The 112,764-nt window shown below is 70.6% G+C and carries 117 protein-coding genes, 3 tRNA genes and 2 pseudogenes (1 of these 122 only partly in view); 45 read left to right on the top strand and 77 right to left on the bottom strand.

Features of this window, described 5'->3' with window-relative positions; translation table 11 throughout:
- The 5 genes from hadA to QYS60_RS14445 all read right to left on the bottom strand — a co-directional run.
- Positions 1-199, bottom strand: partial view of a (3R)-hydroxyacyl-ACP dehydratase subunit HadA gene (gene hadA, locus QYS60_RS14465; protein WP_003937614.1) — the start only. It extends 377 nt beyond the left edge of the window; 199 of the gene's 576 nt are visible here — the first part of the coding sequence; the start codon lies at positions 197-199; the stop codon falls past the left edge of the window.
- Positions 200-286: 87 nt separating this feature from the next.
- Entirely contained in the window at positions 287-454 is a 168-nt protein-coding gene (gene rpmG, locus QYS60_RS14460) for a 50S ribosomal protein L33 (RefSeq protein WP_003937613.1), read from the bottom strand.
- Between the two features lie 58 nt (positions 455-512).
- Positions 513-588: transfer RNA gene (locus QYS60_RS14455), tRNA-Met, on the bottom strand.
- Between the two features lie 43 nt (positions 589-631).
- Positions 632-704: transfer RNA gene (locus QYS60_RS14450), tRNA-Thr, on the bottom strand.
- A 234-nt stretch (positions 705-938) separates the two neighbouring features.
- Positions 939-1,021, bottom strand: a tRNA-Tyr gene (locus tag QYS60_RS14445).
- Positions 1,022-1,168: 147 nt separating this feature from the next.
- On the opposite strand from QYS60_RS14445, the gene QYS60_RS14440 reads away from it, so the two are divergent.
- Entirely contained in the window at positions 1,169-1,660 is a 492-nt protein-coding gene (locus QYS60_RS14440; RefSeq protein WP_003937612.1) for a YajQ family cyclic di-GMP-binding protein, read from the top strand.
- A 29-nt stretch (positions 1,661-1,689) separates the two neighbouring features.
- Here the strand turns inward: QYS60_RS14440 and htpX are convergent, their stop codons facing one another.
- Positions 1,690-2,550 carry a zinc metalloprotease HtpX gene (gene htpX / locus QYS60_RS14435; protein WP_003937611.1) on the bottom strand — a complete coding sequence of 287 codons (861 nt, stop codon included), beginning with the start codon at positions 2,548-2,550 and terminating at the stop codon, positions 1,690-1,692.
- Between the two features lie 104 nt (positions 2,551-2,654).
- On the bottom strand, positions 2,655-3,701 hold the full coding sequence (locus QYS60_RS14430; RefSeq protein ID WP_003937610.1) for a polyprenyl synthetase family protein: 1,047 nt from the start codon (positions 3,699-3,701) through the stop codon (positions 2,655-2,657).
- Between the two features lie 137 nt (positions 3,702-3,838).
- Here QYS60_RS14430 and QYS60_RS14425 point away from each other — a divergent pair, with 137 nt between their 5' ends.
- Complete coding sequence (locus tag QYS60_RS14425; protein ID WP_371383486.1) at positions 3,839-5,110, top strand: geranylgeranyl reductase family protein; 1,272 nt, start codon at positions 3,839-3,841, stop codon at positions 5,108-5,110.
- Positions 5,111-5,120: 10 nt separating this feature from the next.
- Here QYS60_RS14425 and QYS60_RS14420 read toward each other — a convergent pair whose 3' ends face one another.
- From QYS60_RS14420 to menD, 4 genes are all read right to left on the bottom strand, one after another.
- Positions 5,121-5,819 carry a demethylmenaquinone methyltransferase gene (locus QYS60_RS14420; RefSeq protein ID WP_081005223.1) on the bottom strand — a complete coding sequence of 233 codons (699 nt, stop codon included), beginning with the start codon at positions 5,817-5,819 and terminating at the stop codon, positions 5,121-5,123.
- Between the two features lie 43 nt (positions 5,820-5,862).
- Positions 5,863-7,005: a glycosyltransferase family 1 protein gene (locus tag QYS60_RS14415; RefSeq protein WP_054373184.1), complete on the bottom strand. Its 1,143-nt coding sequence runs from the start codon at positions 7,003-7,005 to the stop codon at positions 5,863-5,865.
- A gap of 87 nt (positions 7,006-7,092) precedes the next feature.
- Positions 7,093-7,506: a DUF3592 domain-containing protein gene (locus QYS60_RS14410; protein ID WP_289379478.1), complete on the bottom strand. Its 414-nt coding sequence runs from the start codon at positions 7,504-7,506 to the stop codon at positions 7,093-7,095.
- A gap of 7 nt (positions 7,507-7,513) precedes the next feature.
- The gene (gene menD / locus QYS60_RS14405) at positions 7,514-9,133 is read right to left on the bottom strand and encodes a 2-succinyl-5-enolpyruvyl-6-hydroxy-3-cyclohexene-1-carboxylic-acid synthase (RefSeq protein WP_289379477.1); all 1,620 of its coding nucleotides are present in this window, start codon (positions 9,131-9,133) and stop codon (positions 7,514-7,516) included.
- Between the two features lie 82 nt (positions 9,134-9,215).
- On the opposite strand from menD, the gene QYS60_RS14400 reads away from it, so the two are divergent.
- Positions 9,216-9,803, top strand: a complete 588-nt coding sequence (locus QYS60_RS14400) for a flavin reductase family protein (protein ID WP_289379476.1) — start codon at positions 9,216-9,218, stop codon at positions 9,801-9,803.
- A gap of 76 nt (positions 9,804-9,879) precedes the next feature.
- Positions 9,880-10,719: a siderophore-interacting protein gene (locus QYS60_RS14395; RefSeq protein ID WP_289379475.1), complete on the top strand. Its 840-nt coding sequence runs from the start codon at positions 9,880-9,882 to the stop codon at positions 10,717-10,719.
- Between the two features lie 45 nt (positions 10,720-10,764).
- Here QYS60_RS14395 and QYS60_RS14390 read toward each other — a convergent pair whose 3' ends face one another.
- From QYS60_RS14390 to QYS60_RS14380, 3 genes are all read right to left on the bottom strand, one after another.
- Positions 10,765-11,205 carry a hypothetical protein gene (locus QYS60_RS14390; RefSeq protein WP_040783088.1) on the bottom strand — a complete coding sequence of 147 codons (441 nt, stop codon included), beginning with the start codon at positions 11,203-11,205 and terminating at the stop codon, positions 10,765-10,767.
- Between the two features lie 70 nt (positions 11,206-11,275).
- A complete protein-coding gene (locus QYS60_RS14385; protein WP_289379474.1) occupies positions 11,276-12,259 on the bottom strand; it encodes an o-succinylbenzoate synthase in 984 nt (327 codons plus the stop codon).
- Positions 12,256-12,894 carry a PaaI family thioesterase gene (locus QYS60_RS14380; protein ID WP_289379473.1) on the bottom strand — a complete coding sequence of 213 codons (639 nt, stop codon included), beginning with the start codon at positions 12,892-12,894 and terminating at the stop codon, positions 12,256-12,258. Before QYS60_RS14380 ends, QYS60_RS14385 begins: the two co-directional genes overlap by 4 nt.
- Positions 12,895-13,043: 149 nt before the next feature.
- Here QYS60_RS14380 and QYS60_RS14375 point away from each other — a divergent pair, with 149 nt between their 5' ends.
- From QYS60_RS14375 to QYS60_RS14365, 3 genes are all read left to right on the top strand, one after another.
- Entirely contained in the window at positions 13,044-13,937 is an 894-nt protein-coding gene (locus tag QYS60_RS14375; RefSeq protein WP_003937599.1) for a 1,4-dihydroxy-2-naphthoyl-CoA synthase, read from the top strand.
- Positions 13,938-14,061: 124 nt separating this feature from the next.
- A complete protein-coding gene (locus tag QYS60_RS14370; protein ID WP_289379472.1) occupies positions 14,062-14,508 on the top strand; it encodes a hypothetical protein in 447 nt (148 codons plus the stop codon).
- A gap of 1 nt (position 14,509) precedes the next feature.
- Positions 14,510-14,890, top strand: a complete 381-nt coding sequence (locus tag QYS60_RS14365) for a VOC family protein (protein WP_003937597.1) — start codon at positions 14,510-14,512, stop codon at positions 14,888-14,890.
- 51 nt (positions 14,891-14,941) lie between these two features.
- Here the strand turns inward: QYS60_RS14365 and QYS60_RS14360 are convergent, their stop codons facing one another.
- The 5 genes from QYS60_RS14360 to QYS60_RS14340 all read right to left on the bottom strand — a co-directional run bounded on the left by QYS60_RS14360 (position 14,942) and on the right by QYS60_RS14340 (position 20,563).
- The gene (locus QYS60_RS14360; protein ID WP_003937596.1) at positions 14,942-15,301 is read right to left on the bottom strand and encodes a hypothetical protein; all 360 of its coding nucleotides are present in this window, start codon (positions 15,299-15,301) and stop codon (positions 14,942-14,944) included.
- A 2-nt stretch (positions 15,302-15,303) separates the two neighbouring features.
- Positions 15,304-16,047, bottom strand: a complete 744-nt coding sequence (locus QYS60_RS14355) for an ABC transporter ATP-binding protein (protein WP_119699925.1) — start codon at positions 16,045-16,047, stop codon at positions 15,304-15,306.
- Entirely contained in the window at positions 16,044-16,781 is a 738-nt protein-coding gene (locus tag QYS60_RS14350; protein ID WP_371383485.1) for an ABC transporter ATP-binding protein, read from the bottom strand. Before QYS60_RS14350 ends, QYS60_RS14355 begins: the two co-directional genes overlap by 4 nt.
- Complete coding sequence (locus tag QYS60_RS14345; RefSeq protein WP_371383484.1) at positions 16,774-19,059, bottom strand: ABC transporter permease; 2,286 nt, start codon at positions 19,057-19,059, stop codon at positions 16,774-16,776. Before QYS60_RS14345 ends, QYS60_RS14350 begins: the two co-directional genes overlap by 8 nt.
- Positions 19,060-19,144: 85 nt before the next feature.
- Entirely contained in the window at positions 19,145-20,563 is a 1,419-nt protein-coding gene (locus QYS60_RS14340) for an ABC transporter substrate-binding protein (protein ID WP_371383483.1), read from the bottom strand.
- A gap of 275 nt (positions 20,564-20,838) precedes the next feature.
- Between QYS60_RS14340 and QYS60_RS14335 the strand changes: the two genes are divergently transcribed.
- The 6 genes from QYS60_RS14335 (at position 20,839) to QYS60_RS14310 (ending at position 25,092) form a co-directional block, all read left to right on the top strand.
- A complete protein-coding gene (locus tag QYS60_RS14335; RefSeq protein WP_003937591.1) occupies positions 20,839-22,047 on the top strand; it encodes an inorganic phosphate transporter in 1,209 nt (402 codons plus the stop codon).
- Positions 22,044-22,307 (top strand): hypothetical protein, encoded by a 264-nt coding sequence (locus QYS60_RS14330; RefSeq protein WP_003937590.1) that lies wholly within the window; start codon positions 22,044-22,046, stop codon positions 22,305-22,307. Before QYS60_RS14335 ends, QYS60_RS14330 begins: the two co-directional genes overlap by 4 nt.
- A 40-nt stretch (positions 22,308-22,347) precedes the next feature.
- Complete coding sequence (locus QYS60_RS14325) at positions 22,348-22,686, top strand: DUF3349 domain-containing protein (RefSeq protein ID WP_289379468.1); 339 nt, start codon at positions 22,348-22,350, stop codon at positions 22,684-22,686.
- A gap of 12 nt (positions 22,687-22,698) precedes the next feature.
- Positions 22,699-22,998, top strand: a complete 300-nt coding sequence (locus QYS60_RS14320) for a DUF3349 domain-containing protein (protein ID WP_003937588.1) — start codon at positions 22,699-22,701, stop codon at positions 22,996-22,998.
- Positions 22,971-24,137, top strand: a complete 1,167-nt coding sequence (gene menE, locus QYS60_RS14315; protein ID WP_371383482.1) for an o-succinylbenzoate--CoA ligase — start codon at positions 22,971-22,973, stop codon at positions 24,135-24,137. The genes QYS60_RS14320 and menE overlap by 28 nt, the downstream gene beginning before the upstream one ends.
- A gap of 85 nt (positions 24,138-24,222) precedes the next feature.
- Entirely contained in the window at positions 24,223-25,092 is an 870-nt protein-coding gene (locus QYS60_RS14310; protein WP_371383481.1) for a 1,4-dihydroxy-2-naphthoate polyprenyltransferase, read from the top strand.
- A gap of 19 nt (positions 25,093-25,111) precedes the next feature.
- Here the strand turns inward: QYS60_RS14310 and QYS60_RS14305 are convergent, their stop codons facing one another.
- The 6 genes from QYS60_RS14305 to QYS60_RS14280 form a co-directional block, all read right to left on the bottom strand.
- Entirely contained in the window at positions 25,112-25,495 is a 384-nt protein-coding gene (locus tag QYS60_RS14305; RefSeq protein WP_371383480.1) for a phage holin family protein, read from the bottom strand.
- Between the two features lie 51 nt (positions 25,496-25,546).
- A complete protein-coding gene (locus QYS60_RS14300; RefSeq protein ID WP_371383479.1) occupies positions 25,547-26,101 on the bottom strand; it encodes a Clp protease N-terminal domain-containing protein in 555 nt (184 codons plus the stop codon).
- 6 nt (positions 26,102-26,107) lie between these two features.
- On the bottom strand, positions 26,108-26,323 hold the full coding sequence (locus QYS60_RS14295; protein ID WP_003937583.1) for a hypothetical protein: 216 nt from the start codon (positions 26,321-26,323) through the stop codon (positions 26,108-26,110).
- A gap of 68 nt (positions 26,324-26,391) precedes the next feature.
- Positions 26,392-27,129 (bottom strand): lysophospholipid acyltransferase family protein, encoded by a 738-nt coding sequence (locus QYS60_RS14290; RefSeq protein WP_371383478.1) that lies wholly within the window; start codon positions 27,127-27,129, stop codon positions 26,392-26,394.
- Between the two features lie 64 nt (positions 27,130-27,193).
- Positions 27,194-28,285, bottom strand: coding sequence for a PLP-dependent cysteine synthase family protein (locus tag QYS60_RS14285; RefSeq protein WP_371383477.1), 1,092 nt, complete (start codon positions 28,283-28,285; stop codon positions 27,194-27,196).
- Positions 28,282-28,635, bottom strand: coding sequence for a DUF4229 domain-containing protein (locus QYS60_RS14280; RefSeq protein ID WP_003937580.1), 354 nt, complete (start codon positions 28,633-28,635; stop codon positions 28,282-28,284). Before QYS60_RS14280 ends, QYS60_RS14285 begins: the two co-directional genes overlap by 4 nt.
- Positions 28,636-28,797: 162 nt before the next feature.
- On the opposite strand from QYS60_RS14280, the gene QYS60_RS14275 reads away from it, so the two are divergent.
- Complete coding sequence (locus QYS60_RS14275) at positions 28,798-29,010, top strand: BldC family transcriptional regulator (protein WP_289379462.1); 213 nt, start codon at positions 28,798-28,800, stop codon at positions 29,008-29,010.
- A 123-nt stretch (positions 29,011-29,133) separates the two neighbouring features.
- Positions 29,134-29,337, top strand: coding sequence for a hypothetical protein (locus tag QYS60_RS14270; protein WP_003937578.1), 204 nt, complete (start codon positions 29,134-29,136; stop codon positions 29,335-29,337).
- Between the two features lie 334 nt (positions 29,338-29,671).
- On the opposite strand, the gene QYS60_RS14265 is transcribed toward QYS60_RS14270, so the two are convergent.
- Genes QYS60_RS14265 through hemL form a run of 7 tightly spaced genes read right to left on the bottom strand, consistent with a single transcriptional unit; the run spans position 29,672 to position 36,870 of the window.
- Positions 29,672-30,721, bottom strand: coding sequence for a MinD/ParA family protein (locus QYS60_RS14265; protein ID WP_371383509.1), 1,050 nt, complete (start codon positions 30,719-30,721; stop codon positions 29,672-29,674).
- Positions 30,718-31,698, bottom strand: coding sequence for a c-type cytochrome biogenesis protein CcsB (gene ccsB, locus QYS60_RS14260; protein WP_003937576.1), 981 nt, complete (start codon positions 31,696-31,698; stop codon positions 30,718-30,720). The genes QYS60_RS14265 and ccsB overlap by 4 nt, the downstream gene beginning before the upstream one ends.
- Positions 31,695-33,374, bottom strand: coding sequence for a cytochrome c biogenesis protein ResB (locus tag QYS60_RS14255; RefSeq protein WP_371383476.1), 1,680 nt, complete (start codon positions 33,372-33,374; stop codon positions 31,695-31,697). The genes ccsB and QYS60_RS14255 overlap by 4 nt, the downstream gene beginning before the upstream one ends.
- A complete protein-coding gene (locus tag QYS60_RS14250) occupies positions 33,371-34,231 on the bottom strand; it encodes a cytochrome c biogenesis CcdA family protein (protein WP_289377867.1) in 861 nt (286 codons plus the stop codon). The genes QYS60_RS14255 and QYS60_RS14250 overlap by 4 nt, the downstream gene beginning before the upstream one ends.
- A gap of 1 nt (position 34,232) precedes the next feature.
- The gene (locus QYS60_RS14245) at positions 34,233-34,850 is read right to left on the bottom strand and encodes a TlpA disulfide reductase family protein (protein ID WP_003937573.1); all 618 of its coding nucleotides are present in this window, start codon (positions 34,848-34,850) and stop codon (positions 34,233-34,235) included.
- On the bottom strand, positions 34,847-35,497 hold the full coding sequence (locus tag QYS60_RS14240; RefSeq protein ID WP_003937572.1) for a histidine phosphatase family protein: 651 nt from the start codon (positions 35,495-35,497) through the stop codon (positions 34,847-34,849). The genes QYS60_RS14245 and QYS60_RS14240 overlap by 4 nt, the downstream gene beginning before the upstream one ends.
- A gap of 50 nt (positions 35,498-35,547) precedes the next feature.
- Positions 35,548-36,870, bottom strand: coding sequence for a glutamate-1-semialdehyde 2,1-aminomutase (gene hemL / locus QYS60_RS14235; protein WP_371383475.1), 1,323 nt, complete (start codon positions 36,868-36,870; stop codon positions 35,548-35,550).
- An 81-nt stretch (positions 36,871-36,951) separates the two neighbouring features.
- Here hemL and QYS60_RS14230 point away from each other — a divergent pair, with 81 nt between their 5' ends.
- Together QYS60_RS14230 and QYS60_RS14225 are read left to right on the top strand one after the other, a co-directional pair.
- Complete coding sequence (locus QYS60_RS14230) at positions 36,952-38,520, top strand: ATP-binding protein (RefSeq protein ID WP_371383474.1); 1,569 nt, start codon at positions 36,952-36,954, stop codon at positions 38,518-38,520.
- Positions 38,521-38,529: 9 nt separating this feature from the next.
- Entirely contained in the window at positions 38,530-40,461 is a 1,932-nt protein-coding gene (locus QYS60_RS14225) for an acyl-CoA dehydrogenase (protein ID WP_371383473.1), read from the top strand.
- A 23-nt stretch (positions 40,462-40,484) separates the two neighbouring features.
- Here QYS60_RS14225 and QYS60_RS14220 read toward each other — a convergent pair whose 3' ends face one another.
- From QYS60_RS14220 to QYS60_RS14210, 3 genes are all read right to left on the bottom strand, one after another.
- Positions 40,485-41,336, bottom strand: coding sequence for a cyclase family protein (locus tag QYS60_RS14220; RefSeq protein WP_371383472.1), 852 nt, complete (start codon positions 41,334-41,336; stop codon positions 40,485-40,487).
- A 13-nt stretch (positions 41,337-41,349) separates the two neighbouring features.
- Positions 41,350-42,495, bottom strand: a complete 1,146-nt coding sequence (locus QYS60_RS14215) for a sorbosone dehydrogenase family protein (RefSeq protein ID WP_371383508.1) — start codon at positions 42,493-42,495, stop codon at positions 41,350-41,352.
- A gap of 72 nt (positions 42,496-42,567) precedes the next feature.
- Positions 42,568-44,010: an MFS transporter gene (locus tag QYS60_RS14210; protein ID WP_371383507.1), complete on the bottom strand. Its 1,443-nt coding sequence runs from the start codon at positions 44,008-44,010 to the stop codon at positions 42,568-42,570.
- A 58-nt stretch (positions 44,011-44,068) separates the two neighbouring features.
- Here QYS60_RS14210 and soxR point away from each other — a divergent pair, with 58 nt between their 5' ends.
- Entirely contained in the window at positions 44,069-44,524 is a 456-nt protein-coding gene (gene soxR / locus QYS60_RS14205; RefSeq protein ID WP_003937565.1) for a redox-sensitive transcriptional activator SoxR, read from the top strand.
- Here the strand turns inward: soxR and QYS60_RS14200 are convergent.
- The 10 genes from QYS60_RS14200 to QYS60_RS14155 all read right to left on the bottom strand — a co-directional run bounded on the left by QYS60_RS14200 (position 44,521) and on the right by QYS60_RS14155 (position 53,747).
- On the bottom strand, positions 44,521-45,675 hold the full coding sequence (locus tag QYS60_RS14200) for a sorbosone dehydrogenase family protein (RefSeq protein WP_371383471.1): 1,155 nt from the start codon (positions 45,673-45,675) through the stop codon (positions 44,521-44,523). The two genes, soxR and QYS60_RS14200, sit on opposite strands and share 4 nt — an antisense overlap.
- 21 nt (positions 45,676-45,696) lie before the next feature.
- Positions 45,697-45,981, bottom strand: a complete 285-nt coding sequence (locus tag QYS60_RS14195) for a metal-sensitive transcriptional regulator (protein ID WP_003937563.1) — start codon at positions 45,979-45,981, stop codon at positions 45,697-45,699.
- A gap of 15 nt (positions 45,982-45,996) precedes the next feature.
- Positions 45,997-46,491: a hypothetical protein gene (locus tag QYS60_RS14190; RefSeq protein WP_371383470.1), complete on the bottom strand. Its 495-nt coding sequence runs from the start codon at positions 46,489-46,491 to the stop codon at positions 45,997-45,999.
- 204 nt (positions 46,492-46,695) lie between these two features.
- Positions 46,696-47,259 carry a hypothetical protein gene (locus QYS60_RS14185; protein ID WP_081005231.1) on the bottom strand — a complete coding sequence of 188 codons (564 nt, stop codon included), beginning with the start codon at positions 47,257-47,259 and terminating at the stop codon, positions 46,696-46,698.
- Positions 47,256-48,233, bottom strand: coding sequence for a porphobilinogen synthase (gene hemB / locus QYS60_RS14180; protein WP_371383469.1), 978 nt, complete (start codon positions 48,231-48,233; stop codon positions 47,256-47,258). The genes QYS60_RS14185 and hemB overlap by 4 nt, the downstream gene beginning before the upstream one ends.
- A 76-nt stretch (positions 48,234-48,309) precedes the next feature.
- Complete coding sequence (locus QYS60_RS14175; RefSeq protein WP_003937559.1) at positions 48,310-49,875, bottom strand: bifunctional uroporphyrinogen-III C-methyltransferase/uroporphyrinogen-III synthase; 1,566 nt, start codon at positions 49,873-49,875, stop codon at positions 48,310-48,312.
- Between the two features lie 63 nt (positions 49,876-49,938).
- A complete protein-coding gene (gene hemC, locus QYS60_RS14170; protein WP_371383468.1) occupies positions 49,939-50,952 on the bottom strand; it encodes a hydroxymethylbilane synthase in 1,014 nt (337 codons plus the stop codon).
- Entirely contained in the window at positions 50,949-52,403 is a 1,455-nt protein-coding gene (locus tag QYS60_RS14165) for a glutamyl-tRNA reductase (RefSeq protein WP_371383467.1), read from the bottom strand. Before QYS60_RS14165 ends, hemC begins: the two co-directional genes overlap by 4 nt.
- Positions 52,400-53,296, bottom strand: coding sequence for a redox-sensing transcriptional repressor Rex (locus QYS60_RS14160; protein ID WP_193788768.1), 897 nt, complete (start codon positions 53,294-53,296; stop codon positions 52,400-52,402). Before QYS60_RS14160 ends, QYS60_RS14165 begins: the two co-directional genes overlap by 4 nt.
- 160 nt (positions 53,297-53,456) lie before the next feature.
- Positions 53,457-53,747, bottom strand: coding sequence for a glutaredoxin family protein (locus QYS60_RS14155; RefSeq protein ID WP_371383466.1), 291 nt, complete (start codon positions 53,745-53,747; stop codon positions 53,457-53,459).
- Between the two features lie 184 nt (positions 53,748-53,931).
- Here QYS60_RS14155 and QYS60_RS14150 point away from each other — a divergent pair, with 184 nt between their 5' ends.
- A complete protein-coding gene (locus tag QYS60_RS14150; RefSeq protein WP_040783074.1) occupies positions 53,932-54,948 on the top strand; it encodes an HAD family phosphatase in 1,017 nt (338 codons plus the stop codon).
- A 9-nt stretch (positions 54,949-54,957) separates the two neighbouring features.
- Here the strand turns inward: QYS60_RS14150 and QYS60_RS14145 are convergent, their stop codons facing one another.
- The 7 genes from QYS60_RS14145 to QYS60_RS14115 form a co-directional block, all read right to left on the bottom strand.
- Positions 54,958-55,974: a lysophospholipid acyltransferase family protein gene (locus QYS60_RS14145; RefSeq protein WP_040782987.1), complete on the bottom strand. Its 1,017-nt coding sequence runs from the start codon at positions 55,972-55,974 to the stop codon at positions 54,958-54,960.
- Positions 55,971-57,041 (bottom strand): NAD-dependent epimerase/dehydratase family protein, encoded by a 1,071-nt coding sequence (locus tag QYS60_RS14140; protein WP_054373339.1) that lies wholly within the window; start codon positions 57,039-57,041, stop codon positions 55,971-55,973. Before QYS60_RS14140 ends, QYS60_RS14145 begins: the two co-directional genes overlap by 4 nt.
- Before the next feature lie 233 nt (positions 57,042-57,274).
- Complete coding sequence (locus tag QYS60_RS14135; RefSeq protein ID WP_003402602.1) at positions 57,275-57,376, bottom strand: 30S ribosomal protein bS22; 102 nt, start codon at positions 57,374-57,376, stop codon at positions 57,275-57,277.
- Positions 57,377-57,578: 202 nt separating this feature from the next.
- Entirely contained in the window at positions 57,579-57,815 is a 237-nt protein-coding gene (locus QYS60_RS14130) for a helix-turn-helix domain-containing protein (RefSeq protein ID WP_003937551.1), read from the bottom strand.
- A 121-nt stretch (positions 57,816-57,936) separates the two neighbouring features.
- Positions 57,937-58,755 carry a pyrroline-5-carboxylate reductase gene (gene proC, locus QYS60_RS14125; protein ID WP_289377850.1) on the bottom strand — a complete coding sequence of 273 codons (819 nt, stop codon included), beginning with the start codon at positions 58,753-58,755 and terminating at the stop codon, positions 57,937-57,939.
- Positions 58,756-58,804: 49 nt separating this feature from the next.
- A complete protein-coding gene (locus tag QYS60_RS14120) occupies positions 58,805-59,659 on the bottom strand; it encodes a thioesterase family protein (RefSeq protein WP_289377849.1) in 855 nt (284 codons plus the stop codon).
- Positions 59,656-60,408 (bottom strand): MerR family transcriptional regulator, encoded by a 753-nt coding sequence (locus QYS60_RS14115; RefSeq protein ID WP_289377848.1) that lies wholly within the window; start codon positions 60,406-60,408, stop codon positions 59,656-59,658. The genes QYS60_RS14120 and QYS60_RS14115 overlap by 4 nt, the downstream gene beginning before the upstream one ends.
- 82 nt (positions 60,409-60,490) lie before the next feature.
- On the opposite strand from QYS60_RS14115, the gene QYS60_RS14110 reads away from it, so the two are divergent.
- The gene (locus QYS60_RS14110) at positions 60,491-60,910 is read left to right on the top strand and encodes a hypothetical protein (RefSeq protein ID WP_371383465.1); all 420 of its coding nucleotides are present in this window, start codon (positions 60,491-60,493) and stop codon (positions 60,908-60,910) included.
- Here the strand turns inward: QYS60_RS14110 and QYS60_RS14105 are convergent.
- Genes QYS60_RS14105 through QYS60_RS14095 form a run of 3 tightly spaced genes read right to left on the bottom strand, consistent with a single transcriptional unit; the run spans position 60,866 to position 63,908 of the window.
- Entirely contained in the window at positions 60,866-61,828 is a 963-nt protein-coding gene (locus QYS60_RS14105) for a sugar phosphate isomerase/epimerase (protein WP_003937546.1), read from the bottom strand. The genes QYS60_RS14110 and QYS60_RS14105 overlap by 45 nt on opposite strands.
- Before the next feature lie 14 nt (positions 61,829-61,842).
- Positions 61,843-62,958, bottom strand: coding sequence for a hypothetical protein (locus QYS60_RS14100; protein WP_371383464.1), 1,116 nt, complete (start codon positions 62,956-62,958; stop codon positions 61,843-61,845).
- Positions 62,955-63,908, bottom strand: a complete 954-nt coding sequence (locus QYS60_RS14095; RefSeq protein ID WP_081608759.1) for a Ppx/GppA phosphatase family protein — start codon at positions 63,906-63,908, stop codon at positions 62,955-62,957. Before QYS60_RS14095 ends, QYS60_RS14100 begins: the two co-directional genes overlap by 4 nt.
- Positions 63,909-63,953: 45 nt before the next feature.
- On the opposite strand from QYS60_RS14095, the gene QYS60_RS14090 reads away from it, so the two are divergent.
- Positions 63,954-64,757 carry a hypothetical protein gene (locus QYS60_RS14090; protein WP_003937543.1) on the top strand — a complete coding sequence of 268 codons (804 nt, stop codon included), beginning with the start codon at positions 63,954-63,956 and terminating at the stop codon, positions 64,755-64,757.
- Positions 64,758-64,765: 8 nt separating this feature from the next.
- On the opposite strand, the gene QYS60_RS14085 is transcribed toward QYS60_RS14090, so the two are convergent.
- From QYS60_RS14085 to QYS60_RS14075, 3 genes are all read right to left on the bottom strand, one after another.
- Positions 64,766-65,455, bottom strand: a complete 690-nt coding sequence (locus QYS60_RS14085; RefSeq protein ID WP_054373335.1) for a response regulator transcription factor — start codon at positions 65,453-65,455, stop codon at positions 64,766-64,768.
- 91 nt (positions 65,456-65,546) lie between these two features.
- Positions 65,547-66,734 carry a cell wall metabolism sensor histidine kinase WalK gene (locus tag QYS60_RS14080; RefSeq protein ID WP_003937541.1) on the bottom strand — a complete coding sequence of 396 codons (1,188 nt, stop codon included), beginning with the start codon at positions 66,732-66,734 and terminating at the stop codon, positions 65,547-65,549.
- 146 nt (positions 66,735-66,880) lie between these two features.
- Positions 66,881-67,627, bottom strand: a complete 747-nt coding sequence (locus QYS60_RS14075) for a phosphoglyceromutase (RefSeq protein ID WP_371383463.1) — start codon at positions 67,625-67,627, stop codon at positions 66,881-66,883.
- Positions 67,628-67,735: 108 nt separating this feature from the next.
- Here QYS60_RS14075 and QYS60_RS14070 point away from each other — a divergent pair, with 108 nt between their 5' ends.
- Both QYS60_RS14070 and QYS60_RS14065 read left to right on the top strand, forming a co-directional pair.
- Complete coding sequence (locus QYS60_RS14070) at positions 67,736-69,526, top strand: FAD-dependent oxidoreductase (protein ID WP_371383462.1); 1,791 nt, start codon at positions 67,736-67,738, stop codon at positions 69,524-69,526.
- A 118-nt stretch (positions 69,527-69,644) separates the two neighbouring features.
- Positions 69,645-71,261, top strand: a complete 1,617-nt coding sequence (locus QYS60_RS14065) for an FAD-dependent oxidoreductase (RefSeq protein WP_371383461.1) — start codon at positions 69,645-69,647, stop codon at positions 71,259-71,261.
- A 4-nt stretch (positions 71,262-71,265) separates the two neighbouring features.
- On the opposite strand, the gene QYS60_RS14060 is transcribed toward QYS60_RS14065, so the two are convergent.
- A complete protein-coding gene (locus tag QYS60_RS14060; RefSeq protein ID WP_371383460.1) occupies positions 71,266-72,852 on the bottom strand; it encodes an AMP-binding protein in 1,587 nt (528 codons plus the stop codon).
- Positions 72,853-73,049: 197 nt separating this feature from the next.
- Between QYS60_RS14060 and QYS60_RS14055 the strand changes: the two genes are divergently transcribed.
- Together QYS60_RS14055 and QYS60_RS14050 are read left to right on the top strand one after the other, a co-directional pair.
- Positions 73,050-74,117: an AraC family transcriptional regulator gene (locus QYS60_RS14055; protein ID WP_371383459.1), complete on the top strand. Its 1,068-nt coding sequence runs from the start codon at positions 73,050-73,052 to the stop codon at positions 74,115-74,117.
- Between the two features lie 72 nt (positions 74,118-74,189).
- On the top strand, positions 74,190-75,356 hold the full coding sequence (locus QYS60_RS14050; RefSeq protein WP_289377871.1) for a serine hydrolase: 1,167 nt from the start codon (positions 74,190-74,192) through the stop codon (positions 75,354-75,356).
- Positions 75,357-75,428: 72 nt separating this feature from the next.
- Here the strand turns inward: QYS60_RS14050 and QYS60_RS14045 are convergent, their stop codons facing one another.
- The 4 genes from QYS60_RS14045 to QYS60_RS14030 all read right to left on the bottom strand — a co-directional run bounded on the left by QYS60_RS14045 (position 75,429) and on the right by QYS60_RS14030 (position 78,772).
- The gene (locus QYS60_RS14045; protein WP_371383458.1) at positions 75,429-75,767 is read right to left on the bottom strand and encodes a transglycosylase family protein; all 339 of its coding nucleotides are present in this window, start codon (positions 75,765-75,767) and stop codon (positions 75,429-75,431) included.
- A 379-nt stretch (positions 75,768-76,146) separates the two neighbouring features.
- Positions 76,147-76,665 (bottom strand): YbjN domain-containing protein, encoded by a 519-nt coding sequence (locus QYS60_RS14040; RefSeq protein ID WP_026138013.1) that lies wholly within the window; start codon positions 76,663-76,665, stop codon positions 76,147-76,149.
- Positions 76,662-77,999, bottom strand: coding sequence for a D-inositol-3-phosphate glycosyltransferase (gene mshA / locus QYS60_RS14035; RefSeq protein WP_371383457.1), 1,338 nt, complete (start codon positions 77,997-77,999; stop codon positions 76,662-76,664). The genes QYS60_RS14040 and mshA overlap by 4 nt, the downstream gene beginning before the upstream one ends.
- An 80-nt stretch (positions 78,000-78,079) precedes the next feature.
- A complete protein-coding gene (locus QYS60_RS14030; RefSeq protein ID WP_371383456.1) occupies positions 78,080-78,772 on the bottom strand; it encodes a winged helix-turn-helix transcriptional regulator in 693 nt (230 codons plus the stop codon).
- Positions 78,773-78,835: 63 nt separating this feature from the next.
- On the opposite strand from QYS60_RS14030, the gene QYS60_RS14025 reads away from it, so the two are divergent.
- On the top strand, positions 78,836-80,014 hold the full coding sequence (locus tag QYS60_RS14025; RefSeq protein WP_371383455.1) for an acyl-CoA dehydrogenase family protein: 1,179 nt from the start codon (positions 78,836-78,838) through the stop codon (positions 80,012-80,014).
- Here QYS60_RS14025 and QYS60_RS14020 read toward each other — a convergent pair.
- Both QYS60_RS14020 and QYS60_RS14015 read right to left on the bottom strand, forming a co-directional pair.
- On the bottom strand, positions 79,989-80,810 hold the full coding sequence (locus tag QYS60_RS14020; protein ID WP_371383454.1) for an alpha/beta fold hydrolase: 822 nt from the start codon (positions 80,808-80,810) through the stop codon (positions 79,989-79,991). The genes QYS60_RS14025 and QYS60_RS14020 overlap by 26 nt on opposite strands.
- Positions 80,811-80,815: 5 nt before the next feature.
- Positions 80,816-82,006: an MFS transporter gene (locus QYS60_RS14015; protein ID WP_371383453.1), complete on the bottom strand. Its 1,191-nt coding sequence runs from the start codon at positions 82,004-82,006 to the stop codon at positions 80,816-80,818.
- Between QYS60_RS14015 and QYS60_RS14010 the strand changes: the two genes are divergently transcribed.
- The 3 genes and pseudogenes from QYS60_RS14010 to QYS60_RS14000 all read left to right on the top strand — a co-directional run bounded on the left by QYS60_RS14010 (position 82,005) and on the right by QYS60_RS14000 (position 84,331).
- On the top strand, positions 82,005-82,787 hold the full coding sequence (locus tag QYS60_RS14010; RefSeq protein WP_371383452.1) for a PIG-L family deacetylase: 783 nt from the start codon (positions 82,005-82,007) through the stop codon (positions 82,785-82,787). The genes QYS60_RS14015 and QYS60_RS14010 overlap by 2 nt on opposite strands.
- 23 nt (positions 82,788-82,810) lie before the next feature.
- Positions 82,811-83,272, top strand: coding sequence for an SRPBCC family protein (locus QYS60_RS14005; RefSeq protein ID WP_371383451.1), 462 nt, complete (start codon positions 82,811-82,813; stop codon positions 83,270-83,272).
- 5 nt (positions 83,273-83,277) lie between these two features.
- A pseudogene (locus QYS60_RS14000) lies at positions 83,278-84,331 on the top strand (tocopherol cyclase family protein).
- A gap of 78 nt (positions 84,332-84,409) precedes the next feature.
- Here the strand turns inward: QYS60_RS14000 and QYS60_RS13995 are convergent.
- Positions 84,410-85,606, bottom strand: a complete 1,197-nt coding sequence (locus QYS60_RS13995) for an ROK family protein (protein WP_371383450.1) — start codon at positions 85,604-85,606, stop codon at positions 84,410-84,412.
- A gap of 462 nt (positions 85,607-86,068) precedes the next feature.
- Here QYS60_RS13995 and QYS60_RS13990 point away from each other — a divergent pair, with 462 nt between their 5' ends.
- The 3 genes from QYS60_RS13990 to QYS60_RS13980 all read left to right on the top strand — a co-directional run bounded on the left by QYS60_RS13990 (position 86,069) and on the right by QYS60_RS13980 (position 88,894).
- A complete protein-coding gene (locus QYS60_RS13990; protein ID WP_371383449.1) occupies positions 86,069-87,025 on the top strand; it encodes a TauD/TfdA dioxygenase family protein in 957 nt (318 codons plus the stop codon).
- Positions 87,026-87,086: 61 nt separating this feature from the next.
- Positions 87,087-87,836, top strand: a complete 750-nt coding sequence (locus QYS60_RS13985; RefSeq protein WP_003937523.1) for an SDR family NAD(P)-dependent oxidoreductase — start codon at positions 87,087-87,089, stop codon at positions 87,834-87,836.
- A 5-nt stretch (positions 87,837-87,841) separates the two neighbouring features.
- Entirely contained in the window at positions 87,842-88,894 is a 1,053-nt protein-coding gene (locus tag QYS60_RS13980; protein WP_371383448.1) for a DUF2804 domain-containing protein, read from the top strand.
- A 10-nt stretch (positions 88,895-88,904) separates the two neighbouring features.
- Here QYS60_RS13980 and QYS60_RS13975 read toward each other — a convergent pair whose 3' ends face one another.
- Both QYS60_RS13975 and QYS60_RS13970 read right to left on the bottom strand, forming a co-directional pair.
- Positions 88,905-90,086 carry an Ig-like domain-containing protein gene (locus QYS60_RS13975; protein ID WP_371383447.1) on the bottom strand — a complete coding sequence of 394 codons (1,182 nt, stop codon included), beginning with the start codon at positions 90,084-90,086 and terminating at the stop codon, positions 88,905-88,907.
- A 100-nt stretch (positions 90,087-90,186) separates the two neighbouring features.
- On the bottom strand, positions 90,187-91,233 hold the full coding sequence (locus QYS60_RS13970) for a UDP-N-acetylmuramate dehydrogenase (RefSeq protein ID WP_371383506.1): 1,047 nt from the start codon (positions 91,231-91,233) through the stop codon (positions 90,187-90,189).
- Positions 91,234-91,304: 71 nt separating this feature from the next.
- Between QYS60_RS13970 and QYS60_RS13965 the strand changes: the two genes are divergently transcribed.
- The 3 genes from QYS60_RS13965 (at position 91,305) to QYS60_RS13955 (ending at position 93,325) form a co-directional block, all read left to right on the top strand.
- Entirely contained in the window at positions 91,305-91,808 is a 504-nt protein-coding gene (locus tag QYS60_RS13965; RefSeq protein WP_371383446.1) for a DUF2505 domain-containing protein, read from the top strand.
- A gap of 169 nt (positions 91,809-91,977) precedes the next feature.
- The gene (locus QYS60_RS13960) at positions 91,978-92,484 is read left to right on the top strand and encodes a DUF2505 domain-containing protein (protein WP_003937518.1); all 507 of its coding nucleotides are present in this window, start codon (positions 91,978-91,980) and stop codon (positions 92,482-92,484) included.
- A gap of 7 nt (positions 92,485-92,491) precedes the next feature.
- A complete protein-coding gene (locus tag QYS60_RS13955) occupies positions 92,492-93,325 on the top strand; it encodes a class I SAM-dependent methyltransferase (protein ID WP_371383445.1) in 834 nt (277 codons plus the stop codon).
- Here the strand turns inward: QYS60_RS13955 and QYS60_RS13950 are convergent.
- The gene (locus QYS60_RS13950) at positions 93,271-93,888 is read right to left on the bottom strand and encodes a hypothetical protein (protein WP_054374879.1); all 618 of its coding nucleotides are present in this window, start codon (positions 93,886-93,888) and stop codon (positions 93,271-93,273) included. The two genes, QYS60_RS13955 and QYS60_RS13950, sit on opposite strands and share 55 nt — an antisense overlap.
- Before the next feature lie 103 nt (positions 93,889-93,991).
- On the opposite strand from QYS60_RS13950, the gene QYS60_RS13945 reads away from it, so the two are divergent.
- Entirely contained in the window at positions 93,992-94,729 is a 738-nt protein-coding gene (locus tag QYS60_RS13945; protein WP_371383444.1) for a DUF2993 domain-containing protein, read from the top strand.
- Positions 94,730-94,742: 13 nt separating this feature from the next.
- Here QYS60_RS13945 and deoC read toward each other — a convergent pair whose 3' ends face one another.
- On the bottom strand, positions 94,743-95,408 hold the full coding sequence (gene deoC, locus QYS60_RS13940; RefSeq protein WP_003937514.1) for a deoxyribose-phosphate aldolase: 666 nt from the start codon (positions 95,406-95,408) through the stop codon (positions 94,743-94,745).
- Positions 95,409-95,472: 64 nt separating this feature from the next.
- Here deoC and QYS60_RS13935 point away from each other — a divergent pair, with 64 nt between their 5' ends.
- Positions 95,473-95,997, top strand: a complete 525-nt coding sequence (locus QYS60_RS13935; RefSeq protein WP_371383443.1) for a GNAT family N-acetyltransferase — start codon at positions 95,473-95,475, stop codon at positions 95,995-95,997.
- A 72-nt stretch (positions 95,998-96,069) separates the two neighbouring features.
- On the opposite strand, the gene QYS60_RS13930 is transcribed toward QYS60_RS13935, so the two are convergent.
- Positions 96,070-99,489 (bottom strand): serine/threonine-protein kinase, encoded by a 3,420-nt coding sequence (locus QYS60_RS13930; protein WP_289377818.1) that lies wholly within the window; start codon positions 99,487-99,489, stop codon positions 96,070-96,072.
- Positions 99,490-100,169: 680 nt separating this feature from the next.
- Here QYS60_RS13930 and QYS60_RS13925 point away from each other — a divergent pair.
- Positions 100,170-100,976, top strand: coding sequence for an IclR family transcriptional regulator (locus QYS60_RS13925; RefSeq protein ID WP_371383442.1), 807 nt, complete (start codon positions 100,170-100,172; stop codon positions 100,974-100,976).
- A 3-nt stretch (positions 100,977-100,979) separates the two neighbouring features.
- Here the strand turns inward: QYS60_RS13925 and QYS60_RS13920 are convergent, their stop codons facing one another.
- Entirely contained in the window at positions 100,980-101,774 is a 795-nt protein-coding gene (locus QYS60_RS13920) for an IclR family transcriptional regulator (protein ID WP_371383441.1), read from the bottom strand.
- A gap of 103 nt (positions 101,775-101,877) precedes the next feature.
- On the opposite strand from QYS60_RS13920, the gene QYS60_RS13915 reads away from it, so the two are divergent.
- From QYS60_RS13915 to QYS60_RS13895, 5 genes are all read left to right on the top strand, one after another.
- Positions 101,878-102,675 (top strand): 2-keto-4-pentenoate hydratase, encoded by a 798-nt coding sequence (locus QYS60_RS13915; RefSeq protein WP_289377816.1) that lies wholly within the window; start codon positions 101,878-101,880, stop codon positions 102,673-102,675.
- Entirely contained in the window at positions 102,672-103,478 is an 807-nt protein-coding gene (locus QYS60_RS13910; RefSeq protein WP_371383440.1) for a 2-keto-4-pentenoate hydratase, read from the top strand. Before QYS60_RS13915 ends, QYS60_RS13910 begins: the two co-directional genes overlap by 4 nt.
- Before the next feature lie 4 nt (positions 103,479-103,482).
- Positions 103,483-103,680, top strand: a complete 198-nt coding sequence (locus QYS60_RS13905) for a tautomerase family protein (protein WP_289377813.1) — start codon at positions 103,483-103,485, stop codon at positions 103,678-103,680.
- A 129-nt stretch (positions 103,681-103,809) separates the two neighbouring features.
- Complete coding sequence (locus QYS60_RS13900) at positions 103,810-105,072, top strand: acyl-CoA dehydrogenase family protein (protein ID WP_289377812.1); 1,263 nt, start codon at positions 103,810-103,812, stop codon at positions 105,070-105,072.
- Positions 105,073-105,253: 181 nt separating this feature from the next.
- The gene (locus tag QYS60_RS13895; protein ID WP_328517601.1) at positions 105,254-106,246 is read left to right on the top strand and encodes an AraC family transcriptional regulator; all 993 of its coding nucleotides are present in this window, start codon (positions 105,254-105,256) and stop codon (positions 106,244-106,246) included.
- A gap of 54 nt (positions 106,247-106,300) precedes the next feature.
- On the opposite strand, the gene QYS60_RS13890 is transcribed toward QYS60_RS13895, so the two are convergent.
- The 5 genes from QYS60_RS13890 to QYS60_RS13870 form a co-directional block, all read right to left on the bottom strand.
- Positions 106,301-107,467 (bottom strand): NAD(P)/FAD-dependent oxidoreductase, encoded by a 1,167-nt coding sequence (locus tag QYS60_RS13890; RefSeq protein WP_289377811.1) that lies wholly within the window; start codon positions 107,465-107,467, stop codon positions 106,301-106,303.
- Positions 107,468-107,470: 3 nt separating this feature from the next.
- Positions 107,471-107,665, bottom strand: coding sequence for a ferredoxin (locus tag QYS60_RS13885; RefSeq protein WP_289377810.1), 195 nt, complete (start codon positions 107,663-107,665; stop codon positions 107,471-107,473).
- 50 nt (positions 107,666-107,715) lie between these two features.
- Positions 107,716-108,933: a cytochrome P450 gene (locus tag QYS60_RS13880; protein WP_289377809.1), complete on the bottom strand. Its 1,218-nt coding sequence runs from the start codon at positions 108,931-108,933 to the stop codon at positions 107,716-107,718.
- Between the two features lie 42 nt (positions 108,934-108,975).
- Positions 108,976-109,794 (bottom strand): alpha/beta hydrolase, encoded by an 819-nt coding sequence (locus QYS60_RS13875; RefSeq protein ID WP_289377808.1) that lies wholly within the window; start codon positions 109,792-109,794, stop codon positions 108,976-108,978.
- Positions 109,795-110,138: 344 nt separating this feature from the next.
- Entirely contained in the window at positions 110,139-111,224 is a 1,086-nt protein-coding gene (locus tag QYS60_RS13870) for a VOC family protein (RefSeq protein WP_289377806.1), read from the bottom strand.
- A gap of 485 nt (positions 111,225-111,709) precedes the next feature.
- Between QYS60_RS13870 and QYS60_RS13865 the strand changes: the two genes are divergently transcribed.
- Positions 111,710-112,588 (top strand): acetaldehyde dehydrogenase (acetylating), encoded by an 879-nt coding sequence (locus tag QYS60_RS13865; RefSeq protein WP_289377805.1) that lies wholly within the window; start codon positions 111,710-111,712, stop codon positions 112,586-112,588.
- A pseudogene (locus tag QYS60_RS13860) lies at positions 112,585-112,764 on the top strand (4-hydroxy-2-oxovalerate aldolase); the annotation flags it as partial. The gene QYS60_RS13865 and the pseudogene QYS60_RS13860, both read left to right, overlap by 4 nt.

Here is a 112,764-nt window from a genome sequence, read left to right as displayed (position 1 = left end):
CCTCGTCGTGATGCGCCGGATTGTTGTCCAGCACGGCGCGCGCGTACTCGCGGACCTTCTCCCGCCCGACCTCGTAGAAGTCCTCGACGCGATAGTGGTGACCGACCATCGAGGCCGCATGTGCCGCTACATCGAACTGGATCCCGGCCTGTTCGGTGCCGTCCACGACCGATTCTTCACTCACGAATGTGCCCGTCATACGCAGAACTCCCGCAACTTCGCCCGGACGCCGGCCGGCGTGGGCGATTGTGCGGGGAGCTCACGCGTCGACGTCGACCCTGTACGACTACTTCGACTCGCGGTGTGCGCGATGAGTGCCGCAGTTGGGGCAGAACTTCTTCAGCTCCAACCGATCGGGGTCGTTACGACGGTTCTTCTTCGTGATGTAGTTGCGGTGCTTGCACACCTCGCAGGCCAGGGTGATCTTCGGCCGAACGTCGGTGGAGGAGGCCACGGGATGCCTTCTTTCGCGTCAATCTGATCAACGACGATCAGGGTGGTTCATTCAACTGTGGTAGCGGTGACCGGACTTGAACCGGCGACGCAACGATTATGAGTCGTTTGCTCTACCAACTGAGCTACACCGCCTCGGTGTCGAGTGTCGCGAACAACGGCGGCACACAATCCAGCGAGCCCCCTGACGGAATCGAACCGTCGACCTTTTCCTTACCATGGAAACGCTCTGCCGACTGAGCTAAGGGGGCGCGACCACCGTGAGCATCTCTGCTCGCTGCGGCCTCCAAAAGATTACACACACTCCTCTGCAGGAACAAAATCGGCAGTTCAGGGGCTGTAAATCGACTTTTTCACCCCTCGGCCGAGCGTCCGGAGGCGCTCTCGGGCGTGCGCCGGCCGCACACCGGGACCCAGCGACGTCGGCACCGGAACGACCGCGAACGCAGAACGGCCCCGATCCGTTCGGATCGGGGCCGTTCCGGTGGCAGGTGTAGGATTCGAACCTACGTAGGCGTAAGCCGACGGATTTACAGTCCGCTCCCATTGGCCGCTCGGGCAACCTGCCGGGCGCGATCGGGACCGTGTCCCTGGCGCGTTTGAAACAATACAACGCACACCCCCCTGTAGTGCAAACCGGGTGGACAGCGGCACCGCGCCACCCGATAGCGTCGGGGCGGCAACCCGTACAGAACCGATCCGAAGTGGAGTGCACGTGGCTGATTCGTCGTTCGATGTGGTGAGCAAGGTCGACCGCCAGGAGGTGGACAACGCGCTGAACCAGGCCGCCAAGGAGCTCGGCACCCGTTTCGACTTCCGCAACACCGGGGCGGGCATCGAGTGGAGCGGCGAGGAGTCCATCACCCTGACCGCCGACACGGAGGAACGCGTCAACGCCGCCCTCGAGGTGTTCAAGGAGAAGCTGATCCGGCGCAATCTCTCCCTGAAGTCCTTCGACGCCGGCGAGCCCACCCAGTCCGGCAAGGTCTACAAGATCAGCGGGTCCCTGGTGCAGGGCATCAGCACCGAGAACGCCAAGAAGATCTCCAAGCTGATCCGGGACGAGGGACCCAAGGGCGTCAAGGCGCAGATCCAGGGCGAGGAGCTGCGCGTGACCAGCAAGAAGCGCGACGACCTGCAGGCCGTGATCGCACTGCTCAAGAATGCCGACCTCGACATTGCGCTGCAGTTCGTCAACTACCGGTAGGCAGTGACTACCGGTTGGCACGGCGGGCGTCAGCCCCCGCGGGCCATGCGCTCGAGCCGGTCGATGCGCTCCGCCATGGGCGGGTGGGTCGAGAACAATCGGCTCATCCGCTCCCCCGGACGGAACGGGTTCGCGATCATCATGTGCGACTGCGCGGCGATCCGGGGTTCGGGCGGCAGCGGCGCCGCCCGGGTGCCCTGCTCGAGTTTGCGCAGCGCCGAGGCCAGCGCCAGCGGATCGCCGGTGAGTTCGGCGCCGGACTGATCCGCCTGGTACTCGCGGGAACGCGACACCGCGAGCCGGACGACGGTCGCCGCGATCGGCCCGAGCAGCGACACCAGCAACAGGGCCAGCGGATTGGTGCCCTGGTCGCGGTTGCCGAACATGTTCGCGAAGAATGCGAGATTCGCCAGCCCCGAGATCACCGCCGCCATCGCGCCGGCCACCGACGAGATCAGGATGTCCCGGTTGTAGACATGCGACAGTTCGTGTCCGAGCACCGCGCGCAGCTCGCGCTCGTTCAGGATCTGCAGGATCCCGGACGTGCAGCACACCGCCGCGTGGCGGGGATTGCGGCCGGTCGCGAACGCGTTGGGTGCGCTGGTCGGGCTGATGTACAGCCGGGGCATCGGCTGATGCGCCGTGGTCGCCAGCTCGCGCACGATCCGGTAGATCACCGGTGCCTGCACCTCGGTGATCGGCTGGGCGTGCATGGCCCGCAACGCCAGTTTGTCGCTGTTGAAGTAGGCGTAGGCGTTCATCCCGACGGCCAGGACGATCGACCCGATCAGGATCGTCGGGTTCCGGAACAGGGCGCCGATGAACACGATGAGGGCGGACATCCCGATGAGGAGCCCTGCCGTCTTCAGCCGGTTCGCATTCCCGTGCACGTCACGCCTCTTCCCGTCGATCTGGCCCGAGCGTTCAACGAAGCGGGGTGGGGCGCGGGTTCCCCGCCGTCACCGGCCGAAACGGCGTCCCGACGTGCGGGCCCCTACCCCACGCGCGCGATCGTGTAGTCGACGAGCCGGCGCAGGGCCTCGTTCGCCGGACCCTGCGGCAGCGACGCCAGCTCCGCGCGGGCCTTGTCCGCGTACTCGCCCAGCGTCCGCTTCGCCGCAGCCATTCCCGGCGACCGCGCCAGCAGCTCCAGCGCCTCGGTGACGGCGGCTTCGTCCTCGACCGGTCCGGCGAGCAGTTCGCGCAGCCGATCGGCCTCGGGCCCCGTCTCACGGAAGGCGTACAGCACCGGCAGGGTGTGGACACCCTCGCGCAGGTCCGTTCCCGGCGTCTTGCCGGACTCCGTCGACGCCGACGAGATGTCGATGATGTCGTCGGCGATCTGGAATGCGGTACCGACGGCGTCGCCGAGCCGTTCCAGATGCGCGATCTGGTCCTGGTCGGCGCCCGAGAACGTCCCGCCGAAGCGTCCGCTCGTCGCGATCAGCGAGCCGGTCTTCTCCCACACGACCTTCAGGTAGTGCTCGACCGGGTCCCGATCCTTCCCGCTGCCGATGGTCTCGCGCATCTGCCCGGTCACGAGTTCGGCGAACGTCTCGGCGATGGTCCGTACCGCAGCGGGACCGAGCGTCGACACCAGCCGCGACGCGTGCGCGAACAGGAAGTCCCCGGCGAGGATGGCGACGCTGTTGCTCCACCGCGCGTTCGCGCTGGGTGCGCCCCGGCGCATGGTGGCCTCGTCCATCACGTCGTCGTGGTACAGCGTGGCCAGGTGCACGAGTTCGACCGCGGTCGCCGCCGTCACCACCGCCGGATCGTTCGGCTTCGGGCCGAGCTGGGCGGTGAGGAGGGTGAACAGCGGACGGAACCGCTTGCCGCCGGCCTTGGCGAGATGCAGTGCGACCTCGGTCAGGAAGTCCTCGCCGTCGGACAGCTCCGAGATCAGCACTTCCTCGACCCGGGCGAGACCGTCCCGGACGGCGCCCGCCAGGACCGGATCGCCGAGGTCCACCCCGGCCACCACCGTGTCCGACGTCGCGCCGGACGGACCGGCGGACTGCGCCGCCCCTTCAGTGCTCACGATGAGGTACCCATCCTGTTCTGTCGACCCGGCTACCGCTGTCCGCTGTCGAATCGGCTCCACGGTAGTGAACCTAGCCGCTCCGCCGGCCGGCTACCTCCCCGAGGCACCGAAGCCGTACCTGGAAGGATGGAGCCGTGGTGGCAGAACACGCTGGGTCCGAACCGCGGCCCGACCTTCCGGATCTCCCCGACCGTACCGACGTGCTCGTCGTCGGCGCAGGTCCTGCCGGGTCGGCCGCCGCCGCCTGGGCGGGCCGCGACGGACGCGACGTGCTGCTCGTCGACGCCGCGACCTTCCCGCGGGACAAGACGTGCGGCGACGGCCTGACCCCGCGGGCGGTAGCCGAGCTCGACCGCCTCGGCCTCGGCGACTGGGTGCGCATGCGCACCGTCAACCGGGGCCTGCGGCTGGAAGGCTTCGGTCGCAGCCTCGAGCTTCCGTGGCCGTCGGGTTCCTTCCCGGCGCAGGGCAGCGCCGTGCCGCGCACCGAGCTCGACGACCGGATCCGCCGCGTCGCCGTCGAGTCGGGTGCCGCAGCGGCCGAGGGAACCAAAGCCGTCGCCGTCGAGCGCGAAGGGGCGCGGGTGACCGCGGTGACCTTCGCGACCGCGCGGGGGCCGCGCACCGTCGGATGCGAACGGCTCGTCGTGGCGGACGGGGTCCGTTCTCCGCTGGGCAAGCTGCTCGGCCGGCAGTGGCACCGCGACACCGCGTACGGGGTCGCGGCCCGCGCCTACGCCACCTCCCCCCGCAGCGACGACCCGTGGATCACGTCGCACCTCGAGCTGCGCGACGACGCCGGCACGCTGCACCCCGGCTACGGCTGGGTGTTCCCCCTCGGCACCGGGGAGGTCAACATCGGCGTGGGCACGCTCGCCACCTCCAGGCGGCCGGCCGCCGGGTCGCTGCGCCCGCTGATCGAGCTGTATGCGTCGCGACGGCGCGGGGAGTGGGGACTCGGCGAGACCACCCGGGTGGCGTCGGCGCTGCTGCCGATGGGCGGTGCCGTGTCCGGTGTGGCGGGCCCGAACTGGGCCCTGATCGGCGACGCCGCGGCGTGTGTGAATCCGCTCAACGGCGAGGGCATCGACTACGGCCTCGAGGGCGGGCGGCTCCTCGCCGGCGTCCTGGGGGCGGACGACCTCACGCAGCTGTGGCCGGCCCTGCTGCGCGAACGCTACGGCCGGGCGTTCTCCGCGGCCCGGCGGCTTGCCGGGCTGCTGACGTTGCCGAGGTTCCTGCCGGCCACCGGACCCGTGGGGATGAGTTCGACGTCGCTGATGACGGTGGCCGTCCGCGTCATGGGCAACCTCGTCACCGAGCGCGACGAGGATGTCGTCGCACGGGCGTGGCGGGCCGGGGGCGGCGCGTCGCTGCGCTGGGACCGCCGACCGCTCTTCGCCTGACCGCGTCCGGTCAGCGCACCGCCCGGTGCAGGGCCACGATCCCGCCGGTGAGGTTGCGCCACTGCACCGACCGCCAGCCGGCGGCCCGGATCCGCTCGGCGAGTTCGGGCTGTGTGGGCCACGCCCGGATCGACTCGGCGAGATAGACGTACGCGTCGGGGTTGCTGCTGACGGTCCGTGCGACCCGCGGCAGCGCCCGCATCAGGTATTCGAGGTAGAGCACGCGCAGCGGGGCCGACACGGGTGTGGCGAACTCGCACACCACGAGGCGGCCTCCGGGCTTGGTCACCCGCGCGATCTCGCGGAGCCCGGCTTCGAAGTCGGAGACGTTGCGCAGCCCGAAGGAGATGGTGGCGGCGTCGAAGACCGCGTCGGCGAAGGGCAGGCGCATCGCGTCGCCCGCGACCATCGGCACCTGCCGGAACGCGCCGGCCTGCAGCATTCCCGTGGAGAAGTCGGTGGCCACCACCCACGCGCCGGACCGGCCGAGCTCCACCGTCGACACCCCGGTGCCGGCGGCGAGATCGAGGACGCGCTCCCCCGGCCGCAGGTCCAGGGCCGCTCGGGTGGCTCGTCGCCAACTGCGGTCCTGCCCGAAGGAGAGCACGGTGTTGGTGATGTCGTATCGCTGGGCGACGTCGTCGAACATCGACGCGACCTCGCGCGGATCCTTCGCGAGCGAGGCCCGCGATCCGTGAGTAGTTGCCACGGTCGAAACGTTACCGCTACGCGCCGCGCCGCAGCGTGCCCGGCTACGCGCTGCGCCGCAGCGTGCCCGGCCGGACCGAGCAGACCTGCTCGTAGTGCCCGAGCAGTTCGTGGCACACCGCGGGCCAGGTGCGGCCGAGAACGCTGCGCCGCGCGGCCGCGCCGAACCGGGCGCGGAGCACCGGGTCGGCGAGGGCGCCCACCGCACCCGGCAGCAGTTCGGTGAAGCCGTCGACCGGCAGCCGGTAGCCGTTGCGGCAGTGGGCGACGAGATCGCGCGGGCCGCCCGCGTCGGGCGCGATCACGGGCACGCCGCTGGCGAGCGCCTCCTGCACGGCCTGGCAGAACGTCTCGTGCTCCCCCGGGTGGACGAACACGTCGAGGCTCGCGTAGGCGTCGGCCAGTGCGTCACCGCCGAGGTGGCCGGTGAACACCGCCCCGGGCAGGGCCGTTTCGAGCCGGGCGCGTTCGGGACCGTCCCCGACGACGACGAGCCGGTAGCGGGGGTCGGCCGACAGGACTGCGAGACGTTCGACGTGCTTCTCCGGGGCGAGCCGGCCCACGAAACCGACCACGAGCCGGCCGTCGGACGACCAGGCTCGGCGCAGCGCCTCGTTACGCCGGGCCGGGGTGAAGCGTGCGGTGTCGACGCCCCGCGCCCAGCGGTGCACCCGGGGGATGCCGTGTGCGGCGAGGTCGGCGGCGGCCGCCGTCGACGGTGCGAGCGTGCGGTCGCAGGCCCGGTGGATCCGGCGCGTCCACTGCCAGGCGGCACGGGCCGCGAGGCCGAGCCCGTAGCTGGACGCGAATCCGGCGACGTCGGTCTGGTAGACCGCGACGGTGGGCAGGTCGAGTCTGCGGGCCGCGCCGAGGCCGCCGGCACCGAGCAGGAACGGCGACGCCAGGTGCACGACATCGGGCGCGAACCCACGCAGGATGCCGGTGAGCGCGGGCTGTGGCAGCCCCACGGGCAGGGAGCTGACCTTCGGCACGTGCACCGCCGGCACCCGGTGCACCGGGATGCCGTCGTGATGGGCGGGGGCCGGCGGCAGGCCGGCGACGGTGTCGGGAGCGACGACCAGGGCCTCGTGGCCGTGGCGGTCGAGGTGCTCGAGCACGCGCAACACCGAATTGGTGACGCCGTTGACGTTCGGGAGGAAGGATTCCGCGACGATGGCTACTCGCACCGGCCCAGCATCGCGGTGGCGGCAGTCCGGGCGGGGTGGTCGAGGTGTCCGCCCGGCGAAGTTCCGGCGAATCCTCCGGCGGCACCGCTACGCGCGCGCCTCGCTGCGCCGCCGGAGGTACGCGAGCACAGGTGCCGCGACCAGCCAGGTCACCACGATCAACGAGGCGGCGGGCACGAGAGCGACCCGGACGTCGCGGCCGGTGACCCGCACCAGGTCGGGGTCGCTGCGGGCGTATTCGACGGCGATCCGCTGCCCCGCCGTGAGTCCCGTCGGATACAGCACACCGAGCTCGGGATTGTGGGTGACGCCGTCGGGGGTGACGAAGCTGATCGCCGAGCGCAGCGACCCGGCGGAAAGCACCTCTGCGGTGGCAGTGCCCATGTCGGAGGCGATCAGATGGTCGTTGCGCCACGCCGCGAGGACCAGGATCACGGCGAGCACCGAGATGCCGATCGCGACGCCGAGCACCGCCCGGCGTGCCCTGTCGATTCCGCTCATGCGTCCGTCACAGCTGGGCGCGCACGGCCGCGTGCAGTTCCCGCAGGCCGGAGCGGTCGGTGATCACCTCGAGCACCCGGATACCGCCGGGGGGCTCGGTCCGGTCGGCCAGCGTGGCGGTCAGTGCGGGAAGGTCCACCCGCTCGTGTGGTACCCGGTACGCGGCACACAGCGCGGCGAGGTCCATGCCGTGCGGGGTGCCGAACACCCGCTCGAAGACGCCGGCGTACTGCGGGTCGCCCTGCTCGAGCAGCTCGAAGATGCCACCGCCGTCGTCGTTGGCGACGACGACGGTCAGGTTCTGCGGTCGCGGTTCGGCGGTGCCGATCAGCAGCCCCGAGGCGTCGTGCAGGAACGTCAGGTCGCCCATCAGAGCGACGGTGCGGCCCTGGGGGTAGGCCAGGGCGGCGCCGACGGCGGTCGAGACGGTGCCGTCGATACCCGCGACACCCCGGTTGGAGAGCACTCGCACTCCGTCGCGCGGGTAGCTCACCAGCGCCGCGTCGCGCACCGGGTTGGAGGCCCCGAGCAGCAGCTGGTCCCCTTCTCGCAGCGCATCGGTGACCGTCGCCGCGACGTGCAAGCCGGTCGGCTTCGGATGGGCGTCGAGCTGAGCGCGCACCGCCTTGTCGGTGTGGGCGGACAGGTTCCGGCAGCGTTCCAGCCAGGCCGGATCGGGCCGGCCGGTGACGACGGCGCGAGTGCCGGTGGCGAGAACGTTGCCGGACACGTCGGGCCAGCGGGGTCCGGTGGTGAGGGCGTAGACCGCCACCGAGGGATCGGCGAGCAGCTTGGAGACCGGCCGGTGCAGAGTCGGCCTGCCGGTGATGATCGCCTGCCGCGGTTTCAGATGCGGCAGCGCCATCGGATGCAGCGGGACACCGTGGAGCGGCGCGGTGGGTTCGGCGACGGTCGGCAGGGCCGACAGTTCGGGCCGGTAGGCGGAGCCGTGCCCGGAGATCACCACGGTGTCGGCGGTGATGTCGAGGTCCATCGGCACGTCGAGGGTGGCGTGCACGGTGGTGGTCCAGGCGCTGCCGTCGGCGCGGCCCTCGGGCACCGGGCCCTGGGGATGCACGTCCGGAACGAGTGGCTCGCGCAGAGGGATGTCGAAGTGGACGGGACCGGCGTTGCCGGAGCGGGTGCCGCGGGCGGCGGCGAGGACGCGGCTGACCGCGGAACGCCACTGGCTGTTCTGCTCGATCCCTTCCGCCAGGCCGAGGCTGATGGTGGCGCGGACCTGGGTGCCGAACATGCCGAGCTGTTCGACGGTCTGGTTGGCGCCGGTGCCGAGCAGCTCGTAGGGCCGGTTGGCGCTGAGCACCACGAGCGGCACCCGGGCGTAGTTGGCTTCGAGCACGGCCGGCGCGAGGTTGGCGACGGCGGTGCCGGAGGTCATCACGACGGGCACCGGACGGCCGGAGGCAACGGACAGGCCGATCGCGAGGAATCCGGCGGTGCGCTCGTCGATGCGCATGTGCAGCCGCAACCGGCCCGCGTTGTCGGCGGCCTGCAGCGCGAAGGCGAGCGGTGCGTTGCGGGAGCCGGGGCACAGCACGACGTCGCGGACGCCCCCTCGGGCGAGTTCGTCGACGACGGCGGTGGCCTGGGCGGTGGACGGGTTCACGGAACCCAGAGTAGTGCGGGACAAACGACGCACCCCGGTCCCCTGGGCGGCACGGGACGGGGGTCACAGTGACAATGGATCGATGCGCACCGTCTTCGATCCCAGCGAGCTGGGCACCGGCCGCTTCTACCGACTGATGACCGCCGCGATCGTGCCGCGGCCGATCGCGTGGGTGTCGACGGTGTCCGCAGACGGTGTGCCCAACGTCGCGCCGTACAGCTTCTTCACCGTCGCCGCCGTGAACCCGCCGGTGGTGCAGTTCACCTCGGTGGGACGCAAGGACAGCGTCCGCAACATCGAGGAGACCGGCGAGTTCGTGATCAACGTCGCGACCGTGCCGCTGATGGAACGGGTCAACGCGACGTCGGCGGGGTTCGCCCCCGACGTGGACGAGTTCGCGACCGTGGGCCTGCGGCCCGAGCGCAGCGAGCGGGTGCATCCACCCCGAGTGGCGGAGTCGCCGGCCGCGATCGAGTGCACGCTGCACCGGGTGATCGAGGTCGGGGACTGCTTCGTGGTGATGGGCGACGTGGTGGCCGTGTCGGTCCGGGCCGACGTGCTGGCCGAGGACGGGTTGCCCGACTTTGCGGCGCTGGCACCGGCGAGCCGCCTGGGGCGGAACGAGTGGGGTCTGACGCCGCAGGTGCGCCACCTCGATCGACCCGAATGATAGGTTAGCCTCCGCTGATTTGATCGTCGATCGAGTTTCGCCGACGACCCCCGGCGTCTCGGGACGGAGGTTCTGTATGGCTGCGCGCACCACGACCCGGACGCCTCCCGCCACCCGCGAGATCGTCACCGCCCACGTCCTTGCGACCGAACCACTCGGTGCGAGCTTCGTGCGCGTGACCCTCGGCGGCGACGGACTCGCCCGGTTCGCGCCGATGGGGTTCGACCAGTGGTTCCGGATGTTCCTGCCCGGTCCCGGCCGGCACGAGCCGACCCTGCCGGCAGCCGCCGACCACAGCTGGTGGCCGCAGATGCAGGCGATGCCGGAACAGGTGCGTCCGATCCTGCGCAACTACACGGTGCGCGATTATCGGGCGGCAGGCTGCGGCCGCTACGGGTCCGGAGCGGAACTCGTCGTGGACGTCGCGACCCACGGCGACACCGGGCCGGCGTCGGCGTGGGCGCGGAAAGCGGAACCGGGCGCGGCGCTCGCGCTGCTCGACGAGGGCATCATGTTCCACCGCCCGGCCGGGGCGGCCTGGCAGATCGTCGTGGGCGACGAGAGTGCGCTGCCGGCGATCGCCGGCATCCTCATGTCGTCGGCGGAGCGGAACGACGCGACGGTCACGGAGGTGTTCGTCGAGGTTTCCCAGCTCGAGGACGTCGTGGCGCAGAACCTGGTACCGGGACCGCGGACCCGCGTGCACCCGGTGATCCGGACGGATGTGCGGCCCGGAGCACAGGTGCTCGACGCGGTGCGCGCCGCGGAGCTGCCGGACGGGCCGGGCTACGGATTCGTCGTGGGAGAGTCCGGGTTGGTGACGACGATGCGCCGTCACCTCGTGCGGGAGCGGGGCCTGGAGAAGTCGGCCGTGACGTTCAGCGGCTACTGGAAGTACGGGGCCGCCGCGTACTGAGATGGTGCCCTTCCGGTCCAGGACCGGAAGGGCACCACGGCCGTCTCAGCCGGCGTGCTTCTGCACCAGCGCGCCCACGCGGGGCAGGGCCTCGACGACGTGCTTCTGCGCCGACGGACGCAGCTTGTCGTAGACCTTCTTGATCGCCGTGCGCGACGAGGCCGCGATGCGCGCGTCCGTCACACCGAGCAGCGCGTCCGCGACCGTCTCGCTGCGGGCGGTGAGGTAGTCGGCGAAGTCACCGTTGCCGGCGTAGTCCTGCCAGAACGGCTGGATCTTGGCGACGAACTCCGGCAGCAGACCCTCGACGGCGCTGGGCACGATCGACGGGCCGAGCTTCGTCACTGCCGCATAGCCGGCCTTGAGCGCGAGACCCGACGCACCCTTCTTGTCCGCCACCTCGGCGTCGATCAGCGCCTCGACGTCGGCGACGACCGCCGGGACCTTGTCGGCGCCGAGCAGGGCATCATCCAGAGCTGCAACCACTTCCACTGCCTCCGTAATGTGACTCGTGAGTACGAACGCCCGGAACGATATACGACGACCCGAGCCGCACCTAGTCGAGCGCGGCGCGGCAGCGCCGCACCCGGTCGAACCACCAGCGCGCCCGTTCGGGGTCGGCTCGCACGGTGCCGAGGAGCGCCGGATCCGGCGTCACCTGCTCCACCGGGAGCTCCCCGTCGGCCATCGTCCGTGGCGCTGCCACATCGGCGGTGAAGAACCCACCCGTGCCCAGCCCGCACGCGTAGGGCAGCGCGGGCAGCGCGGCCGCGGCGGCCAGTCCGGCCCCCATGCCGACGGCCGAATCGAGTGCGCTCGACACCACCACCGGCACGCCGTGCCCGGCCAGCTCGTCGGCCAGCGTCAGCAGCCGTCGCATCCCACCGAGCGGGGCCACCTTGACCACTGCCACGTCGGCGCCGCCGGCCCGGACCACCTTCAGGGGGTCTTCGGCGCGCCGGATGCTCTCGTCCGCCGCGATCGGCACGTCGGGCATGCGGCGACGCACCTCGACCAGTTCGGGAACGCTCGCGCAGGGTTGCTCGGCGTACTCGAGCGGGCCGTCGGCGACGAGTTCCCCGAGCGCCACGACGGCCTCGTCGACGCTCCACCCGCCGTTCGCGTCGATGCGGACGTTGGGCACCAGCTCGCGCACGGCCCGGACCCGTGCGACGTCCTGGGCCAGGTCCTGTCCGCGCTCGGCGACCTTGACCTTCGCGGTGCGGGCTCCGGGGAACCGGGCCAGGATCTGCGGCACGTCGCCGGGGCCGACGGCCGGGACGGTCGCGTTGACGGGCACGGTGTCCCTGCGCGGAGCCGGAGGCCCGAGCCACGCGGATTCGAGGGCCGAACGCAGCCAGTGGGCCGCCTCCTCGTCGGCGTACTCGGGGAACGGCCCGAATTCTCCCCACCCGGCGGGACCCCGCACGAGCACGAGCTCCCGTGCGGTGATGCCGCGGAACCGCACCCGCATGGGCAGCGACACCACGACGGCGGCGTCGAGGATCTCGTCGAGGGGCGGCAGGTCCGCAGCGGTCACGGCTGGCCGGGCCGCAACTGGACCATCAGGGCCTCGCAGTCGGCGAGCAGCGTGCCGTCGAGGTCGCGCAGCTCGGCCGAACAGAACAACTTGCGCCCGTCGACCCGGTCGACCCGGCCCTCGACGACGAGTTCGGTCTCGAGCGGAGTGATCTTGCGGTAGTTCACGTGCAGGTAGGCGGTGCGGGCGATGGGATGACCGGCCGCGTGGACGACCATTCCGAACAGGTCGTCGAACAGCAGGGGAAGGGTTCCGCCGTGCGCCGCGCTGTTGCCGCCGCGGTGATAGATCCGGAACGTGCCCCGCGAGCGAACCGACTCGGCATCGAACTTCTCGAGCATCCACGGCAGCATCAGCAGGCTGCCGCGGCCGGGCAGGTCGACGTTGAAGCCGGCCGGAGACCGGCCTTCGGGCACGACGTGCGGCTCGAGCAGGTCCCCCAGCGCCTCGGCCTGCTCGATGGCGCGGTCGACGACGTCGTCGGGGATGTGGGTGGAGACAGCGAGATCCTGCAGTCGCCGCAGGGCCTCGACGAAGCGGCCGAAGTTCGGTCCCGCCTTCACGGGCGTGTACACCGGGAACCCGCCGTGGTGTTCGTACTCGGCGTCCACCGTGCTGTCCGTCTGCTCGCTCATCCCTGCACGGTAACGCGTTCCAGCACGACCGGCTCCCGGCAGGACCGGGTTCCGGCAGGACCGTGGCCAGCAGGACCGTGGCCCAGCAGGACCGTGGCCCAGCAGGGCGTGGGTGCCGGGACGGCGCGTCGGAGATCTATGGTCGACGGGTGACTTTCCATTCCGAGCTGTGGCGGCCCGTACCCGGGTTCGAGAACCTCACCGACATCACCTACCACCGGCACGTCACGCAGGGCACCGTCCGCGTCGCGTTCGACCGGCCGGAGGTGCGCAACGCGTTTCGTCCGCACACCGTCGACGAGTTGTACCGGGCGCTGGACCACGCCCGCATGACGTCCGACGTCGGCGCGGTGCTCCTGACCGGCAACGGGCCCAGCCCGAAGGACGGCGGCTGGGCCTTCTGCTCCGGCGGCGACCAGCGGATCCGTGGGCGCAGCGGCTACCAGTACGCGAACGGCGAAACCGCCGACACCGTGGACCGGGCCCGGGCGGGCCGGCTGCACATCCTCGAGGTGCAGCGGCTGATCCGGTTCATGCCGAAGGTCGTGATCGCTCTCGTCAACGGCTGGGCCGCCGGCGGTGGGCACAGTCTGCACGTCACGTGCGACCTGACCCTCGCGTCCCGGGAACACGCCCGGTTCAAGCAGACCGACGCCGACGTGGGCAGCTTCGACGGCGGCTACGGCAGCGCGTACCTCGCGAAGATGGTGGGGCAGAAGTTCGCCCGCGAGATCTTCTTCCTCGGTGAGACCTACACCGCGGAGGAGATGCACCACATGGGTGCGGTCAACCGCGTCGTCGACCACGCCGAGCTCGAGAACGTCGCGCTCGAATGGGCCGCGAAGATCAACGGCAAATCCCCGCAGGCCCAGCGCATGCTCAAGTACGCGTTCAACCTGCAGGACGACGGGCTCGTCGGCCAGCAGCTGTTCGCGGGCGAGGCCACACGGCTGGCGTACATGACCGACGAGGCGGTCGAGGGTCGCGATGCGTTCCTGCAGAAGCGCGAACCGGACTGGTCGCCCTACCCCTGGCACTACTGAGCGGGAGTTGCCGGTGCCGAGCGGGAGGTTGTCGCCTCGTCGTTCGAGTGCGGTGCGCGACAACGTCCCGCTCGTCGCGAGAACGTCCCGATTGAAACGGCCCGAATCGGGCACACTCCTGACCATGACGGATCGCGAGCAACCACTCCCCGACCACATCCGGCCCGACGGCGTCTCCGACGAGACGGTCGAGGCCGCCGGCAAACTCTCCGAAGCGCTCGAGACAGTCGAGCAGGCCCGCGGCAACCTGTACGCCTTCCATCAGCTGATGGGCCGGGCCGACCTGCTGCTCGGCGACGCCGTCGACAAGCTCGCCGAAGCGGGTCACCACGAACTCGCGGACCGGGTCCGGACGGAGATGGTGGGACGCAACGTCCTCGAGGGACGGTGGACCTTCCAGATCGTGGAGGACTTCGACGACGGCTACTGGACGGAGTTCCGTGAGCTCGACCGGCAGGTGCGCGACGAGCTGGTCCGCGGCCGCCGGCATCTGTTCGAGGCGGAGATGAAGGAGGACCGCCGCACCCACGGGCGACGCGGGCACGAGGCCCGACCGGCCGAGGACGGTTGAGATGGAGATTCTCGCCGGCCGGACGATCCTGCGGCCGTCCGACTACGACGTCGCCCTGGAGTTCTACGGCGACGTCCTGGGCCTGGCGATCTATCGCGAATATCCCGGCGGGACGGTGTTCTTCGCCGGTCAGTCGCTCATCGAGGTGGCCGCGCACGGCGGCAGCGCCCGGCCTCAGCACTTCGAGGGCGCACTGTGGCTGCAGGTGCGCGACGTCTACAACGCGGAGGCCGAGTTGGTGACGAAGGGCGTCCCCATCGTCCGGGGGGCCCGGCAGGAGCCGTGGGGTCTGCACGAGCTGTGGATCGCGGATCCGGACGGCATCCCGATCGTGCTCGTGCAGATCCCCGCCGATCACCCCCTGCGCCGCGACACCCGCTGAGCGGTGTGTCCTTCGGGCTGCCCGGGCAGTACGAAGGACACACCGGCCGCGTCAGCGGCGGGTTTGGAGGGCAGCCGCGATCTGCTCGGTGTGGGCCTGCGACTCGTAGAGCTGACGCAGCAGCCACAGCCTCAGCACGCGGGCGATCGCGCCGGCGACGTACAGCGCGGCGCCGAGGATCGCGACGATCAGCAGCGCCGTGGCGAGGATCTGGTACGACGCGATGTTGCGCAGGTCCGCCTGGGTGAGCGAGGCGAAGTAGACGACGAACGCCGCGACGGCACCGCCGATCATCAGCACGAGGCCGCCGATTCGTGCGGGGCCGTCCCCCTTCGCGGATCCGGTGTCGAGCTTCAGCTCCGCCGCGTCCTGCCGGAACTTGGCGCGCCGCTCCTCGGTGAGTGCGGTCATGGTCATCCTCCTAGATAACTGGTCGAAAGTTCGTTCTCGATGTCGGCCGGATCCCCGATCCGCACGACGCGGCCCTGCAGCATCAGTGCGGCCGACGTCGCGATGGGCAGCACCGCCCGCGCGAACTGCTCGGCGACGAGGATCGACAACCCGTCCTCGACTAGCCGGCCGACGATGTCGTACATCTCGGTGACGATCCGCGGGGCGAGCCCCATGGACAGTTCGTCGAGCAGCAGCACGGTGGGAGCGGTGCCCAGGGCGCGCGACAGGGCGAGCATCTGCTGCTCGCCGCCCGACATCGAACCCGCGAGCTGGCCGCGCCGCTTCCCGAGGATCGGGAAGCGCTCGTAGGCGACGGTCTCGAGGTCCTCGAGCGACACGCCGGTGCCGGTGGCGACCCACAGGTTCTCCCGGACGGTGAGGTTGGGGAAGATCCCCCGCCCCTCCGGGATGGTGCAGACGCCGAGCCGGGCGAGCGCGGCGGCGTCGACACCGTTGACGACGCGACCGGCGACGCGCAGTTCGCCGTGCTCGACGGGCAGGACGCCCGAGCACACCCGAAGCGTCGTGGTCTTGCCGCCGCCGTTCGGCCCGAGCAGGGCGACCACCGAGCCCGGCTGCAGCGTGAGGTTCACCCCGTGCAGCACTTCGATGGGTCCGTAGCCGGCCCGCACGTCGACCAGCTCGAGCAACGGGGTCGGTTCGTCGCCGGAGATGTCGGCGAGATCGGTGACGGGGGCGTTCATGCCACCTCCTCGGTTCCGATGTATGCGGCGATCACCGCGGGGTCGTTGCGGATCTGCTCCGGGCTGCCCGAGGCGATGAGGGCGCCGTAGTCGAGGACGTGGATGCGCGAGCACACCCGCATCACGAGCGGCAGGTCGTGCTCGACCAGGCAGATCCCGAGGCCGTCGTCGGCGAGCCGGCACAGCAGGTCCGCGAAGTCGTCCGTCTCCTGCTCCGTCTGCCCGGATGCCGGTTCGTCGAGCAGCAGCACGCGCGGCCGGGTCATCAGCGCCCGTGCGACCTCGACGACGCGGGCGCGGCCGGTGGGAATGTCGGAGACGTCCATGTCCGCGACGTCGGTGAGTCCGGTCAGTTCGAGCAGCCGGTCGGTCTCGGCGTCGATGTCGTGGCGGGCACGGGTCGCGGTGCGGTGCATGTCGCCGGCGACCCGCAGGTTGTCGCGCACCGACAGCGACAGGAACAGCTCGAGCCGCTGGAAGGTGCGGGCCAGTCCGCGCCGGGCGCGCTTGTAGGGCGCGGCGCGGGTGAGGTCGACGCCGTCGAGCAGCACCTGCCCGGCGGTCGGCTTCTGCAGTCCGGTAACGGTGTTGAACAGGGTGGTCTTGCCGGCGCCGTTGGGGCCGATCAGCCCCGTCACGGTGCCCGCGGCGACGGATATGCTCACGTCGTCGACGGCGGTGTGCCCGCCGAACCGGACCGTGATGCCCCGGGTCTCGAGCAGGGTGTCAGACATGCGCGCTCAGCTCCTTCGCGACGCTCGCGGACGGTTCGGGCGCCGCCGGGGTGGGCCGCGCCGCGGGCAGGCCCAGTTCCCGGTCCAGCCGGTAGCGCCCCTCGGCGGTGTACGGCTCGTCGAGACCGACTAGTTCGGGCGGGGTGGTGCGGCGCCGTTCCACTTCGTCGGCTCCGAGTACCGCACCGGGCATGAGCCACTCGCCGACGACCGGCAGCAGGAACACGATCGTGATGATCAGGGCCGCGAACCACCAGTTGCCCAGGACGCCCGTCAGGGCCAGGACGTAGAGCAGCGCGATCACGGCGCCGCCGCCGTAGAGCACCGGCCGGGCGGAGAGCAGACGGCGGTAACCCTCGACCATCTGGTGCACACTGCCGGACGGGTTGTGACCCACCCCGATGCCGATCAGCGCGGGGCTGACGGCGGCGATGTTGCCGAGCAGCAGGTACAGGCCCTCGAGTTCGGGCTGCGTCTTGGCGAGGTTGTTGAACGAGACCATGATGACCGCGAAGCCCACGCCGGCCATGACACCGCCGAACAGCGCGCCGCTGACGTATCCGATGCCCGCGACGACCGTGAGCATGAGCAGGGTCAGGCTCACGATGATGTTGAAGTTCTCGCCCGCGACGGCGCCGGTGGCGCTCGACATCAGCACACCGCCGAGCCCGGCGATGGCGGCCGAGAGCATGAACACGCTCAGCTTGAGGGTGATCAGGTTCTGCCCGAGCATGGCCGAGGCGGCGGGACTGTCCTTCATCGCCGCCAGGCGACGACCGTAGCCCCTGTTGCGCAGTGCGACGACACCGACACCGAGCAGCGCGAACAACACCGTCGCCGTCATGAGGAACGTCGTCTCGTCCTGCAGGTCGAGCGGGCCGATCCGCAGCGGCGGGATCACCAGCGAACCACCCGAGAAGATCGAGAACTTCACGCCGAACAGTTCGTGCTCGGTGGTGTCACGCAGCACCATGTTGGAGACGAAGACGCCGAACGCCATGGTGGCGAGCGCGAGGTAGAGACCACGCAGGCGTAGCGCCGGGAGGGCGACGAGCCCGCCGACGAGCGCGGTGACGGCCACGGCGAGCAGCACACCCCACACGGTCAACCTCTGGTCGAGGCCGGTGCCGGTGATCCCGAAGTGGAACACGACGATCGTGGCGATCGCCCCGAACGACAGCGGGGCGAGATTCATCTCCCCCGCGTACCCGGTGAGCAGGGTCAGCGACAGCGCGACGATCGCGAAGGTCATGCCGAGGGTGAAGGTGGTGATCGCGGATTCCACCATGAGCAGCCGGATGAGGTAGACGATCGCGACCAGCGCGACCGCCCACACCACGGCCTTGCGCACGCTCGGCACGTGGTAGCGCTCGCGGGTGCGCATCGCTGCGCCGCGCAGCCGGTCCTGGGGCAGCACGATCAGCACCACGAACAGCGCCACCATGGGCAGCGAGACCCGCAGGTTCGACGTCCACGCCCACGAGGAGGGCGCGTAACCGATCAGGTAGGCGCCGGCGAGGCCCAGGACGAGGGCGCCGACGAAGGTGCGCGGGATGGAGCTGAGCCGACCGAACATGGCGGCCGCGAATGCGTCGATGACGAGCAGGGTGAGCATGTTCGCCTCGAGGCTGCCGCCGCTGATCGGGGTGATCAGCACGCCGGCGAGGACGGCGAGGGTGGAGCCGAGCGCCCACGAGAACGCGGCGATCCGCTCGGGGTTGTGCCCGTTGAGCCGCAGCAGGTCGGGATCGTCGACGACGCCGCGCATCGTGGCGCCGGTCCGGGTGCGCTGGAAGAGCATGCGCAACCCGACCGCGATCCCGACGGCTGCGAGCACGCACAGGATCTCGTGGACCCGGACGAACGCCCCGAGCACCCTGATCCCCGTGTCGTCGCCGAAGAACATGCCCAGCGAGCGGGGCTTCTCCGGATGCCAGAACCACTGGGACAGGAACAGCATCCCCAGCATGATCGAGACGGTCACGACGATCTTGGTGACCTCGGCGGTGTCCCGCAGGCCCCGCATGATCACCACGTACAGCGCCAGGCCCATGAGCGGCCCTGCGAGGAACAGCACCACCAGCAGGGCCAGCGGGACGGGCAGCCCCCAGCCGGCCGTGAGCTGCCAGTAGAGGAATGCGCCGAGCATCGCCTGGGCGCCGTGCGCGAAGTTGAAGATTCCGGAGGTGTTGTAGGTCAGAACGAGCCCGGAGGCCGCGATCGCGTACACGGACCCGAGCACGAGGCCCAGGATCGTGAACGTCACGAATGTGTTCATGGTGAAGCCCTGTCGGTAGAGAACCGGTCGTGTGGAGGCGGGGCGGCGCCGCGCGGGCACCGCCCCGCCGGTCGGAGCAGGCCGGTCAGTCCTGCGGCGCGAGCACGTTCGGGTTCATGAACTTGGTGGCGATCCGGTCCGGACCCAGTTCGGTGCCCCACGTCTCGGGTGCGGTGGCGACGAGGTAGGAGTCGTTGCATTCGAACTCGGCGGAGGACTGCGGGAACGCCTGCGTGTACGCGTCGCCCTTCAGCGAGACCACCAGTCCGCACTTGGCGGGCATGTTGGCGCCGGGATCGGTGACGGCGTGCAGACCGCCGCCGTCCCACTCGTGGATCTGCGAGAGCTCGTTGATCATGCACTGCCGGGTCAGGTCCGACCCGCACTCCTTGGCCGCGGTCGCCCACAGCAGGAACGACGACGTCGCCTGCATGCCGAGCAGCGCGGTCTTGCCGCCCTGCTCCTCGACGAGGTCGACGTACTGCTGCACCGCCGGCACCTTGTCGGCGTTCTCGAGCATCTGGAAGCCCATGCCCGCATACAGGTTGTCGAGCAGGCCGCCGGCGTTGGCCTCCTTGACGGTCTCGCCGTACCAGGTGGCCTCACCCATCAGGACAGGATCGATGCCGACCTGGCCGAGTGCCTTGAAGAAGTTCAGTTCGTTCGGCACGGGCGACCGGGAGGTCCACAGGCCCTCGACGCCGCACTCCTTGAACTTCTCGGCGAACGGGACGTAGCTGGCCTCGCCGTCGTAGTTGATGGTGACGCCGCAGTTCTTCAGCTCGAATCCTGCGGCCTCGGCGATCGAGCGCACCTTCGTCAGGGACGTGACGATCGTCGGCATCGTGCTGCCGACGAGGTCGAACTTGTCCTTCAGGTCCGGCCGCAGCTGCGCCAGCTGGAACCAGGCCGAGCCGTTGGCGTAGTCCACGGGGAACGGCACGCCCTGGTAGGTCATCGGCCCGTTGGCCGCTTCCGGCGAGACGGTGAACCCGGGGACCGCCGCGAGGTTGCAGGCCACGCGGGTCTGCTCGGCGGTCTGGTCCATCGCGAAGCCGTGACCGACCAACATGAACTCGGAGCGGCACGCGTCCTGCATGACCGAGTTGGCCTGGGTCATCGCTGCGTCGTAGTCGGTGCCGACGATGGTGCGCCCGTTGATGCCGCCCTGGGCGTTGCACCAGTCGATCATCGCGGAGACGGCGTCGGACATCTCCTTGTTCAGGCCGGGGCTCTTGGCGTAGCCGCGATCGTCGCCGTAGCCGATCCTGATCTCGGTGTCGGTCACGCCCTGGTCGGTGGCACCTGTGGCGTCGCCTTCGCCGCACGGCGAGTCCAGGGTGCCGAACTTGTCCACCGCGAGGGTGTCGGCCGCGGCAGCTCCGGTGCCGCCGGTGCCGGCCCCGCCCGACGGGTCGGCGCCGCGTTCGCCGGCACAGGCCGAGAGCAACGCCACAGAGGCCGTGAGCGCCAGCACGGACCTGGCGAGTGTGTGCTTGTTCAAGGTCGGGTGTCTCCTTCGTCACAGCAACCCCTGTCCGGCGGTCGGCTCGGGAGGGGTGGTGCGGCGAAAGCTAGCCAGGGCCGCGGAGGCCGTGACGTGGGATTCCCGGTCAGTGAGACCTACCGTGAAGTCGGTCACACGTCCATCGGTGAGTGAAACTCCGCACAGCGGGGAACCGGCGCGGGCACGCTGCCACCGGCGGAGCCGTCGAGGTGTCGGTGTTCACCGAACCGTCGCTGTACTTTTACCCACCGGCTACCTCACAATCGGCAGATGTGACCGCAGAGCTTGTCGTCCTCCTGGTGGTGGTAGTCACTGCCCTCGCATTCGACTTCACCAACGGCTTCCACGACACCGGGAACGCGATGGCGACATCGATCGCCACCGGCGCCCTGAAACCGAAGGTCGCGGTCGCCCTCTCCGCCTCGCTCAACCTGATCGGCGCATTCCTGTCGGTCGAGGTTGCCGCGACGGTCGCCAAGGGGGTGGTCAACCTCGACAGCACCGGCGGCGAGGCCCTGTTGCTCATCGTGTTCGCCGGGCTCGTCGGCGGCATCCTCTGGAACCTCGCGACGTGGCTGTTCGGCCTGCCGTCGAGCTCGTCGCACGCACTGTTCGGCGGCCTCATCGGCGCGGCCCTGGCGTCGCTCGGCATCAACGGCGTGGTGTGGGACGGGGTGATCGGCAAGGTGATCATTCCGGCGCTGCTGGCGCCGGTGGTCGCAGCACTCGTCGCCACCGTGGGCACCTGGTCGGTGCACCGCATCACCCGCGCGGTGCCCGACGAGACCCGCGGGCACGGCTTCCGCATCGGCCAGATCGGCTCGGCCTCGCTGGTCTCGCTCGCGCACGGCACCAACGACGCACAGAAGACCATGGGCGTGATCTTCCTGGCGCTCGTCGCGCACGGCAGCATCACCGCCGACGCGGAGATGCCGTTCTGGGTGAAGTTCTCCTGCGCCGTCGCGATCGCCCTGGGCACGTACCTCGGCGGCTGGCGCATCATCCGCACCCTCGGCAAGGGGCTGGTGGAGATCGCACCCCCGCAGGGCATGGCGGCCGAATCGTCGTCGGCCGCGATCATCCTCACCTCGAGCCACTTCGGCCTGCCCCTGTCGACCACCCACGTGGCGACCGGGTCGATCCTGGGGTCCGGACTCGGCACCCGGTCGGCGAACGTGCGCTGGGGCGTCGCCGGCCGCATGGCCGTCGCCTGGCTGATCACCCTGCCGTCGGCGGCCCTCGTCGGCGCCCTGTGCTGGGGGCTGGCCCATCTGATCGGCGGCCTGCCGGGTGTGGTGGTGGTGTTCGCGGTGCTGTGCGCGCTGTCGCTGCTGATGTACGTGCGCTCGCGCCGGCAGCCGATCGACGCCTCCAACGTCACCGCGGAGTGGGACGGCAAACTCGCTCCCGCGCAAACTCCGGTCCCGGCGCCCGAGGACGTGCCGGCCGCACCGACCACTCCCACGGAGGGACGCAAGTGACCCTGTTGACGAACACCCTCGGCTCGTTGTGGCAGGTCGTCCTCGTCGGACTCTTCTTCGGGGCGGGCCTGCCGGCCGTCTTCGCCCTCGGCATGCGCTCGCTCGTGGCGGGCCGCGCCGGTGAGCAGGCCCGGCCGAACCCGCTCGGCACCGCCGGCGCCGTCGTCTGCTTCGCCGTCGTGCTGATCGCGATCGTCGCGGGGATACTGTTGCTGGCTTCGGATTTCCTGTCGAGCACCTTCGGCCTCGACATCTTCTGAGCCACCACTGACCCTCCGCCCGTCCCACGAAAGAACGACATTGCCCAAGTACTCGCTCCGCTCGGTCCTCGACTGGCTGCGCGCCGGCTACCCGGAAGGCATCCCGGCCAAGGATCACTTCGCGCTGCTCGCCGTGCTGCGACGGCGTCTGACGGACGAGGAGATCGCCGAAGTGTGCGAGATGTCGATCGCCACGGCCCACGAGCATCCCGAGCGCCACGTCGACTACGACACGCTGAAGCAGATCATCGCCGGCGTGCTCCACGAGGAACCGGCGGAGGAGGACCTCGAACGAGTCGCCGGACACCTCGCCGCGGGAGGCTGGCCGGTGGTCGCCGAGGACGGGACCGTGGTGACCGCCGACGTCGGGACGAACTGAGGAGGTGCCCCCGTGACGCTTCCGCCGTTCCTCACCTCCATCATCGAATGGCTGCGTGCCGGCTACCCGGAGGGCGTGCCGGAACAGGACTATGTGCCGCTGTTCGCGCTGCTCAGCCGGCGGCTGTCGGAGGACGAGGTCGACCAGGTCGCGCACGCCCTCGTCGACGAGGGTGACCTGCCCATCTCGAAGACGGACATCGCGGTTCTGATCACGAAGATCACCAACGAGATGCCCCTCGAAGAGGACATCGATCGGGTGCGCCGGCACCTCGAGACCGGAGGGTGGCCGCTCACCGGCCCCGCCTCGTGAACCTCGAGGTGCTGCCCGTCCCCTCCGGCGACGCCGTGCCGGAGGTGCTGCCCGCACTCCGCCGCATGCTCGACGGCGACGGACCGGCCCTGCTCCCGGTGCCGGCCGCCGACGACCGGGAGATCCGGCGACTGACCGGGGCCCTGCACCCCGGCGAACCCGTCGACGACGGCATCGGCCTCGTCGTGGCCACCTCGGGGACCACAGGCACCCCGAAGGGTGCCCAGTTGACCGCCGCAGCGTTGCGGGCCAGCGGTGACGCCACGCACGAACGTCTCGGCGGGCCCGGCTCGTGGCTGCTGGCGCTGCCCGCCCACCACATCGCCGGCCTGCAGGTGCTGCTGCGGGGCCTGCTGGCGGGAACCAGGCCCGTGGTGATCGACGTCGCCGACGGTTTCGATCCGGGCCGGTTGCCCGCGGCGGTCGCCGCGATGCCCGCCGGGCGGCGCTACACGTCGCTGGTGCCCACCCAGCTGATCAAGGCCCTCGATGACCCGGCTGCCGTCGCGGCCCTCGCCGGCCTGGATGCGATCCTGCTGGGCGGTGCCGCCACTCCCGCCCCGGTCCTGCGCCGGGCGCGGGACGCCGGGATCACCGTGGTCCGCACCTACGGGATGAGCGAGACGTGCGGCGGGTGCGTGTACGACGGAGTCCCGCTGGCCGGGACCACGGTCCGGGTCGACGAGCAGTCCCGGGTGTGGCTCGGCGGGGCCACCCTCGCCCGCGGCTACCGCGGTCTGCCCGACCATCCGGCGTTCGCGGAGCCCGGCTGGTTCCGCACGGACGACGCGGGCGAACTCACCGACGGGGTCCTGCGCATCCTGGGGCGCCTGGACGAGGCCGTCACCACCGGCGGTCTCACCGTCGTGCCGCAGGTCGTCGAGGCCGTCCTGCTCGAGCACCCCACGGTGCGCGAGTGCGCCGTGATCGGCCTGCCCGATCCCCGGCTCGGGCAGCGGGTGGCGGTCGTCGTCGTTCCGGAGGCCGGCGCCTCCCCCACGCTGGACGAACTGCGAACCTGGACGAGCGCATCGCTGGACGTCACCGCGGCACCGCGGGCGCTGTACGTCGTCCCCGCTCTGCCGTTGCGCGGCCCCGGCAAGGTGGACCGGCGGGCGCTGGTGGCCCGGTTCTCGTAGGTCGGCCCGTCTCGGCCGGGCGAGTGGATCGGTCATCTCCTCGGCCCGACGGGATGGCACATTCGCTCGATGGCAGGATCGACGCATGGCAACCGCTGGTCAATGGCTCGAAGGCGCCCGTCCGCGCACACTTCCCAACGCGATCGCCCCGGTCGTCGCCGGCACCGGCGCCGCGGCCGCGCTCGACGGCGTGGTGTGGTGGAAGGCTCTCCTGGCGTTGGTGGTCGCCCTCGCGCTGATCGTCGGGGTCAACTACGCCAACGACTACTCCGACGGCATCCGTGGGACCGACGACGACCGGGTCGGCCCGCTGCGGCTGGTGGGCTCGGGCGCGGCGGCGCCGTCGGCGGTCAAGCGGGCCGCGTTCGCGTGCTTCGGTGTGGGCGCGACCGCCGGGATCGTGCTGGCGATCACGAGCGCCTGGTGGCTGCTGCTGGTGGGCGCGGTGTGCATCGCCGGTGCCTGGTACTACACCGGGGGTCGGAGCCCCTACGGCTACAGCGGGTTCGGCGAGGTCGCGGTGTTCGTGTTCTTCGGGCTCGTCGCCGTGCTGGGCACGCAGTTCGTGCAGGCCGGCCGGATCGACTGGGTCGGGCTGGCGTGCGCGGTGGCGGTGGGCTCGTTCTCGAGTGCGGTGCTGGTGGCCAACAACCTGCGCGACATCCCCACCGACACCGTCTCGGGCAAGCGCACGCTCGCGGTGCGGCTGGGCGACCCGCGGACCCGGACGCTGCACCTGATCCTGCTGGCCGTGCCGTTCGTGGCGTCGCTGGCCCTGGTGGCGCGCACGCCGTGGGCGCTGGCGGGCCTGCTCGCGCTGCCGCTCGCGGTGCGCGCCCACGCACCCGTGCGCTCCGGTGGTCTCGGCATGCACCTGATCCCGGCGCTGCGGGATTCGGGCGTGGCGATGCTGGCGTGGGCCGTCGCGACCGCGGCGGCGCTGTTCGTCGCCTGAGCGGTCGCGCCCGGAAACGTCACTTCCGGTCGGGCACCAGCAGGCCGAGCGCCCAGTTGACGATCGAGATGATCAGGGCGCCCCAGAACGCGGTCCAGAAGCCCTCGACGGTCAGACCGTAGTCGGTGAACTCGCTCAGCCATGCGGTGAGCATGAGCATCAGCGCGTTCACGACGAGGGTGAACAGGCCCAGCGTCAGGATGAGCAGCGGGAGCGACAGCAACTGCACCAGCGGCTTGACGAAGGCGTTGACGACGGTGAAGACGAGCGCGATCACCAGCAGCGCGACGATCTCGTTGGTGGCACCGGTGCCGGACCCCGTGAAGTCGATGCCGGAGACCCACTGGGCCGCCAGCCAGATGGCGACGGCGTTGAGGACCAGTCGGACCAGGAAGTTGATCATGCCGACACTGTTCCACATCCGGCTCCCGCGGCGCGGTCGCAGACTCGGACGTCAGGCCGCCCGGCCCCGGTAGTCGCGCAGACGGTCGCGCAGGACCTTGCGAGAGACGTGTGACTCGACCAGGGTGCAGGCACGTTCGTCGTCGGAACGCAGGATCCCGAGCAGCAAGTGCTCGCAGCCGATGACGCGGTCCCGGCGCGCGAGAGCTTCCCGCAGGGCGAGCTGCAAGGACTTCTTCGCGGCCGGATCGAACGGCATGTGCCGCGCGAACGGCCCCAGCCGGCCCCCGCCGGGTCCGCGGTCGAGGACGCCCTCGCCGAAGCTCTCCTCCAGCCTGGCCCGGACGGAATCGAGGTCGATGCCGATGGCTCCGAGGGCGGCGGCGTCCTCGTCGCCGAGCATCCCGGCGTCCCGCGCCAGTTCGCTGCGCACGGTCCCGGCGGTGAGCCCCAGGTCGGCGAGCAGGTCACGGAGCGTCACGTCCGCGGTGCCGAGGACGCCGAGCAGCAGGTGGGCCGGCGTGATTCGTCGGGCGTCCAGCTCCCGGGCCTCCTCCTGCGCGGTGACGACGGCGGCTCGCGCGCCGGCGGTGAATCGTTCGAACACGGCGGATCACCCACGCTTCCGGTTGTACTTCTGATGGACGGCCTGCCTGCTCACCTCGAGTGCGTCGGCGATCGCCTGCCACGACCAGCCCTGTCGGCGGGCGTTGTCGACCTGGATCGCCTCGAGCCGCTCGAGCAACCGTCGCAGGGCGCGCACGGCCCGCAGCCCCTCTGCGGGGTCGGGGCTTCCGGCGGCGGCGGCGAGTGTGGTGGCCTCGGTCATGACGTCAATTTACGTTGACATCCGACGAACGTCAACAGAAGTTGACAGGCCGGGTCCGGCCGAGCTGATCAGTACCGCGCGACGGCAGCGTCCACGGCACGCTGCAGTTCGTCCTGCACCAGGCGCGTGACGTCGCGGACCTTGCCGTCGAGGTCGGTGACCGGGCCGGTGAGGAACACACTCGCCGGGCGCGACGGGTCCTTGCCCGGCCCGTACCCGATCCCGACGCACACCAGGGCGGGTCGCGCCCCCAGGTCGCGCGCCCGGCGGACGATGTGGCCGATGCCGGTTCCGAGCGGCTGCAACCGCGTCGGGTCGCCCTCGTTGCAGGTGCCCTCCGGGAAGATCGCGACGCTGTCGCCGTGATGCAGCCGGGCGGCGGAGACGTCCATCATCCGGCGTCCGGCGTCGGAGACCGCCCGTAGGCCGTGATTCTTGGCCCGGAAGACCGGGATCCCGCCCATCATGTCGATCTTGCGGCGCTGCGACTCGTCGGCGAACAGCTCGTCCTTCGCCAGCACCCGCGTCCTGCCGATCACCGGGCGCAGCGGCGAGCGCCACGCCGTCGCCGCGAGGACGTACTGATCGCTGTGGGTCAGATGGTTGGCGACGATCAGGAGGGGCGTCCGAGCCCGGATGAGTTCCCGGAGGCGATCGCGGACGTCCCGGGCGTAGTGCACCCGGGGGCGATACCGGGCGGCGAGCAGGGCGTAGGCGGCCTGGGCGACGGGCCGGTTCTGCCGGTGCCCGAGGTAGAAGTCGTAGACGGCTTCGTAGTTGTCCAGGGACACGGCGGGACGTTCCATGTCCTCACGATACCGAACCTACGCAACCGTAGGCTACGGGCTCGTAAGGTCCGGATGGCGGGGATCACGCCCGCCATCTGCCGGTGGCCGTGAACTCCTCGAGCGTCGCAGCGGGGCCCGTCAGGTCCAGACCCTCGCCGGCCACCCAGTCGTCGTCGAAATAGGTGCCCGCGTAGCGCTCCCCGCCGTCGCACAGCAGGGTGACGACGCTGCCGCACCGGCCGTCGGCGATCATCGCCGCGATCAGACCGAACGCACCCCAGAGATTTGTCCCGGTCGAGCCCCCGACGCGGCGGCCCAGGGCCTCGCTCGCGTGCCGCATCGCGGCGATCGACGCGGCGTCCGGCACCCGGATCATCCGATCCACCACCTGACCGACGAACGACGGCTCCACCCGGGGCCGGCCGATGCCCTCGATACGCGACGGCATGCCCGTCGTGTAGTCCACCGAGCCCGTCTCGTACCCGCCGTAGAACGCGGAATTCTCGGGATCGACGACGGCCAGCCGGGTACGGTGCCGGCGATACCGGATGTACCGGCCGACCGTGGCGCTGGTGCCGCCGGTGCCGGCGCCGACGACGATCCACTCCGGGATCGGATGCTCCTCGAGCTGCAGCTGGGTGAAGATCGATTCGGCGATGTTGTTGTTGCCGCGCCAGTCGGTGGCTCGTTCCGCGTGCGTGAACTGGTCCATGTAGTGACCGCCCAGCTCGGCGGCGAGCCGGCGCGCCTCGGTATAGATCTCCGGCGGCCGGTCGACGAAGTGGCACCGTCCACCCTGCGCCTCGATGAGTGCGACCTTCGCCGGGCTGGTACTCCGCGGCATCACCGCGACGAAGTCGAGGCCGAGCAGCTTGGCGAAGTACGCCTCGCTGACGGCAGTCGAGCCGGAAGACGCCTCGATGATCGGGGTGTCCGCGCGCACCCAGCCGTTGCAGATGGCGTAGAGGAACAGCGATCGCGCGAGCCGGTGCTTCAAACTGCCGGTGATGTGCGTGGACTCGTCCTTGAGGTACAGCTGCACCCCCCACTCGGGGGGCAGCGGATAGCGCAGGAGATGCGTGTCGGCGCTGCGCTGGGAGTCGGCTTCGATCAGCTGGACGGCACGATCCACCCACTCCCGCGACGCACTGCGGTCGACGACGCCTTCACTCACCTACGATCCTCGCCGCGCAGCCGGGACTGGAGGTCGGCCCGGTCGGCGCGGCGACGCGCGTCGACGGACGCGATGCCCGCGTTCACCCGGCGGCGCAGGGGCGCGAACACGACGAGCGAGAGCGGCAGCGCGATCAGCACCGCGAAGAGCGCAGCGACCAGCAGGGGGATCTCCACCCCGAACAGACGGGGAAGGTAGAGGATCACCACGGCGAGCACGAGGACGAGGAGCAGGCGGGCCAGCGAATAGAGGGCGACGTCCCGGGCCAAGGTGCCTCTGTCGGTGCCGGCGTTGCCGGGCCGGCCGGGATTTCCGGGCTGGTCAGGGCGGTTCTGCGATGCTTCACTCACCTGTCCAGGGTAACCGCCGCGGGCAGCGGTCCATCTGGTCGACCGTCCGTTTTGTCTATTACTTCCGCTTTACCAACGGTAGACCGTTCGAGCAACCAGGGTATTCGGTGTCAACATGGCCACGACGATCCGAACGAGACGAAACACCCGGAAGGACCATCGATGAGCGCACCCGCATTCAACGGCGCGAAGGAATCCCTGCTGACCCCCGGCCAGGTCGCGGCCCTGTTCCACGTGGACCCGAAGACGGTCACCCGCTGGGCTCACGCCGGCCGGCTCGGCTCGCTGCGTACCCCGGGCGGTCATCGCCGCTTCCGGGAGTCCGAGGTGCTGGCGCTGCTGCGCTCCCTCACCACCGAAGCCACCCCCCGCTGACCGGGCCGCACTCCTGATCGGGGACCGGGGGCGCACCGACACCCTCGCCGCTACGAATAGACTGAAAGAGCAGGCCCGGCCGGCCACGGAAACGCCGGCGGACTGCTCGCGGCGAGGAGGTGCGTGGTGCTCTACCTGTTGGCCATAGTCGGTGCCCTCACGATTGCGGTGCTGCTGTGGAAGGCGTTCGGTCCCGGACTTCGCTCCCAGCCGACCCGCGTGATCGGCCCCGACGACGACCCGGACTTCCTGTGGGAGGTCGACCGGCAGTTCCGTCGCAATTCCACCGACGGCACCCCCGGCCCCGAGCAGGACCCCGGAGACTGACCCTCGGACCGCGGCGCCCGCTCCGTCGCTGCGCTCGCGGCGGAGCGACCCCGTCGCTGCGCTCGCCTGCGGTTCTCTCCCGTCGCTGCGCTCGCCTGCGGTTCTCTCCCGTCGCTGCGCTCGCCTGCGGTTCTCTCCCGTCGCTGCGCTCGCCTGCGGTTCTCTCCCGTCGCTGCGCTCGCCTGCGGTTCTCTCCCGTCGCTGCGCTCGCCTGCGGTTCTCTCCCGTCGCTGCGCTCGCCTGCGGTTCTCTCCCGTCGCTGCGCTCGCCTGCGGTTCTCTCCCGTCGCTGCGCTCGCCTGCGGTTCTCTCCCGTCGCTGCGCTCGCCCGGGGGTCATCTCCCGCCGGCGGGCCGGCCCAGGTCACCTCGCCGCGGAAAGTCGGCGGCGACTCCCGCCGCCAGTTCCAGCAGCGCCCGCCGGGTGCGTGGCTGCAGCCGGGCCAGGTCGACCTCCGCGCCCTCCTCGAGGTGCGGATCGAACGGTAGTACGTGGACGCCGCGGCAGCGCCGGGCGAAGTGCTCGACCAGCCGGTCCACGTCCACCTTGCCGGACCGGGGCCGCACGGCGTTGACCACCGCCACCGAGCGGGCCACCAGGTCCCGGTAGCCGTGCGCGTCGAGCCAGTCCAGCGTCGCCGAGGCACTGCGCGCCCCGTCCACCGATCCGGAACTGACCACCACCAGCGTGTCCGCGTTCTCGAGGATCGCCCGCATCGCCGAGTGCATCAGTCCCGTGCCGCAGTCGGTGAGCACGATGGTGTGGAACCGTTCGAGGACGGCCAGCGTCCGCTCGTAGTCCCGCGCACTGAACGCTTCCGAGACGGCCGGATCGCTGTCCGAGGCTAGCACCTCGAGCCGGTGCCGATTCTGTGACGTATGGGCCCGGACATCGCTGTAGCGACGGATGCGCGCCTCGTCGCGCAGCAGGGTACGCACGGTTCCCGAGGCCCGGTCGGCGACCTTCTGGCTGAGCGTCCCCCGGTCGGGATTGGCGTCCACCGCGACCACCCGGTCGCCCCGCAGGGACGCGAATGTGGATCCGAGCGTGACCGTGACGGTGGTCTTTCCCACCCCGCCCTTCAGACTCAGCAGCGCGATCCGGTAGCAGCCCCGGAGCGGTCCGCGCACCTGCTCTGTCAACTCACGCCGCTGCCGGTCCCGTCGGCCGTCGCCGGGATCGATGCGCCCGCCGGTGCCGCGGTACACGGCCCGGCGCCACCCCCGCGCGGGCGCCGACTGCACCCGGTTCACGAGCAGCGACGCGTCCAGATCCCGCGCCGACGGTTGTGCTGTCCCCGCCCGCTCGCTCTCCTGCGGCACCACGCTGTCGTCCCCCGTCCCCGGTCCCCCACGGCCCGGCCGACGCGGACGATAACAGATCAGTTCAGGCCGGCGTACGAATGCAGACCGGAGACGACCATGTTGATGATGAAGAGGTTGAACAGCATGGCGACGAACCCGGCGACGTTGATCCAGGCCGCGCGGGTGTTGCGCCAGCCCGACGTCGCGCGGGCGTGCAGGTACGCCGCGTAGATCACCCAGGTGATGAAGGAGACGGTCTCCTTGGGATCCCAGCCCCAGAACCGGCCCCACGCGGCCTCGGCCCAGATCGCGCCCAGGATGATGCCGGCACCGAACAGCGGGAACCCGATGATGGTGGTGCGGTAGGCGAGACGGTCCAGGGTCTGCGCGTCGGGCAGGCGTTCGGCGATCCGGCCGAACACGCCGCGGCCTTCCTCGCCCTTCGGGAACCGGATGCGCAGCAGGAACAGCAGGCTGGCGACGCCGGAGACCAGGAAGATGCCGCTGCCGACGCTGATGATGGTCACGTGGATGGGCAGCCAGAACGACTGCAGGGCGGGCACGACGGGGGCGGCGTCGGCGTACAGCACGGTCGCCGCGAGGAACATCAGGATCAGCACCGGCACGAGCAGGTAGACCCACATGATCCGGTAGGCCGGCTTGCGCAGCACCACCAGCCCGAACAGCACCGCCGCGGCGCATGCCATGGCCACGAACTCGTACATGTTGCCGAGCGGGAAGCGCTCGGTGGACAGCCCGCGCAGCACGATCGACGTCACCTGCAGGGCAGCCACCACGACGACGAGTGCGCGCCCCATGTTGCCGAGACGCTCGGACAGCGTCCGGCCCTGCACCTCCGCCACCCGGCCCGGTCCGGCCGGCTCCGACGGCGGTTCGGCAGCGCCCACGGCGACGAGCTTGCGCTCGCGCTCGGCGACGAGGTCGGCCCGGTGCGACGCGTACTCGGCGATCAGCAGCACCAGCGCCAGCACCAGCACCGCGAACGCCGATTCGAACGCCCAGTCGCTGTACTGCGCGAGGGTCTCGTTGAGGGTCATGCCTTCTTCTCCTGTGCTGCCTTCGCACGTGCGGTCGTGTCGTCGCCGAGCAGTCGGCCGGTCAGACGCTCGAACTCGTCACCCCATCCGGCCTGATCGGTCCGGGCGAGACCACCGAGTTCTACTACGGTACGTCGTTCCCCGTCGACCACTGTACCGGCCGGGTAGACCCGCACCCAGATCCGGCGGCGCTTGATCACCAGCGACACCAGCAGCCCCGCCATCATCGTGACGGCCGACAGCAGCACCCACGTCTGCGCCGGGTCGTGGGAGACCTGCAGGTTCACGAAGTCGGTCGCGCCGTCGAACCGGATCTGCGTCCCGTCGGCGAGCGTCACGCTCTCCCCCGCATACAGGTTCACACGGTCCTGCTTGACGAGCCGGCCCTGGTTGATCAGCTCGCCGTTCAGGGAGAACAGCGACTGCGGAGTGCCGGTGTCGAGACCCGTGTCGCCCTTGTAGATGTCGATCGCGACGGCGGGATCGGTCAGCGCCGGGTAGCCGGAGGACAACAGGTTGCCGTGGAACACCGCCGTGGGGGCGAACAGTCCCTCGATCGCGATCTGGTTGCGCCGCCGCTCGTCGGCATCCGGGTACATCCCGCCCGGCGGATCGAAGCGCATCGCGCCACTGCTGAGGAAGGTGGTCGCGTCGTCCGGTCGCCACTGCAGCTTCTCGGTGCGGGTCTCGCCGTCGGGCCAGGTCACCGTGAAGGACGGCGCGAAGCCGTGGCCCTGCAGGTAGACGCGGTCGCTGCCGACCCGCAGCGGATGGTTCACCTTCAGCTGGGCCTCGCGCCAGGTGTTCGTCGCCAGGTCGGCCCCCGCCTGGTAGTCGATGTTCGAGGTGAACATCTCGGCCTGGCCGTTGTCGAGATAGTCCGCGGAGAAGTCCTTCACGCGGATGCACATCGGAGTCAGGCCCGTGCCGTCGAGGGTGTTGCCCGCGCGGAAGGAGTCGAACGCCGCCGGCGAGCTGGTGCAGAACTCCTCGCCGTCGGCGACCAGGATGCGCTGGCCCTCGTAGCCGAACAGCTTGCCCACCGCGACGGCGGCGAGCAGCCCCACCAGCGCGAGGTGGAACAGCAGGTTGCCGGCCTCGCGCAGGTATCCCTTCTCCGCCGAGAGGGTGAGTTCCCCGTCGCGCGCGCCCCGGCGGGCGCCCGGCTCGTCGCCGCGCTCGGCGATGCGCCAGCCCCGCAGCTGACCCCGTACCCGGGCGAGCACCTCCTCCGGGGTGCCGTCGACCGTGGCCTCGAGGTGGTGCGGCAGTCGCGACAAGTTGCGCGGCGCCGGCACGGGCCGGGTTCGCAGCGCCCGGTAGTACTCGGTGCAGCGCGGCAGGATGCAGCCGATCAGGGAGACGAACAGCAGCACGTAGATCGCGGTGAACCAGAAGCTGCCGAACACGTCGAACAGCTCCAGCCGGTCCATCAGCGGCCCGAGGGTCGGGCGCGCGGCGATGTACTCGTCGACCTTGCCGGCGTTGAGGCTGCGCTGCGGCAGCAGCGCGCCGGGGATCGCGGCCAGCGCGAGCAGGAACAGCAGCACCAGCGCGGTGCGCATCGACGTCAGGCCGCGCCAGGTGTTGCGGACGAACGCCGCGGCGCGGCCGGCCGGGCCCTGCCGCGGCGGGGTCGGTGACGGTGGGGCGGTGGGTGTGTCGGTGGCCGTCATATCGGGAGCGTGACCTCGGAGATGAAGGCGTCCCGGATCCAGGAGACGAACACGTCCCAGGCGCCGGTGACGAGGGCGATTCCGACGGCCACGAGCATGAAGCCGCCGACGAGCTGGACGGTGCGGGCGTGGGCGCGCAACCAGCCCACCCCGCGCAGGGCCCGGGCGGAGCCCAGCGCGAGAACGACGAAGGGCAGCCCGAGACCGAGGCAGTACGCCACGATGAGCGCGACGCCCCGGGCGGCGGTGGTGCCCTCGGTGCCGGCGGCCAGGGAAATCACCCCGGCGAGGGTGGGGCCGAGGCACGGCGTCCAGCCCAGGGCGAAGACGCCGCCGAGCAGCGGCGCGCCGGCCAGCCCGGAGATTCGCCGGGGTTCGGGGCGGGTGTCGCGCTGCAGGGCCGGGATCAGGCCGACGAACACCAGCCCCATCACGATGGTGACCACCCCGCCGATCCGCATCAGCAGCTCGCGGTTGACGGAGAGCGCGGAGATCGCCCCGAACACCGACGCGGTGGCGAGGACGAACACCACCGTGAATCCGGCGACGAACAGCGCGGCTGCCCCGGCGACGCGTAGCCGGCCGTCGTCGCGGACGGTGGTGGTGCGTCCACGCGCCTCGGCGGCGGTGACCGCCGGCGCCTCGGCGCCCACGACCCCGGCCAGATAGGACAGGTAGCCGGGCACGAGCGGCACCACGCAGGGCGAGGCGAAGGACACCAGCCCGGCCAGCAGGCACGCTCCGAGGGCCAGCAGCAGCGGGCCGGACGAGGCGACCGACTGGAAGGTGTCCCCGATGCCCGCGGCGAGGACGGCCTCGCTCACGAGCGGATTGCTGCTCACGACTGCACCACCCATGTCACTGCTCGGCGGGGGTTTCCGCGGCGATCCGCTCGACGACCGGCTGCAGATCGCTCGCGAGCAGTTCGGTGAGGAAGACCGCCGCGACGCGATGATCACGATCGAGGACGACCGTGGTGGGGACGACCGACGTCGGGTAGTTCGCCCCGAGCGCCAGCAGCGAGCGCATCGACGGGTCGTAGATCGACGGGTAACCGACCCGGTTGTCGACGACGAAGTCCTGGGCCTTGTCGCGCTGGTTGTCGCGGACGTTGATGCCGAGGAACTGCACGCCCTGGTCCTCGGTGGCCTCGTAGACCTGTTCGAGGTCGTCGGCCTCGCTACGGCACGGGGCACACCACTGGCCCCACACGTTGAGCACCACCACCTGGCCGGCGTAGTCGTCGAGCGAGATCGTCTCGCCCTCGTTCATCAGGTCCTCACCCGTGAGCGTCCCGAGGGTGCCGCGTTCGGCGGGCGGGTCGTAGAAGATCCGGGTCTGACCGCCCGGCGAGACGAAGTCGAAGGTGCCGCCGGTGGCGACGGCGTCGTCGCCGGTCGCGCACGAGGTGAGGACGACGCTGCAGGCCAGCGCCGTCGCCGCCAGCGCCGCCCGTCGCGTGGCCCGGCGTCTCATGCGCCGTGGACGGTCGGGTCCGAGGCCCCGGCCGGTTCGGAGTAGACGATGTCGACGAGGGTGTCGCCCTGGTACACCAGCGAGGTCAGCGACGCCAGGCTGCACTGCCGGTGCTGCGGGTTGTGCCACAGCCGTTCCCCTTCGAGGAAGCGGCGCAGGGTCCACACCGGAAGCTGGTGGCTCACGCACACGGCTTCGCGTCCCACGGCTGCGACACGCGCGGCGTTGACCGCGGCCAGCATTCGGTGCGCGATCTGCAGGTAGGGCTCACCCCACGACGGGGTGAACGGATCGCGCAGCTTCCACCAGTGCCGCGGGCGGCGCAGCGCCCCGTCGCCCACGGCCACTCGCAGGCCCTCGAACTGGTTGCCCGCCTCGACGAGGTTCTCGTCCGTCGCCACGGGCAGGCCGTGCTTGTCCGCGATGGGCTGGGCGGTCTGCTGGGCCCGCTCGAGCGGGGAGGCGACGATGTGCGCGATGTCGTGGTCGGCGAGGGCCGAGGCCACCGACCGGGCCTGCGCCTCCCCGGTCACGGACAGCCGGAAACCGGGCAGCCGGCCGTAGAGGATGCCACTGGGGTTGTGCACCTCGCCGTGCCGGAGCACGTGCACGATGGTGCGGGTCTCGGACGGGGCAGGTTCGGTCACGTGGGAGTTCCTCGGGTGTGCGGCGGGTGGACGGCCTGGAAGGGGCGCGCTCAGGCGGTGGCGGCTGCCGCGGCCTTCGCGGCGTGCGGCAGTGCGTCGGCGATGCGGGAGAACGCGTCGTCGTCGAGCGCGGACGAGACGAACCACGTCTCGAACGCGCTCGGCGGGGCGTAGACACCGTGGTCGAGCAGGGCATGGAAGAAGGCCGGGAACCGCCACGTCTGCGCGGCCTTGGCCTGCGCGTAGTCGGTGACCGGCTCCTCGGTGAAGAACACGCTGAGCATGGTGCCGGCGAACTGGACCCGGTGGGCCACGCCCTCCGCCGTCAGTGCCTCACCGATCATCCGTCCGAGGGTGGTGGCGTTGCGGTCGAGCGCGGCGTAGGCGTCGCTGTCGGCGGCGCGCAGGCTGGCGAGGCCGGCCGCGACGGCGACCGGATTGCCCGACAGGGTGCCGGCCTGGTAGACGGGCCCGGCCGGCGCGAGATGAGCCATCACGTCGGCGCGGCCACCGAATGCGGCCGCGGGCAGTCCGCCGCTCATCACCTTGCCGAACGTCATGAGGTCACCGGCGACGCCGTCGATGCCGTACCACCCGGCCGGTCCCGCCCGGAACCCGGTCATCACCTCGTCCATGATCAGCAGCGCGCCGTGCTCGCGGGTCAGCTCGCGCAGACCGGCGTTGAAGCCGGGCACCGGCGGGACGGTGCCCATGTTGCCGGCAGCGGCTTCGGTGATCACCGCCGCGATCTTCCCCGGTTCGGCCGCGAACGCCGCGCGCACCGCCTCGAGGTCGTTGTACGGCAGGACGATGGTGTCCTCGGCCTGAGCGCCCGTCACCCCCGGCGACGTCGGCAGCCCGAAGGTGGCGACGCCGGATCCGGCGTCGGCGAGCAGGGCGTCGACGTGACCGTGATAACAGCCCGCGAACTTGACGATCTTGGTCCGGCCGGTGAATCCGCGCGCCAGCCGCACCGCGCTCATCGTCGCCTCGGTACCGGAATTGACGAGCCGGACCTGCTCGACGGGCTCGACGCGGGCCACGATCTCCTCCGCGAGTTCCACCTCGCCGGCGGTCGGCGCGCCGAACGACAGTCCGGTCGTGGTGGCACTGCGCACCGCGTCGACGACGACCGGGTGCGCATGGCCGAGGATCATCGGCCCCCACGAACACACCAGGTCGACATACGAATTCCCGTCCACGTCGGTCAGCGTGCAGCCCGATGCGGAGGCGACGAAGCGCGGGGTGCCGCCGACCGATCCGAATGCGCGGACCGGAGAGTTCACACCCCCGGGAATCACCTTCGACGCCCGGTCGAACAGTGCGGTGGATACGGAGTCGCGGGCGCGAGATGCATCGGGGGTCGCAGTCACGACCTCCAGTGTCCCAGTTTCGCGGGATTTGCCAAAAGGCGCGGCCCCTGCAACGGCGGTCGTTGCGGTAGGAATGTGACCATGGTCTCGTTCGACGACGTCCGTACCGCCCTCGCCGACCGGTTCCGGGTCGTCACCGCCGCGTTGTCCGCCGACGGACGTGAGGTACTTCTCACCGGACCGGTGGACGTCGGCCTGGAGGTCGGCGGATTCGCGGTCGTCGAACTCGACGACGAGCGCCGTCTCGCCGTGCAGGTCCGCAGCGCGCGCATCGTCGAGCGCGAGGGCGCAGACGTCGACGTCGACGTGGACGAACCGGGTCTGCCGGTGCGCTCCGTGCGCGGCCGCGCCATGGTGCGGACGCTGGCGGGGTCCGCGAGTGTGCTCGGCGTGTTCGGCGACGGCCGGTTCGCCGCCACGCCGGAAGTCGCACCGTTCCCCGAGCGGCATGTGCGGCCGGCCACCGCGGCCGAGACCGCGACGCTCGCGGCCGCCCTGACCGGCACCCTCGACGTCGGCACCCTGCTGCACACCCCGGCCGTGGCCGCGCGGCTGCACCCGGCGGGCTTCGCCCGGCACACCTTCATGTGCGGCCAGTCCGGCTCCGGCAAGACGTACACCACCGGGGCGGTCCTCGAGCGGCTGCTCGCCGCGACGACCCTGCCGATCGTGGTGCTCGATCCCAACTCCGACCACGTGCACCTCGGCCGCCTGCGGGATCCGGAGGACGAGTCCCCCGTCGCGCAGCGGCATCGCCGGGCCGCCGCCGGCGTGCGGGTGGTACGGGCCCGCGGCACCGGCGCCGACCACCTGCTGTGCCTGGATCTGAGCGACCTACCCCTCGTCGCGCAGGCCCTGCTGCTGCGTCTGGACCCGGTGCACGACCTCGACGAGTACTCGGCGCTGCGCCGCGTCACCGCCGCCCTCGACGCCCCCTACTCCGTCGCGGACGTGCGGTCCGCGGCGGCCGCGGACCCTGAGACGGGGCGTCTGGCGACCCGCATCGACAATCTGGGGATCGCGTCGTGGGATCTGTGGCGGCGGGGGGAGGAACGCTCGGCCGCCGAACTCGACGTGAGCGCGGGCCGGTGCTTCGTGATCGATCTCGGCAGCCTGAACACCCCCGGGGAGCGGGCCGCGGTGTCGCTCGGGCTGCTGGGCCGGGTGTGGATGCTGCGACGGCGGCGCCTGCCGATGCTCCTCGTGGTGGACGAGGCCCACAACATCCTGCCGTCGGTCACGGCGGATCCGTTGTTGTCGAGCACCGCGGACCTGGGAGTGCTCATCGCCGGTGAGGGACGCAAGTTCGGGCTGCACCTGTTCGTGGCGACGCAGCGTCCGGGGAAGGTGCATCCGAACGTCGTCTCCCAGTGCGACAACCTGCTCCTGATGCGCATGAACGGCAGCACCGACATCGAGGAGCTGTCCCACCTGTTCTCCCACGTCCCCCCGGCGATGCTGCGCCGCGCCACGACCTTCGGGCTCGGTCAGGCACTGTTCGCCGGGCCGATCGCCCCGACTCCGCTGCTCGCGCGCGTGGGTACCCGGGTCAGTCCGGAAGGGGGCGCGGACGTCCCGACGGACTGGGCGCATGCCGCAGCCGATACCGACGTTCTCACATACCCACACGAAGGGCCCGAATCGTCCTAGTGTCGTTTCATGACGACCGCAGCTGAGCACATCCGCATCACCCTGGACGGCGCGTGGCGGCAGGCGCGCGAGCGGGCACGCACGGACCTGGACCGGCCCGAGTTCGCCCCGCACTACACCCCGGACCTGGACGAGGCCCGGGCGATCACGCTGAAGCAGATGCGGATGCTCGCGGAATCCGGCTACGCCCGGGCGGGCTTCGCGAAAGCGGTGGGCGGCGGCGGCGACGCCGGCGGCGCGGTGGCGTCGATCGAGATGCTCGCCATGTCGGACCTGTCCCTGATGGTCAAGGCCGGGGTGCAGTGGGGCCTGTTCGGCGGCGCGATCGAGAATCTCGGCACGGCCCGCCACCACGACCGCTACATCAACCCCCTCATCGACCTCGACCTGCTCGGCTGCTTCGCGATGACCGAGACCGGCCACGGCTCCGACGTCCAGTCACTCGAGACGACGGCCTCGTACGACCCGGGCACCGAGGAGTTCGTCATCCACTCCCCGACCCCGTCCTCGCGCAAGGACTACATCGGCGGGGCGGCGCAGCACGCGACGGTCGCCGCGGTGTTCGCGCAGCTGATCACCGGGGGCAAGTCCCAGGGCGTGCACTGCTTCGTCGTGCCGATCCGCGACGAGAACGGTGACGACCTGCCCGGCGTCACCACGTCCGACTGCGGCTACAAGGGCGGCCTGCCGGGCGTGGACAACGGCCGGATCATGTTCGACCACGCGCGGATTCCGCGGGAGAACCTGCTCAACCGGTACGCCGACGTCGAGGCCGACGGCACCTACGTCTCGGCGATCGAGAATCCGAACCGCCGCTTCTTCACCATGGTGGGCACCCTCGTGCGGGGCCGGGTCACCGTCGGCGGCTCGGCGGGTGCCGCGGCCCGCGTCGCGCTGTCCGTCGCCACGCGATATGCGCTGCAGCGCCGCCAGTTCAGCGCTCCCGGTGACGAGAAGGAAGTGCTGCTGATGGACTATCTGGTTCATCAGCGTCGCCTGCTGCCGCTCATCGCCAGGTCGTACGCGCTGACCTTCGCGCAGAACGAGCTGATCTCCACCATGGACCGGATCCAGACCACGCCCGTCGAGGAGGTGGATCCGCAGGAGCAGCGTGAGCTCGAGGGTCGCGCGGCCGGGCTGAAGGTCGCCAACACCGCCCATGCGACGCGCGCCATCCAGGAGTGCCGTGAGGCCTGCGGCGGCGCCGGGTACATGGCCGAGAACCGGCTCACCGCGCTGAAGGCGGACACGGACGTGTTCACCACGTTCGAGGGCGACAACCACGTGCTGACCCAGCTCGTCGCCAAGGAACTGCTCACCGCCTACGCGGACGAGGTCCGTGGCATGAGCCCGGTGGAATGGATGAAGTTCGCCGCCGTCACGGTGTCGGACATCGTCAAGAAGCGCACCGCCGCGCAGCAGATCCTCCAGACGCTCGTCGACACCCGGAAGGACAACGAGGAGGACGGCAGCCTCTTCGACCGGGGCACGCAGATGACGATGTTCGAGGACCGGGAACAGTACCTGCTCTCGACGGCGGCGCGGCGACTGCAGGCCGCGTCGAACCGCGAGGAGAACCTGTTCGACGCGTTCAACTTCGTGCAGGACCACGTGCTGCACGCGGCGCGCGCCCACATCGACCGGGTCGTGCTCGAGGCGTTCGTCGCCGGGATCGAGTCGTGTCCCGACGCGGAGGCCCGCGAGCTGCTGTCGGACCTGTGCGACCTCTACGCGCTCAGCGTCATCGACGAGGACAAGGCCTGGTACATGGAGCACCGGCAGCTGTCGGTGGAACGGGCGAAGGCGGTGCTGCGCGGCATCAACGAGCGCTGCCGGACCCTGCGTCCCCACGTGCCGGCCCTCGTCGAGGGCCTCGGCGTGCCGGAGCATCTGCTCGGGTCGGCGATGCTCGACGCCACGGACGCCGGTCGCCTCGGCTGACCGTGTCGGGCCGGGTGCCGGATTCAGACCAGCGCCAGTACCCGGCACGGCCCACCGGTGCCGCCGGCGTGCTTGGGCGCGCCGACGACGACGGTCGCGCCGCGCGGCGGCACGGTGGCGAGGTTCGCCATCGCCTCGATGCCGTAGCGGCCCGCGCCGAGCAGCTCCACGTGGGCGCCGACGTCGCCCGCCCGGTCGAGGCTCAGGGTGTCGACGCCGAGTCCCACGACGTTCCGTTCGTGCACGAGCATGCGCACCGCATCGCGGTCGAAGCCCGGTGCGTGCGGGATGCGGAGTGCGTCGGCGTTGACGAAGCGGGCGGGGTCGGCGAGGCGGGCCTCCCACCCCGAGTGCATCACGACGAGGGCGCCCGGCGGGATCGGGCCGTGTTGCCGTTCCCATGCCGCCACGTCGTCGACGGTGACCACCGCGTCGTCGTCCTGCGCGGCCTTGCCGGCGATGTCGACGACGGCGAGCGGAGCCACGAAGTCGCGCACCGGCAGCGCCTCGACGGTGGCGCCGCCGCGCACGATGTGGGCCGGGGCGTCGAGGTGGGTGCCGGTGTGCTCCCACAGCGACATCGCGTTGACGGCGAATCGCCCGGTGTCGAACGTGGCCACGGGACGCATCGCGAACTGTTCGTTGCCGGGCCATACCGGGAACTGCGGGGTCAGCGTGTGGGTCAGGTCGATCACCGTGTCGGCCCGCACGGCGGCGGTGTCCCCGCCGGCTCGTGCCGGCGCCGCGGCGGCGGTCGCCGCGCCCAGACCCGCGGCGCTCACGCCGAGGGCCGCGAGGAAGGACCGGCGGCCGAATCGCGCCCGGCCGTCCTCGATTTCGCGGTACGCCCGGTCCAGCACGGCCGGTGAGCACATTCGTCTCGCCCTCTCAGTCGGCGGCGGGTTCCACCAGCAGGACCCGGTCGTCGCGGCCGTTGTCCGTCGTGACGAGCAGCGCGCCGTCGGGCCGTGCGGTCACCGACCGCAGCCTGCCGAACTGCCCTTCGAGCGCGGTCGCGGTCTCGTCCACCGACCGCCCGTCGGCGGTCAGTTCGAGGAACAGGAGTTTCTCCTGCTGCTGGCTCGTGATCACCAGCGCGCCGTCCCAGCCCTGCCAGCCGGCACCGGTGACGAAGGTGCCGCCGGGAGTCGCGAGGGTGGGGGCACCGGAACTCCACACGGCCCCGATCGCTCCCGGAACGCGGGCCGGATCGGTCATGGGCACCGACTCGTCGTAGACGAACGGGAAGCGGTCGGGGCGGTAGCCGTAGTTGCCGCCGGGCTGCAGGAGATTCACCTCGTCGTCGCGGACGGTGCCCTGTTCGACGGCATAGAGCTCGCCCGTACCGGGACGCAGCGCCAGCCCCTGCACGTTGCGGTGGCCGAGAGTGAACACGGGACTGTCCGGGTCGGGGTTTCCCGCCGCCGGGGTGCCGTCCGGATCGATGTGGAGCACCTTGCCGCCCAGGCTGTTCCGGTCCTGAGGCACCTGGGGGTGGGCGGTGTCGCCCGTCCCGACGAACAGCGACCCGTCGGGATGGGCGAACAGCCGGCACCCGCCGTGACGGCCGCCCTGCCCGACCGGGATGCCGGCGAGCACGGTGGCGCCACGGGTCAGTTCCGTCCATCCGGGATCGACCGTCCAGGACTGCACCCGAATGTCGGTGCCGTCGGGACCGCGGTGGCCCTGACAGCTGTAGAGGGTCCGGCTCGTCCCGAAATCCGCCGCCAGCGCCAGACCCATCAGGCCGGTCTCGCCCTCGGCGTACAGGTCGGACAGGTCGGCGCGCACCTCCCGGACGGCACCGTCCGGATCCCGGACCACGAAGCGGCCCCGGCGTTCCCCGGTCAGGATCGTGCCGTCCGGAGCGGCGACGACGTCCCACGGCTTGTTCAGCCCCTCCATCAGCGGCGTCACGGTCGACGCCGGCAGCGCGCCTGCCGTGGGCGGCGCGGCGTGGGCGCCGGGCGCCCCGGCCGCGAGCAGACCGACTGCGATCGCCGCCGCGCAGCTCCCCGAGATTCGCACGCGCATCTCCTCTTCGCCGGATCCCGGCGATGCTACGGACACGGGCCGCACCGGACGGTGACGACACGCGCGACGGCGTCAGATTCGTTCGGGTTCCGCTGCGGTAGCGTCCGCGGGTGCCGACCGGAGCCGCTCGCCGCGCGCCGGAACCGCCCGGCGGGCGGCGAGCATGCCGAGCACCGCCACGGCGGCGAACCCGAACAGCAGCAGCCGCGCCGAACGCACGCCGGACGGTTGTCCCGCGTTGACCAGGACTCCGGCCAGTGCTGCGCCGAACGCGTTCGCGATCAACTGGACGGTGTTGATCGCAGCGGACGCCTTGCCGCTTTCGCGCGGGTCGGGGACGGCGTTCATCGCGGCGACCGCAAGGTGCGGCCACGCGATGCCGATGCCCGCGCCCGCGACGACCAGTCCCGTGACCCACGCCGCGACTGCAGCCGGTCCGGCCTCGTCACGCACGGCGGCCGCCATGAGCGCGAGGCCGAGGCCGACGAGCACCGGAGCACTCACTACGATGCGGTGCACGGCCCGGGGCGCGGACGCCGAGGCGCTCGGCATCTCACCGAGAGTCCACCCCACCGCGAGGGTGGCACCGAGGAAGCCGGCCGCCAGCGGCGCGAGGCCGGCGAGGCGCTGCCCGAACAACGGAACGAACGTCTCGGCGGTCGAGACGACCGCCAGCCCTGCGATCGTCAGGTACACCCAGCGCAGCCTGGCGGTGGTGAATGTCGCCGCCGGCAGGATGCCGTGGGGGCTGCGACGGTCGACGGCGACGAACGCGACCACGGCAGCGGACGCGACCGCGAGCAGGGCGATCGTGGACGCACCGCCGGTCACGACGGCGGCCGCGCTGACCGCCAGGGTCGCGGCGGTGAGGAGGGCCAGCGAACCGAGCGGAATCCTGCCGGCAGCGCGCGATCCGCGGGCGTGCGCCGGCAGGGTGAAGGGCACCGCGATTGCGACCGCGAGCGTGCAGACCAGCAACGCGCCGAACGCCCATCGCCAGGCGTGGAACTGGGCGAACACGCCGCCGACGGCGGGTCCCGCGAAGGTCCCCACACCCCACATCGCCGACACGAGCGCCGCGCCGCGGCTCCAGAGGCGTTCGGGCAGAGCACTGTTCAGGACTGCGTAGCCGAGTCCGGCGAGCAGGCCGCCGCCGAGTCCTTGGACCGCCCGGCCCGCCAGCAGCGTCTCCATGGACGGGGCGAGCGCGCACACGAGGGTGCCGGCCGCGAAAGCCCCCAGCCCCAGGAGGTAGGCGCCCCGGGGTCCGCGTACGGCGAGGATCCGGGCCACGGTCGTCGAGGAGACCACCGACGCGAGGAGGAACACCGTCGCCGTCCACGCGTAGTAGGCGTGACCGCCGATCTCCTCGACTGCGGTCGGCAGCAGGCTCGCGGTGAGGTACACGTTGGTGGCATAGAGGGCAACTCCACCAGCGAGAACCGCTGCCGTACCGAGGTATTCGCGCCCGAGAAGTTCCGACCAGGTGCCGGGACGAGTCGTGGATCCTTGTATGACGGTGACTGTAGAGTCTCAAGTGCACTCGAGATCAAGAGCGGGGAACGGAGTCGTGATGAGCCGCACGAGCGAAGAACTGCTGGCAATCGGTGAGGTCTCCCGGCGCACGGGAGCTGCCGTGTCTGCGATTCGCTACTACGAGTCGCTGGGACTCGTGACGGCACACCGCACCGCAGGCGGCACACGCCGCTTCCCCCGGCACACGATCCGGCGAATCTCGATCATCCAGTTGGCGACCCGCTTCGGCATTCCGCTGGTCGAGGTGGCCGAGGTGTTCTCGGCGTTGCCGGCCGAACGGCCCCCGACCCGGCGGGACTGGATGCGCATCTCGCGGGCATGGCACGAGCGACTCGAGGAACGCAAGCAGGCGATCGACCGGATGCAGCGCGAGCTGGCGGGGTGCATCGGCTGCGGCTGCCTGTCGCTGCAGGCCTGCACACTGTTCAATCCGGGCGATCGGCTGGGCGAGGACGGCGCGGGCGCGCGGCGCGTCGACCCGGGGGCGCGTTAGACGGGGGCGACCTGCAGCACCCTGTCGTCGGAGCCGTTGTCGGTGGTGACGAGGAGCGAACCGTCGGGCAGTGGGGTGAGCGACCGCAGGCGCCCGTACTCCCCCTCGAGCAGTGCGGCCGATTCGGTCACGCTGCGGCCGTCGTCGGACAGGCGCAGCAGCAGCAGCTTCTCGCCCTGCTGGCTGCTGACGACGAGTGCACCGGACCACGGGCCCCACTGCGGTCCGGCCGCGAACGCCAGCCCGGGGGTGGCGATGGTGGGCGATCCGGAACTCCACACCGCCGGGATCGCTCCGGGGACGCGCTCGGGATCGGTCATCGGCACCGACTCGTCGTACGTGCCGGGTTCCCGGTCGGGGCGCCAGCCGTAGTTGCCGCCCGGCACGAGCAGGTTGACCTCGTCGTCGCGGCTGCTGCCCTGTTCGACCGAGTAGAGCCGGCCGGTGCCGGGCTGCAGCGCCAGCCCCTGCACGTTGCGGTGGCCGAGGGTGAACACGACGCTGCCCGGGTCCGGGTTGCCGGGGGCCGGCGTCCCGTCGGGGTTCAGGTGCAGCACCTTGCCGCCGAGGCTGCCGGGATCCTGCGGCGCCGTCGGGCGGGTGGCGTCGCCCGTGCCGATGTACAGGGTGCCGTCCGGGTGCACGAGGATGCGGCAGCCGGCGTGGCGGCCGCCGCGGGCGACCGGCAGCCCCTCGACGACGGTGCGCTGCCGCGTCATGGTGGTCCAGCCGGGATCGACGGTCCAGGCGTAGACGCGGACGTCGTCGGGGTCGCGGTGCCCCTGGCACGTGTACACGGTGCGGCTGTCCTCGAAATCGAGGGCGAGCGCGACGCCCATGAGCCCGGTCTCCCCCACCGCGTACAGGTCCGACAGGTCGGCGCGCAGCTCCTCGACGCGCCCGTCGGGCCGGCGGACGACGAACCGGCCCGAGCGTTCACCGGTCAGCAACGTCCCGTCGGGGGCCTGCACCACGTCCCACGGATGGTCGAGACCGTCGACGACGGTGGTGACGGTGACCCGCGGTGGGGTTCCCGCGGCGGGGACCGGGGCGGGCGCGCCCGAGCGCACGGTCCGCGCGGGCTCCTCGGACGTACATGCGGTCAGGACGCAGGCCAGCGCCGCAGCGCACAGTGCGTGGGCGATCCGCATGCCGGTCGGGCTCCTCGGTGGTCAGGGTTTGAGGACGAGGCGCGCTATGGCGTCCGAGGCCTCCTGGATCTTCGCGTCGGCCTCCGGTCCGCCCTGCCGCGCGGCGTCGACGACGCAGCCGGCCAGGTGCGCGTCGAGCAGCTTGAGCGAGACCGTCTGCAGGGCCTTGGTGACGGCGGAGACCTGGGTCAGGACGTCGATGCAGTAGCGGTCGTCCTCGATCATCCGGGCGATGCCCGCGACCTGCCCCTCGATGCGGCGCAGGCGCTTGAGCAGGTCCTCCTGGTGCGGGGTGTATCCGGCCATACTCGTATCGTACCCCTAGGGGGTATGAGGGCAAGGGGGATCGGTGCGCTCGGCCAGCAAGGCCTCGAGTTCGGACCGCAGCCGCTCGTCGTCCCTGGCCCACGCCCGCACCAGGGCGCCACCCCGCAACCGCAGGCCGACGGCCGTCCGGCCCCGCGGCACGTTCGACAGCTCGCCCAGCGGCCGCGCGGTCTCCCAGCGCTCGGGATCCAGGGCCCGGGGATCGGCCGCGGGCAGCACCGCATCGATCTCCTCGACCGGCAGTTCCTCGGTCCCGAGGCGCAGCGTCTTCGCGGTCAGCTCCACGCTCACGTGCCGTCGGGCCGCGACGACCATCACGTACGCGAAGCCGCTGAGCACCAGAGCGATCACCGGCAGCGCGACCCAGTGCACCACCGGCCCGGTCGCCAGTTCCACGACGAGCGCGACGGCGCACAGCACCGGCCCGAATGCCACGGTGCGCCAACGGCCACCGGGTTCGTGGAAGCGGGGCTCGGTCGGCTCGTTCACGTCGCGGTCAGGCGCTGAGCATGCCCGGAACGACGACCAGCACCAGCGTCACCACGCCCAGGACGGCGATGAGGCCGATCAGGACCAGCTCGCGACGACGACCGTACGGCCGGGGCTCCACCTGCATGAAAGTCCTCTTCGCTCGTCGGAAACGACCGCGCGGGCCGTGGGTCGTCAGACACCGTACTCCGTGCGCCCGTCGGGTCAGCTCGGGGGCAACCGGAGGAAGTACAGATTCGACTCGCGGCGGTGCATGAGCACGATCGCCCCGACGGAACACACCCCCTGCAGGATGCTCACCAGACCGATCACGAGCCCGGCACCGCCGCCCAGCGCACCCACGCCGAACACCGTCGGGATCGCCGTGACGGTCAGGAAGACACCGATCATCGTGAGCAGCATGCGCGCCCAGTTCCGGCCGCGGCGCATCGCGAAGGCCACGAGCAGGAACAGGCCGGTGAACACCAGACCCAGGACGGCGGTGATGCCGAATCCCAACGGCAGCAACGACTCCACCGTCTCCCGCGGCATGTCCACCGGGGGTGTCTGCCGGGCCAGTTCCGCCGTCATCTGATCGACGAACTCGTCTCTGCGCTCCCACATCAGCAGCACACTCGCGCCGAGGTACACCAACCCCAGGACCGCGACCGCGCACCACAACTGGAACGCGGTCTCGACGTCCACGGGCGTGGGGCGCCGCTGCGCCGGTGCCGGACCGGGCGGAGTGTCCGGCGGCCCGGGCCACTGCGACGGTTCGGGCGTGCTCACGAGAGCCGGCCCGCGACCTCGGCCGCCCAGTACGTGAGCACGATGTCGGCACCGGCGCGACGGATGCTCGTCAGCGACTCCAGGATCGCCGCGTCCCGGTCGATCCAGCCGTTCTGCGCGGCGGCGGTGATCATCGCGTACTCGCCCGAGATCTGATACGCCGCGACGGGCACGTCCGAACGGTCGGCGACCTCGCGCAGCACGTCGAGATACGCCATCGCGGGCTTGACCATCACCACGTCGGCGCCTTCGGCGAGGTCGAGATCGACCTCGCGCAGCGCCTCCCGGCGATTCGCCGGATCCTGCTGGTAGGTGCGCCGATCGCCCTCGAGCGAGGACCCCACCGCGTCCCGGAACGGTCCGTAGAACGCGGAGGCGTACTTCGCGGAATACGCGATCTGCCCCACGTCCTGATGCCCCGCGGCGTCGAGCGCCGCGCGGATGGACGCGACCTGACCGTCCATCATCCCGCTCGGACCGAGCAGATGCGCGCCGGCCTCGGCCTGGGCGACGGCCATCTCCGCGTACCGCTCGAGGGTGGCGTCGTTGTCCACCTCACCCGAGGCGCCCAGGACGCCGCAGTGACCGTGGTCGGTGAACTCGTCGAGGCACGTGTCGGCCATCAGGACCGTCGCATCGCCGAGTTCGGCGCGCAGGTCCCGCAGCGCACGGTTGAGCACGCCGTCCGGGTCGGTGCCGCCCGATCCGCGGGCGTCCTTGTCCTCGGCGCGCGGCACGCCGAAGAGCATCAGCCCACCCACGCCGGCCTCGACCGCCGCGGTCGCCGCGGCGGGCAGCGAATCGGGGGTGTGCTGGTACACGCCGGGCATCGACGGGATCTCCCGCGGCGCGTCGAGGCCGTCGGCGACGAACATCGGGAGCACCAGATGCCGCGGCTCGAGGGACGTTTCGGCCACCAGCCGGCGCATTGCCGGGGTGGTGCGCAGCCTGCGGGGACGGACATCGGGATACATCGGCGTACTCACCTTCCAGGCAGGCAAGCCGTGCGCGGTTCCGGTAGCGGTGGCTACCGGAACCGCGCACGGGGGGTCAGCGGCGGGCGCGGGACTTCTTGCGGGGCGGCGGCAGTGCGCCCTCGGCCCGCAACCGGGCGGCGTGCTCGGCGAGCGCCTCCACCAGGGGACCGATCTGCGCGGTCTCCGGCTGCACATCCACCCGCAGCCCGAACTCGATCGCGGTCTCCGCGGTCTTCGGCCCGATGCACGCGACGATGGTGCGCGCGTGCGGCTTACCCGCGATACCCACGAGGTTCCGAACCGTCGACGACGAGGTGAAGCACACCGCGTCGAACCCACCGGTCTTGATCATCTCGCGGGTCTCGGCCGGCGGCGGTGCCGCCCGCACCGTGCGGTAGGCGGTCACGTCGTCGATCTCCCAGCCTCGCTCGCGCAGACCCTCCGCGAGGGTTTCGGTGGCGATGTCGGCGCGCGGCAGCAGCACTCGGTTGACCGGATCGAAAACGTCGTCGTACGGCGCGAATTCGGCGAGCAGCCCCTCGCTGGACTGTTCACCGGAGGGCACCAGCTCGGGGGTGATCCCGAACGAGCGCACCTTGTCCGCCGTCGCCTGCCCGACACACGCGATCTTCACACCCGAGAAGGCGCGAGCGTCGAGTCCGAAGGCCTCGAACTTCTCCCACACCGCGCGCACCGCGTTCGTGGAGGTGAACACCACCCACTGGTAGCGGCCGTCCACGAGTCCCTTGACGGCCCGCTCCATCTGGGCCGGACTGCGGGGCGGCTCCACCGCGATGGTCGGCACCTCGATCGGGATCGCACCGTGCGTGACGAGCCGCTCGCTCATCTCCCCGGCCTGCTCCTTGGTGCGGGGCACCAGCACCGTCCAGCCGTACAGGGCGCGGGACTCCCACCACGAGAGCTTGCCGCGCTGCGCGACGATCTTGCCGACGGTGACGACGAGCGGGCCGACGAGTTCGGAGCCGGCGTCGTTGAGCGTGGCGAGGGTGGCTTCGACGGTGCGCTGCTGCCGTGTCGTGCCACGGACGGTGATCGCCGCCGGGGTCTGCGGCGCGAGCCCGTGCTCGACGAGGGCGCTGGCAGTCTCCGCGAGATGACCGGACGTGGCGTGCAGCACCAGCGGGCCGGGCGCGGCGGCGAGCGCCGCCCAGTCCACCTCGCCGCGCACGTCGACCTCGGTGTGGCACGAGCCGAGCGCCATGCCGGCGTAGCTCGGCACGGCCGAGCCGGGCGTCAGGCCCGGCAGGACCTCGAACACCACGTGGGTGCGGGCGACGGCGTTGACCTCGGCGATCACCGAGTCGGTGGTCAGCGGGTCGCCGGCGACGAGGCGCACGACATCGTGGCCGTTCTTCGCCTCCGCGACGAGGGTCTTGGCGACCTCGGTGGGCTCACCCAGTGCGGGACGCACCTCGGCGAGGGGCTCCCCGGTCTCCGCGTCCCGGCCGGCGGTGGTGCCCACGAGCGCCACCACCCCCCTGTCGACGTCGGGGTCGGTGAAGGCGATCGTCGCACCCGCGAGCACGTCGCGGGCGCGCACGGTCAGCAGAGCCGGGTCGCCCGGCCCAGCTCCCACGAACAGGATCCGTCCGGGATTGTGCTTACGGACTCGGCTCATCGGTCATTCTCCAGTGCGGTCGAATCTGCGGTAAAGGGAAACCTGAGGTGCGGACGGAAGGCGTCAAACATCGGCCGTGCCCTGTTCCGGCGCGTCGTCCCCCCGGCTGGTCATCAGCTCGCGCGCACCGAGATCGAGCAACTCGCGAGCCACCGCCCGGCCCAGCTCCTCGGCGCGTCCGGTGGCGCCGACGGCGCTGGCGCGCAGCACGTCCGAGCCGTCGAGCGCGGCGGCGCAGCCGCGCACGGACAGTTCCTCGATGACGCGGCCGTCGTCGTCGAGGGACTCGACGACCTCGGCAACGGCCCCGACGGGGGCGGTGCAGCCGGCCTCGAGCTCCGCGAGCAGCGCCCGTTCGGCGACGACCGCCGCGCGGCTGGCGCGGTCGTCGAGACCGGCGAGGATCTCGATCAGTGCGGTGTCCTCCGCGCGGCATTCGACCGCGAGGGCACCCTGGGAGGGCGCCGGCAGCATCTGCACCGGTTCGAGGGACTCGGTGATCCGGTCGAGGCGGCCGATACGCGAAAGTCCCGCGCGCGCAATGACGATGGCGTCCAGTTCGCCGGACGCAACCTTCCCGAGCCGGGTGTCGATGTTGCCGCGCAGCGGCCGGATGTCGAGGCCCAGGCCCATGGCGGCGAGCTGGGCACGCCGCCGCGGCGCGGAGGTGCCCACACGCGAGCCCGGCGGCAGCTCGCCGAGGACCAGTCCGTCGCGGGCGACGAGCGCGTCGCGCGGATCCTCCCGCGGCGGCACGGCCGCGATCACCAGTCGCGGATCCTGCGCGGTCGGAAGGTCCTTGTACGAATGCACGGCCAGGTCGACGTCGCCGGCGAGCAGCGCCTCCCGCAGCTCGGCGGTGAAGACGCCGACACCGATCCGCTCGACCGGGCCCGCGGTGACGTCGCCCTTGGTGGTGATGACGACCAGCTCGGCGGGATGGCCGGCGGCGATCAGCGCATCCCGGACGGTGCCCGCCTGCGTCGTCGCCAGCAGGCTGCCGCGCGTTCCGATCCGCAGCGTGCGGCTGCCGGTTCCGGTTTCGATCCGGGTATCCGATGCGACCTCGGCGCTCATGCCTGCCTTTCCTCTCGAGAAGCTCCCAGCGCCCCGGGCGGCTGCTTCCGGGGCGACCGCAGTTCCGTGGTGACGGCTGGATCCAGCGCGGCCGACAGGTCGGTCGCGCCGGTCACGTCGGGGAGCGCGCCGAGTTCCTTCGCCACCGGGGTGGCGACGGCCTCGGCAGCACCCGGACGCAATTCGAACAGCTCGCGCAGCGCCTCGGCGTACTGGTCGCCGCCCGGAGTGGACGCCAGCTGCTTGACGCGCACCGTCGGTGCGTGCAGCAGCTTGTCGACGACGCGGCGCACCGTGCGGGCCACCTCGCCGCGCTGGCCGTCGTCGAGTCCCGGCAGCCGGGACTCGAGCCGCAGCAGCTCGCCCTCGACGACCTCGGCGGCGCGCTGACGCAGCGCGGTGACGGTGGGGGTGACCTCCGCCAGACGCTGGGAAGCGAGGTAGTCGGCCAGCTCGGCGGCCACGATCGAGCGAGCCGCGTCGGTGTCGGAGGCGGCGGCACCGGCCGCGGGATCGCGTTGCAGCGACTCCATGTCGAAGACGGTGACGCCGGGCAGACCCGAGACGGCCGGCTCCACGTCGCGCGGCAGGCCGAGATCGCAGATCACCAGCGGTCGGGTGCTCCGCTCGGGCTGCGCGAGGGCCCGGTGCGCGTCGGCGAGGGTGACGACCGTACCGACCGCACCCGTGCAGGTGACGGCCACGTCGGCCTGCGACAACGCGGCCGCGAGCCGGTCGAACGACAGCACATCTGCCTCGATGCCGTTGCCGCGGGCGGTCTCGGCGAGCCGCTCGGCGCGCTCACGGGTCCGGTTGACCACCACGATGCGCGCGATCCCGGCACGGGTGAGGTGCGCGACGGCGAGTCCGCCCATCGCGCCCGCACCGATCACGGCGGCGGTGCGGCCGGCCAGACCGTCGAGCACTGTCGCGGCCTTGTCCAGTGCCACCGACACCACGGACGCACCCGCCGCGTCGATGCCGGTCTCGCTGTGCACTCGCTTGCCCACGCGCAGCGCCTGCTGAGCCAGCTCGTGCAGGGCCCGGCCGGCAGCCTGCTGGGCGTCGGCGCTCGCGTAGGCGGTACGGATCTGGCCGAGGATCTGCTGCTCACCGACCACCATCGAGTCGAGGCCGCTGGCCACGGCGAACAGGTGCTCGGCGGCCGCCTCGCTGTAGCGCACGTACGCGTGCTTGTGCAGATCCACGAGGGTCAGGCCCGAGTGCTCGGCCATGAGCTCGCTCACGTCGGCCAGCGCGCCGTGGAACGCGTCGACCACCGCGTAGATCTCCACCCGGTTGCAGGTGGAGACGATCATCGCCTCCGAGATGTGGCCGGAGGCCATCATCTTGTCGGTGAGCTTGGGTCGGTCGGTGTCGGTGACGGCCACCTTTTCGAGCACCGAGACGGGCGCGGTCCTGTGCGAGACCCCGACGAGGAGAACACTCACGGCGCAATCACCGATCCGTTTCTTGTCGCTGCCGAGGCCACGGGGCTCGGCTTTCCTGATGCGGTGAACCCGGTTGCGCTCGCCTTCTGGGCGGTGAGCCGGGACGCGCCGGTCGCGGCCCGGCGTCCTTCGCCCGACGCGACCTGGCAGATATCGGGCAGGCCGGCACGACTGCCGTCCACCGGCGCGTCGTTGCGGGCACTGTGGAACGAGAGGACCTGCATTTCCACGGACAGATCGACTCGCCGGACCTCGACGTGGCCGGGCACCTCGAGCGGTGTCGCGGCGAAGCTCAGCACGGACCGGACGCCGGAACGCACCAGCCGGTCGCATACGCCCTGAGCAGCGTCGTCCGGGGTCGCGATGACACCGATCGTGGCAGCGAGTTCGCGGGCGGCCGCTTCGAGCCCGTCGACGTGCCGGATGGTCAGGTTCCCCACCCGGGTGCCCACCCGCGCCGGGTCGGCATCGAACAGTCCGGCCATCGTGAAGCCGCGGCGGTCGAACCCCGAGTACCCGGCCAGCGCGCGGCCGAGATTGCCGACACCGACGAGGACCACGCGGTGCCCTCGGTCGAGGCCGAGCGCGTTCTCGATGCGGGCTTGCAGGCGCAGCACGTCGTACCCGACGCCACGCACCCCGTTGGGTCCGAGGAAGGACAGATCCTTGCGGAGTTTCGCGGAACCGACCCCGGATGCGGTGGCGAGTTCCTCGCTCGAGACGATGAGCGTGCCTTCGTCGGCGAGCATTCCGAGGACCCGCAGGTACGTCGCGAGACGCGTCACAGTAGCCTGGGGGATGTCCCGCACGGGGACCCCGGGAGACGCACCCCCGTCGACTTCGGCGACGCCGCCGCGGGCGGCATCGCCCTGCGGGGGGTGCAGCTCTGTCACGTTCGTGGCTCCTCGTCCGGCCGACGGGTACACGTCGGTCCTCACGGTGATCCGGGGGATTCGTTCACACCACGGTAACCGCTTGTGAAGCCCTGCACAAAGTTGCTCGAACGGCCCCGAATGTGCTTCTCACCTGCACCACGGTTCCGCCCGGGGGCGCTCAACCGGCCAGATCGGCCCGCAATCGCGGCTCGTCGACCTCCCAGTAGCTGTGCTCCCGGCCGTCGAGCAGCACCACCGGCAGACGATCGCCGAATTCGGCACGCAGGTCGGGATCCGTCGAGGCGGCCCGATCGACATCGATGCACGTCAGGACCGCGCCGAGCTCGTCGCACAGTTGCTCGAGCAGCGTCAGGGCGGGAGCGCAGGCGCTGCAGCCGGCTCGGACGAGGAGGGTGATCTCGTGACGGGCGCCGGGTGCGGCGGACGGCCCGGGCAGGTGTTCGCTCATGGGTCAACTGTGCGTCATACCCCGCCGAGACGAATGTCACACCCCCGGTCCACATGCGGCAACGCGCGGAGCGGGGCACCGCGCGGGCTAGGCTGAAGCGGTCTGCCACACACGACGGCCGGCCGCCGGCAAACCCGGCCGGCAGCACTCGACGGCGCGGCCGTCGCGCAACAGGGAGGTGCAGGTGCCGGAACGTCCAGTGCCACACGGCTGGGGATTCGGCGAGAACCTGGCCGGTCGCGTCAGCGAGACCCTGGCCGGCCTGATCCGGCCCGGCCGGCCCCGGCTGCTGAGCAAGTTCGGCCCCAGCGAGACCGAGGTTCGCGCGAACCTCGCCGGACAGGCGAGCGCCGACGCCGCGCTCGCCCTGCAGGAGGCTCGCACCGAGGCCGAGCCCGTCGACGTCTCGACGACCCCCGTTCCGCAGGACCTCACCGCGGCCGCGTTCTTCGACGTCGACAACACGATGGTGCAGGGCGCGTCGATCATCCACTTCGCGCGCGGACTCGCCGCCCGCGACTACTTCACCAAGTCCGACCTGGCCGAATTCGCCTGGCAGCAGGTCAAGTTCCGGGTCACCGGCAAGGAGAACTCGGACGACGTCGCCAGCGGCCGCGAGAAGGCGCTGTCGTTCGTCGCCGGCCGGTCCACGGCGGAGCTGGCCCGTCTCGGCGAGGAGATCTACGACGAGATCATCGCGGACAAGATCTGGCCCGGTACCCGTGCGCTGGCACAGATGCACCTCGACGCCGGGCAGCAGGTGTGGCTGGTGACAGCGACCCCGGTCGAACTGGCGAACGTCATCGCCGAGCGCCTCGGCCTGACCGGTGCCCTCGGAACCGTCGCCGAGTCGGAGGACGGCGTGTTCACCGGCCGTCTCGTCGGCGACATCCTGCACGGCCTGGGCAAGGCGCACGCGGTGCGGGCCCTGGCGATCCGCGAGGGCCTGAACCTCAAGCGCTGCACGGCATACTCCGACAGCCACAACGACGTCCCCATGCTCTCGCTCGTCGGCACGCCGGTCGCCGTCAATCCCGACGCCGACCTGCGGGAACTCGCGAAGACCCGGGGATGGGAGATCCGGGACTTCCGCACGGCCCGCAAGGCGGCGCGCATCGGAGTTCCGACGGCGCTGGCCCTCGGCGCCGCGGGGGGCGCGCTCGCCGCCGCTCTCGGCCGTCGCCGCGACTCCGCGGCGTGACGGCCGGGCTCAACCGAGGAACACGTTGCGCCGTTTGGTGAGCAACCGGTACAGCGTCTGCTGGATGGTCTCCCGCACGTGGTCGGTCACCTCGAACAACACCATCGGATCCTCCACCGCGGCATCGTCGTAGACGTCGGTGGCGATCGGCGTACCGAACTCGATGTACCACTTCGACGGCAGCGGCACGATGCCCAGCGGGCCGAGCGCCGGGAACAGTGGGGTGATCGGGAAGTACGGAAGGCCGAGGAGCCGGGCGATGGACGTCAGGTCGGCGATCTTCGGGTAGATCTCCTCCGAACCGACGATCGAGCAGGGCACGATCGGTGCCTTGGTCTGGAGCGCGGCCGAGACGAAGCCCCCACGCCCGAACCGCTGCAGCTTGTAGCGTTCACTGAACGGCTTGCCGAGACCCTTGTACCCCTCGGGGAACACCGCGACCACCTGATCCTCGCGCAGGAGCCGCTCGGCGTCCGGATGGCACGCGAGAGTGTGTCCCGCCTTGCGGGTGACGCTCCCGACGACCGGCATGCCGAAGGCGAGGTCGGCCGCGAGCATGCGCAGGGGACGGTGGGCGAGGTCGTGCACCGCAACGGAAGTCATCAATGCGTCCACCGGCAAGGTGCCGGCATGGTTAGCGACGATCAGCGCGCTCCCGTCGGCCGGGATGTTCTCGATGCCGCGCACTTCGACACGGAACCACTTTTCGAACAGCGGCCGCAGCGCCGGCAGCAGGACGTTGTCGGTGAAGTGCGGGTCGAAGCCGAAGTCGTCCACCTCGTAGTCGCCGGTGATCCGTCGCCGCAGGAACTCGGCGGTGCCGGTGATCTGTCCGACCAGTTTGTGCCGCAGGTCGTCGAGGAACCCGTCCGCCGCCGTCTCCTGCACCGGCGCTGCGGGCCGTTCGGGTGGGATCGGGGAGCCGTAGGTCGACGGGTGACCGGAACCGGCGCCCGGGCGTGCACCCGCCCGTCGTGCCGACCCCGCTCCCCCGTGGAGTGGGATCACCTTGGCCACTTCTGTCATCGCGCCTCCATCCGCTCTCCGAGCGCCGAGAGCAGGATCGACTCGGTTCGATCGACCCATTCCGTCCTGACGACCTGCCGCAGCCCGACGCTGCGAGCGTAGTCGTCGAGAGCCTGCCTCGTGGTCCACCTCGGCTCGAAGCCGAGTTCGGTGCGCATCCGCGTGGTGTCCAGCCCGCGCCCGAAGTGGAAGTAGTCGAGTTCTTCCTTGTTGAACGACTTCATCACCGGCCCCATCAGCGCCTGCCCGACGGTGCGGAACAAGCCGTAGGGCATCGGCACGGTCAGTCCGCCGGCGCGCCGCACGGCCTGCGACATCATCACGATGCCGTCCCCGGCGACGTTGTAGGTCCCGGCCTGTCCGGCGACGGTGGCGCGTTCGAGCGCCGAGAGCGCATCCTCCTCGTGCAGCAGCTGCAACCGGGCATCGCGGCCGAGAATGGTGGGCACGATCGGTGAGGTGAGGTACCGCGAGACGGAGCCGGGCAGATGGTTGCCCACCGTCGGGGCGAGGCGCAGGATCGTCGCGGCGATGTCCGGTCGCCGGCGTGCCATCCCGCGCAGATAACCCTCCACCTCGATCATGTCGCGGGCGAAAGCGCCGGTCGGCCGGCGGCGCGCGCTCATCTCCTCGGTGAATTTCGCGGGGTCCTTCGCACTCGACCCGTACACCACCGACGAGGAGCGCAGCACGACGCGTCGCACGGACGGGGTCTTCTGGCACACGGCGAACAACTGCATCGCACCGAGGACGTTCATGTCCTTCATCGCGGCGCGACTGCCGGACTTCGGCGCCTTGGTGAGGGTGGAGGTGTGGACGACGGTGTCGACGTCCATGTTCCGGATGACCTTGCCGATGAGCGGGTTGCGGATGTCGGCGAGCACGAACTCGGCGCGGCCCATGCGCCGCAGCATGTCCTTGGTGGGCGATTGGGTGTCGACCGCGATGACGCGTTCGACGCCGGGGTGCTGGGCCAGACGGGTGACCAGGTACCCCCCGAGGAATCGGCTCGCGCCGGTGACCAGAGCCACCCTCGGCGGGTCGATTCCGTCGATCTCCGAACTCACCCACTCACCCCCTGCTGTCACTTCGGTCTCTCACGATACGGTGACTTTCGCAACAAAGCATTACACCGGAGTAACCGATCACCGGAAAGACTTCGATGGGGGACTTTCGTCCTCGGCCACCCGAACCCCGCGTACCACCCGGATCGGGCGTTCTGCGGGCGATCCTCGACGGCCCGCCGACCCAGACGCTCGATGCCCGCCACCACACGGGTGACGGGCATCGGGGAATCGATCTACTTGCCGAGTTTACGACGCTGCACTCGGGTGCGGCGGAGCAGCTTACGGTGCTTCTTCTTCGACATGCGCTTACGGCGCTTCTTGATCACAGAACCCATCAGGGTTTCCCTCACGTTCTCTCTAGCGTTCCTGCGCGCACGCCGGTGACGTACGCCTGTAGTCGACGCTGGGCCGCGTGGTGACGAGCTCAGCGCCTCACGACACCGGGTGGCCGGTACGACGACAAGCAATCGTACCGGGGCGGGTTTCGACTAGTGAAACCGAGGTCCGCTCCGGGCTCCGATTGCGGCCGACGACCGCTCAGCCGACGTCGAAGTAGGACGTTTCCAGGTAATCGTGCACGGCCTTGGCGTGCACACGGAACGAACGTCCCACTCGCACGGCGGGCAGTTCCCCGCTGTGCACCAGCCTGTACACGGTCATCTTCGACACCCGCATCAGCGCCGCCACTTCGGCGACGGTGAGGAACTGGGTGCCGGAGAGAACCGACTGACCGTCCTCGGGTTGACCCTTCGACGGTTTGCTTCCAGATACCATTACACACCTCCGGCACGTCCCGCGCCGCCGGCTTCCCCTCCGGCGGAACAGACACGCACGTGCTCAATCGAGCTTAGCGTGACCAATGGTTCCCGTGCGACGATGCGCACGACCAATTTCCTCAATCAGCGGACGAACCGAGTGCGGCCGAGCGTTCCCGGGCCGCCGCGAGCGCCTCGTAGAACGCCGTCCGCACGCCGCCACGTTCCAGTTCCCGGATCGCCGCCGCGGTGGTTCCACCCGGCGATGTCACCGCCGCGCGCAGGTCGGCGGCGTTCTCCCCCGACCGGGCGAGCATGGCCGCCGAGCCGGTCATCGTCTGCACCACGAGCTCGGTGGTCGTCGCCCGCGTCAGACCGAGGGCGACGCCCGCGTCGATCATCGCCTCGGCGACGAGGAAGAAGTACGCCGGACCCGAACCGGACACAGCGGTCACCGCGTCGATCTGGGACTCGGGTACCACCGTCACGGTCCCCACCGACTCGAGAACCTGGCGTGCCAGCGCCAGATCGTCGGGCTTGACGTGCCGGCCGGCGGCGATCACGCTCGCGCCCTCCCCCACCAGCATCGGGGTGTTGGGCATGACCCGCACGACCGGCGATCCGGCCGGCAGCCGGTTCTCGTACCGCGACGTGGGCACGCCGGCGACCAGCGACATCAGCAGCTTCTCGCGTTCGCTGTCGAGGTCGGCCTTGCCCAGATCGGCGAGCACGACGTCGACGTCGCCCGGCTTGACCGCGATCACCAGCACGTCCGCGCCTTCGGCCGCGTCGGCGATCGAGTCGGTGACCCGGATCGAGTACTCGGCGGTGAGCTCCTCGCTCCGCGCCGGGAACTTCTCGACGACCACCAGATCCTTGGTCGCGAATCCACTGTGCAGCAGCCCCGAGACCAGCGCCTCACCGATCCTGCCGCCACCGATCACCGCAATTCTCGTCATGGGCAACAGCCTGCCACGGCCGCTGCCGGGGTCCGCACCCCCCTGACGATCAGCGCGGGACCATCGCGAGCTGACGACTCTGGACGACGACGGCGCCGGTGGCATCGACGACGGTGTGGTCCTCCTCGAACCAGGCGTTACCCAGGACCGTGCTGTCGGCCATGATCCGCAGCCAGCCGGGTGCCGGCAGTCGCCGCAGATACGCGGTGAGCTGCACCGTCGGCGCCCAGCCGAACAGGCCCCGATTCATGGTGACCGGCGCGGAGATGTCCCCGGCCATGAGCGCGAACAGCGCGGCGGTGTCGACGTCGGCCTCGTCCCCCGCCCACGGCCGCGCCCACATCCGCACGACCGGTTCACCCTGCTCTCCTGCGAGGAAGCGGGCACTGGTCTCGTCCACGACGAGGTCGGCGCCCGCGCACAGGTTCACCACCTGGGCCATCGGATGGCCGGGGCCGATGAGGGGCGCGCCGTCGGGTGGCTGCACCGACAGTGCGGCGACCGGATGGGCAGTGGCATACCGCGGCTCGCCCGCGTCGGGCCTGCCGAGCGTCACCGAGGCACGGACCGCGACCCGGTCCCCCTGCGAGAGCTCCACGTCGACGAGCCCGACCTGCTTCCCGAGCTTGCGGACGGTGGTGGTGAGCTGGACGTCGCCCGGGTCGGGGGCGGCGACGAACCCGGCACTGACCGCAAGAGGTTGCGCCGCCGGATCGGATCCCGCCGCCTGCGCCGCCGAGCGGGCCGCCGCGGCGCACACGGCGAGCATGCAGCCACCGTGCACCTTGGGGCCGATCGTCCAGATCGGGGCGATGTGGGCGAGCCAGCGGTCGTCGCCGGCGGCGTCGAGCGTCGTCAGGTCGCGGAACGGGTGGTTGCCGGAATCTGGCACGGTGTCGGTCACTGCTGCTCCTGTGAATCGGGGACGGATCCGTCCGGTGACTTCGCGTCGAGTCCATCCGGTGGCTCGGGGACGGGGCCGTCCCGTGGCTCTGGGACGGGTCCGTCCGGTGACTCGGGGACGGGTCCGTCCGGGGCGCCGGACTCGGTGAAGCGCCGAGCGGCAAGGTGCTGGTGTGCGAGCCGGCGCATCGCGGTGAGGACAGGTTCGTACAGGGCGGTGCCGAGGACCGCCGCCTCGACCGTCGCCTCCCGGGACCGGGTGGGCAGCAGGTCGATGTCGATCTCGGCGATGCCGAGCACGTGCCGTCCGTAGACGTCGATGCGCTCGTCGCTCATCGACAGGCCGGCGGAATCGAGGGCGGCGAGGGCCCGCTCGAGCTGGGCGACCGCGGCGAACCTCGGGTCGTAGAGCTGAGCGAGCCGTTCGAGGACGCGCCGGGCGCGCGGATAGTCGTGGGATGCGGGCTCGTCGGGTGGGTAGGGCGGCAGCGCTGCGATGGCTCGGCCGAGGGCGACGAACAGCGACTCGTCGGTGCCGTCGAGGAGGCGGACGATCTCGCGGATGCGCGGCAGCGGCAGCCCCTGGGCGGCGAGTGCACGGATCAGAGCGAGGCGCCGGACGTGCCGCTCGTCGTACCGGGCCTGGGTGGCGCTGGTCGCCTCGCCCGGCATCAGCAGTCCCTCGCGCAGGTAGTACTTCACGGTCGCCAGGGGGACACCCGTCCGGTCCACCAGTTCCGAGATCCGCACCGCCACCTCCTCTTGACAACAGATAGTACAACTATCCAGTATTGGATACTGCAACTATCCAATACTCCGCGAGGAGGGTTCCGTGCATCCCGTACTCGTCATCGCTCTCGGCGCCACCCTGCTCACCGTCACCGGGATCGCCTTCGGCGGCACCTTCCTGCTGCGCGTCGCAGGCGGGCACGTGCCGGCCAACGATCTGCAGAAGTCCTTCTTCCGCGCCGGTCACGCCCACGCCGGCGTCCTCGTCACCCTGGGACTGCTGGTCGCCGTACTCACCGACGCCGTCGGCGCCTCACCCGGATGGGACGCCGCGGGCGCGATCGCAGTGCTCGGCTCGGCAATCCTGATTCCCGCCGGGTTCTTCCTGTCCGTACTCGGCCGCGACCCCCAGCGGCCGGGCGCCATGATCGCCTGTGTGTGGCTCGGCGCCGCCGCCCTCGCCGCCGGCGTGACGATCTCAGGAGTCGTGGTTCTCGGCGCCGGAATCGGTGCTCTGGCCTGACGGGTGCACCTGCTCGATCGTCGTCGCACGCGGATGCTCGGGCCCGGTGGTGATCGCCAGGCGGGGGGCTCGGTGCAGATGCTCGCGCGCGAAGGCCAGCGACCGGGTCAGCGCGCCCGCCCGCGCGGACCGTGTGCGCGCCCCCTGGGTACTGACCTCCAGAACGACGTGCCCGGAGAAGTCGCTCTCGGCCAGCAGCCGGCACACCTGTTCGCACGGCTGACCACCGTCGCCCGGGAGCAGATGCTCGTCCGTCGACGCACCGTGACCGTCCGCGAGGTGCAGATGAGCCAGACCACTGCCCATCCGCTCGGCGAGAGCCATCGCGTCCATCCCCGCCGTGGCCGTGTGCGACAGGTCCAGTGTGTAGTGCGCGAAGCCGGTGTCGGTGGGATCGATCGACGGGCTGAAGGCCGATACCGCCCGGCCGGGCCCGCCCCGTCGTCTCATGCGCTGCGCGGTGCGGTCGCGGCCACCGAAGAACACGTCGGCGCGCATCGGGTACATGTTCTCCACCGCGACGACCACATGACTGCGGTCCTCGAGGTCCGCGACCTGATCCGCGAAGCCCTCCGCGTACCGGCGCTGCCACCGGAACGGCGGATGCACCACCACCGAGGCGGCCCCGAGCGCCTCCGCTGCTCGCACCGAACGCTCGAGCTTCGCGGCCGGGTCCGGACCCCACACGCGCTGCGAGATCAGCAGGCACGGCGCGTGCACCGCCAGCACCGGGATGCCGTACTTGCGCACCAGCGCCTGCACCGCACGCACGTCCTGGCTCACCGACTCCGCCCAGACCATCAGCTCCACGCCGTCGTAGCCGAGCTCGGCCGCGTAGCGGAAGGCCGCCTCGGTGTTCTCCGGGTACACCGAGGCGGTGGACAGTCCGACCAGGATCTCTCGCGACAGAGTGCTCATGACGACGGGCCGGTTCAGCCGGTGGGCAGCAGGAACAACAGCGGACCGAATGTCACGAAGGCACCCACGGCGAGGGCGATGAGCTGGCTCGCGATGTCGTCGGTGCGGCGGAGGATACGCACCATCGCCACGAGACCGACGATGACCAGCAGGGCAAGTGCGAACGCCACCCACGGCAACACATCCCACAGCTGCTCGAACCCCTTGAACAGCAGTGCGCCCGCGACGATCGCGACGATGCCCTCGCCGATCAGCCACGCCCACTGGGCGATCGCGCCGCGGGACTTTCCGGTGTCGGACGGGGCCTCTGCCGCGGACGGGGTCTCCGCCGACGCGGCAGCGCCGCGACGAGAAGCGGGCTTCTCCCGCTGCTCCGCGTCCTGCTCGTCCGCGGCCACGGCCTTGCCGATCGTCTCGGTCTCGCCGTCGGCGGTGTCGTCGCTGCTGCCCCGCAGGTCGCTCGCGGGGCCGGACAGCAGCCTCGGTTCGGGCGTGTCGGCGGGCCGCGCCGGCGCATTCGCGGCCACCTCGGCGTGCGCCCGCGCCCGTCGCGGCAGGACGGCCGGACGGATGATCTCGGTCGGCGATTCGACCTTCACCGGCGGCACCGGCTCGGCCGCCGACTCCTCGCGCGTCCGGTGCAGGGACGTAGGGACCGGGGTCTCGGGCCCGGACGACTCGGCCTCGGGGCGCCGGGATTCGCGGCGGTCCGCCTCGGCCGCCACCGGTGTCTGCGCCTTCGGCGGCTCCGGCGTCTGCGCCTTCGACGGCTCCGGCGTCTGCGCCTTCGACGGCTCCGGCGTCTGCGCCTTCGGCGGAGCGGACACGACCGGCGCTGCCTCCGGGACGCCGGCGCCGGAGTCCTCGGCCTCGGAGACGGCAGTCTCGGGGACAGCGGTCTCGGGCGCGGCAGTCTCGGAATCCTCGGTCTCGGGGACTCCCGCCTTCGACGTCTGGGCCGATTCCGGGACGGTGACGGGAATCTCCCCGGTCAGCTCCGCGACCGAGATGCCGCCGCTGACGCCGCGGCGGCGGCGTCCGCCGGCGCGGGAATTCACCTTCTGGCCGTTACGGGCCAGCAGCTCCGCGACGGAGATCTGCCCGGTGTCGGTGCTGTTGCCGTCCGTCATTGCGAAACCACCATCAGTTCGCCCCCCATCTCGGTGTCGAGCTTGCGGAGAATGAGCCCCTCTCTCAGGGCCCAGGGACAGATATCGAGCGTTTCCACTCCCAGCGCGCGCATGGCGGCCTCCGCGACGAGGGCACCGGCGACGATCTGCTGCGACCGGTCGGAGCTCACGCCCTCGAGCTCGGCACGGTCCGCAGCCGTCATGCGGGAGATGAATGCGATGAGCTGACGCAACCCGGCGGCGGTCAGGGTGCGCCGCACCCGGGGGCCCGCCGACGAGGGGGCGGCACCGGTCAGCCGTGCGAGGGTGCGGAAGGTCTTCGAGCTCCCCACGCACAGGTCGGGAACGCCGGCCGCCCGCAGTTCCTCGGCGGGCCGGACGAGCTCGGCGTCGAGCCAGTCCCGCAGCACCGCGACGCGCCGCTTGCCGGGCGGGTCCTCGCTCAGCCAGTCCCGGGTCAGGCGCCCGGCACCGAGCTGCAGTGAGAACGCGACGTCGGGGTCCTCGTCGCCCCCGAAGGTCAGCTCCAGGGAGCCGCCGCCGATGTCCAGGCACAGGATGCGTCCCGCGCTCCAGCCGTACCACCGCCGCACCGCGAGGAACGTCAGCCGGGCCTCGTCCACCCCCGAGAGCACCTCGAGTGCGACGCCGGTCTCGGCGCGGACGCGACTGAGCACCGCGTCGGAGTTGGTGGCATCGCGCACCGCCGAGGTTGCGAAGGCCATCAGCTCCTCGCACCCGGAGGTACGCGCGATGCCGGCGAAGTCGGCGACCGTCTCGACCAGCCGGTCGGCGCCCTGGGGGGTGATGTCACCGCGGTCGTCGATGTTCTCGGACAGGCGCAGGGTCGCCTTCGTCGAGCTCATGGGGGTGGGATGGCCACCGCGATGAGCATCCACCACGAGTAGGTGAACGGTGTTGCTTCCGACGTCGAGTACCCCTAGGCGCACATACATACGGTACTGGGTCTACCGTCGGGTCCTGTGACAGCAGGTATGCCCGGTGCCGCCCACAAGCAGGTCCCGGCCCCCGAAGTTCCCCTCGATTTCCCGCGCGAATGGGTCGAGTTCATCGACCCGGACAACAGCGAGCACGTCGTCGCCGCCGACCTGACGTGGCTGCTCTCCCGCTGGACCTGCGTGTTCGGCACGCCCGCGTGTCAGGGCATCATCGCCGGCCGGCCGGACGACGGATGCTGCTCGCACGGCGCGTTCCTGTCGGACGACGACGATCGCGCCAAGCTGGACGCCGCCGTGAGACATCTCACGCCCGAGGACTGGCAGTTGATGCCGAAGGGACTCGGCAAGAAGGGCTATCTCGAGGAGGACGACCTCGAGGACGAACCGGCCCTGCGCACTCGCCGCTACAAGGGCGCGTGCATCTTCCTCAACCGGCCGGGCTTCGCCGGGGGCATCGGCTGCGCGCTGCACAAGATGGCGCTGCGACGCGGCATCGAGCCCCTCGAGGTGAAGCCGGACGTGTGCTGGCAACTGCCGATCCGCCGCACCCAGGACTGGGTCGAGCGGCCCGACGGCACCGAGGTGCTGCGCACCGTCGTCACCGAGTACGACCGGCGCGGCTGGGGCGAGGGCGGCCACGACCTGGACTGGTACTGCTCCGGCTCGCCGGACGCCCACGTGGGTGCCGCGCCGGTGTGGCAGTCGTACGCACCGGAGCTGCGTGAGCTGATCGGCGACGCCGCCTACGAGGAACTCGCGCGGCTGTGCCGTCGTCGCGAGGGGCTGGGCCTGATCGCCGTGCATCCCGCGACGACGGCCGCCGCCGAGCGCACCCCGTAGGCGGACCCCTACCCTTCGAGCTTGTAGCCCAGGCCGCGGACCGTGACCAGGTGCTGCGGCTTGGCGGGGTCGGCCTCGATCTTGGAGCGCAGCCGCTTGACGTGAACGTCGAGGGTCTTGGTGTCGCCGACATAGTCGGCACCCCACACCCGGTCGATCAGCTGACCGCGCGTGAGCACCCGGCCGGAGTTGCGCAGCAGGTACTCCAGCAGGTCGAACTCCTTGAGCGGCAGCGTGACGGGATTGCCGGCCACGTGCACGACGTGCCGGTCCACGTCCATCCGCACCGGCCCGGCCTCGAGGATCCCGTCGTCCTGCGTCGCCTCGGCGTCGCTCTCCCCGCCGCGGCGCAGCACCGCACGGATGCGGGCGATGAGTTCGCGCGCCGAGTACGGCTTGGTGACGTAGTCGTCCGCCCCCAGTTCGAGGCCGACCACCTTGTCGATCTCGCTGTCGCGCGCGGTCACCATGATCACCGGCACGCCGGACCGGGTGCGCAGCTGCTTGCAGACATCGGTGCCGCTCATGCCGGGCAGCATCAGGTCCAGCAGGACGATGTCCGCGCCGGCGCGGTCGAATTCCGCGAGCGCCGACGGTCCGTCGCCGACGACGGTGGTCTCGAAGCCCTCCTTGCGCAGCAGGAACGCGAGCGGATCCGCCAGCGATTCCTCGTCCTCCACGATCAGCACACGCGTCACTGCTGGTCCTCCGTACCCTTTGTCACCTGGTGCATCCGGCTCATTTCCGATTCTCGTCGTAGGTGTCGGCATGGTCGTCACGGCTCCCCCGTCATCGCTCCACCGTCAGTGCGGGCCCGCCCTCGTGGCGCGGGGAGGCACCGTGGGATTCGCGGGGATCGGCGGAACAGGCCGGGATGAGGAGGGTGAACGTCGACCCGGTTCCCGGCTGGCTCCACAACCGGATCTCCCCGTTGTGGTTGGCGGCGACGTGCTTGACGATCGCCAGCCCGAGACCGGTGCCACCGGTGGCGCGGGAGCGGGCCTTGTCGACCCGGAAGAACCGCTCGAAGACGCGCTCCTGGTCCTCCTTCTCGATCCCGATGCCGCGGTCGGTCACCGCGATCGCGACCTTGCCCGCGCGCAGGGACCGGCTGACCGATACCGGCGAACCCGGAGACGAGTAGGCGATCGCATTCTCGATCAGATTGGCCAGCGCGGTGACGAGCAGCGTCTGGTCGCCGAGGACCTCGTAGCCACTGGCGGCGTCGGTGGTGACGGTGATCTGCGCGTTCTCGGCGGTCAGGCGGGTGCGGCGCAGCGCCTCCTCGACGACGTCGTCGACCTCGACCACCTCGAGGTTCGGCAGCTTCTCGGCCCCCTGCAGGCGCGAGAGCGCGATCAGTTCGGTCACCATGTTGCCGAGCCGGTTGGCCTCGCTCTGCAGCCGGGTTCCGAAGTGCCGCACGGATTCCGGGTCGTCGGCGGATTCGAGCAGGGCTTCGGCGAGCAGGGCCATCGCGCCCACCGGGGTCTTGAGTTCGTGGCTGACGTTGGCGACGAAGTCCCGGCGCGTGGCCTCCATCCGGACCTGCTCCGAGTCGTCGTAGGCGTACAGGGCGACGAAGCGCGCGTCGTCGTCGAGCAGACGCCGCGCGACGCAGCGCACCGCCACACGCTCACGACCGCGAGGGGTCTTCGCGGTGAGGTCGAGTTCGGTGGGCTCACCCGTCTCGAGGACGCGCGTGGCGGCCGCCCAGGCCGAGTCCTCCACGAGCCGGTTGCGGACCAGGCCGAGTTCCTCGGCACGCGGGTTGAACAGGATGACGTCGTGGAAACGGTCGACGACGGCGATGCCCGTGTCCGCGCCGAAGACCACGCGATCGAGGACCTGCGCCATGGTGAGGTCGGCGTCCGTGCGGTCGGCGGACCGGCGCCGAAGGAGCCGCATGAGCACGATCGCGGACACGGCACCGAGGACGGCGGCCCCGGCGAGCAGCACGGCCTGCGCAACAGTCACGTCTCGAATCGTACGTAGGCGCGGCGTGGTGGTGACAGCGGGTCGGGGCATTCCGCCGCACGTCACACCGCATGTTCACAGCATTTGCCGCGTGTTCACCGCCCGTTTCCCCGGGGCCGCGGGCAGCCGCCCGCGGCCCCCGGGAACTACCGGCCGCCCTGACCGGCGACGGCGGCGGCCCCCGCCGCGGCCGCCTCGGGATCGAGGTACGTGCCACCCGGGTTCAGCGGTCGCAAGTTCTCGTCGAGGTCGTAGCGCAGCGGGATGCCGGTGGGGATGTTCAACCCGGCGATCTCCTCGTCGGAGATCCCGTCGAGGTGCTTGACCAGAGCACGCAGCGAATTGCCGTGAGCCGTGATCAAAACGGTCCGGCCGGCCCGCACGTCCTGGGAGATGATTTCCTCCCAGTACGGGATCAGGCGCTCGACGACGTCCTTCAGGCACTCGGTGAGCGGCACCTCGTCGACGTCCGCATACCGGACGTCGCTGTCCTGGCTGTACTTGCTGCCGGCCTCGATCGGCGGGGGCGGGGTGTCGTAGCTGCGGCGCCACAGCATGAACTGCTCGTCGCCGAACTCCGCCTTGATCTCCGCCTTGTTCTTGCCCTGCAGCGCGCCGTAGTGCCGCTCGTTCAGGCGCCAGTCACGCACGACCGGGATCCAGTGCCGATCCGCGGCGTCGAGCGCGTAGTTGGCGGTGCTGATGGCGCGGCGCAGCAGCGACGTGTAGAGCACGTCCGGCAGGAGATCGTGCTCGGCGAGCAGTTCACCGGCCCGCTTGCCCTCGGCGATCCCCTTGTCGGTCAGGTGGACGTCCACCCACCCCGTGAAGAGGTTCATCGCGTTCCATTCGCTCTCGCCGTGGCGGAGCAACACAAGTGTTCCGTTGGTCATGGGCCAATCCTGGCACGCCCGCGTGGCGGTGCCACGTCCGCACCGTTCGGCGAATTCCCCCGCAGGAGACGCACGCATCGGATATATGTGACAACGGCTGTTTCCAGAATGTCGTCCGGATGGGGGCTTCTCGTGTTCGACACCCGATTTTCCCGCCGCACCTTCCTCACCGCCCTGGGCGCCCTCGCGGTCACGCCCGCCCCCGTCCACGCCGCCCCGCGCTCCCCGGCACTGCGGTCGACGGGCCGCCGCGTCGCCGTGCTCGGCGGCGGGGTGGCGGGCCTGACGGCCGCCCACGAACTGATCGAACGCGGTTTCGAGGTCACCGTCTTCGAACCGACCGCCCTCGGCGGCAAGGCCCGCAGCATCCCGTCGCCGGGCACCGCGGCCGGCGGCCGCGCCGACCTGCCCGGCGAGCACGGTTTCCGGTTCTTCCCGGGCTTCTATCAGCACATCCCCGACACGATGGGGCGGATCCCCTTCCCGGGCAACCCGAACGGCGTGTTCGACAATCTCGTCGCCGGCGCCGCCTTCCGGATGGCGATCCCCGGCGGGCCCGACCTCGTCGCCCCGGCGTCGATCGCCCCGCTGCCCCACGGTGCTCTCGATCCCGCCTCGCTGCAGGACTCCCTCGCCGCCGCCTTCTCCCTCGGCGGCGCGATCCCCCCGCACGAGCTGGCCGTCTTCACCCGCAAGCTGGTGATGTTCCTGACCAGCAGTCTCGAACGACGTAACGGGCAGTGGGAACACCGGACGTGGTCGCAGACACTCGAGGCCGACGGCAAGTCGGCGGCCTACCGCAACATCCTCGTCTCGGCCCTGACCCGTCAGCTGGTGGCCGCCCGGCCCACCGTCGCCTCCACCCGCACCATCGGCATCATGGGCCAGGCATTCGTATGGAACGCGATGGGCACCGTCCCCGCATACGGTCATCTCGACCGGGTCCTTGCCGGTCCCACCGACGAGGCGTGGATCGCCCCGTGGGCCGCGCACCTGCGCGACCTGGGAGTCGTATTCGAAATGGGCTGGGCAGCAGAGGGACTCGACATCGCGTCCGGCTCGATCACCGGAGTGCGGCTGGTGGACGGCAACGGCACCCGGTCCGTCGCCGAAGCCGACTGGTACGTCGCGGCGATGCCCGTCGAACGGGCCACGCCCCTGTGGTCACCGCAGATCCTCGCCGCCGATCCTCGCCTCGAAGGCATGCGGAACCTGCACACGGACTGGATGGTGGGCATCCAGTACTTCCTGCGCCGGCCCACCCCGATCGCGGCCGGTCACGTCGCATACCTCGGCTCGCCGTGGGCACTGACCTCCATCAGCCAGGGCCAGTTCTGGCGCGGCGACTTCGCCACCCGCTACGGCGACGGCAGCGCCCACGACTGCCTGTCCGTGGACATCTCCGACTGGGACACCCCCGGCATCCTCCACGGCAAGACCGCGAAGGAGTGCACGGCCGAGGAGATCGCCCGGGAGACGTGGGCCCAGATGTCGGCGTGCCTCGACGACACCGGCACCGGTGTCCTCGACGCGGACGACATCGTTTCCTGGTTCCTCGATCCCGGCATCCGGTGGGATCCCGCGCAGGGCCGCAACACCAACGCCACTCCCCTGCTCGTCAACACCGCCGGCTCCCTGTCCGACCGGCCGGACGCCCGCACCGCGATCCCGAACCTCTTCCTCGCCGGGGACTACGTCCGCACCGACATCGATCTCGCCACCATGGAGTCGGCCGGCGAATCCGCGCGCGCGGCCGTCACCGCACTGCTCGAGGCCGCAGACTCGCCCGCCGCGCCGCCGGCGCTGTACCGCCTGTACGAGCCGGCCGAACTCGAACCGGCGCGCCGCATCGACGCCGACCGCTACCGCGCGGGCCTGCCGCACCTGCTCGACGTGTGACGACGCGCGCTCCGGCACCGGGCACCTGTCACCTCGCGGCTCCGGATGCGGCGAACCGGCCCCGCACGGCCGCCGAATTCCGACATACTGCCCTCGAACGCGACGAAAGGGCATGCCCATGAGCGAGACCTCGGTACTCGTGGTCGGCGCCGGCCCGGTCGGACTGACCGCCGCGCTGGAACTGCGCCGCCGCGGCGTCGACGTCGTGATCGTCGACCGGCTGCCGGAACCGCCGCAGTACGCCAAGGCGGTCGGCATCCAGCCGCGCACCCTGGAGGTCTGGGACGCGATGGGCGTGGTCCGGCCGGCGCTCGACGTGTCCGCGCCGATGCACGGGCAGATCGTCTACGTCGACGGCCGGCAGGTGATGCGCCTCGAACTCGACCTGCCCGAGGACGTGCCGTACCGGTTCGTCTGCATGCCCCAGTACGCCACGGAGCGGGTGCTGACGCAGGCCCTGGCCGAGCACGGCACCGTCGTGCGCCGCGGCGTCGAGCTCACCGGGTTCGAGCGGACCGCGGACGGCGTGGTCGCCGCCCTGCGCGACGGCGACGACACCACGCGTCTGGTGGCCCGCTACCTGGTCGGCTGCGACGGTGCGCACAGCGCCGTCCGAAAAGGACTCGGGGTGTCCTTCGACGGCGACGCGTTTCCCGAGGAGTACATGCTCGCCGACGTCGAACTGGACTGGTCGATGCCGGGCGGCTACGGCATCCGCGCCTCGACGACGAGCGACGGGACGACCACGGACATGATGGTGTGCATCCCGCTGCCCGGCACGGGCCGTTACCGCCTGTCGACCTTCGTGGCGCCGGACCTGGCGACCCCTGCCTCCGGCGCCGGAGCCGTGGCCCACGGGCTCGAGGGCGGACGCCGGCCCACCCTCGGCCACATCCAGGCCGTGCTCGACCGGCTGGCACCCGAACCGACACGGGCCGATGCCCTGCGCTGGTCGTCGGTGTTCCGGATCAGCCACCGCCTCGCCGGCAGCTACGGCGGGGGCCGGGTGTTCCTGGCCGGGGACGCCGCGCACATCCATCCCCCGACCGGGGCACAGGGCATGAACACCGGTATCCAGGACGCCTACAACCTCGGCTGGAAGCTTGCGCTGGCAGTGCGGGGACGCGCCGCCGACGGCCTGCTCGACAGCTACGACGCCGAGCGCCGGCCCGTCGGGGAGGAGGTGGTGGGCCGCACCGTGCGGCACGCCCGGCAGGGCCTCGGGGCTGGGGAGACGGACGCCGCGACCGCGATCGCACGCGAGGCCCAGCTGCTGCTCGGCTACCGGGACAGCCCGCTCGTGGGTAGCGCCGTGCCGCCGGGCGGCGGCCCTGCTCCGGGCGATCGTGCCCCCGATGCGACGGGGTTGCGGCAGGACGCCGTCGCCTCGCCGCTGCGGCTGCACGACCTGCTGCGCCACCCCGGCCACACCGTGCTGCTGTGGGCGCCGACGGCGCAGGCGCTGCAGGCACAGCGACAGCTCGCCGAGCACGCGACGGACCGCTTCGGGGACGCGCTGCGGGCGTACGTGCTCGTGGCGGGAAGCACCGGGAGCCCGGCGGACGGGCGGGTACTGCGCGACGACGCGGGCCGCGCCGCGCGGGCATACGGTTTCGACGGTGCCGTCGCGGCCGTGGTGGTGCGGCCGGACGGCTACGTCGGGTTCCGGGCGCAGGATCCGACGCTCGAGGCGCTCGCGGCGCATCTCGGCCGGATCCTGCGACCCGGGTGGTGACCGGCTACGACGTCGGCGTGCGCAGATCCTTGCGGAGGATCTTGCCGGCAGCGGACTTCGGGACGGTGTCGATGAACTGCACCTGCCGCACCTTCTTGTGCGGCGAGACCCGCTCGGCGACGAACGCGACGACCTCCTCCTCGGTGAGTTCGGCGTCCGGCTGGCGCACGACGAACGCCTTGGGCACCTCCTCGCCTTCGTCGTCGAGCACGCCGATCACCGCGACGTCGGCGATCTTCGGGTGGGTCAGCAGCAGCGCCTCGAGTTCCGCGGGCGGCACCTGGTAGCCCTTGTACTTGATCAGTTCCTTGAGCCGATCCACGATGGTGACGTTGCCGGCCGCGTCGACGGTGGCGATGTCGCCCGTGTGCAGGAACCCGTCGGCGTCGAGGGTCTCCGCGGTGGCCTGCGGGTTGCCCAGGTAACCGACCATGACGTTGGGGCCCTTGCACCACAGCTCACCCGGCTCGGAGACCCCCTCGCCCGTGGGGTACTCGACCTCTTCGCCGGTGGTCGGGTCGACGAGCTTGCACTCCATGTTGGCGATCGTCGGGCCTACCGAGTCGAGCGGCACGTCGTCGCCGTCGAACGGAATGGCATGGCTGACCGGGCTCATCTCGGACATGCCGTAGCCCTGGCGGACCGTCCATCCGAGCCGCGCGGACACTGCGTTCCCGAGCGCCCTGTCCAGCGGCGCCGCGCCGGAGAACACGGTGTGCACGCTCGAGAGGTCGTACTGGTCCACGAGCGGGTGCTTGGCCAGGGCAACGGCGACGGGCGGCGCGATGAACACGTAGGTGCACTTCTGCTCGGAGACGATCCGCAGGAACTCCGGCAGGTCGAACTTCGGCATCGTCACCAGCGACGCGCGGTTGACCAGGGCGGCGTTCAGGAGAACGGTCATGCCGTAGATGTGGAAGAACGGCAAGACGGCGAGGATCCGGTCGTCGGGTTCGATCCTGATCGGGGACTTGATCTGGCACACGTTCGCCACCAGGTTGGTGTGCGTGAGCATCACGCCCTTGGGGCGGCCGGTGGTGCCGGACGAGTACGGCAGCACCGCCAGATGGGTGGCCGGGTCGAACGACACCTCGGGGGCGGGGGCGTTCTCGGCGAGCAGGTCGCGCAGGGAGGGATGTCCCTCGGCGCCGTCGAGCACGACGAGACGGTCGTCGGGGATGCCGACCGCGGCCGCGGCCTCCTTCGCGTGCGGCAGCAGCGGCGAGACGGTGAAGAAGAACGTCGCCTTGGAATCCTCGAGTTGCTTGGCGATGTCCTCGGCGGTGTAGAGGGCATTGACGGTGGTCGCGGTGGCCCCGGCCCGCAGGATGCCGTGGAACACGGCCGCGAAGGCGGGCACGTTCGGCGAGAGCAGGCCGACGACGTCACCGACTCCCACCCCGCGCGCCGCGAGCGCACCGGCGATGGCGTCGATCTGCCCGATCAGGGTCCGGTAGTCGGTGACGGCTCCGGTCGCGCCCTCGATCAACGCCGGGCGATCGAGGTCCGATTCCGCGATCGAACCGAACAGGAAGTCGTAGACACTCAGTGCCGGGATCTCGACGTCGGGAAAGGGACTGCGAAAGCTCATTGGTTCTCCTCGGGGGCAGGAATCTCTGGCACGCCGTGCCAGACGTGCCGGGAGTACGGTATCCGACGGCTGTGAAGGCAGTCACAGGCATGCCGGACACTACCGGGTCGAGGACCGTCGCGTGCCCGGTCGCGTGCCCCCGAGCCCGGCCGATCGGGCAGTGTCGGCGTCCGGTCCGGCACCCTAGGCTCGACCGGATGACGGACGTCGTGCACTCGCTGGACCCGTTCTCCGGTCGCGGCTCCTCGCCCGCGATGGTCTCGACCGACTGGGACGAGATCCGGGCGTGGTCGGACCGGGTGTACATGCCCTATCGCGTGCGGCCGAGCGGGCGCCTGCTGCACCCGCGATCGAGCATGTTCTCCGCGTCGATCGGCGAGATCGTGCTCACCCGGTTCCGCTACGGAATTCCGGTGACCGTCGATCGGCTCTCGGCCGAGGCCGGCAACATCCTCGTGCTCACGACGATCCGTGGTCACGCGCGGCACCGGGTCGGAGCGGGCGCGGTGGAGGTCGATTCCGGCGCCACGTTCGTGGCCGACTGCAGCCGCATCGAGCATCGCGTCGACTTCGACGACGACCATCTGCAGCTGAACCTGACGGTGCCGCATCGGCTCGTCGCCGACCTCGCCGACCGCTGGTTCGGTGTCGTCCCCGACGACCGCCTGTGGCAGCACAAGTGCGTCGTCGGGACCGAGTCGGGCTGGAACACGCTGCTCGCCTATGCGGTCCGCGCGATCCGGGCCGATCCGGTGCGGATCGCGCAGGGCCGGCCGGGCGCCCACCTGCAGGAGCTGCTCCTCGGTCACCTCGTCACCGAGTGGGCCGCCGCGGCGGGCGTCGCGCTCGACTGCGGCGAACCGCCGGCCGCCCCGGCATACGTCCGGCACGCGGAGCACTACATTCGCGAGCACGCCGCGGACCTGCCCACGGTCTCCGAGGTCGCCGCCGCCGTGGGTGTCAGCGTGCGCGCCCTGTCGGGGGCGTTCCGCCGTCATCTGGACACCACGCCGAACCGGTATCTCACCGACGTGCGATTGCGGCACATCCGCGACGAGCTCTCCACCCCGTCGGCCGAGTGCACCGTCTCGGCGGTGGCGGCCCGCTGGGGCTACGTCAACATGGGGGTCTTCGCCGCCGCCTACCGTCGCCGATTCGGCGAGAACCCGTCGCACACGCTCGCCCGGGCCCGCGGACGCCGACTGCCGGAATCCGACGACGCGCGTGCCGTTCCGAGGTGGCCCGCGTCACAACCCCGTCCGTAGCATCCACCTCCGACGCCGGTCTGCGGCGGACCGCACACAGGAGGAACCGTGACAGACGACTTCGCGACCACGATGGACGCAGCCCTGCGAGAACTCACCCACCGCCCGACGGGCCTGCCGGGTGTGGTGGCCATGCTCACCGACCGGGACGGCGTCGTGTACGAAGGGGTGGCCGGGGAACGGGCAGCAGGCTCCGGCTCGGCGATGACGACGGACACCGTGTTCGCCGCCTTCTCCACGACCAAGGCGATCACCGGCACCGCCGCACTCCAGTGCGTCGAGGAGGGCCTGCTCGACCTCGACGCCCCCGCCGCCCGCTACGTCCCGGAGATCGGGGACCTCCAGGTTCTCGAGGGCTTCGGAGCGGACGGTGCGCCCCTGCTGCGCGCACCGAAGCGCGACGTCACCACCCGCATGCTGCTGCTCCACACAGCCGGCTTCGGGTACGACTTCTTCGACGAGAACTACCGGCGCCTGGCCGAGGAGCACGGTCAGCCCAGCGTGATCACGGGATCGAAGGCCGCGCTGACGACACCGCTGCTGTTCGATCCCGGCGAGCGGTGGATGTACGGCTCGAACATCGACTGGTGTGGTCTCGTGGTGGAGGCCGTGCGGGGCCGGCGCCTCGGCGAGGTCATGCGCGAGCGGATCTTCGAGCCGCTCGGGATGGACGACACGGCGTTCGCGCTCACCGACGACATGCGCGCGAGGCTGGCCGTCGTCCACCAGCGTAACGGGGACGGAGCACTCGCCCCGATGCCGGAGATGGTGCTGCCCCAGGACCCCGAGATCCACATGGGCGGCCACGGGCTCTACACCACTGTGCCGGACTACGTGAAGTTCATCCGGATGTGGCTGCGCGACGGCGCGGCCCCCGGCGGTGACCGGGTTCTCTCGCCTCCGACGGTCGCCGATGCGGTGCGCGGCGGCCTGGACGGGCAGCAGGTGACCGCGCTCCCGGGGGTCGTCCCGGCCCTGTCGAACGATGCGGAGTTCTTCCCCGGCCTGGCCAAGAACTGGGCGTACACATTCCTGGTGAACGAGGAGCCGGCGCCGACGGGCCGTCCGGCCGGCGCGCTCGGCTGGGCGGGTCTGGCGAATCTCTACTACTGGATCGACCGGGAGAACGGGCTCGGCGGCTTCTGGGCCACGCAGATCCTGCCGTTCGCGGACGCCGTCTCGTTCCAGGGCTACCTCGACTTCGAGACCGCCGCCTACCGACGTGTGGCGAGCCGGTGAGATGCGACGAGCCCCGCGTGCGGTGCACGCGGGGCTCGTTCGGCTGCTACGGGCGCGAGCCCGGGTGTGGGATCAGAGGTACTGACCGCACACCGGCCACGCGCCGCGGCCCTGACCGGCCAGGACGTTCTCGGCGATGGCGATCTGCTGCTCGCGGGTCGCCTGGTCGGCGGTGGGGGCGTACTGCTGGCCGCCGTAGGCGTTCCAGGTGCTCGGCGAGAACTGCAGGCCGCCGTGGTAGCCGTTGCCGTTGTTGATCGCCCAGTTGCCGCTGCTCTCGCACTGTGCGACGGCATCCCAGTTGCCGGACGCGGCGTTCGCGGTGCCGGTGCCGAGGGCGAACGGGGTGACGGCCAGGGCCGCGGTGGCGGCGACGGTGCCGAGGGCGCGCTTGAAGGTGAAGTTAGCCATGATGCGGTTGAATTCCTCTCGCGTCTGCTGGCGAGGCACTGCGGCGGCCGACGATGTCGATCCCGCTGCCCGGATTCGGATCTGTGCCTCGTCCCTGCCCCTCGATCAGGTATCGAGTTCCGGTCCCGCGGGGCAGAGTCAGCGGCGACGGGCCGGTCTTGCTTGCCCGGTGGTATCGGGCTGATTACGACGCTAGAGAGTCATCACGGATCGGTCACGCGTTGTTTTCCGGCACGCGCGTCTCACATTCCAAGATCGAGTTCCGGCGTTTTCCCAGGTGACGTCTGAGATATCGCCGTTTCGAAACCGCGTAGTTACACGGTCGTTATGTGACTAGGCTCACAGTAATATTGTGGGACGGGTCACCGATATCGCGCCGTTACGGCTGCGCGTCCTCCACCACGAAGGGCCGGCCGTCCTCGATCAGGTGCCGGAAGGGTTCGAGGTTGCGAAGCGACTCGCCCCGCGAGACCCGCCACTCCCACTCCCGCTTGATGGAGGCGAGGAAACCGAGTCCGAGAATGACGTTGAAGTCGTGGTCGGCGGCTTCGAGCACCTGGCCGAGCACCGCGTCCAGTTCGTCCGGAGTGACCGATGCCTCCGACATCCGGCCGACGAGGTAGATGTCCCCGATCTTGTCGAGGGTGTACGCCACCCCGTACAGCCGCCGATTGCGCCGGAGCAGGAACCGGTACACGCCCTCGAAGTTCTCGTCGGGCTTGCGGCACACGAACGCCTCGACCCGCAGGCCGTGGTTGCCGAGGGAGAGCAGGGTCGTCGTCTTGAGCTTGTTCTCCCCCGGCAGGTCGACGACGAAGTGCCCACCCTCCTTGCGGGAGAATTCGAGGCCGCGATCGCGCAGCGTCGCCTCGATCGTCTCGCTCAGTCGCTCGCTCACGTCCGCACCCCCGTCGTCCGCCGGATCTTCCACACTCCGCGCTGCCGTCGCAGCGGGAACTCGCCGCTCCCGAGGGAGCGGTTCCGCAGCGCACCGGCCTTACGGTAACTGGCGAGCAGCCCGTCCGCCGTGTGCTCCCACGAGAAGTTCTCCGCGTGCAGCGGCGCGGCCGCCGCCAGCACGGCCCGCCGGCCCGGATCCGTGACCAGCGAGCGCAGCGCGGCCGCCCAGTCGCTCGTGCGATGCCCGTCGACGAGCAGTCCGGTCTCGCCGTCGCGCACCGCGACGCCGAGGCCGCCGACGTTCGCCGCCAGCACCGGGGTCCCGCACGCCTGCGCCTCGATCGCCACCAGGCCGAACGATTCGGAGTAACTCGGCACCGCCACCACGTCCGACGCGCGATAGACCTGCACCAGGCGCTCGGGAGGCTGCGGGGGCAGGAACGTCACCCGGGCGGCGATCCCGAGCTCGGCGGCCAGGTCGATCAGCGAGTGCGGGCGCTCGAGCCCGGTGCCCGAGGGCCCGCCCACCACCAGCACCCGCAGGGGCACCTCCGGGTCGGCGGCCATCGCCGCCGCGGCGGCGCGCAGCAGCACGTCGGGTGCCTTGAGCGGCTGGATACGGCCGACGAACGTCACGATCGTCTCGTTCGGATCCAGTCCCAGCTCGGCACGGGCGAGTGCCCGGTCCCCCGGCCGGTAGCGGGACAGGTCCGCGCCCGGTGCCACCACGTCGATCCGCGACGGGTCGGCACCGTAGCTGCGCTCGAGCTGCGCCGCCTCGTCGACCGTGTTGGCGACGAGACGGTCGGACTCGGCGACCACCTGCTGCTCGCCGATCTGCCGGGCCGCCGGTTCGGGCACGTCACCGTCGGCGAGCGAGGCGTTCTTCACGGCGGCGAGGGTGTGGGCGGTGTGCACGAGCGGGACACCCCACCGGTCGCGGGCGAGCCAGCCCACCTGGCCGGACAGCCAGTAGTGCGAGTGCACCAGGTCGTAGTAGCCCTGCGGATGCCGGGCCTCCTCCCGCAGCACCCCGGCGGCGAAGGCGCACAACTGTGTGGGCAGGTCGTGCTTGTCGAGCCCCTCGTAGGGACCGGCGGCGACGTTGCGCACGAGCACGCCGGGTGCCGCCTCCTGCACGACGGGGTCGGCCGAGGAGGTCGCCCGGGTGAAGATCTCCACCTCCACCCCGCGGCGCGCGAGTTGCACCGCGGTCTGCAGAACGTAGACGTTCATACCGCCGGCGTCCCCCGTGCCGGGCTGCGCGAGTGGCGAGGTGTGGACCGACAGGACGGCCACGCGGCGGGGACGGCTGTTCGACTTCGACGTCACTTCTCCATACTGCCCTGCCGGGCATCCCCGCCCGGTTCCGCCCCCGACCGGTTCGTCTGCGCGACGTCGCACCCGGCCGGTCAGGAACCCCCGGAGCCCGTGACTGCGCGGCGCACCGCCGCGTGGAACGGGCTCCACAGGAACCAGACGCCGAACCCGCGCACCAGCGCGGCCGGGCCGTGCACTCGCACGCTGCCGTCGCCGAGCGCCTCGGTCAGCGTCCGGGTGCCGGCGAACACGCGCATCAGGGCCACCGGTTCCGCGGTCACGTAGACGTCGACGTCGAAGCCCGGATGCTTCCGGCACACCGACGGCTCGCCCCGGTCCAGGACGATCCACAACCGGATCGGGGCGGGACCGGTGTAGTCGAACTCGATCACCACCCGCTGCGGCGGCACCCGGTCCCGGTCCACCCGGCGGTGCATCCACCAGGTCAGTGTCACGGGGTCGACCTCGGCGGGCAGCGGCTCGGAGAACAACCACTTCACCGCCCACTCCCCGATCGCGACGAGGATCGGGGCGAGCTCACGACCGGCGGGGGTGAGGTGGTATTCGCAGCCCCGCGCCTGCGGAACCCGTACCAGCACGCCCTTGCGCTCGAGGTGCCGCAACCGGGTGGCCAGCAGGGTGCGCGAGATGCCGGGAAGACCACGCTCGATCTCGTTGAAGCGGGTACTTCCGTAGACCATTTCGCGCAGGATCAGCGGGGTCCACCGGTCGGCGAGCACTTCGCTGCCGATCGAGACCGGACAGTACTGCCCGTACTCGCGCACACCTCCAGAGTAGGTCCAGAACGTGCACTGGGCGGCATCGATCTGCCCTCCTACCGTCGAGACATGACCACCGTAGACATCACCCAGTACCCCCGCTCCCGGCCCCGCGAGGAACTCGTCGCCGGCGCCGACGAACTCGGCCGGCGGATCGCCCCCTACTCCCGCGCCCACGACCGCGACGGCACGTTCGTCGCCGAGCCCTACGAGATCCTGCGCTCGGAGGGCCGCCTCGCCCTCGCCGTCCCCCGCGAACTCGGTGGCGACGGCGCGACCGTGCGCGACGTCGCCACCGTGCAGCGCTCCCTGGCGCACCACTGTGCGGCGACCGCGCTCGCCTCGGCCATGCACCACCATGTCGTGCTCGCCGCCGCATGGCGGTACCGGCACGGTGCGCCCGGCGCCGACCGGATGCTGCGCCGCGTCGCCGAGGAGGCGATCGTGCTCGTCTCCACCGGTGGCGCCGACCAGACCCACCCCCGTGGGACCGCCCGGAAGGTGCCCGGCGGCTACCGCGTCGACGGCCGCAAGGTGTTCTGCAGCCAGGCCCCCGTCGGCGACGTGCTCGCCACCATGTTCCCGTTCGACGACCCCGACGAGGGCCGCATCGTGCTCAACATGATGATCCCGATGAACACCGACGGAGTACGAGTCCACGACAACTGGGACTCACTGGGCATGCGCGGCACCGGCAGCCACGACGTCGAGCTGACCGATGTGTTCGTCCCGGACGCGGCCGTGGCCGCCCGCCGTCCCTACGGGGTGATCGACCCGCCGTTCCAGCTGGTGCTCAGCGTCGCCATGCCCGTGGTCGCAGCCGTGTATCTCGGGGTCGCCGAGACCGCGCACGCGCACGCGACCGCCCTCGTCGCCGGGACCCCGCGGGCGAACGACCCGACGGTGCGCCGCCAGCTCGGGGTGGCGGCCACCCGCCTGCAGGTCGCGTCGTGGGCCCTCGACGGTGCCCTCGACGTCGTCGGCGACGATCCGGTGCCGTCGATGAGCACGGTCGCCGCGGTGATGACCGCCAAGGCCGAGATCGCACGCACCGCGATCGAGGTGTGCGACCTGGCGCTCGACGTCGCCGGGGGCCGCGGCTTCTACCGGTCCAGCCCGCTCGAACAGTGCTATCGCGACGTGCGCGGGGTGAAGTTCCACCCGCTCACGCCGGAGGAGACGCTCCTGCTCGCCGGGACGCAGGCGCTCGAATCGGTGGACGCTACAGCGCTGCCGCGAAGCGCGTGACCTCGGCGGCGAACCGCTGCGGGTCCTCGACGAACGGACCGTGGTCGGTGCCCTCCCAGTACGAGGTCGTCGCGTTCGGCAGCAGTGCCGCCGCGTGCTCGGCGGCCGAGACGTCGACGACCGAGTCGGCGGTGCCGTGCAGGACGAGCACGGGGGTGTCGAGGCTGCGCAGCAGCTCGTCGTTGCTCACCGTCCGGGCGAACATCGCCGCCCGCACGCGGGGCGGGGTGCACAGGCTGGTGCCGAACAGCGCCTGCGCCGCGACACCCGTGCCCGCCCCGGTCCCGGTGAGGGCGGTGCCGAAGGCACCGAGTGCGCGGATCGCCGTCGCCGCGTCCTCGGACATCGCATCGGGGACGGCGGCGCGCATGGCCGACCCGACCTTGCCGCCCTTCTCGCCGCGCCCGATGCTGGTGATCGCGCCGACGAGCACGATCCCGGCGACGCGATCGGTGCCGTGGGTCGCGAGGTAGTCGCAGATCACCAGGCCGCCGTAGGACCAGCCGAGCAGCACCGCGCCGTGGGCGTTCTCGGCGTCGAGCACGGCCTGCACGTCCGCGGCCCACAGTCTCGACTCGTCGTATCCGGTCTCCGGGGCGCCCGAGTACCCGTGTCCGCGGAGGTCGACGGCGATCACCCGGTGGGTGCGGGCCAGCTCGTCGAGCACGGACTGACCCCAGCACCGCGACGACTGGGCCCATCCGTGCAGCAGGACCAGGGGACGATGGGCGGGATCGCCGATGGCGCCGTAGACGATGGGGGTGCCGTCGGAACTCTCGACCTCACGGATTGTCATGCGGGTCACCCTAGCCGGGCGAGCCGGGACACTCCCGCGGCACACACGCACCCGACGACCGCGGCCACCACGGCAACCACGATGCCCGCGCTCGGCCCGGACCGGTCGATGACCTGACCGACGACGGCGGAGCCGACCGCGACACCGACCCCGAGTCCCGTGACCGTCCAGGTGATGCCCTCCGTGAGCCTGCCGGGCGGCACGATCCGCTCGGTCAGAGAGGTCGCGACGATCATGGTGGGGGCGACGGCCACCCCGGCCGCCAGGTAGAGCACGGCGAGGGCCGGCACGGTGCCGGCGAGCAGCAGCGGCCACAGCAGCACCGCCACGGTCGTCGTCGCCCCCAGCAGCTGCCGCGTCAGCGGTGCCCGCAGCCGCACCGCACCGAAGACGAGGCCGCCGAGCGCGGATCCCGTCGCGAACATCGCCAGCACCACGGTCGCGGCGCCGGGCACGCCCTGTTCGGCGGTGAACGCGACCCCGACCACGTCGACGACGCCGAAGATCGTGCCCATCGCCGTCATCGCGACCACCAGCACGACGAGCACCGGAATCCGCAGCACGCTCACACCGGGCGCACCCGCGACGACCGGGCGCGCGGGCGGTTCGGTGCCGCGCTGCACGGCGAGGGCGACGGTGCCGATCACCAGCAGCACCGCACCCAGCAACGCGCCCGCCTCGGGGAACGCGGCGACGCTCAGACCCACCGACAGCACCGGCCCGACGATGAAGCACAGTTCGTCGATCACCGCCTCGAGCGCGAACGCGGTCCGCAGCCTGTCGGTGCCGCGGAGCAGTTCGGTCCACCGGGCCCGGACCATGGCGCCGATCGTGGGCATCAGTCCCGCCGGGATCGCGCACGCGAACAGCAGCACCTCGGGTGCCTCCCACCGCACCCCCGCCAGCATCGTGACCGTCGCGGCCGCGCTGATCCCGGCGGCGACCGGCAGGACGCGGAACTGCCCGTGCCGGTCGGCGGCCCGCGAGACCAGCGGGGTGAGCGCGGCGTAGGACAGCGCGAACACCGCGGCCACCGCTCCGCCGAGGCCGTAGTCGCCGCGGAGCTGCGAGAACATCGTCACGATGCCGATGCCGACCATTGCGATCGGCAGCCGCGCGACGAACCCCGCCAGGCAGAACGCGGCGGCACCCGGCGCGGTGAACAGTGCACGGTAGGAGCGCATTCGTGCCAGCATGCAGTACGTGAGCGTGCTGGTGTGTTTCCATGCCCATCCCGACGACGAGGTGTTCACCACCGGCGGGGTGATGCGTCTGGCCGCGGACGCGGGACATCGGGTGGTGCTGGTCGTCGCGACGGACGGCGCCGCGGGCGAGGTTCCCGACGGTCTGCTCGGGCCCGGCGAATCCCTGGCCCAGCGCCGCCGCGCCGAACTCGAGGCGTCGGCCGAGGCGCTCGGGGTCGCCCGCCTGGTTCCGCTCGGCTACGCCGATTCGGGCATGGCGGGGACGCCGCGGAACTCGGACCCGGCGGCGTTCTGCAACGTCGACGTAGAGGCGGCCGCGGCGCGCCTCGCAACGGTGCTCGAGGAGGAGAGCGCCGACGTCGTCACCATCTACGACCCCAACGGCGGGTACGGGCACCCCGACCACGTGCAGGTGCACCGCGTCGGCGCCCGGGCCCAGGAGCTGACGGCGCACCCGTCGGTGTACGAGGCGGCCATGAACCGGGACCACATCCGTCGTCTGCTCGCCGCCGCCCCGGAGATGGGCCCGGATGCGGCGCCACCGGACCTGGACACCTTCGGCCTGCCCGAGACCGAGATCACCACCACGATCGACGTGTCCGCGACGATCCCCGCGAAACGGGCGGCGATGCTCGCGCACGCCTCGCAGGTGGGCGACTTCGGGCCGATGCTGGCGATGACGCCGGAACAGCTCGCGAGCGCGTTCGGGCTCGAGTGGTTCCGCCGACGCGGCGCGGAGCAGGCGCTGCGGGAGCACGCCCTGCCGCTGTGACCGACCCGACCGAAGGAGCACGAATGGGCCACCACATCGAACTGAGCCGTTCCGTCGACGCCCCACCCGACCGGGTGTGGCGGGTGCTCACCTCCGTCGACTCGGCCCCGCAGGTGCTGAGCGGGGTGGACAGTGTCGAACGGCTCGCAGGGGTCGGCTACGAGGTCGGCACCCGCTGGCGCGAGACACGCAGGATGTTCGGCAGAGCGGCAACCGAGGAGATGACGGTGACGGCCGTGGAGCCCGGACGGCACACGGTCGTCGAGGCCGAATCCGGCGGGGTGCGCTACCGCACCGAGTTCGACGTGGTCCCGGATCGGGCCGGCACGATGCTGACCGTGCGGTTCTCCGCGGACGACGACCGTCCCGGCCGGATCCGGCGGGCGCTGACGGCGCTCCTCGCTCCCCTGGGCATGCGGGTGACGCGCACGGCGCTGCGCCGGGATCTCGACGACATCGCGGCCGCGGCCCTGGCCGGGATCTGAGCGCCGTGTCGCTGTATTCGCGTTACCGCGCCACCGGCGCCGACCTGCCCTTCGGCGATCCCCTCGCGGCGCACGACGTCGCGATGGGCGCACGACGTCGCGATGGAGGGATACTTCTGGCGGTTCACCCAACCCGGAACCGGGCGGGTGGTGATCGCGCTGTGCGGCGTCAACCAGGCCGGCGACGGGTCGTGGGCGACGCTCGGCCTGGCGGCGCACCCGGGCGGATTCCTGCGGACGACGGCGTACCCGGACGGATTCGCCGACCCCCTGCGGCTCGGCGCATCGGCGGGCACGGCGTTCCACGGGGAACGCGACCGGCTGCGCGTGGACCTCGGCGACGACGCCCGCCTCGACGTGCGCGTGACGGCGCCCCGGCCGTGGCCTCGTCGCCGATTCGGCGGATCCAGCATCTTCCACGCGGTTCCCGCGCTGAACCAGTACTGGCACCCGTGGCTGCTCGACGGCCGGGCCGAAGGCGAGGCCGTGCTCGGCGGCGAGACCTGGAACCTCGACGGCGCCCAGGTGTACGCGGAGAAGAACTGGGGCAGGGGCGGTTTCCCGGAGTCGTGGTGGTGGGGCCAGGCGCACGGGTTCGCGGACTCCGCCGCATGCGTCGCCTTCGCCGGCGGGCAGGTCCACGCCGGTCCCCTGCGGACCGAGGTGACGGCCGTGGTCGTCGCCCTGCCGGACGGACCTGTGATCCGGCTCGGCAACCCGGTGGTCTCCCCGGTGCGGGCACACGTCACCGACGAACGGTGGTCGCTGTTCGGGCGCGGTCCGCGGTGGACCGTCGAGATCGAGGCGACCGCCCCTCTGGGCGACGCCCACGTGCTGCCGGTCCCGCTGCCGCTCGAACGCCGCAACGTGCCCGGCTCCCTCGAGCACCTGGCGGGCTCGTTGAGCGTGACCGTCCGCGACCGCGGCACACCGGTGTGGGCGGACGAGTCCCCCCTCGCGGCACTCGAACACGGCGGTCTGGCGCGCGCCCGGGCCGAACTGGACCGTCGGGCTGCGCCGGCGGACGCCACGGACGGCCCGCCACTGCGCAGCCGATGAGCGGCGGCCCCCGATCCGCGCGCTCCCCGGTCACACGCACATGAAATTGCATGCGCGCATGGCTATTTCGTGCGCGGTTCAGCCCCGCGCCCGGCGCATCGCCCCCAGCGGATCGGAGTACAGCGAGCTCAAGGACACCACGCTCGCGGCGTGCGCCTGTACCCGGTCGCCGAATCCGGTGACCCGGACGTCGGCGCCCGACGGCGCCCCGAGCGCACGCGCGACGTGCGGTGCGGCCGCCGGGTACGCGGTGAACGCCTGGCCGCCGAGAATCACCCGGTCCGGATTGAACAGGTCACGGAGCATCGCGACGGACCGCCCCAGTACCTGCGCCCGCTCCACGAGGAGCTCGTGGGCCTCGCGGGAGCCGTTGCGGGCCAGCGTGTACAGCGCGGCGACGGATGGGGCACGTGCGTCGAGCAACCCGGCCGCTCGCGCCCGGGCCAGCACCGCCCGGTCGGCGACGGTGGCCTCGAGGCAACCGCGGGCACCGCACGCGCACGGCACCGACGATCCCGTCGGCAGGTGCGACACCGAACCCGGGCCGCCGCGTGGCGTGTGCACCCGGCCGTCGAATGCGATTGCGATCCCGACTGTCTCGCGGGCGTAGAAGTACAGGGTGGCGCCCTCGACGTCGGCGGTGTCGCGGTCGGGGGTGAGCAGCAGCTCCGACGCGGCCATCGCCTCGACGTGCGCGGCGACGGAAACCGGCAGGCCCAGACCCCGGCCCACCACGGTTCCGACGGGCGCATCCACCCAGCCGAGCCGCGGATGGTCCACGGTTCCGGTGGCCGAGTCGACGCGCCCGCCGAGCGCGACGCCTGCCCACAGCGGCGTGCGCCGATGCCAGCGCGCCGCGAAGGCCCGGGCGCTGCTGGTGATCACCCCGAGCGCCGCTTCCTGGCCGCCGCGCGGGGTGGGGATCTCCACCGCGCCGATCACGCGCCCGCGCAGATCGCTCGCGACGATGCCGGTGACGGCCGCACCGATGTGGATCCCGACGGTCAGGTAGCGCTCGTGGTCGGTCTCGAACGGCACCCGAGGCCGGCCGACGGCGCCGGGCACGGTCAGATCCGGCCGTTCCCGCAGCAGACCCGCGGCGAGCAGCGCCGACACCTGCCGGTTGACGGTGGCGATGCTCGCGCCCGTCGCCGCCGCCGCCTGGTCGCGGCAGATCGGCCCGCGCGCCGCCGCGACCCGGAACACTGCCGCGGCGGCGCCGTCGGCGAGCTTCAGTTCGGGCGGGACGATCTGCGCGTGCGCAGTCGATCGCACACGGGCGGTGGCGCCGCGGGACCGGACCCCGGACTTCGGACGGACGGCATTGGGGTACAAGACATTCGATGTAGCTGCTGCAGACACTGCGGCTCTTCCTCGGGGGCGGGTTCGAAGACCCGGGGCGTGACGGGGAGGCGCCGATCCGCTCGACCGTGAGGGTAGCGATCCGCCGGGTGACGGCAGGAAACGAAGCGGGGCGCGAGGTGCGGTGTCAGCGACAACACAGTTCGCGCGCCAGCGGCAGCCGCGAGCCCAGCGCGGCGGTCACATAGGTGACCCGCGGAGGACGGAGACGGCGAGCTGGCATACCCCGCAACCTAGCCGCCGGGCGCCGCCGTGTCCACTCCGACCGGCGACGCGCAGGCAACGGTCCCGATCACGGTGACGAAAACCCTTACGCCGGAACAGCACCGGTGATGAGGTTGACGGTACCGACATCCGATCCACGAAAGGCAGTCCATGTCTGTCGATTTCGATACCCACACCGCACGCGCTCGCGACGTGACCGTGGTCCGCCTGGGCGGGCACATCGGTGCCCGCATCGACGGAGTCCGGCTCGGCGGCGACCTCGACGGCCCCACCGTCGAAGCGATCCGTCACGCCCTGGCCGAGCACAAGGTGATCTTCTTCCGGGAACAGCACCACCTCGACGACGCGTCGCAGTACGCGTTCGCCGAGTTGCTCGGCACGCCGACCACCGCGCACCCGACGGTGACGTCGCGCGGGGAGCACGTGCTACCCATCGACTCCGACTACGGCAGAGCGAACAGCTGGCACACCGACGTCTCGTTCGTCGACCGCATCCCGAAGGCGTCGATCCTGCGCGCGGTGGAACTGCCCGCCTACGGCGGTTCGACCACGTGGGCGTCCGGCGTGGCGGCCTACGAGGGGCTGCCCGCGCCGCTGAAGACACTGGCCGAGAACCTGTGGGCCACCCACACCAACGTGTACGACTACGCCGCCGAGAGCGCCGAGCATCTCCGCGACGGCGCCGACGAGCGGGTCGCCGAGTACCGCGCCGAGTTCCGGTCCGAGTACTTCGCGACCGAGCATCCCGTGGTGCGCGTGCACCCCGAGACCGGAGCGCGGTCGCTGCTGCTCGGCCACTTCGTGGAGGGGTTCGTCGGGCTGAGCGGCCGGCAGTCGCAGGCGCTGTTCCGGCTGCTGCAGGACCACCAGACCCGGCTCGAGTACACCACCCGCTGGCACTGGGCCGCCGGGGACGTGGCGGTGTGGGACAACCGGGCCACGCAGCACTACGCCGTCGCCGACTACGACGGTCTGCACCGTCGGCTGCACCGCATCACCCTCGCCGGCGACGTCCCGGTGAGCGTGCACGGCGAGGCGAGCCGGTCCGTCGCCGGCGACGCGAGCGCCTACTCGATCATCGAGACGCCCCGGCCGCTCGCGTCGTAGCGGGTGCCGCGGTCGCGCGGACCCCGCGCGACCGCACCCGGGGCACCCTAGGATCGCTCGCATGACGATTTCTCCCGATTCCCGCGTCGCCGTCGTCACCGGTGCCTCCTCCGGCATCGGCGAGGCCAGCGCCCGCACCCTCGCAGCCCAGGGCTTCCACGTCGTCGTCGGCGCTCGTCGCGTCGACCGGATCGAGAAGCTCGCGGAGGAGATCGGGGGTACGGCCCTCGAGCTGGACGTCACGGACGAGGACTCGGTGACCGCGTTCACGACGGTGCTCCCGCGGGTGGACGTGCTCGTGAACAACGCGGGCGGGGCCAAGGGTATGGCCCCGGTCGCCGAGGCCGACCTCGACGACTGGCGCTGGATGTGGGAGACGAACGTCCTCGGCACCCTGCGGATGACGAAGGCCCTGCTGCCGAAGCTCGTCGACTCCGGCGACGGCCTGATCGTCACGATCACGTCGGTGGCGGCGTTCCATGCCTACGACAACGGTGCGGGCTACACCTCCGCCAAGCACGCCCAGGCGGTGCTGCACCGGACGCTGCGCGGCGAGCTGCTCGGCAAGCCGGTGCGCCTGACCGAGATCGCGCCGGGCGCGGTGGAGACCGAGTTCTCCCTCGTGCGGTTCGAAGGTGACGCCGAGCGCGCCGCCAAGGTGTACGAGGGCATCACCCCGCTCGTGGCCGAGGACATCGCCGAGATCGTCGGGTTCGTCGCGTCGCGCCCGCCGCACGTGAACCTGGACCAGATCATCGTGCAGCCGCGCGACCAGGCCAGCCCCATGCGCTTCCACCGCACCGCCGAGTAGAACCGGTGGAGATCTCGGGGGACGCCGGGCAGCACCGCCTCTCCCCGGGCCCGCTGCTCGACGGGCGGGGCCGTCTCGCCGAGGCCGGATGGGCCGGCTCCGAGGTCCGCACCTACGACCGTTCCCGGATCGCGGTGCCACGGTGGCGGATCAAGGAGTGGGACTACTACTGCGTGCTCGCCGACGGCGACGACGGGCCGTTCGGTCTCGCGCTGACCGTCGCCGACAACGGTTACCTGGGCCTGCTCGGCGTGAGCTGGCTGGACCTGACCGGCCGCACGGAGACCACCGAGAACGTGATGGTCCCGTTTCCGCTGGGACGGCTGCGGTTGCCTGCCTCCGCGGACGCTGGCGAGGTGGTCGTCGACCGGCGCGGCATCCGCCTGGAGTTCCGGCACGAGCACGGCGCCCGGCGCCTGGTCGTCCGGCATCCCGGATTCGCGGGCGGACGGGGTCTGTCGGGCGAGGTGGTGCTCACCCCGCCCGGCGACGAGCGGATGGTCGTCGCGCTGCCGTTCCCCGGCGACGATCGGGCGTTCTACTACAACCAGAAGTTCCCCGGCCTCTCTGCTGCCGGAACTGTCACGCTCGCCGGTCGTGAGCACACCTTCGACCCCGCGTCGGCATCCGGGGTGTTCGACTGGGGCCGCGGAGTGTGGACCTACGACAACACCTGGTTCTGGGCCTCCGCCTCGGGACGGCACGAGGGGCGTCCCTTCGGGTTCACCGTCGGTTACGGCTTCGGCGACACCACCGCGGGCAGCGAGAACATGGTCCTGGTGGACGGTGTGGCGCACAAGCTGGACCGGGTGCAGTTCCACCTTCCGCACGGCACCTACGACGGCGCTCCGTGGCGGTTCGCGAGCAATGACGACCGGTTCGAGATGAGCTTCGAGCCGATCCTCGACCGTGCCGCCGACGTGAACGCCCTCGTCCTGCGCTCGACGCAGCATCAGGTCTTCGGCCGGTTCACCGGCCGCGTCACGCGCGACGACGGTGTCCGGCTCGAGGTGCGCGACCTTCTCGGATTCGCCGAGAAGGTGCACAACCGCTGGTAGTTCGCCTCTCCTACAGCGCGGACATCGATTGCCAGGTGGGCCAGTCGATCGCCCAGTCGTAGAGGTCGCCGTCCGCAGCGGACAGTTCGATCGAGGTTCCGGATACCTCCACCGGGTCGCCGTACATCGCCGTCTCGAAATACGCCTGGGCGTCCCCGAGCGAGAGGTTGATGCAGCCGTTGGTGACGTTGGTCGCGCCCTGCTGACCGAGGGTCGCGGGGTTGGCGTGGATGAACTCGCCGTTGTTGGAAATCCGCACCGCCCAGCGCTCCCGTACGTTCTCGTAGTACGGCGGGTTGGACATCAGGAAGTCCGCGTGCTTCTCGGTGACCACGTGGATCCCGCTGCGGGTGACGTTGCGGGCCTCGTTGCCCTGCCCGTAGCTCACCGGGATGTCCATGATCGTCGCCCCGTCGCGCACGACCTGCATGCGGTGCGACGTGGCGTCGGCTACGACGACCTGGCTGCGACCGATCGTGAAGTCGAGTGTGAGGTCCTCCGCGCCGTAGGCACCGTCGCCGAAGTCGAGGCCGTACAGGCGTGCGTCGAGGTGCACTGCGGTGCCGGGCACCCAGTACTGCTGCGGCCGCCAGTGGGCCTGGGCGCCGCCGTCGCCGTCGGGCAGCCACGCCCAGCTGCCGATCGTCGGCGGATCGGTCGTCACCGCCAGTGCCTTCTCGACGGCGGCCCGGTCCGCGATCGGGCCGTCGAACCGGACCACGATCGGTGCGGCGATGCCGACCTCCTGGCCGTCGGCGATGTCGAGGGTCGCGGCCACGATCCGGTCGGGGTCGACCGTGTCGAAGCTGCCCTCGACCGGCGCGGGCCGGCCGTCGGAGCCGACGGCCGTGCCGGACCAGCGGTAGGTCGCGCCGTAGCCGAGCGGCTCGGCGACGGTGAAGCTCCGGCGGTCGGCGGACAGTGCGCCGCGCACGACGGTGCCGGTGCCGGTGTTGGTGAGCGCGACGTCGGTGAACTCGCCGTCGGTGACCGAGGCCCGGACAGGGGCGGTGGGGTCGACCCCGGTAGCACCGTCGACAGGGTCGGTGGCGACCGCCGCGATCGGCGGGGGCTCGGCCGGGACCGCGCCCCCGCCCGCGCCCCCGCCCGACGAGCACGCCGCGAGCACCGCGACGAGCGCGAGTACCGCCGACCACAACAACCGACGACGTCGTTCACCCAGGTCATGCACTCCGGCGAGAGTACGCCGCGGGCCGCATCCGCGCCGTCCGCAGCCATCCGCTCCGACGACCGTCACAGCGGACGGCTGGGCGCCGAGCGGCTGTCGATCGTCAGATCACGCAGCCCACGGTCACCGGCTCCGGCTCGAGCCGCACCCCGAACGCGTCCTGCACGCCGTCGCGGACCTCCCGGGCGAGGGCCACCAGATCCGCGGTGGTCGCGGAACCCCGGTTGGTGAGCGCGAGGGTGTGCTTGGTGGACAGCCGCACCGGCGCGTCGGGACCGGGGAAGCCCTTGCCGAACCCGGCCCGCTCGATCAGCCACCCCGCGGAGAGCTTGGTGCCGCCGTCCGCGGGGAATCGCGGGATCCGCACGTCGGGCCCGACACGTTCCTCGACGACCGCGAGCACCCGGGACAACTCGTCGTCGGAGAGCACCGGGTTGGTGAAGAACGATCCGGCGCTCCACGTGTCGAGGTCGCCCGGGTCGAGCACCATGCCCTTGCCGCGGCGCAACGCCAGCACCTGCTCGCGTACCTCCGCGGCCGGGCGCCGCTCCCCCTCCTCGGCGTGCAGGGCCGACGCCAGCTCCCGGTAGCCGAGCGGTGCACTCGCCCCGTCCGGCCGCACGGCGAGGTCCACCTCGAGCACCAGCGCGTCGTCGGAATGCTTGAGGACGCTGGTGCGGTAGCCGAGTCCGAGTTCCCCGGGGCCGACCCACCGGACGTCGCCGCTGGTGCGGTCGAGCAGCCGTACAGCGCGCAGGACCGATCCGACCTCCACCCCGTAGGCGCCGACGTTCTGCACCGGGGTCGCGCCGGTGGAGCCGGGGATCCCCGACAGGCACTCGAGCCCCCCGAGGCCGGACTTCACGGTGAGGGCGACGACGTCGTCCCACACCGCACCCGCCTCGGCGCGGACGGTGTCCTCGCCCGCTTCGATCCCGGTGGTCGCGATGCGCACGACCACGCCGTCGAACCCGGCGTCGCCGATCACCAGATTGGAGCCCCCCGCCAGGACCAGGGTGGGGACACGCGCCGCGTCGAGCAGGCGGACGGCCTCGACGAGCGTGTCGGTGGTGGTGCACTCGGCGAGCCACCGCGCCGGACCACCCAGCCGCAGCGTGGTCAGCGTCGACAGCGGCACGTGCTCGGACACGGCAGCGCCCGCCTCGACGAGTTGGGCCCCAATACGCGGATCAGACACCCGCAAACGGTAGCGTGCCGACCATGGGCAGCCGCATCGACCATTACTCGCACTACGCGTCCCCCGTCGCCACGGTGCACGCGGCGCTCGTCGACGAGAACTACTGGCGGACCCGCCTGGCGGAGATCGGCGGCCCGGGCGCGACGCTCGAGGACGTGCGCACCGGTGACGGGACGATCGACCTGCACATGACCCAGTCGATCCCGGCGGAGCACCTGCCGAGCTTCGTCACCAACTTCCATCCCGGCGACCTGGTCATCCATCGGCACGAGTCGTGGCAGCCGCTCACCGGGGACCGCGCGACGGGCCGCTTCTCCGCGCACGTGGACGGGCTGCCGGGCAAGGTGGACGGCACGTCCACGATGGCTCCGGACGGCTCGGGCACCATCGTGGAGATCGACGGCACCGCCGAGGTGCGGATCCCTTTTCTCGGCGGCAAGATCGAGGGCATCATCGTCGAGCAGATCGTCGAGCTGTTCGACATCGAGCGCACCTTCACCGAGCAGTGGTTGTCCGAACCCCACTGACGGCTGTCCGAACCACACCGGCGGCTGTCCGAACCCCACCGGCGGCAGTCCGCACCTCACTGACGGCAGTCCCGAGCCGCACCGGCGGCTGTCCGCACCGCACCGACGTGCCGTTGCGGAGCCGTGACGATTTCCGTCGTTCGGTAACGAACCGGTAACCTCAGCTGTCATGGCACGGCGAATCGATTACTCCGCCCGCTATCCGTACAGCCCGGAGCAGGTGTACGAGGCGCTCTCGGACCGCACGCACTGGGAGGCGCGCATCGTGGAGATGCGCAAGTACTCCGAGAACCATCTCGCGGAGTTCGAAGTGTCGGACGACGGTATCGACCTGGTCCTGCACCACGTCCTGCCACGCACGGAACTGCCCGAGATCGCCCGGACGGTGATGAAGAAGGACATGGTCATCACCCGCAAGGAGACCTACACACCCCTCGGCGACACGATCACCGGCAGCTACCAGGCCTCGGTCCCCGCGGGGCCCGGCAGCCTCACCGGCACGATGGAACTGTTCGCCTCCGACGGGGGCAGCACCCTGCGCACCACGTCGGAGGCCAAGGTCTTCCTGCCGTTCATCGGCGGCAAACTCGAACAGCTCATGCTCGTCAACCTCGTCGACCTGTTCCGCACCGAGGCGGAGATCACCGCCGACTGGCTCGCGCGCCGGTTCGGATAGTTCCCCCGTGCGCGTCCCGCGCCCGGAAGGTGTCGTCACCCGCGGCACCACGGGCATCAATCGCCTGCGCCGCAGCGACCGCTGGCTGATGCACCATCCCGACGTCGCCCGCGTTCTGCACTCGCGGGACGATGCGCTCGTCGTCGACCTCGGTTACGGCGCGATGCCGGTGACCACCCTCGAACTGGCAGCGCGGCTGCGCACGGTGTGTCGCAGGCTGCGGGTGGTGGGTCTCGAGATCGATCCCGAGCGGGTGGTGCCGGGCCGTGACGGCGTGGAGTTCGCCCGCGGGGGCTTCGAGCTGGCCGGGCTCCGGCCGGTGCTGATCCGCGCGTTCAACGTGCTGCGTCAGTACCCCGAGGAGGCGGTGGCGCCGGCGTGGGCTCGGCTGCGCGCCGGGCTCGCACCGGGCGGGCTGCTGCTCGACGGCACGTGCGACGAACTGGGTCGGCGGTGCGCCTGGGTGCTGCTCGACGAGCACGGACCGCGCACGCTCACCCTGGCGTGGAGCCCGTTTCATTCGGTCACACCGTCGGACCTGGCCGAGCGTCTACCGAAGGCGCTGATCCACCGCAACGTGCCCGGGGAACGGATCCACGAGCTGCTGCAGGCGGCGGATCGCGCCTGGGCGGCGGCGGCGCCGCACGCGGCGTTCGGACCGCGAATGCGCTGGCGCGCGACGCTGGAACTGTTGCGTGACCAAGGGGTGCCGGCGGCACCGCAACGCCGTCGACTGCGGGACTGTGTGCTGACCGTCCCATGGGACTTCGTCGCCCCCGCGACGACTCAGCCGGCGGCGAGCAGCGCCAGCTCGATGCGGTCCGCGACCGCCGCGGGCTGATCGACGACCGCGGCGTGCAGCTGCGCCGAGGTCACCCGTCCAATGGCGATCGCGTCGCCGACGAGTTCGTCGAGCACCTCCTGTGAAACTCCGCCCGCCGCCAGGTCGACGGCGGTCCGCGCGGGGGTCGTGATGCGGAAGCATCCGACCTGCTCACAGTCCTGCTCGCGCAGCTGCCGGTGGTGCAGGGCGAGCCGGTTGCTCGGCACCGTCCGCTGATCGGCCGTCGACAGATGCAGGAATCGGGGTTGCAGGTGGCCCATACCGTGCAGGTCGGCCGCGCTCTGGTGGGAGACCACTGCCGCGCCCTCGTACCAGGCGCACCACTGCGCGAACTCGTCGAACTTCGTGTGCGGGCTGTCGCCGAGCCGGAACAGATCCGTCTGGATCCGGATCCAGTGCCCGGCCGCGATCCGGCCGACGAAGTCGATGGTGGCGATGCCGTGGGCAACGGCCTGTCGCGTGGTGAAGAAGCCCGCCTGCGCGAGCGCGGTGTGTCGCAGGGCCTCGTCCGGATCCACCCGGCCGGAGGCGTCGTGTTCAGGTTCCGTCCAGCCCGTCATGCCGCCACAGTACCCGAACAACTGTGTCCCACCTCACACTTTCTCGTCCCGGCTGCGCATCTTCACAGACCTTCCTCAGAGTTCTTCGGGACAATCCGATCTCATGACGAACCGGAAGCGTGTCCCCTTCGCCACCATCGGCATCGTCCTCGCCGTCGTGCTGGTCGCGGTACTCGTGGGTGCCGAGGTGTACGCCCGCAACCGCGCCACCAATTGCCTCGCGCAGTCGTTCGAGAGCGAACTCGGCACGAACGTCGACGTGGACCTGGGATGGAAACCGGTGCTGCTCTCGCTCGTGGACAAGCAGGTCTCGTCCGTCACGCTCGACAGCGACGACACGGCGTTCGGCCCTGCCCAGGAGATGCAGGTACACGCCGTGGTCCGCGACGTGGACCTACGGGAGACCGCCGCCGGCGCCGGGACGATCGGCAGCTCGAGCGCGGAGGTCGTGTGGCCGTCGTCGGGCATTCTCGCGACCGTGCAGACGCTGCCGCTCGGCTCGCTGATCACCGACGTCACCCCGGACGCGAACGCGGGCACCCTCCGCTTCACCGTGGGCGGCGCCGGGCTGGCGGAACTGACCGTGCGGCCGGCGGCCCGGAACGGGACGATCGCGATCGAGACGGTGGACGCGTCGCTGTTCGGCATCGGGTTGCCGACAGCGCTGGTCGACGGCATCGTCCAGATCCTCACCGAGAGCTTGCAGCAGTACCCGCTGGACATGCAGGCGACGTCCGTGTCGGTCACCGACTCCGGCATCGAGGTGACGCTCGAGGGCGGCACCTACACGATGCCGGAGCCGCCGGCCGGTCAGCAGTCGCAGAACCAGCTCGACTGCTGAGGCCGCGGCCCGCTCACTCGGGCAGGTCGTCGAGTACCGCGCGGGTTCCGGACAGACCGAGCCGGGTGGCGCCGGCCTCGATCATGGCCAGCGCCGCCTCGGCCGTGCGGATGCCGCCGCTGGCCTTGACGCCGAGCCGACCGCCCACGGTCTCGGCCATCAACCGCACCGCGTGCACCGAGGCGCCCCCGGCGGGATGGAACCCGGTGGACGTCTTGACGAAGTTCGCGCCCGCCCGCTCGGCGCACCGGCACACCTCCACGATCGCCTCGTCCGACAGCACGGCCGACTCGATGATGACCTTGAGGACGGGGTCGAACCCGATCGCCTCGCGCACGGTGAGGATGTCGGCAAGCACCGCGTTGTAGTCGCCGGCGACGGCCGCGCCGACATCGATGACCATGTCGATCTCGGCGGCCCCCTGATCCACGGCGAGTCTGGCCTCGGCGCCCTTGATCAGCGAATGATGCTTGCCCGACGGGAACCCCGCGACGGTGGCGACGACGAGTCCGTCCGTCCGCAGCGGCAGCATCGACGGCGACACGCACACCGACCAGACGCCGAGCTCGCGGGCCTCGTCGACGAGCGCACGCACGTCGGCGCCCGACGCCTCGGGCTTGAGCAGGGTGTGGTCGACGATCGCGGCGACCCGGGCACGGGTGAGGGTGGTCTCCGGCATGCCCGTCAGCTTTCCACAGCGATATCCGGTTGCCCGGGGCGGCGCCGGTGTCCACACTGCTGTCGTGATCGTCCGACGAGAACTCCCCGCCGACGTCCCCGCGATCGCCGACGTGCACCGCGCCGCGTTCGCGGCGCTCACCCCCACGGGCGCGAAACCGGTGGAACCCGGTCTCGTCGAGGCGCTGCGCGCCGGCCCGGCGTGGCTGCCCCGGCTGTCACTGGTCGCCACGGACGCCGAGGGCACGGTCGTCGGGCACGTGTGCGTCACCCGCGGCACGATCGACGGCGAGCCGGCGCTGGCCCTCGGGCCGATCGGGGTGCTGCCGGAGTTGCAGCGCTCCGGAGTGGGCGGTGCCCTGATGCACGCGGTGCTCGGCGCGGCGGACGCCCTCGACGAACCGCTCGTGGTGCTGCTCGGGCACCTGGACTACTACCCGCGTTTCGGGTTCGTCCGAGCCGCCCAGCTCGGTGTCGAACCCGATGTGCCCGAATGGGCGTCGCACCTGCAGGCCCGCGCGCTCACCGCCCATCGGCCGCAGCTGCGCGGCGTCTTCCGCTACGCCCCTCCGTTCTACGAGATCGGCTAGTCCGAACGCGCCGTCGGACGGCAATCGTGGTGTCACGATGCGCTCGATTCCGAGTTCCCCTGGCGGAAGGACTCACGTGTTCTCCGGTGTTGCGGACGGCTGTGGTGCTGTGTGCAGCCGATCGAGGAAGTGGGCGAGGACGGGGCCGGTGCCGCGGCCGAGCCGTTCCGAACCGACCCGCCGAGCAAGCTCTCGCACAGCGGGTCCGGTATCGAGCACCGGCTGAACCAGACCCCACCGTGCACACTGCTCGAGGACGGGCAGCAACACTCGTTCCGCTTCCGAGAGTGAACCGACCGTGACAAGGCACTCGGTCAGCAACAGGCGGGCATAGAGGGACGCTCGGGGCCGGTCGGTGGCGCTGACCGACTCGGTGAGGATTCGGGCGCGCCGGCACGCGTGTGCTCGGTCGCTGTCGGAGCCGGCGGCGAGCAGCAGCCGGATTGCCGCCTCTTCCCTAGCCTCCGCCGTGACCTGCGCGATCCCGTCGGGAACGTCGCTCGGAAGCCCGGGAGGGAAGGCGTCGGGGAAGACCTGCGATATCCCGATGCCCGTCCGGATGCGCTCGTTGGTGATGTACACCGCCAGGCGGGGCAGCTGCAGTGACAGCGCCAGCCGTTCCCCTTCGGCCAGCCGCTCGGCGGCCTGCTCGTGCTGCCCCAGGCGATACTTCAGGCGTGCGCCGATGACGTACGTGGCGAGCATGAACTCGACGGTTCCGCCTTCGGCGCCGAGACTGTAGCTCTCGTCGAGCAGGCCTTCGGCCTCGGCGAGGTTTCCCTGTTCGTACAGCAATTCCCCGAGGAGGGCACCGGTGAGCCGGGAGCTGTAGGAATTGTCTTCGTCGGAAGCGGTGGCCAGATGCATGGCGTGGCGCAGGCTCGTCTCGGCGCCGTCGAGATCGAGTTGTTCCCGTGCGGCCACTGCATCGAGGCAATAGCCGTAGATGACACTGAACGGCCCGGAGGCGCGGCGGTGATGCGGGCGTGCCCATTGCTGCCAGCGCCGGGCCTCGTCGAAGTCGAACCGCTGGAGCTCACGGAACGAGGCCACATCGGCGACACCGCACAGAATCCACGGGCGGAGTCTGTCGGCGCGGGCGATGCACGCCTCGAGTGCCTCGTCGAGGTGGTCGAGACGGTCGTCGAGGACGGTGATGGTGGCTCGGATGAGAGCGGCCTCGGCTCGGGCGTCGGCCTCTTCGTCGCCGGGCAGGGTCGGCAGCACTGCCTCGAGGCGGCTGAGGGCGTCGTTGGCCGCAGTGCGGTGGTGCAGCAGTGCGTGTGCCCAGGCCACCGCCAGCTGCAGGCGTGGCCGCATCGCGCAGGCGGTCGTCGGCAGCTTGGTCTCCAACCCGAGCAGAGTGTTCATGCGGGATTGCTCGAGCAGTGGGATCGCTTCCCGCTCCACCATGTCGATCGCCGCGTCGTCGTCGCCGGCGGCGTGGAAATGATCGACCGCCGCACTCGACAGGCGTTGATCGGCGAACCATCGGGCCGCGGTCCGGTGCAGCTCGTGCAGGCGTTCCGGGTCGCCTCGTTCGAGCCGGCGGCGTAGATAGTCGGTGAACAGGTGGTGGTAGCGGAACCACTGTCCTTCCTCGTCGAGCCGGGTGAGGAACAGGTCCCGGTCTTCGACGTCCTCGAGGACGGCCTGGGCGTCCCGGCGGCCGGTCAGTGCGGTGGCCAGGGCTGCGCACGTGCGTTCGCTGACCGCGGTGGCCAGCAGGAAGTCGAGCAGGTCCGGTTCGAGGCTGTCGAGGACGTTTTCGGCGAGGTACTCGCCGAGGGCGCGATGGCGGCCCGACAGCTGGCGGATGACCGTCCGGGGGTCACGGTGTTCGCGTATGGCCAGCGAGGCCAGCTGAAGCGCCGCCGCCCACCCGTCGGTTGTCTCCTCGAGATCGGCAACGTCCTTGTCCTCCAGGGTCAATCCGGTGGTACCGGTGAGCAGCTCGCGAGACTCGTCGACATCGAAGCGCAGCGCGGCGGCGTCGATCTCGATCAACTCGTTGTGCACGCGCAGTCCGCTCAGCGGCAGGCCCTGTCGGGCCCGGCTGGTGACGACCAGCTGTAGGTGGTGGCACCCTTGCTCGAGCAGGAACCGGGCGATGCCCCGGCTGGCGGGGTTGGTCACCCGGTGCCAGTCGTCGAGTACCACCGCGATGTGCTGCCCGCCCGCGTGTGTCCGGTTGACGAGGGTGGTCAGCACGAACCGCTCGGCACCCTCCCCGTGTCCCTCCAGGACACGGGTCAGCTCTCTGCCCAGCCGGGGCAGGGTCACCGTGACCGCATCGACGAGATGCGCGAGAAACCACGCGGGGGTGTTGTCGTCTTCGTCGATCGACAACCAAGCGGTCTTGCCGCCGTCGTGCTCGAGCATCCGCACGTACTGGGTGGCCACGGTGGTCTTGCCGTATCCGGCCGGACCGTGGATCAAGATCAGCCGTGCCCGGGTGGCGGTACCGAGCCGGTCGAGCAACCGGGTGCGCTGCACCATCGCGTGAGCCGCGACCGGGGGGCGGTACTTGGTCGCCACGGCGGGCGGACGGGCGGGCACGGACGCACCGGCCGAGGGGTCGAGGCGCAGGTACGCCGCGGTCGCGGGGGCTTCGCGACCTTCCGGCTGCGGCGGGCTCTCCTCGTCCCAGGCCAGCGGCAACGGCAGGTCGGCAACGAGGTAACCGAGCTCGGTCCCGGCGCGGCGCAGCGCCTCCCCCACCTCCGCCGCCGTGCCGAAGCGGTCGGCGGGCTCCCGGGCCATCGCCTGTTCGATCACCGCACACACCCCCTCCGGAACATCCCGCTCACGCAGATCCGGAATCGGTTCGGTGCTGATCCGCAGCAGCTGCGCCACCAGTTCCTCCCCGCGGCGGCGCGCGTAGGCAGGCCGGCCGGCCAGCGCGGTGAACAAGGTGGCGCCGAGTCCGTAGACGTCCGAGGCGACGGACGGAGACTGCCCGTGCATCAGTTCCGGCGCGGTGTAGGCGGGCGAGCCCACCACCAAGCCCTGCGTGGTGTCCTGCCGATCCGACAGCCGGGCGATCCCGAAATCGGTCAGTTGCGGTTCGCCGTACTCGGAGATCAGGATGTTCGCCGGTTTGACGTCGCGGTGCAGGACACCCGCCCGATGCGCCGTCTCGAGCGCCCCGGCCATCTTGATGCCGATGTCGAGAACCTCGGCGACCGTGCGGGCCCCGCGCCGGTCGATCCAGGCCTCGAGGGAGTCCCGGCGGTGGAACGGCATCACGATGTAGGGACGCCCGGTACGGGTGACGCCGGCCTCGAGCACGTGCACGATGTTTGGATGCCCCGACAGCCGGCCCATCGCCTGCTGCTCGCGCAGAAACCGCACCCGGTCGGTCTCGTCCGGGCTGGGGCTCATCACCTTGACCGCGACCACCCGGTCGAGGGCGGGCTGACGACAGCGGTAGACGATGCCGAAACCTCCCTGCCCTGCCACCCGCGGCTCGACGAAACCGGCCGCGCTCAACTCGTCCGCGAGCTCCCTCGGAGGCGGATCAGCGGGACGTTCGGCGGCGTCACCGGACACCGTGCACCCGGTCTTCGGACCGAGTCCGGCACGGCAGCAGGTGCACCACGGCACTCCCGGGAGCCGGTTCTGCCGGCCGGTGCTCTGCGGACTTGATCATGACGCCACCTCGGATTGCTTCCGATTCTAGGCGCCACCCGCGCAAAACCGATCGTGCCGCTGATCGGTCAAGTCCACGGTTGGTGCTGAATTGCGAGGTGTGTGCCGACCAGGATTCTCCGCATCGCCGAATCCTGGTGCCGCATGCGAGGGTCGGCGCGCCACCATGAGCATGCGACACGGCCAATTCCAGGCAAGTGCCTCGTCGACGTGGGCAAAGGCGAACACCACGCCGTAGGACTCGACCTGGATGCCCGACGCGCACACCTGCTCGTTGCACTTGTACTCGCACCCCACACCGGCTTCCAACTGACCTCAGAGCGCCACCGAATAAGGGCGGGGCACGCCACCGGGGCATGCGATACGCCCCGAAAGGGAAAGTCCCTGGTCGTCCGGTGCGCTGCATGATCGGCTTGCAGTGTACCGATGAACGGCACACGAAAGTAGATTCCCTTGTGAGATGCCGCACATACTGCATAGAGCGGAACTCCCAGATTGTTGCGCAGTTGAAAGGAAGTGTTGTGGCGCCTCTCCAAACGGTTCAGAAAATCGGTCCTGTCCTGGACTTGTTCACCGTGTCCCGTCCGGAATGGGGAGCGTCCGAGGTCGCAGCGGCTGTCAACGTGCCTCGTTCGAGCGCTCATGCGCTGTTGTCTTCCCTGGTCGAGACGGGATTACTGCAGTGCCGCAACCGCGGCCGCTATCGCATTGGCTGGCGGGTGGTGGAACTGAGCCAGACACTCAAGGGCACCGTCGATGTCCGCTCCTGTGCCTCACCGATTCTGCAGGACCTCGCGCACAAGTACGGCGAGACCACTCACCTGGCCGTAATGGAGCGGTATCGAGTGCTCTACGTCGACAAGGTGCTCGGGAACCACGTCATCAACGTCGCCGGAGCCCGGGTGGGTGCACATCTCGAGCCGCATTGCAGCGCCGTGGGAAAAATTCTTCTCGCGCAGTGCGATCCCGGCGAGATCGAACGCAACATCACCAACAGGCCGTTGCGGCGACTGACACCGTCGACGATCGCCAATCCGGCGGCCCTGGCGCAGGAGTTGCGGTCGGTGCTGCGTGCCGGGTACGCCTTCGACACCGGCGAGGCGGTCCCCGAGGTGCATTGCGTGGCCGCCCCCGTCCGCGACGAGATGGGGGTGGTGGTCGCGGCGGTGAGCATGAGTGTGCCGGCCAGCCGGTTCGTTCCTGCCCAAAAGGAATTCAAGAACGCCGTCATCGCCGCCGGCGCCGCGATCTCGCGGGCGATCACAACCTCCGCGGACGCGGTGGTGCAGACCGAGCGCGACGATCCGACGGTCGTAGCGGCGAGCTGAAACCTAGCCCGACCGCATCGACAGGTACCGCGACAGACTCAGGGCGGCAGTCCGTACGGCGGCCGCCGAATGATCGAGGTTGATACGAGTGTGCCACCCGGACACCGAGATTCCGGCGACGACTTGCCTATCGAGCCCGAAGACGGGACTGGCCACGCAGGCCACCCCGGCACGCGACTCCTCCAGGTCGTAGGCAACTCCGCGTTCGCGGATCCGGGCCAATTCGGCGGCGAACCGGCCCGGCTCGACGATCGTTCGCTCACTCAGGCGCGGTAGGCCGGTGGCGAGGATTTGCTCGAGAACGGCCTGGTCGGAGAAGGCGAGGATGGCCTTGCCGATGCCGGTGCCGTGTGCGGGCCACCGACCACCCATCCGGGTCGGTAGGGGCGGGGAGTTCGGGCTGTGCAACACCTCGAGATACACCACGCAGTCCCCGTCGAGGACCGCGAAGTGGACGGAGTGGCCTGTCGCCTCCTGCAGGTCCGCCATGAACGGGCGGGCCGCCTCGCGCAGGTCGCGTTGACGGGGCACGTGCTGACCGAGTTCGAACAGTTTGAGCCCGAGCCGGTAGCGGGTGCCCTCGCGCTCGAGCAGCTTCTCTGCGTGCAGCGCCTTGAGCATGCGTTGCACGCTGGACTTGGGCAGACCGCAGCGGCGGGCGATTTCCGAGACGCCGAGAGCGGTGTCGGCGGCTCCGAGGGTGTCGAGCACGGCGACCGCACGAGTAATGGAGCCGGCGTCACCAGCAGCGGTCGGTCCGGAGGTGCTGTGCCGTCTATCGGCACAATCGTCTTGCATAACGGCCCATGTTGCCTGAGGGTGAGAGTTCAGTGCAACAGGTCACATCCCTGCGGAGCTGCGACAGCGCTGCGGGGCGTCCCCACGAAAGCCCGAGGTCTTCATGTCTTCCGACGAGGTACACGGCGCCGCGCAGCGGCTGCTGGAGGCGTACCGCAGCGGCACGCCGATCGACCCCTTGACTCCCCAGTTCGCGCAGGCAGAATTGTCGACCGCCTATCGCATCGCCCAGGCCCAGGTCGAGCAGTGGGAAAAGGACGGTGACACCGTCAAGGGACACAAGGTCGGACTCGCGTCCGTCGCGATCCAACGCCAGATGGGGGTCGACCAGCCCGACTTCGGCCACTTGACGGCGAGCATGTTCCACCTCGAGCATCGCCCGATTCCGGCCGCGACCTACATCCAGCCGCGGATCGAGCCGGAGACCGCGTTCGTCCTCGGCCGTCCACTTGCCGGTCCGGGTGTCACGATCGCCGACGCGGTCCGTGCCGTGGAGTTTGTGCTCCCGGCCCTCGAGATCGTCGACTCCCGGATCAGAGACTGGAAGATCGGCATCTTCGACACCATCGCCGACAACGCCTCCTCCGGTGGGGTCGTGCTCGGCAGCCGTCCGGTGCTGCTGCGCGATGTCGACCTGCGCCTGACCGGCTGCACGTTGCACATCAACGGTGAACTGGTGGCGACCGGCGCCGGCGGCGCCGTGCTCGGCTCCCCGCTGAACTCGCTGGTGTGGCTGGCCAACACCGTCGGCCCCCTCGGCGTGATCCTCGAACCCGGTCATGTGGTGCTGCCCGGATCGATGACCAAGGCCTTCCCCATCTCGCCGGGCGATTCCATCGTGGCGAACATGAGCGGACTCGGCAGCGTGTCCGCCATCCTCGGAGAGCGAGCAGAACAATGACCAACGACCAGCGGACGAGCGCGCAGCGCTGGAGCGCCGGCCGCATCGCCGACATTCTCCTTCACGCCGAGGCCACCACCACCTCCCGCACCTCGCTGTCCGCCGAGTGGCCCGCCCTGACCTTGCCCGTCGCCTACGAGGCGCAAGACATCGCACTCGCCGCCCGCAAGGCCCGCGGCGAGATCGTCACCGGCATCAAGTTAGGGCTCACCTCCCGCGCGAAACAACGGCAGATGGGGGTCGACGCCCCCTCGGTGGCCTGGTTGACCGATGTGATGGCCTTGCCCGCCGGGGACCCAGTGCCCCGCAACCGGCTCATCCACCCGCGCGCGGAGCCGGAAATCGCGTTCGTGATGGGCCGCAGACTGGTCGGCCCCGGCGTCACCGCAGCCGAGGCGTTGGCGGCGGTCGACCGGGTCGTCGGTGCGATCGAGATCATCGACAGCCGCTACGCCGGATTCAAGTTCACTCTCGAAGATGCTGTCGCAGACAACAATTCATCGGGGGTGTATGTCACCGGCCCGTTTCTGCGGCGCCCGGAGGATCTCGACCTCGCTCTGGAGGCGTGCCTGCTCGAGGTCGACGGACAGATCGTCGACACCGCCACCGGCGCGGCCGTGCAAGGCCATCCGGCCGAGGCGCTGGCATTCGCGGTCAACACCCTGGCCGAGCGGGGTCACGCCATCGAAGCCGGATGGACCGTGTTGACCGGCGGGATGACCGACGCCATCGCGGTCGAACCCGGCGCCCGGGTGGCCGCCCACTTCACCTCGCTCGGCTCCATCACCATCGCGGGAGGATAAACCCATGCCGTTCATCGACGTCACCATCGGCCTGGGCCGCTCCCCGGAGCAGATCCGTGCGCTGATCCACGAGTTGACCGAGGCCGCGCATCGGGCGATCGATGCGCCGAAGGAGAACATCCGCGTCGTCATCCGGGAAGTGCCGGAGACGCACTGGGCGGCCGGGGATGTCACCGTCGCCGAACGGCGTGCGGTGCGCTGATCGGAGTGGCTGGACAATGCCGATCGGTGCGCGGGACGTCGATCAGCATCGCCGACACCGCATTGTCCGCGGCGGCCGGGAACCGTAGACCAGTAGGGACACACCGCCGTCCTTCTGCTGGGAGCCCCCGTGACCACAGTTCATACCGTCGACGCCGACACTGAGATCGACACCTACGACCCGCCGCGCATCGCCGACCGGCTCTACCACGACCTGCTCTCTCCGCCCGAGATCGCGCAGGTGCGCCGGAAAGTGCGCCGGATCGCTGCGGACACGATCGCACCGATCGCCGGCCGCATCGCCCGCGGCGACGAACGCCTCGACGGCTTCCCCCGCGACGCCTTCGACTCCCTCGCCGCGGCTGGTGTGTTCCGCATCCCGTTCGCCGGCGATGTCGGTGGCGACGACCTGACCCACCGCGCCACCGCAACCGCCGTCGCGGTCGAGGAACTCGCGTACTACTCCAACAGCGTCGCCGCGATCTTCGACGTGCACTGCATCCTCGCGGGCAACGCGGTCAACCAGGGCACCGACGCGCAGCGGCGGCGGTGGCTCGCCCCGGTGGTGGCCGGTGAGATCGTCGGATCGTTCGCCACCAGTGAGCCGGGCGCCTCGAGTGACCTGTCCCCGGCTGCGGTCACCACCGAGGCCACCGCGACCGGTACCGGCTGGGTCCTCAACGGCCGCAAGCGGTGGATCACGAACTCCGTAGTGGCCGCATTCGTCGTCGTGCTGGCACGCACCGGCAACCGGCTGAGCACCTTTATCGTGCCCACCGACACCCCCGGGGTCACCATCGGTACCCCCGACCGTAAGCTGGGCAACAAGGGACAGATCACCGCCGATGTCATCCTCGACCAGGTGCATCTGAACGCCGACGCCCTGCTCGGCGAGGAGGGCGGGGGGCTCAAGATCGCCTTGCAGACCCTCACCTACGGGCGGATCGGCATAGCCGCGGCCGGAGTCGGGATGGCCCAGGCTGCGTTCGACCACACCGCTGCCCACCTCTCCCACAGACATGCCTTCGGCGGTCCCCTCGCCGGCAAGCAGCACTGGCAGTTCCTGATGGCGGATCGGGCCACGGCCATCGCATCTGCCCGCGATCTCTATCTCAAGGCAGCACTGCGCCTGGATTCCGGCGTCGCCTTCCCCGAGCCGGAGGCCGCGATGGCCAAATTGCGCGGCACCGAGATCTCCGTGGACATGGCCCGCGACGCCGTACAAGCCTTCGGCGGGCTCGGGTTCACCCAGTCCCTCGGCGCGGACGACACCGACGGACCGGTGGAAGCGTTCTACCGGGACAGCAAGATCGGTGAGATCTACGAGGGCGCGAACGAGGTCCAGAAGTGGGTGCTGGCCCGGCAGATCTTCGGACGCGAGATCACCGGCTGAGCGGGGGCCGACGTGGTTACGGCGTCTCCCGTGCGCCGGCCACGTCGGCGCGGTATTGGTCGTGTCCTGGGTATCCGAACAACCGACACCCGCGGGTACCTGTGACGTCGGATAATCCCCTCGGGGGTAAACGGTAGCCTTGATCGTGTAACACTGCGTTCATCTGAGGAGGTGATCTGCGATGTCAACGTGTGACGAGCAAGCCGCCGATACGCCTGATGAGGACACCCCGCAGCCCTCGCACACCATGCCGGTACGTCAGGAGATGTCCGGCGGACGCGAGTGGTGGACGGACACCCTCGCGGAAACCTACTGCGAGATGGACCCGCAGTGGGGGTCGCCGAGGGGTCGTTTCGAGGCGAGACTGAGCACTCGGCAGTTCGGGGATCTGTCCCTGAGCACTGTACGCGCTCATGCGCATTCAGTTCTGCGGACACCGGCGATGATCGCGGACACCGATTCCGAAGACTACTTCCTGTGCGCGGTGACCGGGGGTCCCGGGCGGATCGAGCAGCATGAACGTTCGATTTGGCTCGACAAGGGCTCGTTTGCGGTCATCGACGCCGGCCAGCCGTTTCGGTTCGATTTCCCGCAACGGTTCGAGCAGATCGTCGTTCGTGTTCCTCGTCGCCTGCTTCTGGGGCGGATGTCTGAACGGGACGTCGACCGTGTGATGGCGCAACCGGTGTCGGCGGCGTCGGGGGCGGGCGTCGTCGTCAGCCGGTTCTTGCAGCAGCTCGCCGCTCTCGATGCTGCGGTGCCTGATGCGCCGGCCGCCGCCCTGTCGGCCTCCGCGCTGGACATGATCGTGACCGCTCTGGCCGATACCGGTGGGGCTGTGAGCCCGACGCAACAGGCCCACACCGCGGACCTGCATCGGGCGCAGAATCTTCTCAGGACCCGGCTCCACGATGGGAATCTCTCCATTACCGAAGCCGCCGGCGAACTCGGCCTCTCGATGCGATATCTGCAGAAGATTTTCCAGAGCACCGGAAGTACGCCGAGCGAATGGCTCTTGCAGGCGCGACTCGAACGTGCCCGCATGATCTTGCTGAGCACCGAGATCACCATCGGGGAACTCGCGACCCGGGTGGGCTTCAAGGACATTTCCCACTTCAGCCGGTCCTTCCGCAATCTCTACGGGGTCAGCCCGGGACAGTACCGCCAGCGCTGACCTCAACAGCGACTGCACCGGAGCCCATTCTCATCGGACTCCGGTGCAGTGCTCTTATGAAGGTTTCGTGCCCGCGCCGGCAAGCGTGCGCCGGTACTTCAGGAACGCCTTGTTGTCGTTCGCGGTGACCCCGGCCACCAGGCCGGTCTCCCCCAACCCGTCCCAGTTCCACTTCCCCTCGGCCCCGGTGTCCACCGGCACGAAGGTGTCGGCCATCGTGACGAATCCGGCGGCCTTGAAGTGCACGTCGTACTGATCGGTCCAGAACGTGGGAACAGGACTGTACGGGGTCTTATTCCCGACCCCGGCGAACAGGTTCTCGGCCGCGGCTGCACCCATGTCGGCCGCGTTCGACCAGTGTTCGATCCGGACCCGTTGGCCGACGCCCCGGTGAGTCCAGGATGCGACGTCACCGACCGCCACGATGTCCGGGTTCCCGGAGGCGTGGCAGAATTCGTCGCACACCACGCTGCCCTGGTCGAGTTCGAGACCCGATCCGGACAGCCACCCGGTGTTGGGAACCGAGCCGAGGGACAGCAGCACCAGGTCGGCATCGAGCACCTTCCCGTTGTCGAGCTCGACCTGTTCGACTCGGTTGGCGCCGCGGAATTCGGTCACCGAGGTGTTGCAGTGGATCTGGACGCCGTGGTCTCTGTGCAGGCGTTCGGCGAACCGGCCGATGTCCGGTCCGAGAAGAGGCATCAACGTTGCGGCCCGCTCGACGATGGTGACCGAGTCCACGCCGTTGACGCGGAGGCTGGACGCGACCTCACACCCGATGAAGCCACCGCCGATGATGACCACACGGTTGGCGTGCTGCGCCGCGCTGTGCAGGGCGACCGCGTCGTCGAGGCCGCGGAGCACGTGGAAACCATCCATCTTCGGCAGCCCCGGCAGCGATCGTGCCCCGCGGCCGGTGGCGATGATCAGTTTGTCGTACCCGATCTCGCCGTCGGTGAGATGCAGCCGACGCTTGTCCACGTCCAGCGCGGTCGCGGCGTTACCGAGGATCCATTCGAAGTCGTCTGCCGCGGTGTCGAATTCGCATTCCATCGCCGACATTGTTCCGGCGAGCAGCTGCTTCGACAGGGGCGGACGATTGTACGGTCGGTGCTTTTCGTCGCCGACGATGGTGATCAGCTCGCACGTGCCGGTCTCGCGTAGCCGCTGCGCCGCGCGGAGCCCGGCCAGCCCAGCGCCGACGATCACTGTGTTGGTCACGACTCAACCCTCGACGCGGATGGCGGCGACGGGGCAGAGTTTGATCGCGGCGTTGACCTTGCCGCGGAGCTCCTCGGCGGGCGAGTCGTCCAGCAGGAGCACCTCGTCGCCCTCGTCGTTGAGGTCGAAGACCTCGGGGGCAGCAATGACGCACTCACCGTGCCCGTCGCACATTCCGTATTCGATCTGGATCTTCATCTTCTCTTTCCTTCCCTATCCGATAGGGACGACGTCGGGGACGTCGGTTGCTAGTTCTCGTCCGCCCAGGTGATGGACAGTTCCAGCTCACCGAGGCTGCGGATGATGTTGTTCGGCTGGAAGCGGTATTTGCCGGCATGGAAGCGTTCGACGTTGTCGGCGAGCACGTTGAACAACGTGATCATCTCCAGACGCGCCAGCGGCTTACCCAAACACGCATGCTTGCCGCGTCCCCACCCGAGATGACCGGCCGGATCCCGGGTGATGTCGAACGAATCCGGGTTCTCGAACTTGCGCTCGTCCCGGTTGGCGGACCCGTACATCACCACCACACGAGAGCCTTCGGGAATCGGCACTCCAGCGATCTCGGTGTCCTTGGTCGCCACCCGGGTGAAGAACTGCAACGGAGAAGCCAGCCGCACGATCTCGGGAATCGCACTGGTCAGCAGTGACCGATCCGCGCGCAACCGGTCCCACTGCTCCGGGTGCTGAGCGAACAGCAGCAACCCGATGCCGATCGCGCTGATGGTGCTGTCCACACTTGGGTAGATGTAGTCGTTCATCACCCCGCGGGCGAAGTCCTCCGGCCAGCCTGCGGCCGCACCATTCTTGAACAGCAGGTCCGCCCAACCACCTTCACGCACATTGCTCGGGAAGTTCTCGTCGGCGAACTCCATGTACCCCATCATGGTTTCCAAGGCCGGCTGGGTGCGCGGGGCGTGCAGCGGGCCGATGCTGTCGAATCCTGCCACCCCCCATGTGAACAGCTGTTCCTTGGTGACGCCCTCGACGCCGACCAGGTCGGTGACAATTTCGAGGGGCATCGCCATCGCCACGTCGGCGACACCATCGAGGGTGTCCTTGCCCTTGAGGGTGTCGACCAGATTCTCGGCGAAGGTCTGCAAGCGCGGCTTGAGTTCTTCGAGGGGGCCCTTTTTGATGGGACATCCTTCGACCTGACGGATTTCGTCGTGGTGATCGCCCTCGGTTTGCAGGCTGGTTTCGGTGATGGCGTTGAAGAACTGGTTGAACCCCACGCCCTCCCGGGAGGTGAAGGTCTCCCAGTCCGAGAGCACCGCGGACACTTCGTCGTAGCGGGCGCAAGCGTAGTACCCGTACTTCTCGAGCCAAACCACCGGACCGGCATCCCGCAACTTTGCGTAAGTCGGGAACGGATCGACGAGCACCGCATCGACATGGAGATCGTCATCGAAACTCGGAATACCGGCTGGCGGTTGCTGCTGCTCGATCGCTGCGTCCTGCGTCATTGTTTTCTCCTTGAATGTTGTCGAAAAGCGATTTCTGGGTAGTCAGCCGCGAAGATGGGCGGAGAGGAAGGCTGCCGTGATGCCCAGGTGATCGGGCTGATCGAACTCGGGACCTTCGTGGCCCGCTCCGCCGAGCACGAGGAGGGTGGACCGGGCGCCGGTGCTGACCAGCGCGTCGTGCAGCGCGTGGCTCTGGGAGGACAACGTGATCCGGTCGCGGTCACCGTGCGCAATCAGAAACGGCGGCGCCAGAGAGGTCACGCGGCTGAGCGGGCTGGCGTTCCACGACGTGTCCGACGGCGACGACACCTCGTCTTCACCGAGTAGGGCAGTCTCGAACGGCGGGGGGAGCAGATGGCTTTCGATCCAGCTTCGACCGGCGTTGGCGGCCAGGTCCGAGGGGCCGAACCAGTGGACGACGGCGTCGACGCGGCTGGACTGATCGAGGTTGTCGCCGACGGTTCCTTCGAGTTCTTCGTCTCCGGGGGTCAGTCCGACCATGGTGGCCAGGTACGCCCCTGCCGATGCGCCCCACACCCCGATCCGGCCGGTGGAGACCCCGAGCTCGGCACCGTGTGCGCGCAGCCACCGCACGACCGCCTTGACGTCGTGAATCGGGTTCGGATACGACCCCTGCGGCGCGAGACGGTAGTTCGCGGACACCACAGCGATTCCGTACGAGGCCAGCCGTGCCAGACGTTCGTCGGCTCCGTCCTTCTTGTCGCCGAGCTGCCACCCGCCCCCGTGGAGGTAGATCACTGCCGGCGGGTTGTCGATGTCGGGTCGGTACACATCGACGGCGATCTCGAAACCGTCCACCTCGGCGACGCGCAGGTTGGACTGCACTTGAACGTCATTCATGAAGAGGCCTTCCAGAAGGTCAGGTGTGTAAGTCGGCAAGGGGCTCGTCGTGCTCGGTTTCGGCGTCGAGCCTGTCGCGAAGGTCATTCACGACTTGTGCCTGTGATCCACAACACTACGAGCCGTCTTGTGGGTGTGCCATGGCGTCAGGCGCACATTCTTTGGCATTCAGGCGCACGGCCGCTGGGGCGAGCCGCGTTCGCGACATTGGGCACAGCCAGCGCTTACGCACGAGCAAGAGGCGACGCGTACGCACGAGAAAACGCGACGGACCACGTGGTCCGTCGCGTTTGTCGTGGAATCATGTGGGTGTGACCGGGGTTCCGGTCACACCCACATGGGTATCAGGACACCGGTGCGCCGGCGACGGCGCGAGACTGGCCGATCTCGTCCGGGGCCGCCTGCGCAGCTGCCGCCGCATCGGGGCCGGGGCCGCCGGGACCGAAGTGGGCGTACTTTTCGATGTGCTGGTCGAGCGAAAGCGGGCTTGGAGTGCCGTAGGTGAAGTACGTCTCCCACGGAAGTTTCGCGCCGCCGATCGCCAGGCCGGTGTCGATGTCGGACATCTGCCAGGTCTTGGTCTCGCCGTCGGGATCGAGGTGCAGGTACCCGACCTCGCCGAACAGTTCGATGCGATTGCCGCCGGGCTCGAAGACATAGAGGAACTGCGCCTGGGTGATGCCGTGCTTGTCGGGGCCGGATTCGATCCGAATGTCGTAGTCGCGGAACATCTCCACCGCATCGATGTTGTGCTGGCCGGTGCCGTAGTAGAAGGCGAGGTGGTGCATCTTGCCCCGTTCACCCTGGGCGTCGCGCAGGCAGGCCACCTCGTGGCCGAGGATGTTCGAACTCATCCATGCGCCGATCTCGGTGTCGCCGTCGACGACGCGCTCGGTCGTCCGGAACCCCAGATGCCGCTCGAAGGAGTTCTTCACCGCGCTGACATCACTGGCGAGCAGGTTCAGGTGGTCGATGCGCTTGACCGGAATGCCCTGCAACGGCTTCTTCGACGGGCGGGTGAGGATCTTGGACTGCAGCTCCGGCGGGGCCTGGTATTTCTCTACCTCCCACAGCAGCTCGAGGTTGTGCCCATCCGGGGATTGGTAGGCAAAGGTCTTACCGTATCCGAAGTCGCTCTCACGCCAGTTCCCGTCGACGTTGGCGTCCTTGAGGGAGGCGGCCCGGCGTTCGAGGGCCTCGGGAGAGGTGGTGCGCAGTGCCGCGTGGCCGAGTCCGGCCTGGGCGGATTCGGTGACCTTCAGGCTCCACTGGTACGGGTCTTCGTAGGCGCGCAGGTAGACCGACTGCCCCTCGGTGCGGGTGATGTACATCCCGAGGAACTTGGTGAAGAAGTCCACCGTTTCCTGCGGCTTGGGGCTCAGCAGTTCGGCACGGGCGAGATGGGAAATCTCGAACCGAGGGTCACTCATGTCGTTCTCCTTTATCGCGCCGCTGGGGCCGTGTTCACCGGCGACGTGTGTGGTGGATACGGGATTCAGGCGGGATGCGTCCGGGTCCTTGGAACCGGCGGTAACCGCTGTCGCGGTGTGAACTGCCTGTGGCCTACGACACTACGAGCCGTGGTGCCGCCGTGCCATGGCTTCAGGCGCACATCGTTTTGCTTCCAGGCGCACCGGCCACCGGGGGCGACATTCGGTCGGCGAGTACCGTCGCCACGGCCGTGACCAGTCTGTCTCGGCCCGATCGCCGACCAATCCGGATCGGGATGGTCCGCCAACGGGATGCTGTCCGACTATCCCGACCGCGGGACCCACCGCTGCGGATCAGTGGTTTCCTCGAAAGGACTTCGGTGGAGTGTGAGCGCGATTTGAGGCGCAGACCGCCTGCAGATACCCAGCGCCTTTTCATGTACGAGGTTCTGTCGGCACAGGCAGATATGAGCGAGAGGCACACAATGAGTCGATTGAAAGCCGCGATCGTCGGATCCGGGAACATCGGGACGGACCTGATGTACAAGCTGTTGCGGTCCGAGCATGTCGAGCCGGTGTACATGGTCGGCATCGATCCGGCCAGCGAAGGCCTCGAGCGGGCCCGGCGGGAGGGCCTCGAGGCGTCCGCGGAGGGGCTCGAGTGGCTCCTGGCCCGGCCCGAGCTGCCGGACGTGGTGTTCGAGGCCACCTCGGCGAGGGTGCACGCCGCGGCCGCACCCCGGTACGCCGAGGCCGGGATCCGGGCGATCGACCTGACGCCCGCGTCGGTGGGCCCGTACGTCGTGCCCGCGGTCAATCTCACCGAGCACCTCGACGCACCGAACGTGAACATGGTCAGCTGTGCCGGTCAGGCCACGATCCCGATCCTGTACGCGATCAACCAGGCCGCGGACGCCTACTACGGGGAGATCGTCGCCGCGATCGCCTCGCACAGCGCCGGCCCGGGCACCCGCCAGAACCTCAGCGAGTTCAGCGAGAAGACCGGCCGAGCGCTCGCGCAGGTCGCCGGTGCGGACCGCGCCAAGGCCATTTCGGTGATCAACCCGGCCGAGCCGCCGATGAACATGCGCGACACCGTCTACGCCAAGGTCCGCAACCCCGACCCGGACGCGATCGAGCGCGCCGTGATCGACATGGTCGCCAGGGTGCAGCAGTACGTCCCCGGCTACACCCTGCGGCTCGTCGACGTGGACGGCGACCTGGTCACGGTCATGCTCGAGGTCGTGGGCGCCGGCGACTTCCTGCCGACCTACGCCGGAAACCTCGACATCATCACCGCCGCCGCCGTGCAGGTCGCCGACGTCCTGGCGCAGCGCAGCCTCGTCCAGGGAGCAGCCCAGTGAGCACCACCGACACCACCCGGACCGCCGGCGGGCGCCGCAAGGTCACCCTCGTCGATACCACCCTGCGCGAAGGCATGTCGTCGGTCTCGCACCGGTTCACCCCCGGCAATGTCGCCGACATCGCCCGCGGCCTCGACCGGGCCGGGATCCCCACCATCGAGGTCGCGCACGGCATC

Origin of the sequence: Rhodococcus sp. GXMU-t2271 (assembly GCF_041414735.1) — a bacterium.
In the GTDB taxonomy this organism is placed as follows: domain Bacteria; phylum Actinomycetota; class Actinomycetes; order Mycobacteriales; family Mycobacteriaceae; genus Rhodococcus; species Rhodococcus indonesiensis.
Note: the sequence above shows the minus strand (reverse complement) of the source record. Positions and strands in the feature narration are given on the sequence as shown.

Coding starts and splice junctions, on each gene's coding strand:
- QYS60_RS14225 (WP_371383473.1), top strand. CDS start 38,530: ATGACGACCGCAGCTGAGCACATCCGCATCACCCTGGACGGCGCGTGG.
- QYS60_RS14065 (WP_371383461.1), top strand. CDS start 69,645: ATGAGCGAGACCTCGGTACTCGTGGTCGGCGCCGGCCCGGTCGGACTG.
- QYS60_RS14130 (WP_003937551.1), bottom strand. CDS start 57,815: ATGGTATCTGGAAGCAAACCGTCGAAGGGTCAACCCGAGGACGGTCAG.
- QYS60_RS13915 (WP_289377816.1), top strand. CDS start 101,878: ATGTCTTCCGACGAGGTACACGGCGCCGCGCAGCGGCTGCTGGAGGCG.
- QYS60_RS14135 (WP_003402602.1), bottom strand. CDS start 57,376: ATGGGTTCTGTGATCAAGAAGCGCCGTAAGCGCATGTCGAAGAAGAAG.
- QYS60_RS14230 (WP_371383474.1), top strand. CDS start 36,952: ATGGTCTCGTTCGACGACGTCCGTACCGCCCTCGCCGACCGGTTCCGG.
- hemC (WP_371383468.1), bottom strand. CDS start 50,952: ATGAGCGCCGAGGTCGCATCGGATACCCGGATCGAAACCGGAACCGGC.
- QYS60_RS14090 (WP_003937543.1), top strand. CDS start 63,954: ATGCCCGGTGCCGCCCACAAGCAGGTCCCGGCCCCCGAAGTTCCCCTC.
- QYS60_RS13905 (WP_289377813.1), top strand. CDS start 103,483: ATGCCGTTCATCGACGTCACCATCGGCCTGGGCCGCTCCCCGGAGCAG.
- QYS60_RS13895 (WP_328517601.1), top strand. CDS start 105,254: ATGTCAACGTGTGACGAGCAAGCCGCCGATACGCCTGATGAGGACACC.
- QYS60_RS13880 (WP_289377809.1), bottom strand. CDS start 108,933: ATGACGCAGGACGCAGCGATCGAGCAGCAGCAACCGCCAGCCGGTATT.
- QYS60_RS14050 (WP_289377871.1), top strand. CDS start 74,190: ATGGACGCAGCCCTGCGAGAACTCACCCACCGCCCGACGGGCCTGCCG.
- QYS60_RS14295 (WP_003937583.1), bottom strand. CDS start 26,323: ATGACCGAGGCCACCACACTCGCCGCCGCCGCCGGAAGCCCCGACCCC.
- QYS60_RS14400 (WP_289379476.1), top strand. CDS start 9,216: ATGCGCACCGTCTTCGATCCCAGCGAGCTGGGCACCGGCCGCTTCTAC.
- QYS60_RS14395 (WP_289379475.1), top strand. CDS start 9,880: ATGGCTGCGCGCACCACGACCCGGACGCCTCCCGCCACCCGCGAGATC.
- QYS60_RS14370 (WP_289379472.1), top strand. CDS start 14,062: ATGACGGATCGCGAGCAACCACTCCCCGACCACATCCGGCCCGACGGC.
- QYS60_RS13885 (WP_289377810.1), bottom strand. CDS start 107,665: ATGAAGATCCAGATCGAATACGGAATGTGCGACGGGCACGGTGAGTGC.
- QYS60_RS14005 (WP_371383451.1), top strand. CDS start 82,811: ATGGGCCACCACATCGAACTGAGCCGTTCCGTCGACGCCCCACCCGAC.
- QYS60_RS14350 (WP_371383485.1), bottom strand. CDS start 16,781: ATGTCTGACACCCTGCTCGAGACCCGGGGCATCACGGTCCGGTTCGGC.
- QYS60_RS14215 (WP_371383508.1), bottom strand. CDS start 42,495: ATGCGCGTGCGAATCTCGGGGAGCTGCGCGGCGGCGATCGCAGTCGGT.
- QYS60_RS14245 (WP_003937573.1), bottom strand. CDS start 34,850: ATGAGACGCCGGGCCACGCGACGGGCGGCGCTGGCGGCGACGGCGCTG.
- QYS60_RS14105 (WP_003937546.1), bottom strand. CDS start 61,828: ATGAGCACTCTGTCGCGAGAGATCCTGGTCGGACTGTCCACCGCCTCG.
- QYS60_RS14195 (WP_003937563.1), bottom strand. CDS start 45,981: ATGGCCGGATACACCCCGCACCAGGAGGACCTGCTCAAGCGCCTGCGC.
- QYS60_RS14145 (WP_040782987.1), bottom strand. CDS start 55,974: ATGACAGAAGTGGCCAAGGTGATCCCACTCCACGGGGGAGCGGGGTCG.
- QYS60_RS14025 (WP_371383455.1), top strand. CDS start 78,836: ATGACCACCGTAGACATCACCCAGTACCCCCGCTCCCGGCCCCGCGAG.
- QYS60_RS14250 (WP_289377867.1), bottom strand. CDS start 34,231: ATGGGTGGTGCAGTCGTGAGCAGCAATCCGCTCGTGAGCGAGGCCGTC.
- soxR (WP_003937565.1), top strand. CDS start 44,069: ATGAGCCGCACGAGCGAAGAACTGCTGGCAATCGGTGAGGTCTCCCGG.
- QYS60_RS13920 (WP_371383441.1), bottom strand. CDS start 101,774: ATGCAAGACGATTGTGCCGATAGACGGCACAGCACCTCCGGACCGACC.
- QYS60_RS14355 (WP_119699925.1), bottom strand. CDS start 16,047: ATGAACGCCCCCGTCACCGATCTCGCCGACATCTCCGGCGACGAACCG.
- proC (WP_289377850.1), bottom strand. CDS start 58,755: ATGACGAGAATTGCGGTGATCGGTGGCGGCAGGATCGGTGAGGCGCTG.
- QYS60_RS13870 (WP_289377806.1), bottom strand. CDS start 111,224: ATGAGTGACCCTCGGTTCGAGATTTCCCATCTCGCCCGTGCCGAACTG.
- QYS60_RS14070 (WP_371383462.1), top strand. CDS start 67,736: ATGTCGTCCGGATGGGGGCTTCTCGTGTTCGACACCCGATTTTCCCGC.
- QYS60_RS14275 (WP_289379462.1), top strand. CDS start 28,798: ATGAGCGCACCCGCATTCAACGGCGCGAAGGAATCCCTGCTGACCCCC.
- QYS60_RS14290 (WP_371383478.1), bottom strand. CDS start 27,129: ATGGAACGTCCCGCCGTGTCCCTGGACAACTACGAAGCCGTCTACGAC.
- ccsB (WP_003937576.1), bottom strand. CDS start 31,698: ATGACCCTCAACGAGACCCTCGCGCAGTACAGCGACTGGGCGTTCGAA.
- QYS60_RS14310 (WP_371383481.1), top strand. CDS start 24,223: ATGGCAACCGCTGGTCAATGGCTCGAAGGCGCCCGTCCGCGCACACTT.
- QYS60_RS14220 (WP_371383472.1), bottom strand. CDS start 41,336: ATGTGCTCACCGGCCGTGCTGGACCGGGCGTACCGCGAAATCGAGGAC.
- QYS60_RS14045 (WP_371383458.1), bottom strand. CDS start 75,767: ATGGCTAACTTCACCTTCAAGCGCGCCCTCGGCACCGTCGCCGCCACC.
- QYS60_RS14410 (WP_289379478.1), bottom strand. CDS start 7,506: ATGAGCGGAATCGACAGGGCACGCCGGGCGGTGCTCGGCGTCGCGATC.
- QYS60_RS14255 (WP_371383476.1), bottom strand. CDS start 33,374: ATGACGGCCACCGACACACCCACCGCCCCACCGTCACCGACCCCGCCG.
- QYS60_RS13965 (WP_371383446.1), top strand. CDS start 91,305: ATGGGCAGCCGCATCGACCATTACTCGCACTACGCGTCCCCCGTCGCC.
- QYS60_RS14305 (WP_371383480.1), bottom strand. CDS start 25,495: ATGATCAACTTCCTGGTCCGACTGGTCCTCAACGCCGTCGCCATCTGG.
- QYS60_RS14175 (WP_003937559.1), bottom strand. CDS start 49,875: ATGAGCCGAGTCCGTAAGCACAATCCCGGACGGATCCTGTTCGTGGGA.
- QYS60_RS13990 (WP_371383449.1), top strand. CDS start 86,069: ATGTCTGTCGATTTCGATACCCACACCGCACGCGCTCGCGACGTGACC.
- QYS60_RS14015 (WP_371383453.1), bottom strand. CDS start 82,006: ATGCTGGCACGAATGCGCTCCTACCGTGCACTGTTCACCGCGCCGGGT.
- QYS60_RS14010 (WP_371383452.1), top strand. CDS start 82,005: ATGCAGTACGTGAGCGTGCTGGTGTGTTTCCATGCCCATCCCGACGAC.
- QYS60_RS13945 (WP_371383444.1), top strand. CDS start 93,992: ATGACGAACCGGAAGCGTGTCCCCTTCGCCACCATCGGCATCGTCCTC.
- QYS60_RS14380 (WP_289379473.1), bottom strand. CDS start 12,894: ATGAGCGAGCAGACGGACAGCACGGTGGACGCCGAGTACGAACACCAC.
- QYS60_RS13960 (WP_003937518.1), top strand. CDS start 91,978: ATGGCACGGCGAATCGATTACTCCGCCCGCTATCCGTACAGCCCGGAG.
- QYS60_RS13875 (WP_289377808.1), bottom strand. CDS start 109,794: ATGAATGACGTTCAAGTGCAGTCCAACCTGCGCGTCGCCGAGGTGGAC.
- QYS60_RS14155 (WP_371383466.1), bottom strand. CDS start 53,747: ATGAGCGAACACCTGCCCGGGCCGTCCGCCGCACCCGGCGCCCGTCAC.
- QYS60_RS14345 (WP_371383484.1), bottom strand. CDS start 19,059: ATGAACACATTCGTGACGTTCACGATCCTGGGCCTCGTGCTCGGGTCC.
- hemB (WP_371383469.1), bottom strand. CDS start 48,233: ATGTATCCCGATGTCCGTCCCCGCAGGCTGCGCACCACCCCGGCAATG.
- QYS60_RS13910 (WP_371383440.1), top strand. CDS start 102,672: ATGACCAACGACCAGCGGACGAGCGCGCAGCGCTGGAGCGCCGGCCGC.
- QYS60_RS13985 (WP_003937523.1), top strand. CDS start 87,087: ATGACGATTTCTCCCGATTCCCGCGTCGCCGTCGTCACCGGTGCCTCC.
- QYS60_RS14200 (WP_371383471.1), bottom strand. CDS start 45,675: ATGCGGATCGCCCACGCACTGTGCGCTGCGGCGCTGGCCTGCGTCCTG.
- deoC (WP_003937514.1), bottom strand. CDS start 95,408: ATGCCGGAGACCACCCTCACCCGTGCCCGGGTCGCCGCGATCGTCGAC.
- QYS60_RS14075 (WP_371383463.1), bottom strand. CDS start 67,627: ATGACCAACGGAACACTTGTGTTGCTCCGCCACGGCGAGAGCGAATGG.
- QYS60_RS13950 (WP_054374879.1), bottom strand. CDS start 93,888: ATGACGGGCTGGACGGAACCTGAACACGACGCCTCCGGCCGGGTGGAT.
- QYS60_RS13865 (WP_289377805.1), top strand. CDS start 111,710: ATGAGTCGATTGAAAGCCGCGATCGTCGGATCCGGGAACATCGGGACG.
- QYS60_RS14360 (WP_003937596.1), bottom strand. CDS start 15,301: ATGACCGCACTCACCGAGGAGCGGCGCGCCAAGTTCCGGCAGGACGCG.
- QYS60_RS14365 (WP_003937597.1), top strand. CDS start 14,510: ATGGAGATTCTCGCCGGCCGGACGATCCTGCGGCCGTCCGACTACGAC.
- QYS60_RS14060 (WP_371383460.1), bottom strand. CDS start 72,852: ATGAGCTTTCGCAGTCCCTTTCCCGACGTCGAGATCCCGGCACTGAGT.
- QYS60_RS14100 (WP_371383464.1), bottom strand. CDS start 62,958: ATGACGGACGGCAACAGCACCGACACCGGGCAGATCTCCGTCGCGGAG.
- QYS60_RS14055 (WP_371383459.1), top strand. CDS start 73,050: ATGACGGACGTCGTGCACTCGCTGGACCCGTTCTCCGGTCGCGGCTCC.
- QYS60_RS14020 (WP_371383454.1), bottom strand. CDS start 80,810: ATGACAATCCGTGAGGTCGAGAGTTCCGACGGCACCCCCATCGTCTAC.